The 115,343-nt window shown below is 67.9% G+C and carries 79 protein-coding genes and 4 tRNA genes (1 of these 83 running past the window's edge); 36 read left to right on the forward strand and 47 right to left on the reverse strand.

The features are described 5' to 3' along the window. From HHL15_RS02960 to HHL15_RS03035, 16 genes are all read right to left on the reverse strand, one after another. On the reverse strand, nt 1–16,331 hold a 16,331-nt coding region (locus HHL15_RS02960), incomplete at its 3' end, for a DUF4347 domain-containing protein (RefSeq protein WP_169144346.1). 30 nt (nt 16,332–16,361) lie between these two features. Further along, on the reverse strand, nt 16,362–17,171 hold the full coding sequence (locus HHL15_RS02965; protein WP_169144347.1) for an efflux RND transporter periplasmic adaptor subunit: 810 nt from the start codon (nt 17,169–17,171) through the stop codon (nt 16,362–16,364). A gap of 5 nt (nt 17,172–17,176) precedes the next feature. Then, nucleotides 17,177–18,727 (reverse strand): TolC family protein, encoded by a 1,551-nt coding sequence (locus HHL15_RS02970; protein WP_169144348.1) that lies wholly within the window; start codon nt 18,725–18,727, stop codon nt 17,177–17,179. A gap of 314 nt (nt 18,728–19,041) precedes the next feature. Beyond that, a complete protein-coding gene (locus HHL15_RS02975) occupies nt 19,042–19,425 on the reverse strand; it encodes a DUF6491 family protein (RefSeq protein WP_169144349.1) in 384 nt (127 codons plus the stop codon). Between the two features lie 9 nt (nt 19,426–19,434). Next, entirely contained in the window at nt 19,435–21,684 is a 2,250-nt protein-coding gene (locus HHL15_RS02980) for a xanthine dehydrogenase family protein molybdopterin-binding subunit (RefSeq protein ID WP_169144350.1), read from the reverse strand. Further along, complete coding sequence (locus tag HHL15_RS02985) at nt 21,681–22,163, reverse strand: (2Fe-2S)-binding protein (protein ID WP_169144351.1); 483 nt, start codon at nt 22,161–22,163, stop codon at nt 21,681–21,683. Before HHL15_RS02985 ends, HHL15_RS02980 begins: the two co-directional genes overlap by 4 nt. Nucleotides 22,164–22,196: 33 nt before the next feature. Then, entirely contained in the window at nt 22,197–22,826 is a 630-nt protein-coding gene (locus tag HHL15_RS02990) for a c-type cytochrome (protein ID WP_206198565.1), read from the reverse strand. A gap of 3 nt (nt 22,827–22,829) precedes the next feature. Next, nucleotides 22,830–23,237 (reverse strand): hypothetical protein, encoded by a 408-nt coding sequence (locus HHL15_RS02995; RefSeq protein ID WP_169144352.1) that lies wholly within the window; start codon nt 23,235–23,237, stop codon nt 22,830–22,832. Next, nucleotides 23,237–23,815 (reverse strand): peroxiredoxin, encoded by a 579-nt coding sequence (locus HHL15_RS03000; protein ID WP_169144353.1) that lies wholly within the window; start codon nt 23,813–23,815, stop codon nt 23,237–23,239. Before HHL15_RS03000 ends, HHL15_RS02995 begins: the two co-directional genes overlap by 1 nt. Before the next feature lie 4 nt (nt 23,816–23,819). Continuing rightward, nucleotides 23,820–24,203, reverse strand: coding sequence for a hypothetical protein (locus HHL15_RS03005; RefSeq protein WP_169144354.1), 384 nt, complete (start codon nt 24,201–24,203; stop codon nt 23,820–23,822). 66 nt (nt 24,204–24,269) lie between these two features. After that, the gene (locus tag HHL15_RS03010; RefSeq protein ID WP_206198566.1) at nt 24,270–25,715 is read right to left on the reverse strand and encodes a DUF1501 domain-containing protein; all 1,446 of its coding nucleotides are present in this window, start codon (nt 25,713–25,715) and stop codon (nt 24,270–24,272) included. 32 nt (nt 25,716–25,747) lie between these two features. Beyond that, nucleotides 25,748–28,216, reverse strand: a complete 2,469-nt coding sequence (locus HHL15_RS03015; protein ID WP_206198567.1) for a DUF1549 and DUF1553 domain-containing protein — start codon at nt 28,214–28,216, stop codon at nt 25,748–25,750. A gap of 330 nt (nt 28,217–28,546) precedes the next feature. Further along, nucleotides 28,547–29,281 (reverse strand): c-type cytochrome, encoded by a 735-nt coding sequence (locus HHL15_RS03020; protein ID WP_206198568.1) that lies wholly within the window; start codon nt 29,279–29,281, stop codon nt 28,547–28,549. Between the two features lie 13 nt (nt 29,282–29,294). Beyond that, nucleotides 29,295–29,879, reverse strand: coding sequence for a peroxiredoxin (locus HHL15_RS03025; RefSeq protein WP_169144355.1), 585 nt, complete (start codon nt 29,877–29,879; stop codon nt 29,295–29,297). Between the two features lie 115 nt (nt 29,880–29,994). Then, nucleotides 29,995–31,446: a DUF1501 domain-containing protein gene (locus tag HHL15_RS03030; RefSeq protein ID WP_206198569.1), complete on the reverse strand. Its 1,452-nt coding sequence runs from the start codon at nt 31,444–31,446 to the stop codon at nt 29,995–29,997. Nucleotides 31,447–31,481: 35 nt separating this feature from the next. After that, nucleotides 31,482–33,812, reverse strand: coding sequence for a DUF1549 and DUF1553 domain-containing protein (locus HHL15_RS03035; protein WP_206198570.1), 2,331 nt, complete (start codon nt 33,810–33,812; stop codon nt 31,482–31,484). A 645-nt stretch (nt 33,813–34,457) separates the two neighbouring features. On the opposite strand from HHL15_RS03035, the gene HHL15_RS03040 reads away from it, so the two are divergent. From HHL15_RS03040 to HHL15_RS03080, 9 genes are all read left to right on the forward strand, one after another. Further along, entirely contained in the window at nt 34,458–37,301 is a 2,844-nt protein-coding gene (locus HHL15_RS03040) for a TonB-dependent receptor (protein WP_169144356.1), read from the forward strand. A 306-nt stretch (nt 37,302–37,607) separates the two neighbouring features. Then, entirely contained in the window at nt 37,608–40,421 is a 2,814-nt protein-coding gene (locus HHL15_RS03045) for a TonB-dependent receptor (protein ID WP_169144357.1), read from the forward strand. Nucleotides 40,422–40,614: 193 nt separating this feature from the next. Beyond that, nucleotides 40,615–41,307 carry a lectin gene (locus tag HHL15_RS03050; protein ID WP_169144358.1) on the forward strand — a complete coding sequence of 231 codons (693 nt, stop codon included), beginning with the start codon at nt 40,615–40,617 and terminating at the stop codon, nt 41,305–41,307. 51 nt (nt 41,308–41,358) lie between these two features. Then, nucleotides 41,359–43,572, forward strand: coding sequence for a protein-disulfide reductase DsbD family protein (locus HHL15_RS03055; protein ID WP_169144359.1), 2,214 nt, complete (start codon nt 41,359–41,361; stop codon nt 43,570–43,572). A 6-nt stretch (nt 43,573–43,578) separates the two neighbouring features. Continuing rightward, the gene (locus HHL15_RS03060) at nt 43,579–44,217 is read left to right on the forward strand and encodes a redoxin domain-containing protein (protein WP_169144360.1); all 639 of its coding nucleotides are present in this window, start codon (nt 43,579–43,581) and stop codon (nt 44,215–44,217) included. Between the two features lie 362 nt (nt 44,218–44,579). Then, a complete protein-coding gene (locus HHL15_RS03065; RefSeq protein WP_169144361.1) occupies nt 44,580–44,987 on the forward strand; it encodes a thioredoxin family protein in 408 nt (135 codons plus the stop codon). Nucleotides 44,988–45,012: 25 nt separating this feature from the next. Further along, entirely contained in the window at nt 45,013–45,423 is a 411-nt protein-coding gene (locus tag HHL15_RS03070; RefSeq protein ID WP_169144362.1) for an HIT family protein, read from the forward strand. Nucleotides 45,424–45,534: 111 nt separating this feature from the next. Further along, nucleotides 45,535–47,055, forward strand: coding sequence for a mechanosensitive ion channel family protein (locus tag HHL15_RS03075; protein WP_169144363.1), 1,521 nt, complete (start codon nt 45,535–45,537; stop codon nt 47,053–47,055). Nucleotides 47,056–47,112: 57 nt separating this feature from the next. Then, a complete protein-coding gene (locus HHL15_RS03080; protein WP_235943207.1) occupies nt 47,113–48,147 on the forward strand; it encodes a class I SAM-dependent rRNA methyltransferase in 1,035 nt (344 codons plus the stop codon). 43 nt (nt 48,148–48,190) lie between these two features. Here the strand turns inward: HHL15_RS03080 and ylqF are convergent, their stop codons facing one another. Then, entirely contained in the window at nt 48,191–49,126 is a 936-nt protein-coding gene (gene ylqF / locus HHL15_RS03085) for a ribosome biogenesis GTPase YlqF (protein WP_169144364.1), read from the reverse strand. 84 nt (nt 49,127–49,210) lie between these two features. Here ylqF and HHL15_RS03090 point away from each other — a divergent pair, with 84 nt between their 5' ends. The 3 genes from HHL15_RS03090 to HHL15_RS03100 are packed head-to-tail and all read left to right on the forward strand — an operon-like array spanning nt 49,211 to nt 51,271. Further along, nucleotides 49,211–49,786: a DUF1415 domain-containing protein gene (locus HHL15_RS03090; protein WP_169144365.1), complete on the forward strand. Its 576-nt coding sequence runs from the start codon at nt 49,211–49,213 to the stop codon at nt 49,784–49,786. Beyond that, nucleotides 49,773–50,627 (forward strand): class I SAM-dependent methyltransferase, encoded by an 855-nt coding sequence (locus HHL15_RS03095; protein ID WP_169144366.1) that lies wholly within the window; start codon nt 49,773–49,775, stop codon nt 50,625–50,627. Before HHL15_RS03090 ends, HHL15_RS03095 begins: the two co-directional genes overlap by 14 nt. Continuing rightward, nucleotides 50,621–51,271 (forward strand): hypothetical protein, encoded by a 651-nt coding sequence (locus HHL15_RS03100; RefSeq protein ID WP_169144367.1) that lies wholly within the window; start codon nt 50,621–50,623, stop codon nt 51,269–51,271. The genes HHL15_RS03095 and HHL15_RS03100 overlap by 7 nt, the downstream gene beginning before the upstream one ends. On the opposite strand, the gene HHL15_RS03105 is transcribed toward HHL15_RS03100, so the two are convergent. From HHL15_RS03105 to HHL15_RS03125, 5 genes are all read right to left on the reverse strand, one after another. Beyond that, complete coding sequence (locus HHL15_RS03105) at nt 51,256–51,762, reverse strand: DUF4124 domain-containing protein (protein WP_169144368.1); 507 nt, start codon at nt 51,760–51,762, stop codon at nt 51,256–51,258. The genes HHL15_RS03100 and HHL15_RS03105 overlap by 16 nt on opposite strands. A gap of 198 nt (nt 51,763–51,960) precedes the next feature. Next, a complete protein-coding gene (locus tag HHL15_RS03110; RefSeq protein ID WP_169144369.1) occupies nt 51,961–52,884 on the reverse strand; it encodes a hypothetical protein in 924 nt (307 codons plus the stop codon). A 103-nt stretch (nt 52,885–52,987) separates the two neighbouring features. Then, nucleotides 52,988–53,063 (reverse strand) — tRNA-His (locus HHL15_RS03115). A 59-nt stretch (nt 53,064–53,122) separates the two neighbouring features. Continuing rightward, a tRNA-Arg gene (locus HHL15_RS03120) sits at nt 53,123–53,196 on the reverse strand. 27 nt (nt 53,197–53,223) lie between these two features. Next, nucleotides 53,224–53,300: transfer RNA gene (locus HHL15_RS03125), tRNA-Pro, on the reverse strand. A 276-nt stretch (nt 53,301–53,576) separates the two neighbouring features. Here HHL15_RS03125 and HHL15_RS03130 point away from each other — a divergent pair. Together HHL15_RS03130 and HHL15_RS03135 are read left to right on the forward strand one after the other, a co-directional pair. Then, nucleotides 53,577–56,351, forward strand: a complete 2,775-nt coding sequence (locus HHL15_RS03130; protein ID WP_169144370.1) for a PAS domain-containing sensor histidine kinase — start codon at nt 53,577–53,579, stop codon at nt 56,349–56,351. Between the two features lie 216 nt (nt 56,352–56,567). Continuing rightward, on the forward strand, nt 56,568–59,255 hold the full coding sequence (locus HHL15_RS03135) for a bifunctional acetate--CoA ligase family protein/GNAT family N-acetyltransferase (protein ID WP_169144371.1): 2,688 nt from the start codon (nt 56,568–56,570) through the stop codon (nt 59,253–59,255). A gap of 72 nt (nt 59,256–59,327) precedes the next feature. On the opposite strand, the gene HHL15_RS03140 is transcribed toward HHL15_RS03135, so the two are convergent. The 4 genes from HHL15_RS03140 to HHL15_RS03155 are packed head-to-tail and all read right to left on the reverse strand — an operon-like array spanning nt 59,328 to nt 63,887. Further along, nucleotides 59,328–60,176: a 3-hydroxybutyryl-CoA dehydrogenase gene (locus HHL15_RS03140; RefSeq protein ID WP_169144372.1), complete on the reverse strand. Its 849-nt coding sequence runs from the start codon at nt 60,174–60,176 to the stop codon at nt 59,328–59,330. A 58-nt stretch (nt 60,177–60,234) separates the two neighbouring features. Beyond that, the gene (locus tag HHL15_RS03145; RefSeq protein WP_169144373.1) at nt 60,235–60,777 is read right to left on the reverse strand and encodes an isochorismatase family protein; all 543 of its coding nucleotides are present in this window, start codon (nt 60,775–60,777) and stop codon (nt 60,235–60,237) included. A gap of 21 nt (nt 60,778–60,798) precedes the next feature. Then, nucleotides 60,799–62,211 carry a malonyl-CoA decarboxylase domain-containing protein gene (locus tag HHL15_RS03150; RefSeq protein ID WP_169144374.1) on the reverse strand — a complete coding sequence of 471 codons (1,413 nt, stop codon included), beginning with the start codon at nt 62,209–62,211 and terminating at the stop codon, nt 60,799–60,801. Nucleotides 62,212–62,219: 8 nt separating this feature from the next. Next, nucleotides 62,220–63,887 (reverse strand): AMP-binding protein, encoded by a 1,668-nt coding sequence (locus tag HHL15_RS03155; protein ID WP_169144375.1) that lies wholly within the window; start codon nt 63,885–63,887, stop codon nt 62,220–62,222. Nucleotides 63,888–64,067: 180 nt separating this feature from the next. Here HHL15_RS03155 and HHL15_RS03160 point away from each other — a divergent pair, with 180 nt between their 5' ends. Genes HHL15_RS03160 through HHL15_RS03170 form a run of 3 tightly spaced genes read left to right on the forward strand, consistent with a single transcriptional unit; the run spans nt 64,068 to nt 66,683 of the window. After that, nucleotides 64,068–65,108, forward strand: a complete 1,041-nt coding sequence (locus HHL15_RS03160) for an AraC family transcriptional regulator (protein ID WP_206198572.1) — start codon at nt 64,068–64,070, stop codon at nt 65,106–65,108. 42 nt (nt 65,109–65,150) lie between these two features. After that, on the forward strand, nt 65,151–65,819 hold the full coding sequence (locus HHL15_RS03165) for a DNA-3-methyladenine glycosylase I (protein ID WP_169144376.1): 669 nt from the start codon (nt 65,151–65,153) through the stop codon (nt 65,817–65,819). A gap of 15 nt (nt 65,820–65,834) precedes the next feature. Then, nucleotides 65,835–66,683: a D-hexose-6-phosphate mutarotase gene (locus tag HHL15_RS03170; protein ID WP_169144377.1), complete on the forward strand. Its 849-nt coding sequence runs from the start codon at nt 65,835–65,837 to the stop codon at nt 66,681–66,683. Between the two features lie 60 nt (nt 66,684–66,743). Here the strand turns inward: HHL15_RS03170 and HHL15_RS03175 are convergent, their stop codons facing one another. Then, on the reverse strand, nt 66,744–67,967 hold the full coding sequence (locus HHL15_RS03175; RefSeq protein ID WP_169144378.1) for a hypothetical protein: 1,224 nt from the start codon (nt 67,965–67,967) through the stop codon (nt 66,744–66,746). Nucleotides 67,968–68,149: 182 nt separating this feature from the next. Here HHL15_RS03175 and HHL15_RS03180 point away from each other — a divergent pair, with 182 nt between their 5' ends. The 8 genes from HHL15_RS03180 (at nt 68,150) to HHL15_RS03215 (ending at nt 76,080) form a co-directional block, all read left to right on the forward strand. After that, nucleotides 68,150–70,480 carry a Tex family protein gene (locus HHL15_RS03180; RefSeq protein ID WP_169144379.1) on the forward strand — a complete coding sequence of 777 codons (2,331 nt, stop codon included), beginning with the start codon at nt 68,150–68,152 and terminating at the stop codon, nt 70,478–70,480. Between the two features lie 105 nt (nt 70,481–70,585). After that, entirely contained in the window at nt 70,586–70,951 is a 366-nt protein-coding gene (locus HHL15_RS03185; protein WP_169144380.1) for an ArsC family reductase, read from the forward strand. Continuing rightward, the gene (gene hslO / locus HHL15_RS03190) at nt 70,948–71,817 is read left to right on the forward strand and encodes an Hsp33 family molecular chaperone HslO (RefSeq protein ID WP_169144381.1); all 870 of its coding nucleotides are present in this window, start codon (nt 70,948–70,950) and stop codon (nt 71,815–71,817) included. Before HHL15_RS03185 ends, hslO begins: the two co-directional genes overlap by 4 nt. 89 nt (nt 71,818–71,906) lie before the next feature. Next, nucleotides 71,907–72,722 (forward strand): septum site-determining protein MinC, encoded by an 816-nt coding sequence (gene minC / locus HHL15_RS03195; RefSeq protein WP_169144382.1) that lies wholly within the window; start codon nt 71,907–71,909, stop codon nt 72,720–72,722. Between the two features lie 27 nt (nt 72,723–72,749). Next, complete coding sequence (minD, locus tag HHL15_RS03200; protein WP_169144383.1) at nt 72,750–73,565, forward strand: septum site-determining protein MinD; 816 nt, start codon at nt 72,750–72,752, stop codon at nt 73,563–73,565. A gap of 1 nt (nt 73,566) precedes the next feature. After that, nucleotides 73,567–73,827 carry a cell division topological specificity factor MinE gene (minE, locus tag HHL15_RS03205; RefSeq protein WP_169144384.1) on the forward strand — a complete coding sequence of 87 codons (261 nt, stop codon included), beginning with the start codon at nt 73,567–73,569 and terminating at the stop codon, nt 73,825–73,827. A gap of 11 nt (nt 73,828–73,838) precedes the next feature. After that, nucleotides 73,839–73,923 (forward strand) — tRNA-Leu (locus HHL15_RS03210). 135 nt (nt 73,924–74,058) lie between these two features. After that, nucleotides 74,059–76,080 (forward strand): serine/threonine protein kinase, encoded by a 2,022-nt coding sequence (locus tag HHL15_RS03215; RefSeq protein ID WP_169144385.1) that lies wholly within the window; start codon nt 74,059–74,061, stop codon nt 76,078–76,080. A gap of 143 nt (nt 76,081–76,223) precedes the next feature. On the opposite strand, the gene HHL15_RS03220 is transcribed toward HHL15_RS03215, so the two are convergent. After that, the gene (locus HHL15_RS03220) at nt 76,224–76,877 is read right to left on the reverse strand and encodes a glycine zipper domain-containing protein (protein ID WP_169144386.1); all 654 of its coding nucleotides are present in this window, start codon (nt 76,875–76,877) and stop codon (nt 76,224–76,226) included. Between the two features lie 244 nt (nt 76,878–77,121). On the opposite strand from HHL15_RS03220, the gene HHL15_RS03225 reads away from it, so the two are divergent. The 11 genes from HHL15_RS03225 (at nt 77,122) to tagF (ending at nt 94,299) form a co-directional block, all read left to right on the forward strand. Then, a complete protein-coding gene (locus tag HHL15_RS03225) occupies nt 77,122–78,831 on the forward strand; it encodes a serine/threonine protein kinase (RefSeq protein ID WP_206198573.1) in 1,710 nt (569 codons plus the stop codon). A 142-nt stretch (nt 78,832–78,973) separates the two neighbouring features. Next, nucleotides 78,974–81,208 carry a hypothetical protein gene (locus HHL15_RS03230; protein ID WP_169144388.1) on the forward strand — a complete coding sequence of 745 codons (2,235 nt, stop codon included), beginning with the start codon at nt 78,974–78,976 and terminating at the stop codon, nt 81,206–81,208. A gap of 51 nt (nt 81,209–81,259) precedes the next feature. Continuing rightward, nucleotides 81,260–82,564: an OmpA family protein gene (locus tag HHL15_RS03235; RefSeq protein ID WP_169144389.1), complete on the forward strand. Its 1,305-nt coding sequence runs from the start codon at nt 81,260–81,262 to the stop codon at nt 82,562–82,564. Nucleotides 82,565–82,641: 77 nt separating this feature from the next. Further along, on the forward strand, nt 82,642–85,185 hold the full coding sequence (locus HHL15_RS26870) for a choice-of-anchor D domain-containing protein (RefSeq protein ID WP_169144390.1): 2,544 nt from the start codon (nt 82,642–82,644) through the stop codon (nt 85,183–85,185). After that, complete coding sequence (gene mrtJ, locus HHL15_RS03245; RefSeq protein ID WP_169144391.1) at nt 85,182–85,604, forward strand: JDVT-CTERM system glutamic-type intramembrane protease MrtJ; 423 nt, start codon at nt 85,182–85,184, stop codon at nt 85,602–85,604. The genes HHL15_RS26870 and mrtJ overlap by 4 nt, the downstream gene beginning before the upstream one ends. An 81-nt stretch (nt 85,605–85,685) precedes the next feature. Beyond that, a complete protein-coding gene (locus HHL15_RS03250) occupies nt 85,686–86,696 on the forward strand; it encodes a porin (RefSeq protein WP_169144392.1) in 1,011 nt (336 codons plus the stop codon). A gap of 78 nt (nt 86,697–86,774) precedes the next feature. Further along, nucleotides 86,775–87,260 carry a type VI secretion system lipoprotein TssJ gene (gene tssJ / locus HHL15_RS03255; RefSeq protein WP_169144393.1) on the forward strand — a complete coding sequence of 162 codons (486 nt, stop codon included), beginning with the start codon at nt 86,775–86,777 and terminating at the stop codon, nt 87,258–87,260. Between the two features lie 27 nt (nt 87,261–87,287). Then, nucleotides 87,288–88,628, forward strand: coding sequence for a type VI secretion system baseplate subunit TssK (gene tssK, locus HHL15_RS03260; RefSeq protein WP_169144394.1), 1,341 nt, complete (start codon nt 87,288–87,290; stop codon nt 88,626–88,628). A gap of 63 nt (nt 88,629–88,691) precedes the next feature. After that, nucleotides 88,692–90,005, forward strand: coding sequence for a type IVB secretion system protein IcmH/DotU (icmH, locus tag HHL15_RS03265; protein WP_169144395.1), 1,314 nt, complete (start codon nt 88,692–88,694; stop codon nt 90,003–90,005). A gap of 16 nt (nt 90,006–90,021) precedes the next feature. Then, nucleotides 90,022–93,579, forward strand: coding sequence for a type VI secretion system membrane subunit TssM (gene tssM / locus HHL15_RS03270; protein WP_169144396.1), 3,558 nt, complete (start codon nt 90,022–90,024; stop codon nt 93,577–93,579). A 45-nt stretch (nt 93,580–93,624) separates the two neighbouring features. Then, nucleotides 93,625–94,299, forward strand: a complete 675-nt coding sequence (tagF, locus tag HHL15_RS03275; protein WP_169144397.1) for a type VI secretion system-associated protein TagF — start codon at nt 93,625–93,627, stop codon at nt 94,297–94,299. Between the two features lie 6 nt (nt 94,300–94,305). Here the strand turns inward: tagF and HHL15_RS03280 are convergent, their stop codons facing one another. From HHL15_RS03280 to tssC, 19 genes are all read right to left on the reverse strand, one after another. After that, on the reverse strand, nt 94,306–95,094 hold the full coding sequence (locus HHL15_RS03280; RefSeq protein WP_169144398.1) for a PP2C family protein-serine/threonine phosphatase: 789 nt from the start codon (nt 95,092–95,094) through the stop codon (nt 94,306–94,308). 2 nt (nt 95,095–95,096) lie between these two features. After that, entirely contained in the window at nt 95,097–96,911 is a 1,815-nt protein-coding gene (gene tagH, locus HHL15_RS03285; RefSeq protein ID WP_169144399.1) for a type VI secretion system-associated FHA domain protein TagH, read from the reverse strand. Between the two features lie 36 nt (nt 96,912–96,947). Beyond that, the gene (locus tag HHL15_RS03290) at nt 96,948–98,162 is read right to left on the reverse strand and encodes a hypothetical protein (protein ID WP_169144400.1); all 1,215 of its coding nucleotides are present in this window, start codon (nt 98,160–98,162) and stop codon (nt 96,948–96,950) included. Between the two features lie 3 nt (nt 98,163–98,165). Then, nucleotides 98,166–98,594, reverse strand: a complete 429-nt coding sequence (locus HHL15_RS03295; protein WP_169144401.1) for a hypothetical protein — start codon at nt 98,592–98,594, stop codon at nt 98,166–98,168. A gap of 52 nt (nt 98,595–98,646) precedes the next feature. Next, a complete protein-coding gene (locus HHL15_RS03300; RefSeq protein WP_169144402.1) occupies nt 98,647–99,222 on the reverse strand; it encodes an imm11 family protein in 576 nt (191 codons plus the stop codon). A gap of 22 nt (nt 99,223–99,244) precedes the next feature. Further along, on the reverse strand, nt 99,245–100,147 hold the full coding sequence (locus HHL15_RS03305; RefSeq protein ID WP_169144403.1) for an AHH domain-containing protein: 903 nt from the start codon (nt 100,145–100,147) through the stop codon (nt 99,245–99,247). A gap of 4 nt (nt 100,148–100,151) precedes the next feature. Then, nucleotides 100,152–100,532, reverse strand: coding sequence for a DUF4150 domain-containing protein (locus tag HHL15_RS03310; protein ID WP_169144404.1), 381 nt, complete (start codon nt 100,530–100,532; stop codon nt 100,152–100,154). 10 nt (nt 100,533–100,542) lie between these two features. After that, the gene (locus HHL15_RS03315; protein WP_169144405.1) at nt 100,543–101,598 is read right to left on the reverse strand and encodes a hypothetical protein; all 1,056 of its coding nucleotides are present in this window, start codon (nt 101,596–101,598) and stop codon (nt 100,543–100,545) included. Next, entirely contained in the window at nt 101,595–102,614 is a 1,020-nt protein-coding gene (locus tag HHL15_RS03320; protein WP_169144406.1) for a DUF2169 family type VI secretion system accessory protein, read from the reverse strand. Before HHL15_RS03320 ends, HHL15_RS03315 begins: the two co-directional genes overlap by 4 nt. A 5-nt stretch (nt 102,615–102,619) precedes the next feature. Then, nucleotides 102,620–104,683 carry a type VI secretion system Vgr family protein gene (locus tag HHL15_RS03325; RefSeq protein ID WP_169144407.1) on the reverse strand — a complete coding sequence of 688 codons (2,064 nt, stop codon included), beginning with the start codon at nt 104,681–104,683 and terminating at the stop codon, nt 102,620–102,622. 10 nt (nt 104,684–104,693) lie between these two features. Beyond that, nucleotides 104,694–106,034 carry a tetratricopeptide repeat protein gene (locus tag HHL15_RS03330; protein ID WP_169144408.1) on the reverse strand — a complete coding sequence of 447 codons (1,341 nt, stop codon included), beginning with the start codon at nt 106,032–106,034 and terminating at the stop codon, nt 104,694–104,696. A 39-nt stretch (nt 106,035–106,073) separates the two neighbouring features. After that, the gene (tssH, locus tag HHL15_RS03335; protein ID WP_169144409.1) at nt 106,074–108,800 is read right to left on the reverse strand and encodes a type VI secretion system ATPase TssH; all 2,727 of its coding nucleotides are present in this window, start codon (nt 108,798–108,800) and stop codon (nt 106,074–106,076) included. 13 nt (nt 108,801–108,813) lie between these two features. Next, nucleotides 108,814–109,902 (reverse strand): type VI secretion system baseplate subunit TssG, encoded by a 1,089-nt coding sequence (gene tssG / locus HHL15_RS03340; RefSeq protein WP_169144410.1) that lies wholly within the window; start codon nt 109,900–109,902, stop codon nt 108,814–108,816. Beyond that, on the reverse strand, nt 109,878–111,752 hold the full coding sequence (tssF, locus tag HHL15_RS03345; RefSeq protein ID WP_169144411.1) for a type VI secretion system baseplate subunit TssF: 1,875 nt from the start codon (nt 111,750–111,752) through the stop codon (nt 109,878–109,880). Before tssF ends, tssG begins: the two co-directional genes overlap by 25 nt. A 7-nt stretch (nt 111,753–111,759) precedes the next feature. Next, the gene (gene tssE, locus HHL15_RS03350; RefSeq protein ID WP_169144412.1) at nt 111,760–112,269 is read right to left on the reverse strand and encodes a type VI secretion system baseplate subunit TssE; all 510 of its coding nucleotides are present in this window, start codon (nt 112,267–112,269) and stop codon (nt 111,760–111,762) included. Next, nucleotides 112,262–113,095, reverse strand: a complete 834-nt coding sequence (locus HHL15_RS03355; RefSeq protein ID WP_169144413.1) for a type VI secretion system accessory protein TagJ — start codon at nt 113,093–113,095, stop codon at nt 112,262–112,264. The genes tssE and HHL15_RS03355 overlap by 8 nt, the downstream gene beginning before the upstream one ends. Nucleotides 113,096–113,153: 58 nt before the next feature. Further along, nucleotides 113,154–113,648: an Hcp family type VI secretion system effector gene (locus tag HHL15_RS03360; protein ID WP_169144414.1), complete on the reverse strand. Its 495-nt coding sequence runs from the start codon at nt 113,646–113,648 to the stop codon at nt 113,154–113,156. A gap of 94 nt (nt 113,649–113,742) precedes the next feature. Continuing rightward, a complete protein-coding gene (locus tag HHL15_RS03365; RefSeq protein ID WP_169144415.1) occupies nt 113,743–114,228 on the reverse strand; it encodes an Hcp family type VI secretion system effector in 486 nt (161 codons plus the stop codon). A 135-nt stretch (nt 114,229–114,363) separates the two neighbouring features. Next, on the reverse strand, nt 114,364–115,343 hold the 3' portion of the coding sequence (gene tssC, locus HHL15_RS03370; RefSeq protein WP_169144416.1) for a type VI secretion system contractile sheath large subunit. It continues 514 nt past the right edge of the window; only the last 980 of its 1,494 coding nucleotides appear in the window; the start codon falls outside the window, past its right edge — the gene reads right to left on this strand; it ends in the stop codon at nt 114,364–114,366.

Raw genomic sequence — 115,343 nt, forward strand, 5'->3', positions numbered from 1 at the left:
ACGGAGGCCGTGGCGCTGCCGTCGCTCACCTGCACGCTGAAGCTGTCCGTCACGCTGGCCCCGGCCGCCAGGGCCTGGGTGTCGCTGTCGGCGTCGTCCAGGGCGTAAGCGACTTGCCCGCTCGCCACTGTGAAGGTGGCCGTGCCGTAGGTGCCGGCCTTGGTGTAGGTGAGGCCGGCGTCCGCCGTGCTCCAGCCGTTGGCCAGCAGCCAGGCGCTGTCCCACTCGGCCGTGCCATCCAGGTCGCCCTTGCTCAGGCTGATCGTGCTCGATGCGGTGCCCGCCGTGCCGTTGGCCACGCCGCCGGCTTCCACCAGGGTGGCGGTCGGCGTGCCGGCCGTCACCGTCGGGGTGTCGTTGCTGCCGCTGATCTGGAACACCGCTGCCACGGAGGCCGTGGCGCTGCCGTCGCTCACCTGCACGCTGAAGCTGTCCGTCACGCTGGCCCCGGCCGCCAGGGCCTGGGTGTCGCTGTCGGCGTCGTCCAGGGCGTAAGCGACTTGCCCGCTCGCCACTGTGAAGGTGGCCGTACCGTAGGTGCCGGCCTTGGTGTAGGTGAGGCCGGCGTCCGCCGTGCTCCAGCCGTTGGCCAGCAGCCACACGCTGTCCCACTCGGCCGTGCCATCCAGGTCGCCCTTGCTCAGGCTGATCGTGCTCGATGCGGTGCCCGCCGTGCCGTTGGACACGCCGCCGGCTTCCACCAGGGTGGCAGTCGGCGTGCCGGCCGTCACCGTCGGGGTGTCGTTGCTGCCGCTGATCTGGAACACCGCCGCTACGGAGGCCGTGGCGCTGCCGTCGCTCACCTGCACGCTGAAGCTGTCCGTCACGCTGGCCCCGGCCGCCAGGGCCTGGGTGTCGCTGTCGGCGTCGTCCAGGGCGTAAGCGACTTGCCCGCTCGCCACTGTGAAGGTGGCCGTGCCGTAGGTGCCGGCCTTGGTGTAGGTGAGGCCGGCGTCCGCCGTGCTCCAGCCGTTGGCCAGCAGCCAGGCGCTGTCCCACTCGGCCGTGCCATCCAGGTCGCCCTTGCTCAGGCTGATCGTGCTCGATGCGATGCCTGCCGTGCCGTTGGCCACGCCACCGGCTTCCACCAGGGTGGCGGTCGGCGTGCCGGCCGTCACCGTCGGGGTGTCGTTGCTGCCGGTAATCGTGAGGGTGGCGGTCTGGGCCACGCTGCCGCCATTGCCGTCGGCCACCTGGTAGCTCACCACGATGACCCGCGTCTCGCCAGCAGCCAGATCATCGAAGGCGGCATCATCAGGATCGACGCTCAGGGTTGCATCCGTGCGCGACAGGCCGCCCGGCAGGTCGGCGCCGGCGTTGCCGGTGGCCACACCATCCACGGTGTAGGTCACAGCGCTCACCGCCAGCACGTCGCCCGCGTCCGGATCACTCGCGCCATCGAGCAGGTCGATGTCGTAGGCGCTGTCCCCCTCGTCCGCGGCACTGGTGAGCGGCGCAGCGACGACCGGAGCCTGATTCTCCTCCTCGTCGAGGACCTGGATGCCGACGTCAACACTGGCCGAGGCGTTCCCGGCCTCGTCGGTCGCGACCACCCCCAGCGTGAAGCTGTTGGGGGTGGTCTCGTAGTCCGACGATGCCGCCCCTGCCGCGGCGCCGGCGGCGGTCAGGGTGATGACCCCGTCGGCATCGACGGCAAAATAGCCGTCGGCGTTGCCGCTGACAATGCTGTAGCCGGTAACCCGGTTGGCATCGCTGACCCGGACCTGGCCAATCACGAACCCTGTGCCCATGTTCTCGGGCAGGTCGAAGGACTGGCTGGCGCTGATCACCGGCAGGGTGTTGTCGATCAGGTAGGACTCACCGCTGCTGAAACCGCCACTGATGGCGTGGCTGGTGCCGTCGATGATGCCGGTGCCCGAGGCCTTCAGGTCGACGCTGAGGCGCCCGTCACCGGCGACGTTGGCCACGGTGACCGTGTAAGTGGTGCCGCTGCCGGAGACGGAGACATCACCGCTGGAGGCGGTGACGCCGTCTCCCTTGTCGATGATGAAGTCGGTGGCATCCACGCCACTGACCGCCTCGTTGAAGCTGACGGTGAAGGAGACGGAATCGGCCGCGGTGACTTCCTGGCTGTTGCGGGTGATGCTCAGCACTGCAGGCAGGCCGGCATCCAGGGTGTAGAGCTGGCCGGTCGCCCCGCCGGCGAGGGCGTTGCCCGCCCGGTCGGCGATGCCGGTGCCGCTCGACTTGAGGTTGAGGCCAAGGGTACCGCTGCCCGACAGGCCGCTGACCGCCACCGAATACACGCTGTCGGAGATGCGCGTCACCCCGGCGATGCTGGCGCCACCGGTGGCGCTGCCGACCAGTTCGAAATCAGCCGCATCCACGCCGCTCACCGCCTCGCCGAAGACCACCGTGAAGTTCACGCCGGAGGCCGAGGTGGGGCTGGCCGAGGCGCGCACGATGGTGGCGCCGGACGGTGCGGTGGTGTCGATGGTGAAGCTGTCGGTGGCCCCCAGGGGCAGGGCATTACCCGACGAGTCGGTGATCGGGGTGCTCGCCAGCGACGGATCGAGGGTCAACACATACTCGCCGTCGACGCCGGTGACGCTGCCCAGATCCAGGCTGTATTCATTGCCCGAACCGCTCAGCGTGAGGCCGCTGATATCCACCGGCACGCCGTCGCGGGTGAGGCGGAAGGCCGAGATGTCCACGTTCTGGACCGGCTCGCTGAAGCGGACGGTGACGCTGCCGGCATTGGGCTGGATCGGATCGCCCACCTCCACGATGGTGACGCTGGGCGCGGTGGTGTCGGTGGATCCGGTGGTGAAGTTGTAGCTGGTGTTGCCGGAGGTGCCGCCGAAGGGGTTGTCGGCGCCATCCTTGACCACCGCGGCCGGCACCTGCACGGCGTACTGGGTGGACTGGGCCAGGTCGCTGCCCGGATCGAGGCTCAGGGTGTCGCCACTGATGCTCAGGCTGCCGCCGGCGCTGCCGATGCCGGTGGCCACGTCGAAGGTCTCGACGACAGCCCCGGTGGTCACATTGACCAGGCTGACGGTGCCACTGCCCGCCACGATGGTTTCGCTGAACTTCAGCACCAGGCTGGCCGTCGGGGCAACGCCGGTGGCATTGTCCGCCGGAGCGGACTGGTTGCCGATGAAGGTGGGTGCCACATCGTCGGTGACGGTGATGGTCAGCACCTGCTCGGACCAGGCCGCGGCCGGCGTACCGGCATCGGTGACGCGCACACGTACCGAGTAGGAGCCGGCCTCGAGGGCGCTGCCACCAACCTTCAGGCTGCCGCCGTCGATGCTGAAGCGGGCGTTGTCGGTGCTGCCGGCCCCGCTGACCAGGGTGTAGGTGAGGCTTCCGGTCTCCGCGTCGGTGGCGGCCAGGGCACCTACCGTGGCGCCTGCGCTGGCGGTCGACTGGGCCAGGCTGTCGGAGGTGCTGCCGTCGAGGGTCGGCGTGGCCGGCGTATCGTTGGCGCCGCTGACCTCGACGGTGAGGGTGGCGCTACCGGTGGCCGGGCTCGCGTGGCCGTCGGTGGCGGTGACCGTGAAGGTCTCGGACGGCGTGGCGCCGCCAGCCACCGCGCTGATCGCCGCCGCATCCGGCACGAAGACGTAGGCGCCCGTGCTGCTGTTGACGTAGAGGCTGCCGTAGCTGCCGGCCTTGCTCACCTGGAAGCTGTCGCCGTCGACGGTGTAGCTGCCGGCGGTGCCGCCCTGGATGCCATAGCTCGCCACGCCATCCGCGTCGGTGGCGCTGAGGGTGCCGGTCTGGTTGCTGAAGCTGTCGGCCGCCGCGGTGTCGTTCAGGCTGATGGTGGTCGGAGTGGTGAGGACCGGCGCCGGGTTGTTGCCCGACACGGTCACGCCGCTGGTGCCATCGGTGATGGTCAGGGCGGCGTCGGCGCCACGTGCCCAGTCGTCGGCGGCCGCCAGGTTGTAGAGATTGCCCGCCGAGTACTCGGTGCCATTGACGTTGAGGATGGCGTTGAGGGCGGCCCGGTCGGCACTGCCGAGGGTGATGGTGAACTCGGTGTCGCTGCTGATCTCGACATCGCTGGTGTCGCCGGTCAGCGTGAAGGCGCTGGCCCCCCCGCCGGTCCCGATGAGGCTGAGCTTGGTGACGTCGATATCGTTGGCGGCGCCGGCCGCGCGGGTGAAGCCGCTGCCGGTCACCACCAGCACGCCGGTGCCGGCGTCGTAGGTGGCGCTGGTGATGGCCGGAAGGGGCACGCTGGCAACCGTGACGGCGTTGCCGGTGAGGTCTGCATTGCCGCTGCCATACCAGTCGGCCGCCGCGGCCAGGTTGTAGGTGGTGGCGTCCGTCGAGCTGCCGCCGGACTTGTTCAGGATCTGGCTGACCGCAGCCTTGTCCGCCGCGCTCAGGACAATGGTGAAGCTGGTCTCGCTGGTGGCAGTGATGCTGCCGCTCTCGGTCAGGGTGTAGGTCGCCCCGCCCTCGCCCTTGAGGGTCAGCCTGGTTTCGTCGATGGCGTTGCCGGCGGTGAGGCCGGTGGTGGTCACCGCCAGCGTGCCGGTGCTGGCGTCGTAGGTGGCGGAGGCGATAGACGGACCGCTGGGCCTGGACAGCACCATGATGTCATCCAGCAAGCCGCCGAATGCACCTCCCGAATACATGTTGCGGGTGTCTGCACCGGATTCGATGCGAACCTCATCCACGTTGTTGAAGCCCGTGGGGAGGATGACCGTGGTCTGCGGCCCGTACAGATTGATGCGCACCGTGGTCTGGGTGGTCTGGGCGCCATCCTTGAAGCCGGTGATGACCAGATCGCCCACGTCTCCCTGCACATCGATCGAGTCGGTGAAGCGGAAGCCCTGCAGATCGAACTCGGCACCATTCGCCGATTTGATGGTGACAAGGTTGGGGTTGGCGTTCCAGTCGGAGACGATGGTCAGAGAGGCGGTCCCGGCACTGTACTCGATGCCATAGGTCGGGGTCGGGCTGCCATCCAGCGGTGCAATCACCTGCAGGCTGCCCAGGTTGCTGTCGGCGATGTCCACCGTGCCAACCTTTCCGCCCGCCGTCGGATCGGTATCGAAGCCTACCGTGGTGACGCTGCTGCCCGCCTCGGCCACGGCAATATAGGCGCGGCCGGCCGGGGAGTTGCCCCAGCTCTGGTTCCCTTCGCCGTCCGTGACTCGGAACTGGAACTCCCGCTGACCAGCCGTGGCGGAGGCATTGAAGGTCACGGACCGGAGCACCGCCTGGTATTGGGCCGCCGTCGCGGTACCGGACAGGGTCAGTACGCCGGTGTCACTGTCGTAGCTCCCGGTGATCCCGGATGCTGCGGTGAAGGTGAGCGTGTCCGCAGCCTGCTTGCCGACGGTTACGGTCACGGTCGCGCCGTTCAGGGTGGACGAATCGATGTCGGTCACGGTCAGCGCCGGCGAAACCAGCGTCGAGGCGCCGGCCACGATGCCGACCAGATCGGCCGTGTTGGTGACCACCGGCGCGAGCTGGTGGTCGAACACCACCAGACCGGGGTCGAAGGTCTCCTTGATCCCGCCACCCGTATTGAGGGACGGGAAGCCGCCGACCTGCGAGACCGTTGTTCCGTCGTACCTGTAAAGGCCGCCGCCACCCTCGGGAACGGAGACAGTGAAGTAGATCATGGCGGCATAGGCCGTCACATCCGAAATGCTGTACGTACCGCTGGTAAAGCCGGTCAGGTTGGTTGCGCTGCCGGTTGCGTTGTACTTGTACAGGTTGGTGAAGGTATCGCCACCGAGTCTTGCGGCGAAATACAGCGAACCGTCGATGCTCCAGGTGCCGAACACCCAGCCGTCATTGCCGGTGGAAAACTCGGTGACGATGTTGCCCGAGCCATCCACGGAGATCAGGTTGTGATCGTTGACCGTGGCAAGGTTCTGCGGATCGGCCGAGTTGGTGCCGGCGAAGAACACCTTGTCGCCATGCACAACGAGGTGCTTGGGCATCTCGGTCGAGTAGATGTTGGTAGCGGCGTTCCGGTCGGTAAGCTGCGAGACATTGCCGGTTGCCGCGTCGTAGGCGTAGATCTCGGCGTTATAGACCGCGTTCGACGGACCCTCGCCAACGGGCTGCTGGGCGCCAAAATACAGCTTGGAGTCCATCACCACCATCACGTTGGTGAACGTCGCCGCGTTGGTCTTGGCCGCCCAGACAACCTGCACGGCGCTGCCATCCCAGCGGGCCACCTCGTAGTTCTGGGTGAAGAAGTAGAGATCGCCGGCATAGAACTGGATGCCCGCCTGGTTGTGCGTCCCGCCGACATGGGTCAGCGTGCTCGACGCCACGTCGAACTGGTAGACCTCAGGCCCCCCTCCCACGAGGTTGGCCACAAAGAAGATCTTGCCATCGGCGATGGTCACCGAGCCGAGGGCCTCGAAGGCCTCGTTGGCCAGATACACGACCTCGGTGCCGTCATAGCTCGCAAACCGGAAACCGCGCCCGGTCTCTGCCGGATTGCCGAACAGCCCGTAGAGCTTCCCTTGATAGGAGAAGATGGCATCCGTATCGCTGAACGTGGTCCCCAGACCGTCCAGCCCCCCCGGGACGGCATCGACCACCGAGGTGGCGCCGCTGTCCAGGGCGGCGTTGTAGCCCCCCAGCGTCCCCGAGTTGTTATAGACGTTATCCGTTCCCACCTTGATCAACAGGTTGGCGCTGGTCGACGCGGTGGTGGTGGCGTTGATGCTCAGTTGCACCGGCGCCGAGGTGTTGCCGTCGCCATCGCTGAGCGTCAGGGTCAGCGTGTGCGCGGTGCCGGATTCGGCGATGTCGTTGCGATAGGTGAGGTTCTGCAGCAGCGCGCTCACCGCGGCCGCCGAGGCGTTGGCGTTGAAGGTCACCGTGAGGGTGGACACCAGCCCGCCGCTGTAGGTGCCGATCACCGTACCCTCGTAGGTCACGTCGTTGCCGCTGACCCCGATCTGCCCGGCGCCCGTGCCCTGGTTGCGGATCTGGATCACGTCGCCGGTGCCCACGCCGGAGAGGGTCAGCACACCCGTGTCGAAATCGGCGCTGTCACCGTCGGTCACTGCGGCCGCCGTGCCCTGGTCGATGATCTGGGCCGCGCTGCCGATGGTGTAGTTGAGGGTGTCGGCAAGGTTGGCGATGGTCGGCACCGGGCTGCTGGCGGTGCTCACGTCCACCTTGACCGGGGAGGCCATGACGTTGGGCGTGCCGGAGTCATCCTCGCCCACCACGTACACGTCATAGTCCGTACCGGCGCTCAGCCCGCTGAGGCTGAAGCTGTGGCTGAAGGGGCTGGAGACGACCACCTGATTGCCCGAGCCCAGCGCGGCCCCGCCGCCGGAGGCCGTGCCGGCCTTCACCTCGGCGGCGGTCGGCGCGGTGGCGCCGTTGGCCACCACCACGTAATAGATCTTGCCCGCCTCGTCGAGGCTGGCCGACAGGTCGAAGCCGGTGGTGGCAATGTTGGAGGCCGCCGGCGCCACATCGAAGCTGGGCGGCGTGGTGTCAGACGCCGGCACGTGGATGTTGCGCAGGTCGATACTGTCCAGGTGCAGGACGAAGTTGCCGTCCTGGGTGGTGATGGTGAAGCTGGAGATGCCCTTGAAATCGGCGTTGCCGCTCAGGTCAACCACACCGCCGGTGCCGGCCGCGCGGTTGACCGTTACGGACTTGCCATCATTGGTGGTGATGACGAAAGTGTCGGGGTCGGCATTGACCTCTTGCAGGTACAGGGAATTCAGGTCGAAGACCTTGCCGGTGATGCTGGCGGTCACCGAATTAGTGAAGTCATCGTTCTGGGTGAATATGACTTTCCCTGCATAGCCATCGGCCGGAACTTCGGTCAACAGCGAGAACAGGTTGCTCAAGGTATCCACGTAGAACCCGGACGATCCTCCCGTCAGGCTCAGATTGAGGGTCTCACCGGCATTGGTGATGGTGATGTTCTTGCTGGGAGTCGCGGAAGCAACGCTCACATCCGGCGAGATCACATCGGCCCCGTCCGCATCGAAGATCACATCGGTTCCGGTTGCCGCGGCGCTGGTGGTGACCACCAGCTTGGTGGGCGTGGCCATCAGGTTGGGCGTGCCGGCATTGTCCTCGGCGACGACATACACGTCATAGCCCGTTCCAGCGCTGAGGCCGCTGACACTGACGCTGCCCGTGAAGGGGGTGGAACCCACCGTGGTGTCGCCCGACGCCAGGGCCGCCCCGCCGCCGGAGGCCGTGCCGGCCTTCACCTCGGCGGCGGTCGGCGCGGTGGCGCCACTGGCCACCACCACGTAGTAGATCTTGCCCGCCTCGTCGAGGCTGGCCGACAGATCGAAGCCGGTCGCTGCAATGTTGGAGGCCGCCGGCGCCACGTCGAAGCTGGGGGCCACATCCAGGACCTGGATATCGGTGATCTCGATGTCCTGGAACTCGGCGTAGGCCGACACCCACAGGGTCACCTGGGTGACATCGTTGACCGGGTGGGTGCTCGGTACCACCAGGGTGTAGCCAGCGCTGCCGTCGAGGGTCAGCGGATAGGTGTCTTCATAGGTCTGGCCGCCGGAGGTGAAGCGGACCTTGACGGAGGTGGAGCCCTGCCCGATGTCCGGGGCGATCTTGAAGCTGCCCAGGTCGAAGGTGTAGCCGCTCTCCGCGGTGATGACCAGTTCCTGCTCGCTGACCGTTCCGGAATAGGCGTAGATACCGCCGGGGAACCCGGCATTCTCGCCAGGCGCATAGATGTTCAGGAAACTCCCGGTCGAGAAGGTGATGTTGGCGGTCAGGCCTGCCGTCACGCTGCGGGTCAGCGACGTCCCCCCGGTGATGGAGGCATTGTCGGCGCTCGAGAAATTGACGTCATTGGCATCCGTGACGGTGATCGCAACGGTGCGGTCGGTGCTGCCGTTGTCGTCGGTGGCACGGATGGTCACGTTGTACACGTTGTCCGTGCCGGCGTCCTTGGGCTGCTCGTGGTCGGGGGCGCTCTTGAAGCTCAGCACGCCGGTGGAGGTGTTCAGGTCGAAGCGCCCGGCATCTGCGCCGCTGAGGGAGTAGGTGACGGTTCCGCTGGAACTGCTCAGTTCAGCGTCATAAACCGTACCGGAGGCGTTCTCGGCAAAATTCGCGGTCGTGCCCGAAGAGAATACCGGGGGAGCCGCGCTGGTCGTTACATCCAGCTTGGTCGGCGAGAGCATGACATTAGGCGTGCCGGCACTGTCTTCGGCCACCACGTACACGTCATAGGCCGTGCCCGCGCTCAGCCCGCTGAGACTGAAGGTGTGGCTGAAGGGGCTGGAGGCGACCGCCTGATTGCCCGAGCCCAGCGCGGCCCCGCCGCCGGAGGCCGTGCCGGCCTTCACCTCGGCGGCGGTCGGCGCGGTGGCGCCGTTGGCCACCACCACGTAATAGATCTTGCCCGCCTCGTCGAGGCTGGCCGACAGGTCGAAGCCGGTGGTCGCGATGCTGGAGGCCGCCGGCGCCACGTCGAAGGTGGGCGGCGTGGTGTCGGCAGTGCCGACGGTGACCACGTAGTACTGGTCACGGATGGCGAAGGTATCGATGCCCGAGCCCGAACCGGACAGGAAGATGATCTTCTGGCCATTGCTCAGGGCGGAGTAGCCGTCCAGGGCCTCGAGCAGGCTGGCGTTGTAGCCAATCCAACCCCCGTAGGTCTCATCGGCGTCGTCGTACAGCACGTCTGCCGCAGTGCCCTCCGGGAACAGCACGTAGAAGGCATCCGAGTTGGTGGGGGTGTAATGGGTGTTGGTATAGCTGGCGGTCAGCACGTTGGCACCGCCGTAAACCAGGGAATACTCGGTGCTGCTCGCCACCGAGAAGGCCGTGTAGGCGCCGCCGGTGATCGTGAAGGTCTCGTCGTAGGTGTTGGAGACTGAGTCCGTCGCCCGGATGGTGATCGATGCCGTCGCCCCGTTGGCGAGGGACTTGCCGGCGGAGAGCGACAGCACACCGCTCGAACTCACGGTGAACAGATCACTGCTGTCCGTCACCTCGGAGAAGGTGACGGTATCGGTGGCCAGGGTCTGGTCCGTGTCGGCAGCCCGGAGATTGGCGATGCGCACCCCTGCCACCCCTTGCGGCGCAAGGGTCGAGGAGATCTCGATGTCCGACGGCGCCGGGTTGGACGGCGTCATGATGAAGTCGTCGGCAAAGAAGGTCACCACCCCGGAGCTGGCCACACTGACCTCCAGTTTGGTCAGATTGCCCCAGTTGTTGGTACCGGACAGATCGATCAGGTAGGTCTGGCCGGACGTGGTGGCCACACTGGGGGTATAGGTCCGGGTCCCCCCTCCGACTTCCGTGCCTGTGATCGTGAAGGAACTGGCGACGCCCGAATTGGCCGAGTAGCCCACCTTGAAGCTGGACACGTCCGACGGCACGCTGAAGGTGAAACGCAGGGTCTTGCCTTGGTTGGTGGTGTCCGTCAGCTTGCCGCCGCTCACCGTCACATCGGTTGAGCTGGTGTTGCCGGAGGCGTTGAGGATGGTGGTGGTGAGCGTCACCCCATTGATCTTCTGGGTGACGACCGTTCCGCTGTCGGTCACCGTTCCGGAGGTGAAATCAAAGGTGATCGGGTCAATCAGGGTGCCGTTGAACGCAGACACCACAATGGACGGCGCATCGATGTTCCCCTGCGCGACTTCCAGCACCCAGTCTCCCCCCAGCCAGCTCGCACCGGTTAGGTCGTCCGAGGCGGCCACATCGGCCCCGATCGCCTGGGCCAGCTGGGCAACGAACTGGCTCCCCGCCACCCCCTTGCCCACGTCGCAGCCATACACAAGGAGGTCACCCGACCCAGATAGGGCGTTACCCCACGCAGCCAGGGTCGCCGTGTAGCCCGGGAGCGTGGCGGAGGAGAGATTTTCAGCCCCCAGGTGCACTTCACCGCTCGACCCATGCGACACCAGGTGCACGGCCGCCAGGCCGCTGTACCCGGAGAGGATGCTGCTGATCTGCGCCGTGGCGCTGCTGCCGGCATCCAGCAGCCACACGTCCACGCCCGCGCGGACCTGGCCGAGCTGCTCGGCCAGCCCGGGCACCCGGCTGTCGATGATGACGACCTCGGTCGCCGGGCCCGTCGCAGCCACGACCTTGACCATGCCGTCGCGGTTCACTCCGAGCAGCGCGTCGAGGGCGGCCTGGTCGAGCGCGCCTTCGTTGAGCAGCAATCCGCCGATGGTGTACTGCTGGCCGGTGGTGAAGCTGGCGCTGCCGACCTGCGCGAGCGCATCGCTGACGCTGCCGGTGAAGTCGAGGCCGAGGGTCTGGCCCACGCTGCCATTGACGCCGCCGACGGTGACCTGGAAGACCTTGCCGTCGGTGCTGCTGACGCTGCTGATTCCGGTATTGGCGGCGCTGCCGGTGACCGTGAAGTCGGCCGCGCTGAGGCCGCTCACGGCTTCGCTGAAGACCACGGTGAACACGGCGCTGGAAGGCGTGCCGGCGGCGATCTGGTTGACGCCGGCCCGGTTGATCGCCGTCACGTCGGGCAGGCTGTTGTCCACCCGGTAGGTCTCGGCGAGGGACGGCAGGGTGCCGGCAAAGGCGCGTCCTCCCTCGTCGGTGATGTTCTGGCTGCCGGCAAAGGCCAGCCCGAGGGAGCCCGAGCCGCTGACACCGGTGACGCTGACGGTGTAGCTGCCCGCCGACCCGCTGACGCTGGCGATGGTGCCGCTGGCGCTGCCGGTGGTGCTCAGCACGAAGTCGGCGGCATCCACACCATTGACGGGCTCATTGAAAACCACCTGGAAGCTCAGGGTGGTGGCGTTGGTCAGGGCGTCCCCCAGGCGGGTGATGCTCACCGCGGTGGGCGCATCCGCGTCCACCAGGTAGGTTTCGGAGACGCCGCTGTCCGGCGTGGCAACGCCCAGGGCGTTGCCCGCCAGGTCGTCGACGCTGTAGCCACCGGCGAGGCTCAGGCCAAGGCTGCCGGCGCCACCCAGATTGTTTACCGTGACGACGATCGCCGCCGTACCGCTGCCCGACACGGCGGCGATCTGGCCGCTCACCGTGCCGCCCGCCACCAGGCTGAAGTCGGCCGCGCTGACGTTCTTCACGGCCTCGCTGAAGATCACCAGGAACTGGGCCGTGCTGCCCGATACGCTGGTGTCGTTGCCGATGCGGTTGATGGAAATGACGCTCGGCAGGTCGCGGTCCACGTTGAACACCTGGTCGGACGCCGGATCGCCGTTGGCCAGCGCGTTGCCGCCGATGTCGGTGATGTTCTGCGCACCAGCCAGGTCGATGCCGAGGGTTCCGGTGCCGGTCACGCCGGTGACGGTGAGCGTCAGGGTGTCGCTGCCGTTGCCGGTGACCTGGGAGAGGGTGCCGCCGGCCGTGCCGGACGCAGACAGCTGGAAGTCCGCCGTGTCGGCACCGGTGACCGCCTCATTGAACTTGAGGGTGAAAGTCAGGGTACCGCTGTTGGTGGTCTCGCCCACCGGCGTGCCGCGCTGGATGGACTGCAGCACCGGCGCCGCGCTGTCGGTGACGCCGGTAGAGAAATCAAGGGTGGTGTCGTCGCCGATGCCGGCGAAAGGATTGCCCGCGCTGTCCTCGATGGCCGAGGTGGAGATGCGGATGGCGTAATGGGTGGCCTCAGCCAGGCTGGCCGTGGGGTTGAGGGTGAGCGTCATGCCGCTCACCGACACCTGGCCGTTGCCCGCGCCCACGTGGGCGGGGTTGGAGAGATCCCAGGTCTGCACCACGGTGTTGGTGGTGAGGTCGCGCAGCTCGATGGTGCCGCTGGCCCCGAGGGCGATGGCTTCGTTGAAGCTGAGCTGCAGGTTGGCGCTGGGGGCCACTCCGGCGGCGCCGTCGGCGGGGACGGAACCGGCTGCATCGAAGGTCGGGCCTACATCATCGGACACGGTGATGGTCACGGCCTTCTCGTAAGCAAGGCTCCCTGTTCCGCTGTCGGTAACCCGCAGCCGCAGGTTGTAGCTGCCCGGGGTCAGCGCCGTATTGCCGACCTTGAGCACGCCGCCATCAACGACAAACAGATTGTTGTTTGTGTCTCCGGTGCCACTGACCAGCGCGTAGCCATGCGTGTCGCCCACATCCAGGTCAAGCACGCCCAGCGTTGCCACGGAGGCACCCACGCCAGCTGCTGACTGGTTGATCGTGCTGGTGCTGACGGTGATGTCGGTGGGTGCGTCATTGACGCCGGTGATCGCGATCGTCGAGGTGATCGACAGCGCCGCGGTATCGGCACCACCGTTGGCAGTACCGCCGACGTCACGAACGCTGGTCAGGGTCACCACGCGATCCGTGGTGGCCGGCGATTCGCTGGTGTTGCGATAGGCCAGTCCGGACACCACGCCTTGCAGCGTGCTGGCGGGGACACCCCCGCTCTTGCCGATGGTCACCGTGGCCAGCCCCCCGCTCAGGGAGACGCCAACCGTCAGGCCATTGCTTGCGGTCGTCACGCTGTTGCCGTTGGTGAGCGCGACATTGCTGCCATCGACGCTCAGGATCTCGCTGCTGCCGTTGGCAACATTACTCACGGTCAGCACCAGTTGATCGAGCTTCTCGCCCGCTTCGATCGCCGACACGCTGACCCCGCTGAACAGGGACACGGCAGCGCCGTTCTCGGTGAAGCCCGGAGAGCTTCCTGTGGCGCTCAGGGTGGGTGCGTCATTGCTTCCGCTGAGATTGACGGTCAGCACTGCACTGCCCGTGGCCGGGCTGCCATTGGCATCGGTCGCCGTCACCGTGAATGTGTCGGTGGGCGCGGCCCCCGCCGCCAGGTTGTCGATCGCAGCAGCATCCGGCACATAGACGTACTTGCCCATGTCCGGCCCGCTGCTCACCAGGTAGAGGGTGCCGTAAGTACCGGCCTTGGAAATGTCGTAAGTGAGCCCGCCATCCACGAAGCCCGCGGAGGTACTGGTGGGAGACTGGATGCCGTAGCTGGCGATGCCGTCAGCATCCGTCGCGCTCAAGGTCCCTGACTGGTTGCTGAAGGTATCCGCAGCCGCAGTGTCCGTGAGATTGATGGCCGAGGGGGTGGTCAGCACCGGCGCAGGATTGAATGAGGCTTCAAAGCTGCCGATATTGGCGCTGGCCGCCACATAGTTGCCAGCCGTGTCACGCACCTGGCTGGCGGCAAGGGCGATCGTGTAGGTGCCAGCGTCGGCCCCATCCCAGGTGCCGCCCGGCGGCGTGATACGGTAGGTCACCGTGTTGCCGGAACGTGAGACGTAGGCAGCGGTTGACGAATAGCTGTTGGGGCCTGTGACGGTGATGTCGTTGCTGTCGAAGCTGGCGGCATCCAGGCCGCTGCCCGAGTCGGCATAGGTCACCGTGAAGTCGTAGGTGGAGCCGCCCGCGCTGTTCACATTGCCGGCCGACACGCTGCCGATGGTCGGGGCAGTATTGTCAATCGTGACCGTGCCGGAGGACGCCGCGCTGACGTTGCCGCCCGCATCCACCGAGTACACCTTGTAGGTGCCGTCGGCCAGGCCCGTGGTGGCCAGCGTGGTGTTGGAATTGGCCGTGCTGACCGTCGCTGACTTTGCCGAACCCGCGGTGACGAGCGCATCCAGGGACGCCAGGTCGGTGACGGTGGCGCCGGAACTCACCAGGTAGGCCTTGCCGGTCTCCGAGCTCTGGGCGGCGGTGACGCTGGTGCCGGGCTTCACCGCCACCGAGGTGACGGACGCCGTCGGCGCCGACGTATCGATCGTCACCGACAGGGACGCCGAGGCCGCAGACTCCGTTCCGCTTACCGTCTGCTTAGCCGTGATGCTGTGAGTTCCGGCCCCAAGGGTGGAGCTGGTGATCGTCCAGTTGCCACTCCCGTCAGCCGTCGTGGTACCGAGCAGGGTCGAGCTCTCGTAAAGCTTGATGGTCGCCCCTGCGCTGGCCCCCGAACCGGTGAATGTCGGGGTCGTGTCCCCGGTGATGTTGTCGGTGCTGCTGATACCGGTGTCCGAGGCGGTGGTCAGGTCGGGCGCACCGGGTGCGGCCGGCCCGGCGACGGGGAAGATGAAGTTCGCAAGGGTGAAAGTGTTTTCATCGACCCCCGGGAAGAAAGCATTGAGGGTGGGATTGCCGCCATCGTCATTGAACTCCAGCCAGGCGCCGGTCGTTCCACCCTTCCAGTTGCTGACAGTCGATCCGTCGTACTGGGCCGAGGTAAAGTTGATGTCATATGACGACCACGTCGAAAAGTCGGTTCCATACGCGACCTTGATCGCGTAGTTCGGGACGTTCGACGGATCAATGACGGCCCCCAAGGCAGACATGTCGATCTTGTCCTGGGAAACATCGAAATTGCTGATCACGATGATGTTGTTCAGCAGATGCCACTGGCCGTTATTGTTGTAGAGGCCACCCCACGCGGTGTACAAGACCGTCCCGTTGGCGGCCTCGGCCGGCAGGACAAAGATGTCTGCTTCTCCGTTGGTCCCCGAATACGCATCTACCGGCCCCGTCATATTGATGGTGCCCAGGATTCCGGCGTAGTCGCGGGACAGATCGATGGACGGGGCCTCCACGCTCCCCGTCGCATACTCGAGCTGCCAGTCTCCACCCAGGGGGGCCGCCCCCGTCATGTCGGTGGAGGCCGCAACATCGGCGCCCGTCACCTCGGCAAGCCGCCCGAGCAGGTCTACGCCAGGCTGCCCTGCCGCCACCTTGCAGCCGTACACAAGAATGTCGCCGTTCCCGGTCAGGGCGGCGCCGATGGTCGCCAGCTGATTCTGGTAGGCATCCAGATTGGCATTCGACAGGCTCACCGAACCGAGCGTCACCGAACCGCTCGTACCGTGGCTGAAGAGATGAATGGCGTCATAGCCGCTGTGGGTCTCGGCCCACCGGGCGATCTGCGCCACCCCGTCCTGCGCGCCGTCGATCAACCGGACCTCGATCCCCTGCCCGATTCCGCCCAGCAGGCTCTGGTAGTCCGCCACATGCGTGTCGATGAACACCACTTCACGTCTGCCATGGTTCAACTCCGGGACCGCCTCCCGCAGCAACACCGGCTCCGTCACAAAACCGGCTGCCCGGCCCGCATCCTGCCCGGGGGCGCTCTGCTCGGCGTGGGCGGCGAAGGCCTCGGCGATCGCGGCAGCGTCGCGCAAAGGCACATCATTGACATGTGCATCCACCGTCGCCACGGCGGCCCCATCGAACATGAAACGCTGCTCGAGCGCCAGCGGGCGCAGCACGCTGCGCAACCGTGAAGCCGGCGGTGCTTGCGCCGGATGCCCGCCCCTCCCCAGTAGATCCCCCGCGTCGAGTGTTGCCAGACTGGCATCCAGCCCCTGACTGCGCGAGGCAGACTTGCCCCGGGAGCGCACGATTTCGGCAGTGGCGACAAAAGTGCGGCTGACCTCGTTCCAGATCGAGCGGTAGATGCGGTTCATATCAATCTCGCAACAAACGGGGGGGGTTGCTTACTGGACAGCCGGCGGCGTCATCACGACCTTGCCGCTCATGCCTGCGATGAGTTCGGGAAATCTGCCGTCGATGACGGCGTTGAGCTTGACCGACTGGCTGACCGGGTCGACCCGGGCGCCGATGCGCTGAACCTTGGCGGGGTAGCTCCTGCCGGTCTCGTCGATGCGGACCTGGAAGGTCGAACCGGACTTCACCCAGGCCAGCCACTTGCTGGGCACGATGAACTCGAGCTCAAGCTGGGAGTCATCGATGATCTCGAGCATCGCCTGGCCGGGCTGCACGTATTGCTGCTCGCGCACCTTCTGCTCTGCTACCCGCCCATTGAAGGGGGCCGACGCAGAACACTTGGCGATCACCGCCGCATTGGCGGCAACTTCGGCCCGAGCCTTGTCCACCTCGGCGGCGGACAGCTCCAGCTCAACCTTGCCCACCGAGTTGAGCTCAGCCAGGCGCTTGTTGGCGCTCCAGGTCTTGTCGGCGGCGCCGAGGGCAGCCTTGGCCTTGTTCAGCTGGGCCTGCTGCAGGCTGCAATCGAAACCCACCAGCGCCTGCCCGGCCTTGAAGGTTCCCCCCTCCGGCACCGGGAGGCGATTGATCTTGGCCCCGATCTCGGCCGCCAGCGTGGTGTAACGGCGCGGCATGAGCTGGGCGCGGATCTCCCGCGCCTCAAGGGCGCTGGGCCCGGCTGGCGCGGCAGGACGCACCGGCTCGGGAGCCGCCAGCGCGACGCTGCTGCCCAGGCACGCGGCCAGCAGCAGACCCGCCGGGCCACGGACGGCCCAGGACTGTCTGTCAGGAAGACGCATCGGACTCAGTCCCGGGGAGCGGCGGCCTGGGGTGCCGGCGGCAGCTTGCCGGCCTCCCAGCTCTGCAGCGAACGGGATACGGCGGCAGTCAGGTCGGCCAGCGGCATGGTGTCGCTCCCCTCCACCGACAACTCCATGCCCAGGGTGGCCTGCAGGCGCGAAGCAGCCGCCTGCACGTTGGACATGGCCTGGTAACGACGCAGCGACGAGAGGATGCTGGCGGTCTGTTGAGATACCCGCTCCAGCTTGGTCTGCTTCTGTGCCAGCTCCTGGTTGCTGACGTGGGCGACGATACGACCGTCCACACCTGCGATGGAGTCGGCACGCGCAAACTGGCGGGTTGCGTTGGCGTACTGCAAACGGGCGATATGGAGCTGGGTCAGCACCACCATCTGGGTCGCCACCCGCTTCTGGTCCGCCAGGGCCACCCCGGCTTCGGCCAGACGCATCTGCGCCGGCAGGCCGAGCAGGCCGAGCAGATTGTAGGAGAGCTGCACCCCCGCCTCGTTCCAGGACTGATTCACCAGGTAGGCATCATCGCTGCGCTTGATACCGTAGTTGAAGGACAGGCCGGGGAAGAACTTGAGCATGGCCCGGCGGGTCTCCTCCTGGGCGATGCGCGCGTTGTACATGCTCTCCCGGAGATCCGGGTTGAAGGCCAGCGCCTGAGTCTCCATCGCATCAACCGGCGCATCCAGCCAGGCGGTCTGGATCTCGCCCGCGGGCTCGACCACCGAAATCGGCTGGGTGTGCGGCAGACCGACCAGGGCGGCCAGCTCGATGCGGGCTGAGGACAACTCCTGCTCCACCGCCTCCAGCAGGCGGAGGTTCTCCAGCAGCTGACGCTGGAAGCGCAGCGGCTCGAGGGGCGAACGCAGCATCTCGCCCTCGGCCTTGCGGGCGTCCTGCAGGGCACTTTCAGCCTCCTGGATGGTTGCGCGCACGGAGACATTCAGCTTGTCGGCCGCGGCCACACGCCAGTAGGCGGTCCGCACGTCCTGCACCAGGGTGTGGATCGCCTTGCGGCGGCGCTCGGCGGCGATCAATGCGCGGTCGCCGTTCTGCTTGGCTGCGTAGTAGCTCTGCCCGAAATCGAGCAGGCTCCAGGACAAACCGAGGTCGGTGGTGACGGCCTCGGCACTGCTGGAGATGGTGCGCGCACCGATCAGCGCCCCCGTCTCGAGGTCGCGGCTCGAGGTCAGCAGATCCTTGTCGCGGTACCGATAGCCCGCCGATGCAACCAGCTTCGGCAGCATGTCGAACTTGCCAGCCTCGAAGGTGCCAGCCGCGACGGCCTCCTCCATGGCCTTCAGGCGGCGCTCGGCGTTGTATTTGATGGCGCGGGCCACAGCCTCCTCAAGGCTCAGGGGGCCACTCAGGGGCACCACGTCTTTAGCCTGGGCCACCTTGTCCGCCTGGGCGGTACCCAGCACCTCGGAGGGCTGCAATGCCTGGGGCGTAAACGAGGCGCAGCCGGTGAGACCGGCTGCGAGTATCAGGGCGAGAAGCGTTCTGGACGAAACGGCGGTCGGATTCGTGCTGAAGTTCTTGTTCATGTTCTCGAAGCGATTGGGTTCGAAGAGTTCAGAGCCAGTCGGGGCCCCGGCGCGCAGCGATCCGATTATTGCTGATATTTGAAATATTTTGTAAGGCGAAAACTCTCAAACAACATGGGGCAATAAAGAAATAGGCTCGGCCTGTTGACTTGCATCAAACTCCGCAATAGCAGATACGAAATCGCGAGAACGCCTTATTTACGGTGCGAGACCGGAAAAATTAAGCGAAAAAGTAATCGTGAAAATATGCACACAAACAATGTGCACAAGCACCCATGGAAATAAGAACCGTATGGCCTGCCGGACAAGGGCCGTCAGCGCCGCTGGCGCTTCGGCCCCTCGCTGGCGGTGACCGAGGCGATCGGATACTTGTGGCCGCGCACGGCCAGCGCGCCGGTGTTGTCGAGGGTGCCCGAGGGCCCGGTGACGAAGCCGATGCCCTCGGCGTGGAGCAGGTGCCGTGTCGGCGCCACCAGGCGCAGCTTGTACCACTTGCGGAAGTTGTCCTGAACCAGCAGGGTCGAGTCGTCCACCGCCACCCAGTCGCGGATGCCGCCCCGGTTGGCGAAGGGAATCGACAGCTCCGGCGCATCGGCCGGCTCGACGCGGCGGGCGTCGTCCTCCGCGGCGGCCAGGCCGAGCCAGCCGATGGCCGTTCCGACCACCACCAGCCAGACGATCAGGATCAGGTAGCGCATCCGCTCACCTCAGCTCCAGCGCAGATCCGTACGCGACAGGGGCAGCTGCCGCACGCGCTTGCCGATGGCCGCGAAGATGGCGTTGCAGACTGCCGGGGCCAGCGGCGGGAAGGCCGGCTCGCCAAGGCCGGTGACCGGGTAATCGGTCTTCACGAAATGCACCTCGACCCGGGTCGGCGCGTCGGGGATGCGGATCAGCGGGTACTCGTTGAAGTTGCCCTGCACGATGCGCCCGCGCTCGATGTTCAGCTCGGGGAACATCAGGGTGCCGAGGCCATCGACGATGGAGCCTTCGACCTGGTTCTCGGCACCGGAGAGGTTGACGATCTGGGCGCCGATGTCCGTCGACACCACCACCCGGTCGAGCTTGAGGCTGCCGTCCCTGGCCACCGTCACCTCGGCGACTTCGGCGATGTAGCCGCGGTGGCTGAAGTGGAAGGCGATGCCCTGCCCCTGGCCCTTCGGGAACTTGCGCTTGCCCCAGCCCGACTTCTCGGCCACGTCCAGCAGGACGCGCCGCATGCGGCTCACATCGTAGGGCGTGCCGCGCTCGCCGGTGCCCGGCATGATGGCCTTGTCGCCGAGGATCTCCAGGCGGAATTCCAGCGGGTCGCGGCCGGCGGCGTGGGCCAGCTCATCGATGAAGCTGTGGAAGACCCAGGCGAACACGTTGCTGCCTGGCGCCCGCCAAGGCCCCATCGGCACGCCGCACTCGATGGCGCTCTGCTCCAGCAGGCAGTTGTCCACCCAGCGGCCCGGGAACTCGTCGCCCGACAGGCTGCCGCCGCTGCCGGGCTGCAGGGTGGTCTTGCCGTCCCGGGTGACCGGGTTGGCGAAGGTGACGAAGTGGTTGTGCCAGGCGATCAGGCGCCCTTTCGCATCGGTGCCGCCGCGCAGGAAGTGAAAGCCGGCGGCCCGGAAGTGGTCGTGGCGCAGGTCGTCCTCGCGGGTCCAGGTGAGCTTCACCGGCGCTGCCACCCGCTGGGCGATGGCCGCCGCTTCGACGATGTAGTCGGCCGACAGGCGCCGGCCGAAGCCGCCGCCGCTGCGGGTGATGTGCAGGAGGATCTTGTCCTTCGGAATCCCCAGGGTGGCGGTCACCAGTTCCTGGCCGGCGGCCGGGTTCTGGGTAGGGGCCCACAGCTCCAGGCTGCCGTCCTTGAACCAGGCAGTGCAGTTCTGCGGCTCGATGCTGGCGTGGGAGATGAAGGGATAGGTGTAGGCGGCCTCGACGGTCCGGGCGGCACCGGCCAGGGCGGCGTTCACATCGCCATCCTTGCGCAGGGTGGTGGCGCCGGGCTGCTTGCCCAGGCGCTGGGCTTCGGCCACGAAGCCGGCCCAGCTGTGGTCGGCGAAGCGGCCTTCGTCCCACTCCACCTGCAGCTGCTTGCGGGCGCTCCAGGCGGCCCAGGTGGACTCGGCGACGATGGCCACGCCGGGCAGCAGGCCGCGCAGGTCGGCCGTGCCGTCGATGACGAAGGCGTCCTTGACCCCCGGCAGGGCCTTGATGGCCTCCAGGTTGGCGCGCCGGACCTTGCCGCCGAACACGGGCGACTTCTCATACACGGCGTAGAGCATGCCGGGCAGGCGGGTATCCACGCCGAACAGGGGCTGGCCGGTGACCACCGCGTGGTTGTCCACGCCGCCGATGCGCTTGCCGAGCAGCTTGAAGTCCTTCGGGTCCTTGACCTGCACGCTTTTCGCGTCGGGCACCGGCAGCGCCGCAGCGGCCTCGACCAGCTGGCCGTAGCCCAGGCGGCGCTTGCTCGGGCGGTGATGCACGGCGGAGTCGGCGGCATGGCATTCGCCGGGCGGCACCTTCCAGGCCCGCGCGGCCGCCTCCACCAGCATCGCCTTGGCGGTGGCGCCGAGGCGGCGGAAGTCTTCGTAGTTGGTGGGGGTGGAGGTGGAGCCGCCGGCGCTCTGGCGGCCATAGACCGGGTCCAGGTCGCCCTGCACGATGCGCACATCCTTCCAGCTCACCTCCAGCTCTTCGGCGATCACCGCCGGCAGGGAGGTCTTGATGCCCTGGCCGATCTCCGGCTGCTTGGAGACCAGGGTCACGATGCCGTCGCGGCCGATGCGGATGAAGGCGTTGGGCTTGAATTCGGCCCCCGGCGCGGCGGCCGGCTTGGCCACCTGCTCGGCGGCGTTGCCGGTGCCGTTCAGGTAGAAGCCCAGCACCAGCCCGCCGCCCGCCAGGGCGGAGCTGCGCAGGAAGTTGCGGCGGCCGGCGCTGGCCAGATCGGGGGCGTTCATTTGCGGCCTTTCTTGTCGGCAGCGGCAAGCTCGGCAGCCCGGTGGATGCCCTTGCGGATGCGCAGGTAGGTGCCGCAGCGGCACAGGTTGCCGGCCATGGCGCCGTCGATCTCCTCGTCGCTGGGGCGCGGGTTCTCCTTGAGCAGGGCGGCGGCGGTCATGATCTGGCCGGCCTGGCAGTAGCCGCACTGGGGCACGTCCAGTTCCTTCCAGGCCCGCTGCAGGGGGTGCTCGCCCTTGCTGTCGAGACCCTCGATGGTGGTGACCTGCTTACGCCCGACGGTGGACACGGGTGTCATGCAGGCACGGGTGGGCACACCGTTGAGATGCACGGTACAGGCGCCGCAGTGGCCCGCACCACAACCGAACTTGGTGCCTGCCAGCTCGAGGGTATCGCGCAGTACCCACAGCAGTGGCGTGTCCGGTGCCACATCGACACCACGGCTATGTCCGTTGATGGAAAGAGAGTATTTGCTCATGGCGTGGGCTATGTCCGGGGGGATGAAGAGGGCCTACAGGCCTGAAAGATAGTCGGCCAGGGCTTCGATGTCGGCATCGCCGAGCGTCCTGGCGACCTGGTTCATGACGCCGTCCGGGCTGTTGCGGCGGGTCTCGCTGCGCCAGTCCTGCAACTGGCCGCGCAGGTAGAAGCGGTGCTGCCCGCCGATCGCCGGGTAGGCCTGGCTGGCGGCCAGTGCCAGGCCCTTGCCGTCGGCGCCATGGCAGCCGGCGCAGGCCGGGATGCGGCGCTCCGGGTCGCCCTGCTCGAAGAGGCGCCGGCCCAGCGGGTTGGCCACTGGCGCGGCGCCCTTCATGGCCGGCTGCACCGAGAAATGGGCGGAGACGTCGGCCAGCTCCCGGTCGCCCAGGTCCTGGGTGAGGGCCTGCATGATCACGTTCTTGCGCCGCCCGTCGCGGAAGTCGCGCAGCTGCTTGTACAGGTAGGCGACCTGCTGGCCGCCCAGGCGCGGGTACTCGGCCACCGTGCTGTTGCCGTCCGGGTTGTGGCATTCCTTGCACACGTTGTCCTCGGACCAGGCCTTGCCGGCCAGCGGATCACCGACCCGCTCGGCCGCCGCGGCGCCGGCGCCGAAGACAATGGCCGTGACAGCCATGAACAGGCGGATCGAAAGACGGGGCATGGTTCAACCCTGGGGCTTGATCGGCTTGAAGCGGTCATGGCAGGCCCGGCAGTCGCGGGCGATGCCGACCGCCGACTCGAAGGCGCCGGCGAAATCCCCCTGCTGGGCCTGGACGGCGGCGCTGGCGGCGCGCTGGCGCCCGTCCCAGGACAGCAGCAGCGGATCGTCGTGCTCGCCGCGGGCCTCGTAGAAGCGTTCCATCTGGCCGTACAGGCGCTCCAGCTCGCGGGCGTCGGCCACCGCGGCACTCACATCCTGGCGCTTCAGGGCATGCAGGATGGTCTGGCTGTGGCGGTCGATCTTCTGCATCCAGATGTCGAACTCGAGGATGCTGTCGGCCCCGGCGCTGCCGGCGACCAGCACACCCGCCAGCGCAAGGATTGCCGACAGGCGTGCGCGGCCCCTGCGCATCAAGGCCGCTGACCTGCCAGCGTGCGCACTGCGTCGAGGGCCTTCTCGACATTGGCCACCGGCGCCAGGCCGCTGACCGTGGCGGCGATGCGGCCGTCGGGCCGGATCACGAAGGTGGTGCGTTCGGCAAAGCCATGGTCGATGGCCTGGCCGCGGGTGTCCTTGCTGCTGCCGCTGCCTTCCCGCACGGACAGGTCGTAGGCCCTGGCGATGCGGCCGTCGGCATCCGAGGCCACGGCGAGCTTGCCGGCGCAGAATTCCGGATCGGCGGAGAACTCGTTGAGGCGGCCGATGCTGTCGAGGGACACACCCACCACGCTGGCACCCGCCGCGGCAAACTTGCCGATGTTCTCGGAGAAGGTGTGGGCCTGCAGGTTGCAGCCGTTGGTGTAGGCCGAGGGATAGAAGTACACCACCACCGGCCCCTTCTTGAGGGCATCCTTCAGGGAATAGGCAAAGGCCTTGCCGGCCAGCGAGGCCTGGGCCTTGAAGTCGGGGGCGGCGTCCCCTTCCTTGAGGGCCGCCGCAGCCGGCAGCACCGTGGCGGCGATCAGCGCGCCGAGCAACAGTTTCTTCATGGCGTCAGTCCTGCTTGTAAACGTTGTGGCAGGTCTTGCAGGTACGGCCGAGCTCGGCCGAGGCAAGGGCGGCGCTGTCGAAATCCTTGGCAGCCACCGTAGTCACGATCTTAGTCGACAGGTCGACGCTCTTCTGCGACAGCTTGACCCCCTCGGCCGCGTCGCCCTTCTGCGCGTAGTGGTCGGTCACTTCCTTGAAGAGCTTCTCCAGCTCACGGGCATCGGAGGTGGCGGTCTTGGCATCCTTCAGGCCGATCGCCGAATCGGCGCTCTTGAAGGTGTCTTCCACGTTGCGCATGAAATCTTCATCCACCGCGCCGGAGGCGGTGAAGGCGGTCATGGCGAGCAAACTGGTCAGGGCAAGGTGAAGGAGTCTTTTCTTGTGCATGATTCTCTGCGGGTTACATGGGAGAGCAGTGCCGGGGCAGCGCCAGCCGCCCCGGCACCCTCCCGGTCAGGTGATGATTTCCTGGACCACGTCGCCGAAGACGGTGGTGGCCTTCTCCTGGCGGCCCTGGTACTGGAAGGTGAGCTTGCGGTGGTCCAGGCCCAGTTGATGCAGCAGGGTCGCCTGCAGGTCGTAGGTATCCACGATGCCGCTGGCGGCACGCAGGCCGATCTCGTCGGTGGCGCCGTGGGTGTAGCCGGCCTTGATGCCGCCGCCGGCCACCCAGGAGGTGAAGCCCCAGGGGTTGTGGTCACGCCCGTCGCCGGTCTGGCCGTAAGGCGTGCGGCCGAACTCGGAGGTCCACACCACCAGGGTGTCCTTGAGCAGGCCACGGGCTTCCAGGTCGGCGAGCAGGCCGGCGATCGGCTTGTCCACCAGCTTGGCCATGGTGCCGTGGTTCTTCTCGATATTGTTGTGGGCGTCCCAGTCCGGCAGGCTGTCGTCCGGGGAGCCGGAGATGACATGCACGAAGCGCACGCCCTTCTCGATCAGGCGGCGGGCGCGCAGCAGGTTGGTGCCGTATTCCACGGTGGACTTGTCGTCCAGGCCGTAGAGCTTCTTGGTGGCGTCGGTCTCCTTGGAGAGGTCCACCGCCTCGGGGGCGGACTTCTGCATGCGGTAGGCCAGGTCGTAGGAGCGCAGGCGGGCCTCCAGTTCGGTGTCCGCCGGGTAGCGCGCCGCGGTGCGCTGGTTGAGGTTCTTCAGCAGCTCCAGGGTGTTGCGCTGTTCCACGTCGGAGACGCCGGCCGGGCGATCCAGGTGCAGGATGGGGGAGTCGCCCTGACGGAAGGCCGTGCCCTGGTACACCGCGGGCAGGAAGCCGGAGCTCCAGATCACCTGACCGCGGCCGCCGCCGCCGGTGCTGCGGCCGTTGGCCAGCACCACGAAGGCCGGCAGGTCGGGGTTGTTGGTGCCCAGGCCGTACTGGATCCACGAACCCAGCGCCGGACGCCCCGGCACCAGGCCGCTGGTGTGCAGCTTGAGGGAGGCGATGACGTGGGTCGAACCTTCGGTCTTGCTGCCTTTCAGGAAGCAGATCTTGTCGGCGTGCTGGGCCAGGTTGGGCACCAGGTCGGAGAACCAGGCGCCGCTCTCACCGTATTGTTTCCAGGTGCGCTTGGTGGCGTAGAGGGCCCCGACGCCGCCGTCGGTGGCGGTCTTCAGGTTCTTCGAGAAGGAGTCCGGCAGGGGCTGGCCGTGCAGCTTGACCAGCTCGGGCTTGTAGTCGAACAGGTCGAGGGTGGACGGTGCGCCGGCCATGTGCAGCCAGATCACGGCCTTGGCCTTGGCGGCGTGGTGGGGCTGCTTGGGGGCCAGCGGGTCCAGGTATTCCGCGGCCTGCACGGAGGAGATGAAGCCGCCGCCGGGCAGCAGGCCGCTGAAGGCGTAGGCGCCGATGCCATAGCCGGCATTGACGAGGAAGCGGCGACGGGCGTTCTGATCGATAGTCATGATGTGTGTTCCAGCCTTGTTCTCGTTTGTTCTTACAGGCGATACAGGAATTCGTTGGAGTTCACCACCGCGTGGACCAGCTCCACGAAGGCAGCGCTGCGGGCGGGGTTGGCTTTGTCCTTGTGACCGGTGGCCTTGGCACCGCCGGCGCCTTCGCCGTCGTCATCCGTGGTCTTGGCGGCCTTGGCCTGCTGGGTGTCCAGGTAGGACAGCAGGGTGGCCCGCTCGAACTTGTCGGGGCTGCGGCCATACAGGGTCTTGAACAGGCCGTCGACCTTCTCCTTCACCGCGCCGGCATCCTTGGCCCCCACCGGAGCCACCACCTTCTTGCCGGTGGCGAGCTGGTTGGCGACGACCTTCTCCTGCTTGTCCAGGAAGGCCAGCAGGCTGTCCTTCTCGGTCTTGTCCGGCGTGCGGCCGAAGGCGATCTGGTACAGGCGGTCGAGGCGCGCGGCCTCGCTCTCGCCGGCTTCGCGGATGACCCGGCCGGCCAGGGCCTTGGACCATTCGAAGACCAGGTCGCTGTTGGCCAGGGCCAGGGCCTGGGGTGCCGTGGTGGTCACCTCGCGGCGGCCATGCACCAGCTGGGGGTTGGCCCAGTCAAAGGTGTCGAGCAGCGGATAGGGCGTGTTGCGGCGGATGAAGATGTAGGCGCTGCGGCGATGCTGCTCGGCCAGGCTGTCGGAGACCTTCCAGGCGTTGCGGTTGTCGAAGTTGGCCGGCACCGGCGGGTACACCGAGGGGCCGCCCACCTTCTCTTCCAGCAGGCCGGCGGCGTACAGCAGCGAGTCGCGGATCTGCTCGGCGTCGAGACGCTGACGCGGGAAGTAGGCCAGCAGCTTGTTCTCGGGGTCGACGCTGACCAGCTCCTCGCGGTGGTCGGAGGACTGGCGGTAGACGCTGGACAGCAGGATTTCCTTCTGCAGCTTCTTCACGCTCCAGCCGTTCTTGACGAAGCTGTCGGCCAGGTAGTCGAGCAGGGCCGGATTGACCGGCTTCTGGCCCATCTTGCCGAAGTCGTTGACCGTGTCCACCAGGCCGCGGCCGAAGTACTGGTTCCACACGCGGTTGGCAAAGACCCGGGCGGTCAGCGGGTTGGACGGGCTGGCGATCCAGTTGGCGATGGCGGTGCGGCGGCCGGACGAGGTGGCCGTGGCCACGATCTTCGGTGCCTCGCCGCCGGACAGGGCTGCCGGCAGGCCGGGCTGGACTTCATCCAGCTTGCGGTCGTAGATGCCCTTGAAGAGCACGTAGGTGGGCGGCGAGTCGTTGTGGCCCAGCTCGGTGGCGGTGGAGATGTTGCCCGGGTCCTTCGGCTTGAGCTCGTCGAACTTCTTCAGCTCGGCCACCACCTTCTCGTACTCCGCGTACTGGGTCTTGTCCTTCTCCTTCATCTGGTTGGCCGCGTTGCGGGTGCGGCCGGACATGGTCCACAGGTTGCGGTGGTAGATCCAGCGGTCGTAGGCGTTGCGTTCCTTCTCGGGCTTGTTGATGGACTCGCGGGTCTCCGGCACGAAGCCCAGCAGGCGGTCGGCCTCGGCCTTCTCGATATAGGGCTTGAGCAGGGCATCCTGCTTGGCGCGGATGTCCTTGGTCGCCTCTTCCCACTTGGCCAGCTTGCTCGAGAACTCGCTCAGTTCCTTGCCGGACAGCGGGGTCACGTCGTCCCGGAAGCTGGTGTTCACGAAGTAGGCCTGGAGCTGGTAGTACTCCTTCTGGGTGAACTTGTCGAACTTGTGGTTGTGGCACTGGGCGCAGTTGGCCGTGGTGGCCAGGAACACCGAGCTGACCGTGTCGGTCAGGTCGTTGGCGATCTCCTGCTTCTTCAGGTTCAGGTCGCGGGCGTTGATCTCGTCCGGGAAGTTGCGCAGGAAGCCGGTGGCCACCAGGGCGTCCTTGCGCTCCGGCCACAGCTCGTCGCCGGCCAGTTGTTCCTTGATGAAGACGTCGTAGGGCTTGTCGGCGTTGAAGGCGTTGATCACGTAGTCGCGATAACGCCACATGTTGGGCCGGGTGCCGTCGGTGTTGTAGCCGTCGCTGTCGGCGTGGCGGGTCAGGTCGAGCCAGCGGCGGCCCCAGCGCTCGCCGTAGCGGGGCGAGGCGAGCAGGCGGTCCACCAGCTTTTCGTAGGCCTGGGGAGACTTGTCATTGACGAAGGCCTTGACCTCTTCCGGGGTCGGGATGATGCCCCAGGTATCCAGGGTGACGCGGCGGATCAGGGTGGCGCGGTCGGCATCGGCGGAGGGCTTGATGCCCTTGGACTCCAGCTGGGCCAGGACCAGGGCGTCAATCGGCGAGCGCACCCACTTGGCGTCCTTGACGGCCGGGGTCGCCGGACGGGCCACCGGCTGATAGGCCCAGTGCTGCTGGCCCTGGGCGGCGCGGGCCGGCCTGGCCTCGCCGGCGTCGGAAGTTTCGGCGGCAACGACCGCCACGGACTCGAGGCCCATCACCCCGACAAGGCTCCAGACCACGGCCAGGTAGGCTGCTTTTCTCTTCATCGTTTCAACTCCTTCAACTGCGGCCGGAGCCTCAGGGCCACGGCGCATCGAATCTGCATGCGGGTCAGCCGGTGCGAAAGGCGACTCGGCTCGATGCTTACCACAGCAGAATCCATGCCGCCCACGGAAGAAGTCATAACAAGTGCATAACTTAAATCAGAAACAAATTTATTTATCAACCACTTAAAAATCACCGTCCATCAGGCACGGGGCACCCGCGGAGCCCCACCCGGGGGTGACCGGAGAGCAGCAGCTGTTGCCACGTCAGCACGCGCAGCAACGCCAATGCTGCACTGCCAACAGCGGGCCGACAGCACCGCACGGACGACCTCAGGGTTGTGCCGCGAGGTAATCCGTGAGGGCGCGGAGCTCCTCATCGCTCAGCCCACGGGTCACCCGGTTCATGACACCGTCCCGGCTGTTGCGGCGCTCGCCGCTGCGCCAGTCGAGAAGCTGCTTCTCCAGGTAACGCCATTCCTGCCCGCCGATCCGTGGCGCAGCGGCCCCCAGTCCGGCGATGCCCTGCCCCGCCGGACCGTGGCAGGCGATGCAGGCATCCACTCCCCGGGCCGCGTCGCCGCTCTCGTACAGACGGCGCCCCAGCGGATTGCCCGCCGCCCCCTCTCCCTTCATCGGTTTTTGGCTGGCGAAGTAGGCGGCGATATCCAGGATGTCGGCCGGCTCCACGGTGCGCGCCATCAGGGTCATCACGTCATGTTTGCGGGCCCCGCTGCGGAAGTCGGCGATCTGCTTGACGATGTACTCCGCCGGCTGGCCGGCCAGCTTGGGATGGCGCCCCTCGGAGCTGGCGCTCTGGCCGAAGCCATGGCCATCCGCGCCGTGGCACTCCTGGCAGCGCTCCTCGTCCGACTTGCGCGCGCCCGCCACCGGATCACCCTTGAGCGGAAGGGCTGCGACCGGGGCCGGCCCCCCGGTCGCCTGCACCTTGCCCTTGGCCTTGACGGCCTGCCCCAGCACCGGCCCGGACAGACAGGCCACCAGCAGCATCAGGATCACACCTCCCCTCCCCCGGGACAGCCCCGGGGTCTTGCGCGACCAGAACATCAGACGGCAAGCCTCAGCGTCGGGCGGACGCGAGACGCGTCACGGTTTCGAGGGCCTTCTCCACATTGGCAACCGGTGCCACACCGCCGATGGTGGCGGCGACCTTGCCGTCGGGCTTGATCACGAAGCTGACCCGGTCCACCCGGCCATGGTCGATCTCTTCGCCCCGGGTGTCCTTGCGCCCGGCGGGGATGTCGCTGACCGCCAGATCGAAGGCGCGGGCGATCCTTCCGTCCGGGTCGGAGGCCACCGCCAGCTTGCCGGCGCAGAACTCGGGGTCGGCCGAGAAGGCATTGAGGCGCTTGATGCTGTCCAGCGACACGCCGATCACGGTGGCGCCGGCCGCAGCAAACTTGTCGATGTTCTCGGCGAAGGTGTGGGCCTGCAGGTTGCAGCCGCCGGTGTAGGCGGACGGGTAGAAATACACCACCACCGGCCCCTTCTTCAGCGCCTCCCTGAAGGAATAGTTGAAGGCCTTGCCGGCCAGTGAGGCCTGGGCGGTGAACTCGGGCGCCTTGTCACCCTCGTTGAGGGCTGCATGGGCGGGGCTGGCCAGCACGGCCGACAGGAGCAGGCCGGGCAGGATGAGACGTTTCATTCGGGCGGTCCCTTTATCAGGATTTCTTGTGGGTCTGACAGCCGCGCGCGGCGCGGCTGCTCTCTGTGGGTCTGCAGGCTGCGCCCCCGGACGGGGAGCGCAGCCCACGCCCGGATCAGGCCAGCAGTTCCTTGACGACCTTGCCGTACACCACCGTCGGGCGCTCGGAGCGGCCGTTGTTGATGAAGGTGGTCTTGAGGTGGTCGAGGCCCAGCAGGTGCAGCACGGTGGCATGCAGGTCGTAGGTATCCACGGCCTTGTCCTTGTCGGCCACCTGCACGCCCAGCTCATCGGTCTCGCCGTAGGTGAAGCCGGCCTTGACGCCGCCGCCGGCGACCCACTGGGTGTAGCCCCACGGGTTGTGGTCGCGGCCGGTGCCGCTTTCGCCCCACGGCGTGCGGGAGAACTCGGAGGCCCACACCACCAGGGTCGAGTCGAGCAGACCCAGGGTCTTCAGGTCGGCCAGCAGGCCGGCGATGGGCTTGTCCACCATGCGCGCCTGGGTGGCGTGGTTGCCGTCGAGGTCGCTGTGGGCATCCCAGCTGCGGCGTTCCTGGTCAGACACGTTGCCGGGATAGCCGGACACCACCTGCACGAAGCGGACGCCCCGCTCCACCAGGCGACGGGCCCGCAGCAGCACCTTGCCGTAGCTCTCGCTGGTCGGATCATCGATGCCGTAGAGCTTGAGGGTGGCCTCGGACTCCTTGGACAGATCCACCGCCTCCGGCGCCGCCCGCTGCATGCGGTCGGCCAGCTCGTAGGACTCGAGGCGGGCGCGCAGCTCGGTGTCCGCCGGCCGGCGATCGCCGCCCAGCCGGTTGAGCTGCTTGAGCAGGTCCAGCGAGGCCCGCTGTTGGTCGGCCGAACGCAGCTCCGGGCGCTCCAGGTAGAGGATGGGCGAATCGCTGGGGCGGAAAGCGGTGCCCTGATACACCGCCGGCAGGAAGCCGGAGCTCCAGTTCACCGAGCCGGCGCTGGGCTCCTGCTCGCCGTTGTACAGCACCACATAGGACGGCAGATCCGGGTTCAACGAGCCGAGTGCGTAATTCACCCAGGCGCCCAGGGACGGACGGCCCGGATTCAGGTCGCCGGTGTTGAGCTTGAGGATCGAGATGTCGTGGGTCGCCCCCACCGTCACGCTGGACTTGATGAAGGCGATCTTGTCCGCCTGCTGGGCCAGGTTGGGCAGCAGGTTGGAGAACCACGCCCCACTCTCGCCGTATTGCTTGAAGGTCCGCTGGTTGGAATAGAACAGCTTGTTCACGCCGCCCTGGGTGGAGGTCTTGATGCCCTTCAGGAAGGACGCCGGCACCGGCTGGCCGGCCAGCTTGGCCAGCTCCGGCTTGTAGTCATACAGGTCGATGGTGGAAGGCGCGCCGTTCTGGTGGAGCCAGATCACGGATTTCACCTTGCCCGGGAAATGCGGCTGCTTGGGCGCCAGGGGGTCGAGCAAATCGGCGGCCGTGGCGGCATTGATATAGCCCAGCCCCGGGATGAAGCCGTTCGCGGCGACGGCCCCCACACCCAGCCCGGCTTTGAGAAGAAAGTCTCGACGATTGATACTCATGATGTTTTTTCCTTATTTCGAGTAATTGGGGTTGGTCAGAAGCGGTAAGCGAAATCGCTGGAATTGGCGACGGTGTGCACCAGATCCACGAAGGCCGCGCCGCGCACCGGATTGATGACGGACGGATCCTTCAGGCCGCTCGGCACGGCGGCCTCGAATTTGCCGGCGGCAACCTTCTTCTGGACCACGCCTTCTTCCTTCGCCAGGAAGGCCTTCAGCGCGGCCTTTTCGGTCTTGTTCGGCTCACGGGCAAAGAGGATCTGGTACAGGCGGCTCAATTGGGCGGACTCGTCCTTGCCGGCTTCGTTGATGATCCGGCCGGCCAGGGCCTGCGACCAATTCACCACGATGTCGCTGTTGAACAGGGTCAGGGCCTGCAGCGGCGTGGTGGTCACGTCACGCTTGTGATGCGCCTGGGAAGGATTGGCCGGGTCGAAGTTCTGCAGCAGCGGGTAAGGCAGGCTGCGACGGCTGAAGATGTAGATGCTGCGACGATTCCAGTCGGCCTTGTCCTTGGAGACGGTCCATTGACGGTTGCCGTCGAAGTCGGCCTGGCCGTTCTCCAGCACCTTGGCGATCGGCGGGAACACCGAGGGACCACCGACCACGTCGGTCAGCTGGCCTGACGCATACAGCAGCGCATCGCGGATCTCCTCGGCCTCGAGGCGTTTGCGCGGATAGACCGCCAGCAGCTCGTTCTTCGGATCCACCTTGACCACGTCCTGGCGCTCGTCGGAAGCCTGGCGATAGACGCTGGAGAGCAGGATCTCGCGCTGCAGTTTCTTCACGCTCCAGCCATTCTTGACGAAGTTGCCGGCCAGGTAGTCGAGCAGCTCGGGGTGGGTCGGCTTCTCGCCGGCACGGCCGAAGTCAGCCGGCGTACCGACGATGCCCTTGTCGAAGTACTGGCTCCACACCCGGTTCACATACACGCGCGCCGTCAGCGGATTGTTGGCGCTGGCCAGCCAGCCGGCCAGCGCCGAACGGCGGCCGGAGGAATTGGCGGTGGGCGTGATGCTGACCTTGTCACCTCCCCACAGGGCGGGAATCCCCGGCTGGACTTCCTCGGTGGGACGCTCGTGGATACCGCCGAAACGCACGAAGGTCGGCGGCGAATCCGTACCCAGTTCAACTGCAGTGGTGATATTGACCGAGCCGCTCAAGGGACGCAGGTTATCGAACTTGCGCAATTCGGCCTGCAGCTTCTGGTATTCCTTCCAGGCGGTGATGCGGTCGGGCGTATGGTCGGCGTGATCCTTGTTCTCGGCGGTCAGGCGCAGATAACCGGCGGTGTCGGTGTCCGGATTGAAGACGCTCTTGTGGCGGAAGTTCACCCAGCGATCGAGCGCATTCCATTCCTTCTCGGGCTTGAAGATCGACTCGCGGCTGTCGGTCAGGTAGCGCTCTTTCTGGTATTTGATGCCGGCTTCCTTATAGGGCGCCAGCACGGCCGCCTGCTTGTCGCGGATTTCCTTGGTCGCTTCGCGATACTTGGCCTGCTGCTCGGCGAATTTCTTGTCCCATGCCGTCTCGGTTCCCTTGTCCAGCGCACGGCGCTGGTCGAAGGCGGTATTGGCGAAGAAGGCCTGGAGCTGGAAGTATTCCTTCTGGCTCAGCTTGTCCGATTTATGGTTGTGGCAGCGGGCGCAACCGGTGGTGGACGCCAGGAAGGTCTCACCGATGGTGTCGGTGATGTCGGTGGTGATCTGGTATTTGCGCTGCACCAGGTCGCGGGAATTGGCGTTATCCGGATAGCCGCCCAGGAAGCCGGTGGCGATCCTGGCCTCCTGGCTTTCGGGCCACAGTTCATCGCCCGCCACCTGCTCCTTGATGAAGCGGTCAAAGGGCTTGTCTTCATTGAAGGCCTTGATCACGTAATCGCGATAGCGCCAGTTGTTCGGGCGGGTGGCATCGTTCTGGAAGCCGGAGCTGTCCGCATAACGGGCCAGGTCCAGCCAGCGGCGGGCCTGGCGCTCGCCGAAGTGATGGGAGGCCAGCAGGCGGTCCACCAGTTTCTCGTAGGCATTCGGGGACTTGTCATCGACGAAGGCCTTGACCTCCTCCGGCGTCGGCAGCAGGCCCCAGGCATCCAGGGTGGCGCGCCGGATGAAGGTGGAGCGGTCGGCTTCCGGCGACGGCTTGATGCCCTTCTCTTCCAGGCGGGCCAGCACGAAGGCGTCGATCGGGGTACGCACCCATTTACCCTGCTTCACGGCCGGCAATTCCGGCGCCTTCACCGGCTGATAGGCCCAGCCATTCGGCACCGCAGCTTTGGCCGCCGCGGGCTTGCTGTCCGTTTCCGCACCAATGACCGATGACGTCACCGCCAGCATCACCGCGATATACACACCTTTTCTGACAAGCATCAACTGACTCCCTGAAACACGATTGATCAGGCTTCCTTTCCGCCCCCCGACAAGGGCCGGCAAATTCCACCATTCCATGGCAAAACAAAAAGCAATCCGGGCAGCCCGCCCCTCCCGGAGACCAGGGAGCGGACAGGTACAGCGTCATACCTTTCGCAGCTATCGTGCCAGCCCCTCCAAAACCCAAAAAAACACAAACTAATCCAACGATTTCATCGACTTAACAATTATCACCGGCAACCTGGCGCCGCCAGCCCGATTGCACGCCAGCAAACACCATGCTGCACCGCGTGCAGGGCAGCGGACCATTCTGCTGATCAGCCCGCAAACCTGCTGTCCAGCCATCAAACCCGCCATTTCCTATTCACCCGCTCATTTCCTGGTCAATAGATTCGTCAACCCCGACGTCATGTTCAATTCTGTTCACAGCGCAATCAGGATTGAACGCAACCCACCACCCATCCGGAATCACATATGAATTTCCGAATTTGAATATATACCTTGATTGCAAAGTGGTTTCTCCGGAGACAGGCATCGCGGAATTCCGAATAGCGCCGAAAATCGCACACTCCGGATCCGGATAAGCCATGGCACGCCTGATGCTATTCAGGACAACACCCGTTTTGTTCCTCGACCAGAAAAGCCATGACCTCCATCCGAAAAGAAAACAAGCGTTCAGCCCGCCCCTTCCGCATTCGGCCCATTTCAATTCTCGTAGCCGGCCTTGCCCTCGGCGCGTCCGGCGCCATGCACGCGCAGGAATCCCGGTCGGCGGCCGAACTGCAGGCCGACCTGCAGAAGGCCAATGCAGAAATCCAGAACCTGAAACGTGAACTGGAACGGAGCCGCGGCAATACGCCTGCACCGACCGCCACCCAGGTGCCGGCCGCGGCCCGGGAAGAGATCGTGGAGACGGCCCCTGCCACCCAGACCCTCGACTCGGTGGTGGTGCGCAGCCGGCGCCAGCTCGAGAAGCTCCACGACGTGCCGGTGTCCATTTCGGTTGTCTCCGGCAGCGAACTGGCCCGGGAGCAGGCCTCCGACTTCGAGGCCATCACCAAGCGCCTCGGCAACATCACCTTCAACCAGAACAACACCCGCGGCTCGTCCCTGTCGGTCCGCGGGCTGGGCCGCCGCGGTTTCACCGAGACCCAGGATCCCAGCGTCGGCCTGATCGTCGACGGTGTCCCCTACGGGCTCGCCCAGCTCGGCAATTTCGACTTCTATGACGTGCAGTCGGTGGAAGTGGCCCGCGGCCCCCAGGGGACGCTGCAGGGCAAGGGCGCCAGTGCCGGTGCCATCACCATCAACAGCAAGGGGCCATCCTTCGCCCCCAGCGCCGACCTGGAGCTCACCTACGGCCAGCGCGAGACCGTACTGCTGAAGGGCGCCCTCGGCGGCCCGATCGTCGACGATCTGCTGGCATGGCGCGGTTCATTCGTGGTCAATAACCAGCGCGGTTACTACACGGTGGGCGACGATACCGGCAAGGAACTGGACACCATGTACAACCGCAACCGGGTCAGCGCCCGCACCCAGTTCCTGCTGACGCCCTCGGCGGACTTCAACGCCAAGCTGAGCCTGGACATCCAGCCCCGCGCCGCCCAACTGCAGAACGGCCTGACCAACTTCACCGAAGTCCCCCTGCGCTACGCCAATGGCAGCCTGGTGGACCCCAGCGGCACCGGCAGCCGCTCGCGCCTGAATCGCAGCTGGTTCGCCAACCGCAGCTTCAACTACAACACCTTCATCAACAGCGTGGTGCGTGACGGCCGGGTCTACCAGAACGAGACCCAGGGCCAGCTCGCTTCCAGCAACGGGGCGGTGGCGGAGCTCAACTACAACCTCAATGACACCCACACGCTGACCTCCATCACCGGCTTCCGCCAATACAGCTTCCAGGCCCGCAACGACGAAGGTACCCCTTTCGACATCAGCAAGCTGGGCGGCGGCAGCGTCTTCTACAACCAGACCACCCAGGAAGTCCGCCTCACCGGCAAGCCCAGCAAGCTCGTGGACTACCAGACCGGCCTGTTCCTGATGCGCACCGAGGACGAGATCGAGTCCCGCTCCAGCTACGGTGCCGATGCCGGAGCCTGGTTTGCCAACAACGCCCAGTACGCCACCCTGGTGGGCAGCGCCGGCACCAACGTCGGCGCCGGCCGCTCGCTGGCCACCGATGCCCTGAGCGGCCTCTACAAATGGGGCGAGCAGTACGTCAAGACCTTCAGCAAGGCGATCTACGGCCAGGCCAACCTCCACCTCACCGACAACCTGACCGTCACCGCCGGCCTGCGCATCGGCACCGAGGCCCGCTCCACCACCCAGCTCAACAGCCTGCGCAACCTGGGCTACGGCGCGGCGCTCAACCCGGTCTCGGTGCGGGTGGACGGCAGCGGCGGCAGCACCTCCCTGGGCGGCTTCAACTCGGTGGCCTACACCACGGCCAACGTGGCCAACGGTACCGCCGGCAACCTGGTCGGCAGCAACAGCGCCGCCCAGCTGGCCCAGGCCAACTCGATCGCACAGAAGTATTACGGTGTTGCCACCTATGCCGAGCTGAGCGCCGCCCAGAAGGCCCAGGTGGCCGCCGCCAAGGCCGTCCGCGCCTCGCAGATCGGCACCCTGGTCAACCAGGTGCGCAGCGACTACAAGGATCAGCTGCACTCCGCGGTACTGAGCCCGAAGTACAGGATCAACGACGACATCACCGCCTACGCCAGCTGGCAGTACGGCGAGAAGTCGGGCGCCGCCCTGGTGGTGAACGGCATCCCCACCACCGTCAAGCCGGAGCGCACCAACGCCTATGAACTGGGCGTCAAGACCTTCCTGCTCAACAAGACCCTGACCCTCAATGCCGATGTCTTCCTGATGGACATCAAGAACTACCAGCAGACGGTGGTCGCGGTGGATGACTTCGCCACCCAGGACAACATCCGGAACGGCATCGCCAACCCCACGGCCTACACCAGCATCCAGGGCAACGTGGCCAAGGTGCAGGTGTCCGGTGTCGAAGTGGACGCCGCCTACAACGGCATCCCCTTCACCAGCTTCCGGGTGGCGGCGTCCTACAACGACGCCCGCTACAAGGACTTCAAGAACGCCGGCAAGCCGTCGGAGCTGGCCTACCTGTCCAATCCCTTCATCGACCGCAGCGGCGACCGCTTGGGCGAGGCCCCCTTCTGGACGGCCAACCTCAGCGGCGAATACCGGAGGCCGGTGCTGGGTGACAAGGTCTTCCACGCCAGCTTCACCACCGCCTACATCGGCAAGACCAACACCGATGAACTGATCTCCAGCTACGCCTGGGTGCCGGACCACGCCACCACCGACCTGGCCATCGGGCTGGGCCATCACAAGGGCAGTTACGACGTGACCTTTGTCGCCAAGAACGCGTTCAACGACACCGCCCATGAGAAGGGCTGGGCCAGCTACACGCCCTACCCCTACCCCCGCTGGTACGGCATCGTCTTCAGCGGCCGGCTCTGAGCTTCACCTGCAGGCCGATCCGCCCCGCCCGGGGCGGATCGCTGCGGCGCATCAAACAGTCTGCCCCCGCAACTGCTGCGAGGGCAGCAGCCCGGCCCGCAGCGGATGTCCGGCGGCTCCGCCACGGCCGCATGCCATCCGCCTGAACAGGCGCCGGGGCTCACCGGAACCTTTTCCGAACATCCTGTTTTGGCAGGGAATAATTCCTCCGAATAAGAAATCCTGAAATCCGTATAAGCCTTTCCGGGGGCGTGGCATGGGGATTGCCCAAGGAAGTGACGGAATCTCAAACAGGAAAGTCTCGTCATGAGCCACAAAAATACCCATCGGGCGGTCCGCCAGACCCGCACCCATGAAGCCCGCCAGTTTCGTCTGAGCCCCTTCGCCGCCGCCGTGGCGACCGTCGCCCTCCTTGCTGCGGGTGGCGTCCAGGCCCAGGAAAAATCCGCCGCCGAACTGCAGGCCGAAGTGGCCCGCCTGAGACAGGCCCTCGACCAGGCCCAGCAGGACCTGGCCCGCAAGCAGGGCACCCCGGTGCCTGCCGCCACCCAGGCCGAACCCGCCACAGCCACCGCGGCAGCGCCGGAAGAGGCCGTGGCCCTCGACTCCGTGGTGATCCGCTCGCGCAACCGCATCGAGCGCCTGCAGGACGTCCCCCTGTCGGTCTCCGTGGTCACCGGCCGCGAGCTCGACCGCACCGGCGCCGATGACATCAAGTCGATCAGCCAGCGTCTCGGCAACATCTCCTGGAACCAGGGCAACCAGCGCACCTCCAGCCTGTCCATCCGCGGCATCGGCAAGCAGAGCCAGACCGAAGCCCAGGACCCCAGCGTCGGCGTGATCGTGGACGGCGTTAACTACGCCTACAACGCCCTCACCTCCAGCTTCAACTACCACGACATCGAGGCCGTCGAAGTCACCCGTGGCCCCCAGGGCACCCTGCTCGGCAAGAACACCAGCCTGGGCGTCATCAACATCACCACCCGCAAGCCCTCCTTCACCCCCAGCGCCGACTACTCGCTGACCCTCGGCCAGAACGACCGGGTGATCGGCAAGCTCGCCGCCGGCGGCCCGATCGTGGACGACCTGCTGGCCTGGCGCGGCGCCTTCGTGGTGGACCGCGGCGAGGGCGACATCCGCAACCTGGACAACCGGGACCAGAGCTACCAGAACATCGACCGCGTCTCCGGCCGCGTGCAGTTCCTGCTGACCCCCAGCGCCGACTTCAACGCCCGCCTGGCGCTCGAGCTGCAACCGCGTGCCGGCGAATACACCAACGGCCGCACCATCAACACCCCGACGCCGACCCGCTACTCCAACGGCTCCACCAACGCCCTCGGCACCGACGCCTCGACCCGCCTCGGCCGCTCCTGGTTCACCCAGCAGGGCAACTACAGCTACGCCCGCGACTACCTCTATGGCGGCGGCCGCAACTCGGTCAATGTGGACACCGCACGTCCCCTCGTCACCGGCAGCCGCGGCGCCTCGCTGGAGCTGAACTGGAACGTCGGCAACCACACCCTGACCTCCATCACCGCCTACAAGGACTATCACTTCAATGCGGTGAACGACGAAGGCACGCCCTTCGACATCCAGCGCAATTCGGGCGGCTTCTGGAACGACTACTCCCAGCGCAGCCAGGAACTGCGGCTCAGCTCCAAGACCGGCGGCTTCGTGGACTACCAGGCCGGTCTGTACGTCATCAACGTCAGCAACAGCTCCGAGTACCAGCGGGAATGGGGTAACGATGCCGGCGCCTGGTTCGCCAGCACCGCCCAGTACAACCGCCTCAACACCAGCTCCGCCGGCCAGCTGCTGATGCAGAACTCGCTGGACCGTCTGAGCATGGCCTACAACTCGCCGACCGGCCTGCAGAGCATCAAGAACAAGAGCTCCGCGCTCTTCGCCCAGGCCAACTGGCACCTCAGCGAGCCGCTGACCCTCACCACCGGCATCCGCCTGACCCGCGAGGACCGCAGCAACGTCGGCTCCAGCTTCGTCCGCGACTACGGCAACGGCACCGAACTCAACCCGGTCGCCGTCAATGGCGTGCAGCTGGGCGGCTTCGCCTCCAACAGCTCCGGCGTGCTGGGCGCCAGCAACTCCGCCGCCCAGCTGTCGGTGGCCGACAAGGTGGCCAACAAGTACTTCGGCGTGGCCATCAACCCGAACAACCCGGGTGCCGCCTACGCCAGCCTGACCGCCGACCAGAAGCGCCAGGTGGCCGACGCCAAGGCCATCCGCGCCTCGCAGATGGGCGTGCTGTTCAACCAGACCAAGGCCGAATCCTTCCGCGACACCCAGCCGGCCTTCGTGGTCAGCCCGTCCTACAAGTTCAACCCCAACCAGACCGGCTACATCTCCTGGCAGTACGGTGAGAAGGCCGGGATCTCCCAGCTCACCAACGGCTACTCCAACCTGGTCAAGGCCGAAAAGACCAACTCCTTCGAGGTGGGCCTGAAGTCCGCCCTGCTCGACAAGACCCTGATCCTCAACTCGGCCCTCTACCTGACCAAGATCCGCGACTACCAGCAGTCGGTGCGCGTACTCGACCAATACACCACCAACCTCAACGCCGACGGCACCAACTACTACACCGCGGCCACCGGCAACGTGCCCAAGGTGGAAGCCAAGGGCATCGAGGTGGATGGCGTGTATGCCGGCATCCGCAACATCACCGTCCGCTTCGCCGGCGCCTACAACGACGCCAAGTACAAGGACTTCCCCAACGCCGCCCTGCCCAACGAAGACAACTACAGCGGCGCCCCGGCCTACAAGGACCTGACCGGCAAGACCCTGCCCGGCGCCTCCAAGTGGACCTTCAACATCGGTGCCGACTATCGCAAGCCGGCCTTCGGCGACAAGGAGTTCCACGCCAGCTTCAACACCGCCTACTACAGCCGCTTCAACTCCGACAATTCGCTGTCCAGCTATGCCTGGATCCCGGACTACAGCACCACCGACCTGGCCATCGGCCTGGGCAAGCTGGACAAATCCTACGACGTGAGCCTGCTGGTCAAGAACGCCTTCGGCGACAGCACGCCCGTGTCCAAGAGCTGGAACAGCTACGGCCCCGCCGTGCCCCGCTGGGTCGGCGTGATGTTCACCGGGAAGCTCTGAGCCCCCCGGTGCCACACCCCACCTCCGGGCGCATGCACCGGCCCGGAGGCCAAGGTTCCACGTTCCGAGTCGCCAACACTCCTCGGCACCTTTCCCCGGGGGGCACCCCGGGGTTTTTTTTGCTGCGCTGCCCGGCAGCCGGCGGCCCTGCCCGCCTGAACCAATCCACCACAACACCAACCCAAGGAACACCATGATGACCCGTACGTTTCTTGCCGGCGTACTCCTGCTCGGCGCCACCGGCGCCTTCGCCCAGCAAGCCGCCGCGCCCGCCGCACCGCCCCCGCCGCTGGGCTTCTTCGTGACCAGCACCGGCGTCGGCAAGGGTGCCGACCTGGGCGGCCTGGCCGGTGCCGACGCCCACTGCCAGAAGCTGGCGGCCTCCGCCGGCGCCGGCAATCGCAGCTGGCGCGCCTACCTGAGCACCCAGGCCAGCGGCGGCCAGCCCGCCGTGAACGCCCGCGACCGCATCGGCAAGGGCCCGTGGGCCAACGCCAAGGGTGCCATCGTCGCCAACAGTGTGGCCCACCTGCACGGCGACACGGTCGAACTCGGCCAGCTTGGCAGCAACCTGCATCGCACCACCGCCCTGACCGAGAAGGGCAACCCGATCAAGGGCGTCGGCGAGACCCCCAACGAGCACGACGTGATCACCGGCTCCAGGCCCGACGGCACCGCCTACGCCGACGCCGCCGACCACACCTGCAGGAACTACACGAGCAGCGGCGAAGGCTCGGTGCGGGTCGGCCATTCGGACCGCACCAACCGCGGCGCCACCGGCGGCAACGTGTCGTGGAACTCCACCCACGACAGCCGTGGCTGCAGCCAGGAGAACCTGGTGAGCACCGGCGGCGCCGGCTACTTCTACTGCTTCGCCGCCGACTGACCCCGCCCCCACTCCGCCGGCTCCACGGAGCCGGCCACTGAGGAATCCCGCATGACCCAGCGCACCCGCCCCTTCGTTCTGACCGCCGGCCTGCTGCTCGCCAGCCTGACGCCCCTCGCGACGGCGGCCGGTGCCACGGCCGAGACACCCCACGTCAAGGCCGAACTGCTGGCGCCGGCCAGCGCCGTACAGCCCGGCGAAACGATCCGGCTGGGCCTGCGCCAGCGCATCGCTCCCCACTGGCACACCTACTGGCTCAACCCGGGTGACTCCGGCCTGCCGACCCGGATCGCCTGGACCTTGCCCGACGGAGCCCGCGCCGACGCCATCGAATGGCCGGCCCCCAGCCGCTTCACCATCGGCCCGGTCAGCAACTATGGCTACGCTGGCGAAGTCACCCTGATCAGCACCCTCCATGTTCCAGCCGATCTCAAGCCGGGCGCCCGCTTCCCGGTCAAGGCCACCGTCGACTGGCTGGTGTGCAACGAGGTGTGTATTCCCGAACAGGTCGAGCTCAGCCTCGAGCTGCCCGTCATCGCCGCCGGCACGCCGCGCCAGACAGGCAACCCGCTGATCGACAAGGCCGTTGCCGCCCTGCCCGCCGCCAGCCCCTGGCCCGTGCAGCTGGAGAAAGGCCCCGGCGGCCTGCGCCTCGCCGCCGACAGCCCCGCGCTGGCCGCCCTGCAGCCGGTGGAGGCCTGGTTCTATGCCGCCGAGTGGGGCAAGACCCAGCACGCCACGCCCCAGCCCATGAGCCTGGAGGGCGACCGGTTCAGCCTGCGCTTCGCCCCCGGTGAAGCCCCACCCGCAGTCGGCGAAACCGTGGCCGGCATCCTCAGCCTGCACGACGCCGCCGGCCGGCGGCATGACTTCCAGATCACCGCGGAAGTCGCCGCCGCCCCGCCCGGCAGCCTCGACACGGCGCTCCCCGCCCCCGCTGCGGCGCCGGGTGCCACCGCCACCGCCCCCGGCGCGGACGACAGCCTGCAACTGGGCGCCGCCCTGCTCTTCGCCCTGCTCGGCGGCCTCATCCTCAACCTGATGCCCTGCGTCTTCCCGGTGCTGTCCATCAAGGCCTTGTCGCTGCTCCGCCACGCCCACCAGGCCCCGCGGGAAACCCGGCTGCAGGGCCTCGCCTACACCGCCGGCGTGCTCGCCAGCTTCAGCCTGCTGGCCGGCGTGCTGCTGGCCCTCAAGGCCGGTGGCAGCGAGGTGGGCTGGGGCTTCCAGTTCCAGTCGCCGGTCTTCGTGCTCGGCGTGGCCTACCTGATGTTCGCCGTCGGGCTCAGCCTGTCGGGCCTGATCAGTTTCGGCGCGGCCGCCGCCGGCGTGGGCGCCGGCCTTGCCGGCAAGCCCGGCTACGCCGGCAGCTTCTTCACCGGCGTGCTGGCCAGCGTGGTCGCCACCCCGTGCACCGCCCCCTTCATGGGCGCCGCCCTCGGCTTTGCCCTGGCCCAGCCCGCGCCGGTGCTGCTGGCCGTGTTCCTGAGCCTCGGCCTGGGCCTCGCCCTGCCCTACCTGCTGCTGTCCTTCTGGCCCGCCCTGCAGCGCCTGCTGCCGCGCCCCGGCGCCTGGATGGAGCGCCTCAAGGAGGGTCTCGCCTTCCCCATGTATGGCGCCGCCGTCTGGCTGGTATGGGTGCTGGCCCAGCAGGCCGGCCCCAACGCCATCGCCATCGCCCTCGGCGGCATGCTGGCGATCGCCTTTGCGGCCTGGCTGACCCATCACAGCCATGGCGCCCGCCCCCTGGCCCGGCATGGCGGCCGCGGCCTGGCCATGCTCGCCCTGACGGCGGCCCTCGGCGGCGGCTACCTGGGCGTGAGTGGCGACAACGCCCGCGCCGCCAGCGCCGCGCCCCTCGCCGGCCAGGTCTGGGAGCCCTATAGCAAGGCCCGCTTCGACGCCCTGCGGGCCGAGGGCAAACCGGTCTTCGTGAACTTCACCGCCGCCTGGTGCATCACCTGCCTGGCCAACGAGAAGCTCGCCCTCTCCAGCCCGGACGTCGAGGCCGCCTTCCACAAGGCCGGCATCACCTACCTGAAGGGCGACTGGACCAACAAGGACCCGCAGATCTCGGCGCACTTGGCCGACTTCGGCCGCAGCGGCGTGCCCCTCTACCTGCTCTACCCGGCCGGCTCGAGTGACAAGGCCGCCGTGCAGGTGCTGCCCCAGCTGCTCACCCCCGCCAGCGTGCTGGCCGCCATCGATCACGCTGCCGTGCAGTCCCTCTCTTCGCCCCCCTCTTCATCCCTTGCCAAGGAGTAACACCCGATGTCCTTCGCCCCCGTCCTCCGCCGCCGCCTGATCGCCACCAGCCTGGCCCTGACCGCCGGCTCCGCCCTGGCCGCCAGTCCCGCCTTCGCCGCGGCCGAAATCGGCCAGCCCGCCCCCGCCTTCAGCGCCCCCGGGGCCGACGGCAAGACCGTCAGCCTGGCCGCCTACAAGGGCAAGACCGTGGTGCTGGAATGGACCAACCACGAATGCCCCTTTGTCGTGAAGCACTACGAGAGCGGCAACATCCCGCAGTTGCAGAAGGAATTCACCGGCAAGGGCGTGGTGTGGCTGCAGGTCATCTCCTCGGCGCCCGGCAAGCAGGGCCACGTGGAAGGCCCGGCCGCCCTCAAGATCAACAGCTTCCGCGAGGCCGCCCCCACCGCCGTGGTGCTCGACCCCGACGGCCGCATCGGCAAGGCCTACGGCGCCCAGACCACGCCTCACATCTTCATCGTCGACCCGGCCGGCCAGCTGGTCTACAAGGGCGGCATCGACAGCATTGCGTCGGCCAGCAAGGCCGACATCGCCAAGGCCGACAACTACGTGAAGCTCGCCTTCAACGACCTCGGCGCCGGCCGCAAGCTGGCCCACGCCAGCACCAAGCCCTACGGCTGCTCGATCAAGTACGCCGACTAGCGCTCATGCAGGGGGGAACCCCTTACAATCCCGGGAGTCCGTATTACCTTCAGCGCTCCCGGAAAGGGCCTTGCATTGATGGCCAGCCAGTCCATCGACCGTCGCCGCTGCCTCAGCTGCAATCGCTGGGGCGGCTTGCGCACGCCTGGCGTGGAGCCGGGGACGGTGGATTACGACGAGGACAATGACCGCGGCCCGTGCCAGGAGGGTCCGTGGCATGGCAGCAGCCGGCGGGGGCCGCGCAATGCGTGCGGACAGTGGTTGATGTGGGTGGCCTTGAGCGCCCCGCCCGCCGAGGCCCCTGGCGCTGCGGCGCCTGGCACCGTATCCTCCGGGCCCGCCCCGTCCGAATCGTCGAGTCCATGAGCCTGCCGTCCATAAGCCTGCAGCCCGAGCCGCCCGAATTTCTTGTTGCCTGCCTGTGCGCCGCCTGGTGCGGCACCTGCCGCGACTACCAGGCAGGCTTCGAGGCCATGGCGGCACGTTTCCCGGGGGCCCGCTTCATGTGGGTGGATGTGGAGGACGACGCGGAGCTGGTGGATGACTACGATGTGGAGAACTTTCCGACCGTGCTGATCCAGCGCCATGACAGCGTGCTGTTCTTCGGGGCCATGTTGCCGCACCATGAGCTGCTGCAGCGGACCCTTGAGAGCTTCCAGGCCCAGTCGCCGGACGAGAGCCGGCGCTACGCGCTGTCGGACCCTGAGCGCCGCCGCTGGCAGGATGATTACAACCTGGCGCGCGCCCTGGCGGGCCGCCAGCAAGAATAACGACCCACCACAATCGGAGACACCCATGGATGACTGCGTTTTCTGCCGCATCGTGCGCGGCGAGCTGCCTGCCTCGAAGGTTTATGAGGATGAGCACACGCTGGCCTTTCTGAACATCGTGGCGGCCCACCCTGGCCATGTACTGGTGATCGCCAAGCCCCACGTGGAGAACCTCTACGGCCTGGACGACACCCTGGCGGCGGCGGTGTTCCAGGCCACCACGCGGGTGGCCCGGGCGGTGAAGGAGGTCACCGGCTGCGATGGCACCACCATCTTCCAGGCCAACGAGGTGGCCGGCGGGCAGACGGTCTTCCACTTCCACCTGCATGTGCTGCCGCGCTTCACCGACGACAAGCTGCTGCCGTTCTGGCAGGCCAGCGCCCCACCCCGCGAAGCCCTCGACGAGATGGCCGCCCGTCTGCGCGCGGCGCTCTGACCCACCTGCTCTTGCGTAATACGGTAAGCAGCGCCCGCCCCTTCATTCGGGCGGGCGCGATCCGTTAAGCCTTTCCTGACGACGCTTTCGGGGCCGCTCCGGCCCGCTGCCATGCAGATTCCCTACCTGAGTCCAGAAGCCCCCTTTGCCATCCTGCTGATGCTGGCGGGCGCGGCGCTGATCTTCGGCCCGCTGCGCGCCTGGCGCCGCTCGCTGGTGAATACCGGGGTGTTCTTCATCGTGTGCCTCGCCGGCGACCTGCTGGCCGGCCTGTTGCATGGCCAGCTGCAGCCTGGCGTTTTGCGCTGGCTGCGCGAGCTGGCGGTGTTTGGCGAGGGGCTGGCGGTGATCCGCTACCTGGGCCTGGCGCTCTTCAATGTGGTGACGCCACGGATGCGGGTGCATATCTCGGGCATCCTGGCCGACATCCTGGTGATTGTCGGCTATGTGGCCTGGGGCTTCCTGCGCCTCAACCTGGCGGGGATGGAGTTTTCGCACCTGTTTGCCACGTCGGCAGTGCTGACCGCGGTTGTGGCAATCTCGATGCAGGACACGCTGGGTAATCTGCTCGGAGGCCTGGCGCTGCAGATGGACAACTCGCTGGAGATCGGCGACTGGATCCAGATGGGCGATGTGGCGGGCCGGGTGAGCGATATCCAGTGGCGCTACACCGCCATCGTGACCCGCAATGGCGAACGGGTGGTGATTCCCAACAGCCACCTGATGAAGAACCGTTATTCGGTGATCTGCAACAAGCGCCAGTCGGTGCCGCTGCAGCGCCGCTCGATCAGCTTCAATGTGGATCTGTCGGTGCCTCCGTCACGGGTCACCACCGCGGTGCTGCAGGACGTGCAGACGGCGCGCATCCCCAACCTGAGCCTTGTGCCTCCTCCCCAGTGCCTGCTGATGGACTTCGGGCAGGGATTTGCGCGTTACCAGTTGCGTTACTGGCTGATGGACCCGGGCCCGGACGAGCTGACCGACTCGGATGTGCGCCACCACCTGCTGGCCGCGCTGCAACGGGAGGGGATCCGCCTGGCGGTGAGCGATCAGACCATCCACCTGGTGCAGGAGGGCGAGGCCCACCGGGAAGAGGTGCGGGCCCGCGAGCTGAACCGCCGCCTGCAGGCAATCTCGCGCATCGACCTGTTCTCCCGCCTGTCCGAGGCCGAGCAGCTGGAGCTGGCCGGCCGGCTGGTGAACGCGCCCTTTGCCGAAGGCGACATCGTGACCCGCCAGGGCGCCATCGCCCACTGGCTGTACATCATCGTGAGCGGCGAGGCGGAGGCCTGGTGGCAACCGCCCGACGGCAGCCCGCAGCGCCTGCTGGAGCGGCGTGGCCCGGGCAGCGTGTTCGGCGAGCTGGGCCTGATGACCGGCGCGCCCCGCCGCGCCACGGTGATCGCCGTGTCCGACGTGGAGGCCTACCGCCTCGACAAGGCGGGTTTCGAGCACATCATCCGCGCCCGGCCCGAGATCGCCGAAGGCGTTACCGGTATCCTGCAGCAGCGCATGGCCCACTTCCAGGCGCTGGAGCAGGGCCATGCCAATGGACAGCCCGCGGGCAACAGCAGCCCGCCCTCCGACGTCGCCGCGCTCGGGCGCAAGATCCGCGAGTTTTTCGGGCTCTAGGCCCGAACCCGCAAGCCGCATTTCATCCCGTACTTCAATTCAGAAAGCCGAGTTTCCATGGCCACACCGAGCCCCCTGACCACCTCTCTGGTCACATCACTGAACGCCGCCTTCCAGGCCCGCGAGGCCCTGATGGCGCGCCTTCTTGCCGAGGGCACCGATGCGTACCGGCTGTTTCACGGAACCGTCGAAGGCCGGCCGGGCCTGACCGTGGACCGCTACGGCAGCCTGGTGCTGGTGCAGAGCTTCCACTCGCCCCTGAGCGACGACGAGGAGAGCGAGGTCGAAGCCTTCTACACCAGCGTGCTGCCCGGCGTGGACGTGGTCTACAACAACCGCAGCCACGCCAATTCGCGCATTGCCAACCCGCTGCCGCCCGAGCGCCTGGCCAAAGCCGAAGCCCTGCGGGAGTTTTCTGAGCTGGGTGTGAAGTACACCGTGCAGGCGCGCCACCAGGGGCAGGACCCGTGGCTGTTCCTGGACCTGCGGGCAGCCCGCCGGCGGGTGATGGCGGAAGCGCCGGGCAAGTCGCTGCTGAACGTGTTTGCCTACACCTGCGGCGTCGGCGTGGCGGCGGCCAAGGCCGGCGCGGCGCACGTGGTGAATGTGGATTTTGCGGAGTCCAGCCTGTCGGTGGGCAAGGCCAACGCCCGCCTCAACGAGCTGCCCATCCGCTTGCGCTTCGTGAAGAGCGATGCCTTTGCCGCCCTTCGCCAGTATTCCGGCATCGGCCAGCCCAAGCTGGTGCGCGGCAAGCGCATGCCCCCCTTCCCGCAGCTGGAGAAGCACGCCTTCGATCTGGTCTTCCTGGACCCGCCGCGCTATGCCAAGAGTGCCTTCGGCGTGGTGGACCTGATCAACGACTACCCGGCCCTGTTCAAGCCGGCGCTGCTGTGCGCCGCCCCCGGCGGCACCCTGGTGTGCTGCAACAACGTGGCTCAGGTGGACCGTGACGCGTGGGTGGACCAGCTGGTGCGCAGCGCCCGCAAGATCGGGCGCGAGGTGCGGGACGTGGAGTGGATCACCCCGGAAGAGGATTTCCCCAGCAGCGATGGCAACCCGCCGCTGAAGACGGTGTTGCTGCGGGTGTAGTGAACGGCACGGCACGGGCGGCGGAAAGCCGCCCCGGCGGCCCTTACAGCTCGGCTTCGTCGTCGGACCTGCCGGCTTCCTTATCGGCGGCTTCGGCTGCTTTGGCTGCCTTGGCGGCGGCGTGGGCTTCGACCATGGCGGCACGGCTGGCGGGGGATTCGAGGCTGACCCGGCCGAGGGCGCCGTCGCGGTAGTCCTGCAGCAGGATCAGCGAGGCTTTTTCCAGGTCGAGGGCGCCGCCCTTGAGACGGCAGCCGCGACGCTGGGCGATGGCTTCCACCAGGGCCGGACCGTCGAGCCCGTCCACCGGAATGCCGTAGCGCTTGGCCACCAGCGCCGGGTAGCGGGCCAGCAGCACGTCGCCGAGGAAGTTGGCCACGGCTTCGTCGATCACCGCATTGCGGCCGATGGCGTGGCTGGCGGCCAGCATGTAGCCGTCGGAGTCGTGCTCGATCTTCGGCCACATCATGCCCGGGGTGTCGGTGAGGGTCATGGTGGGCGACAGGTCGAGGATCTGCTGGCTCTTGGTGACCGCCGGCTCGTCGCCGACCTTGCACACGCGCTTTTTGAGCAGGGCGTTCATCAGCGTGGATTTGCCGACGTTGGGGATGCCCATGATCATCATGCGCAAAGGCTTGAGGCGGTCGTTGCGGTGGGGCGCCAGGGGCTTGCAGAAGCCGGTGATCTTGGCCACGTCGGAGGGCTTCTTGCAGGACAGGGCCACCGCCTTGACACCCTTCTGGGCGTTGAAATACGCCAGCCACTGGGCGGTGACGTCGGGGTCGGCGAGATCGGCCTTGTTGAGCACCTTGAGGCAGGGACGCTGCCGGTGCTGGCGGATCTCGCGGATCATGGGGTTGCTGCTCGCTTCCGGCAGGCGGGCGTCGAGCACTTCGATGACCACGTCGATGCGCTCCATGCTTTCCGACGCCTTCTTGCGGGCGGAAGTCATGTGACCGGGGAACCACTGGATTGACATGGCGTGCGTTGAATCAATGAAAGCCTGCCATTATCAGGGCAAAATGTCGGCCCTCGAAGGAAACTCTGCCGGATACTCCGCCCCATGAACCACGAAGAAGTCATCGCCGCCACCCGTGAGTGGCTCGAAAAGGCCGTCATCGGCCTCAACCTGTGCCCTTTTGCGAAGGCGGTGTATGTGAAGGACCAGGTCCGGATCGTCGTCAGCGACGCCCGCCACCTGGATGGTTTCCTGGAAGACCTGGACCGGGAGCTGGACCATCTGGCCGAGGTGGATCCGGAAGTGACCGACACCACCCTTCTGGTACATCCGAGCCTGTTCCCCGACTTCCTGCTGTTCAACGATGTGCTGGAGATTGCCGACGAGGCGATCACCGAGCATGAGCTGGACGGGGTGATCCAGATCGCCAGCTTCCACCCGGACTTCCAGTTCGAGGGCACCGAGCCGGACGACATCACCAATTTCACCAACCGCTCGCCCTTCCCCACCCTGCACCTGATCCGCGAGGCCAGCATCGACAAGGCGGTGGAGGCCTTCCCCGAGGCCGAGACGATCTACGAGCGGAACATGGAGACCCTGCGCAAGCTGGGCATCGCCGGCTGGAAGGCCCTGGGCCTGTCGGTTTCCGCGAACAATGGCCCGGAACATGGCGAAAAATAAGCCCGCTGGCGAGGCCAGGCCGGTGGCCCATCCGGAGATCCGCCCCGGGCAGTCCGTCGAGCTGCTCAAGGAACTGCACATCCTGACCCGCGACGGCCAGCTCAACCAGGACAGCCGGCGCAAGCTGAAGCAGGTCTATCACCTGTACCAGTTCATCGAGCCGCTGCTCGCCGAGGTGCTGGCCGAGACCGGCGACCTGAGCCTGGCCGACCACGGAGCAGGCAAGTCCTACCTGGGCTTCATCCTTTACGACCTGTTCCTGAAGGACAAGCCGGCCGGCACCATCTACGGCATCGAGACCCGCGCCGAGCTGGTGCAGCGCTCACGCGAGCTGGCGGAGCGCCTGGCCTTTCCGCGGATGCGCTTCCTGGACCTGAGCGTGGAGGCATCGACCCGCTCCGAGGCCCTGCCCGAGCGCATCGACGTGGTGACGGCACTGCACGCCTGCAACACCGCCACCGACGACGCGATCCAGTTTGCCTTCGCCAAGCAGGCCCGCTTCGTGGTGCTGGTGCCGTGCTGCCAGGCGGAGGTGGCTTCGGTCATGCGCCACAACAAGAACGCGAGCTTCGGCATGACGCCCCTGTCGGAGATCTGGCGCCATCCGATCCACACCCGCGAGTTCGGCAGCCAGCTCACCAACGCCCTGCGCTGCCTGCAGCTGGAAGCCCACGGCTACCAGGTGACGGTGACCGAGCTGGTGGGCTGGGAGCACTCCATGAAGAACGAGCTGATCGTGGCCCGCTACACCGGCCAGCCGCGCAAGAACGCCATGGAGCGCATCGAGGCGATCCTGGCCGAGCTCAATCTGACCGAACTGCGAGGCCGCTTCGCATGCTGAGCGAGGCCGGGGTGGCCCTGGCGCTGCTGGCCGGCATCGCCCTGGCACCTCGCCTGCCGCACCTGCGCAGACGCTATGACACGGCCGCCCTGCAGGCGCTGACACGCCGCCCGGATGCCAATCCGGGGGATGAACGCCTCAAGCTGGAGCTGGCGGCCTGGGCTCGCACGGGAGCGGGAAACGGTGCCACCCTGCTGCCCTGGCAGCGCCCGCGGGTTCCGTTGCCACTGGCCATCCGCAGCGTGGAGGGCAGACATGAGAACACCCTGGTGCACTTTGCCTATCGGCTGGCGGGTTACCACCAGCTGGATGAACGCAGCCGCCTGGGCGGGCTGATCTACCGCATCGGCGTGCAGCTGCGCCCGCTGCTGTGGTTTGCCCCGCGCCGGCCGGGGACGCCCTGGGACGACTGCTGGCTGACTGCGGTGGACGCACCGCGGCTGCTTGCGCTGGCCCGCTGGCGGCCCCGCCGCCCCACCCTGATCGTGCTGGACCGGCTGCAGCCCGCTGAAGTCTCACGCGTGATGGAAGCCCTGACCCACGCCGCCAGCCTGGCCGATCAACCCATCCGGGTGGTGGTGCTCAGCCGGGACAACCAGGCCGGCAAGACGCCGTCCCAGCGGAAGGCTCAGCGGAAGGGATAGCCGCGCATCTGCACCTGCCGCTCCGGCACCTCCGGACGCGGCGGCCTGGGCTGCACCGCCACAGGCGGCCGCCGCGGCACGATGGGCACCGGCCGCACAATAACAAGCCGGTCCCGCTCCAGCTCCAGCTCGGCCTGCCGCTGGGCATTCAGTTCAGCCTGGCGTTCGGCCTGGCGCTCCGCCTCGTAGCGGCGCTGCCGGTCGGCGGCCTCGAGGGTCTGACGATATTCCAGCACACGGGCCTGATGGATCAGCCGTTCCGACCGGTCTTCCGCCGCAGCCTGCTCCCGCGGGGTCAGGGGCGGCGGCGTCTCGACCCGGCTGACCTGGCTCGCCCCGACGCAGGGCGTGTCCGTGTAGGTCACCTTGCCGTCCGCCCCCACACATTTGTAGACCGCCAGCGCCGGGCCGCTGAAGCCCAGCCCGGCTCCCGTCACAAGCAGGGCGGCCAGCAGGGCGCGTAGGGGCCCCCGAGTTTGTGTCTGTTCCATGGCCTCGACCATCCTTCCTGATCCCACCCGCGGTGGGACTGCCTTGCCTCTGAAGATTAGGTCCGCGACGGATTTCACGCCAGCCCGCCGTCAAACCACAGCCTACCGCTCAAGCAACTCACACACTTCACCTGACTTACAGGGTCGGGGATGAAATGCGCAGCCATTGACAACACCTCACCTGGCCGTGCCACACGCTCAGGCGGGATCCGGCACGACCTCGCGCGCCCCGCCTTCCTGCGGAAAGGCCAGCAGCATGGGTTCGAACCGGGCCTTGCGTTTCCAGAAGAGCAGACCTTCGCCACCCTGCTCCAGACAACCATAGGTGATGTACTGGATCCCCTGGCTCTCGGGCGCATCGGCGCGCAACAGCCACCGGATGATGTCCATATGCAGGAGCATCATCACACCTCCGTGCAGGTGATCACCATGCCCCATGAATTCCGCATAGCGCACGGTATTGCCAACACGGTGCAGGCGCACGTAGGCCACCAGCTTCCGGTCGACCACCACCTCCCCCTGCCGATGCCCCGGTGCATCGACAAAGACCCCCAGGAAGGCCTCCCAGTGGGATGGGCACGCAAGGGGCGACACGGACTGCAATGCAGCGGGCGGGCCGCCGATGCTGTCCTCGGTCAGGAATACCGCGTCAAGGACCGGGCCGAATGCCCTGAACACCTTGGATTTCCGGATCTCGCAGATATCGGGTACATGGTTTGAGAAGGCGAACCGGGCAGTGGTGTAGCCCGTCTCACGGGCCTTCTTCGCACTTCGAACGAAGTTTCCGGACTTCTTGCGCATGACTTTCTCGTAGGCGCCGAAATCCGCAAAGCGGTGAAGCGGCAGAACGGACGGCACACCTCCCGCCGATATCTGCGCGCCATCCGCCTCCCGTCGGGCATAGCGGGCGTAGTAACGCCGGTAGCGCTTCACCAGGCGGGCGCAGGCCGGATCCACCTCGCACCCGGCTTCGTGCATGAGCACCCCGGTATCCAGATCATCCACTCCCCGAATATCAAAGACAGCCAACCTTTTCGCCAACCTGAACGAGAAGACCAGCGGCTCGATGCGCTCGGCATAGACCTTGGAAAAAGAACTTGCCAGCCTGGATACGATTGCCATGATCGGGGAGGTCCTGGAGAGCCGCCAACATGCAAAAAGCCCACCTTACTGATTGTAAGATGGGCTTTTTCCTGCTGTGTGCTGCTACACAGCCTTGAATTACTGGGGCGACATACCGGGTTCGAACCGGTGACCACTGGAATCACAATCCAGTGCTCTACCAACTGAGCTAATGCCGCCACTGAAGGTCATCGACTTGCGTCGCCAACCCATAAAACTAATTATACCAAATTTTGAGCCTGCCCGACAGGAATCGAACCTGTAACCCCCGGCTTAGAAGGCCGGTGCTCTATCCAGTTGAGCTACGGGCAGATTGCCGCGGGCATCGGGGTAAAGCCTTGGTCGGGGTGGAGGGATTCGAACCCCCGACATCTTGCTCCCAAAGCAAGCGCGCTACCGGACTGCGCTACACCCCGAGAGGCGCGAATAATACCTATCCAACCGGGCCTCGTCAAACCTCTTTGATAAATTTTTTCTTGGGTAGGCCGTTGATCCGGGCGGAACACTTTTTTGCACGGTTCGTGGCAAGCCGCATGATTTCCCACCTATGGCAGCACACCAAGGCTGAACTCTCCAAGGATAATGAGGGCTCGATGCCTGTTCGACTCCTTCTCTCCCGGGCTGCAAGGCCTGCCTCCTCGTACCTGTTCCTGGCGGGCAGCGCGCTTGCGTCTGCCTCACATGCAGCAGAGGTGGGTTGGGCGCCACTGGAGCAACTGCCCTACCTGGCCTGGGGCCTCGGTGGCCTCGCCGCAGGCGCCGTGCTGCAGCACCTGCTGCTCCGCCGGCGGCCCCGGACAGTCTCCCCGCCCGCCCCGACGGAGCTCCCGGCCGAAACTACCGTGGCCTGGCGGGAGTTTGCCGAGCTGTCGGGCGACTGGTGGTGGGAAACCGATGCCGACCTGCTTTTTGTAGACACGCCCCGCCCGCCGCCCGCCGTACTCGGGCTGGACAACCGCAGCGGCCAGAGCTGGCACGCGACGGTGATGCCGGACGTACAGGAAGACTTTGCCCCCACCGTCCTCGACACCCTGGCCCGCCGGGCGCCCCTCAGCCTCAGCCTGGCCCGCCGCGGCCCGGACGGCGAGCTGCGCCACCTGGAATTGCACGGCGCACCGCGCTTCGACGCCTCGGGCAGCTTCCTGGGTTACCGGGGCGTCGGCCGGGACGTCACCGAGAGAGCCCACCTGGCCGCCGAACTGCTGCATAACGAAGAGCACATCCATGCCCTGCTCGCCTGCAGCGAGGACGGCTACTGGGAGCAGGACGCCGACCTCTGCTACACCACCCTCACCGCCCGCTCCGGGCTGGTCGGCGATCTGGCCGCCGAAGACACGCTTGGCCGGCACCGCTGGGACCTGCCCGGCGTGGTGCCAACCGCCGAACCCTGGGCCTCGCACATTGCGCGCCTCCAGCAGGCCGAGCCCTTCTCGGACTTTCAGTTCTGCCGCCGCGATGCCCACGGACGGCTGGTCTGGCTGCGCGAGTCCGGGATTCCCGTCTTCGACCGCCGCGGCGTGTTTGCCGGCTATTGCGGCACCACCCGCAACATGACCACCGACGTGCTGATGCGCCGCCGCCTGATGCGCGAGGCGGCGCTGTTCCGCCGGCTTTTCGAGCAGGCCCCGGCGGCCATCGTGCTGGTCAATGCCGACGGCCAGATCCAGCAGTTCAACCAGACCGCGGCGGATCTGCTGGGGCGCCCACCCAGCACCCTACACGACAAGCCCCTCGAAGCCTTGATGGACGCGGCGCAGGCCGGCGCCTGGCATGCACTGCGCGAACGCTGCCTGCAGGGAGACACGAGTGAGCTGCAGCGGGACGCGGTATACCTTTCAGGAGATGGGCAGCCCCTGCAGATCCATGAGAGCCTGCGCCGGATCACCATCCAGGACGATCAGCCGGCCAGCCTGCTGCTGGTCCTGGAGGACCGCTCGGCCCTGCAGGACGCGTTGCGCCGCCAGGAGAGCGGCCTCAGTGGCCTCAGCGGCTACCAGGGGCTGTTCGAGAATGCACCGGAAGCCACCCTGGTATGCGTGGCCGACCAGGTACGCCTGGCCAATGCCGCGGCACGCCGGCTGTTCGCGGCAAACAGCGCCAATGGCCTGGGCGGGCGCGGGCTGCTCGACCTGCTGGACCCGGACGACCGCGCCCTCGAACAGGCCCGCCTGGCCGGCTTCATCGCAGACGACGCGCAGACGATCCTGCCGCCCCTGCCCCTGCGCTTCCGGGACGCCGACGGCAAGCCGCTCCAGGCCGAGGCCACCGCCGTCAAGACCACGCTGGACGGCGGGCCGGCACTCATCTACATGCTGCGCGATGTGGCCCGCTGGCTGCACGCCGAGCAGGTCCTGCGGGAAAGCCAGGCGATGTACCGGGACGTGGTGGAATCGGTGAAGGAGATCCTCTTCCAGACCGACGCCGAGGGCCGGATCACCTTCCTCAACCGGGCCTGGCACCAGACCACCGGTTTTGATGGCCGCCTGAGCATCGGACACAACCTCCTCGATTTCGTCGAGGAAGAAGACCGTGGGCGGGTGGCCCCCCATCTGCGCGCGGTTCGCGAAGGCTACGAGGAGATCGCCGAGATCGAGTTCCGCCTGCGCACCCAGACCGGCGGGCCACGCTGGGCGGAGGCGACCCTGCGCCCGCTGCGCGACACCTACGACCGGGCAGTGGGCTGCTCGGGCACCCTGACCGACATCACCGCCCGCAAGGAGGCCGAGCAGACCCAGCGCAACCTCAACCAGGAGCTGGAAGCCCGGGTGCGAGTGCGCACCGCCGAGCTGGAGGCATCAAACCGGGAGCTGGAAGCCTTCTCCTACTCCGTCTCCCACGACCTGCGCGCGCCCCTGCGGGCGATCGACGGTTTTGCCCAGATCGTCGCCGAGGACTACGCACCCCGCCTGGACGAGATCGGCAGGGAGTACCTGCAGCGCATCCGGGTGGCCACCCAGCGCATGGCGCGCCTGATCGACGACCTGATCGACCTGGCCCGGCTGACCCGCCAGACCATGAAGCGGGAACAGGTCAACCTCAGCCTGCTGGTGGAGCAGATCCTGGGCGAGCTTCAGCTCGAGAACCCCGAGCGCAGGGTGGACATCCATATAGAACCCGGCCTGATCGCCGCCGCCGACCGAGCGCTGATGCGGGTGGCGCTGGACAACCTGCTGCGCAACGCCTGGAAGTTCACCAGCCGCCGGGAGGTGGCCTCGATCCGCTTCCACGCCGAGCTGCGTGACCGCCAAGTGGTGTACTGCGTGTCGGACAACGGTGCCGGCTTCGACATGAACTTCGCCACCAAGCTCTTCCTGCCCTTCCACCGCCTGCACGGCATCAGCGAGTTCGCCGGCACCGGCATCGGCCTGGCCACCGTGCTGCGGGTCATCCAGCGCCACGAAGGGCGCGTCTGGGCCGAGTCGTCTCCCGACGAGGGCGCCCGCTTCTATTTCACCCTCAGCCACTGAGCCGTCCTACCCCGCTTCGTTGCTGCCGCGCAACACCTTGAATCAGAAGCCTTGATATAAGTCACACGGCGCATTGTGCGACGCAACAACAAGCAGCTTTCCCTAATACAGGGAAGCGTGTCGCGGAGTAGAATCCGGGCGACCCCACAAGGAAACCCGACCCTGTGACAACGGCAGCACAATAGCCGCACACCAGCGCGACCACGAGCCACCATCATGAACGAACAGCATTACCTCACCCCCCTCTTCGAGCCCCGCTCGGTTGCCATCGTCGGCGCCAGCGAACGGGAGTTGGCCCTCGGCAACATCCTGGTCCGCAACATGCTGGAGGCCGGGTTCAAGGGCAAGCTGTTCGCCGTCAATCCAAAGTACGAAAGCGTGCTCGGGGTGCCCTGTTACAAGAGCGTCGAGGACATTCCCCAGCGCCTCGACCTGGCCGTGATCACCACCAAGGCCGACCGGGTCCCGGCGATTGTCGACGCCTGTGGCCGGGCCGGCACCAAGTCGGTCATCGTGCTGCCCTCGGGCTTCTCGGATTCGGGCCCGCGCGGCCGCATGCTCGAGAAGAACACCTATGAAAACGCCCGCCGCCACCGCATCCGCCTGCTCGGCCCCAACTGTCTGGGCGTGCTGCGCCCGGAGCTGGGCCTCAACGCCAGCTTCGCCGACGGCGGTGCGATCAAGGGCTCCATCGGCCTGATCTCCCAGTCCGGCGCCCTCTGTTCTGCCATCCTCGACTGGGCCCGCCCCAACAACGTGGGCTTCTCGTCGGTGGTGTCTTTGGGCACCTCGGTGGACATCGACTTCGGCGAGGTCCTCGAATACATGGTGTCGGACTCCCGCACCGAGAGCATCTTCCTGTACGTGGAGGGCATCAAGGACGCCCGCCGCTTCGTCAGCGCGCTGCGCGCCGCGGCCCGGGTCAAGCCGGTGCTGCTGATCAAGGTGGGCCGCCACCCGGCCGGCTCCCAGGCTGCCCTGCTGCACTCGGGCGCGATGGTCGGCGAAGATGCCGTATTCGACGCCGCCCTGCGCCGCGCCGGGGTGATCCGCCTGTACAACATGGGCCAGCTGTTCGCCGCGGCCAACGCCCTGTTCTCGCACTTCCGCCCCCGCGGCAACCGCCTGGCCGTCATCACCAACGGCGGCGGGCCGGGCGTGATGGCTGCCGACCGGGCCGCCGACCTGCGCATCCCGATGGCCCAGCTGACCGACGCCACCGTGGCCAAGCTCAACGAAGTGCTGCCGGCCAACTGGTCCCACTGCAATCCGATCGACATCATCGGCGACGCCGACCCCGACCGTTACGCCAAGACCCTCGACATCGTGCTCTCCGACGAGAACGTGGAAGGCGTGCTGACCATCCTCACGCCCCAGGCCATGGCCCGCCCCACCGAGGTGGCCGAGCGCATCGTCGAGATCGAGCGCTCCGCCGACAAGCCGGTGTTCACCTGCTGGATGGGCGAGCAACAGGTGCGCGAGGGCCGCAAGCGCTTCGAGGCCGCCGGCATCCCCACCTTCCGCACGCCGGAGCCGGCAGTGGAGCTGTTCGGCCACATCTCGGCCTATTACCGCAACCAGAAGCTGCTGGTGCAGACGCCCAGCTCCCTCTCCTCCGACCTCAACCCGCCGTCCGTCGAAAGCGCCCGGCTGGTCATCGAGACGGCCCTCTCCGAGCGTCGCAAGAATCTCAACGAAATGGAGTCCAAGGCCCTGCTGGCGGCCTTCCGCATTCCCATCGCACAGACCGTGGTGGCCCGCTCCGCCACCGAAGCCATGGTGCTGGCCGAAGAGCTCGGCCTGCCGGTGGCCATGAAGATCGATTCACCGTCCATCACCCACAAGGCCGAACTGGGCGGCGTCCGCCTCAACCTGCGCGGCCTGGCCGCGGTGCGCTCGGCCTACCAGGAGATCCTGGAAGAGGTGAAGAAGAAGCGCCCGGACGCCATCATCAACGGCGTGGCCATCGAACCGATGGTGATCAAGCCCTACGGCCGCGAACTGATGGTCGGCGCCTTCCGCGACCCGGTCTTCGGCCCGGTGATCACCTTCGGTGAAGGCGGCGCCCACGTGGAGATCCAGAAGGACCGGGCGGTAGCCCTGCCCCCGCTCAACAACTACCTGGTCAAGGACCTGATCAAATCCACCCGCATCTCCACCCTGCTCGGCGAATACCGCAACATGCCGCCGATCAACATGGAATCGCTGGAGTTCGTGCTGCTGCGCATCTCCGAGATGGTCTGCGAGCTGCCGTGGATCCGGGAGATGGACATCAACCCCCTGATCGTCGACGAACACGGCGCGGTGGCCGTGGATGCGCGCATCGTGGTGGACAACATCGCCCCCACGGCGGACCGCTACGACCACATGGCGATCCACCCCTACCCATCCCATCTCATCACCCGGATCTCCATGCCGGAAGGCGAGATCACGGTGCGGCCGATCAAGCCCGAGGATGCGGAGCTGGAGGTCGAGTTCGTGCGCAAGCTGTCGCCCGAGACCAAGTACCTGCGCTTCATGAACACCATGCGCGAGCTGCCGCCGGCGATGGTCGCCCGCCTCACCCAGATCGACTACGACCGGGAAATGGCCTTCGTCGCGACCATCGAGGAGGAAGGCGTCGAGGTGGAGATCGGGGTCGCCCGCTACGCGGTGAACCCGGACGGCGAGACCTGTGAGTTCGCCATCGTGGTGGCCGAAGACTGGCAGCACCGCGGCCTGGCCCGCCGCCTGATGGGCGTGCTCATCGAAACCGCCCGCAACCGTGGCCTGCACGCCATGACCGGCATCTTCCTGTCCAACAACGACCGCATGCTCAAGTTCGTGCAGAGCCTCGGCTTCGTGCTCACCAACGACCCGGAAGACAACACCATCAAGCACGGCGCGCTGATGCTGCAGGGCTGAGTCCAGCCGAGCTGCGTTGCATCCGGGCCCCGCGAGGGCCCCGGCGCGTTTCAGGGCGCGTGATCCGTGGCCTCAGTACTGGAAGAAGCCCCGGCCGGTCTTGCGGCCCAGGTAGCCGGCTTCCACCATTTCCACCAGCAGGGGCGCCGGCCGGTACTTGGAATCCTTGAAGGACTCGAACAGGACCTGCATCACCGCCAGCTCCACGTCCAGGCCGATCATGTCGCACAGGGCCAGCGGACCAATGGGGTGGTTGGCACCCAGCTTCATCGCCTCGTCGATCTCCTGAGCAGAGGCCAGCCCCTCGCCGAGGGCAAAGATGGCCTCGTTCATCATCGGGCACAGCATGCGATTGACCACGAAGCCCGGGCTGTTGCGCACCTGGACGGGCGTCTTGCCGATGGCCCTGGCGAGGGACTCCATGGCGACATAGGTCTCATCGCTGGTCTGCAGGCCCCGGATGATCTCGACCAGGGCCATCAGCGGCACGGGATTGAAGAAGTGCAGGCCCACCACCCGCTCCGCGCGACGGGTCGCGGCAGCGAGGCGGGTGATGGAGATGGACGAAGTATTGGTGGCGAGGATGGTCTCCGGCCGGGCCAGGGCATCCAGCCTGGCGAAGAGATCCAGCTTCAAGGCCAGGGACTCGGTGGCGGCTTCGATGATCAGATCGCAATCGGCCAGGTCCTGCAGGTCGCAGCTGGTGCGGATGCGGGCCAGGGCGGCGGCCTTGTCCGCCCCGGTGATCTTCTCCTTCTTGAGCAGACGGTCGAGGCTGGCGCCGATGGTCTGCAACCCGCGCTCGAGAATGGCCGGGCTCAGGTCCACCATCACCACGTCATGTCCGCACAGCGAAAAGGTCTGGCTGATGCCATTGCCCATGGCTCCGGCGCCCAACACGCCGATACGTTGGTAGTTCATAGGGGATGCTCCTTGGGTTGAACGCATGCGACCTTCGCGCACATGCGGGAAAGGGAAATCACTGCAGGTATTTGCGGCTGCAGGCCTTGAAGTCGGGGGTACCGGCACGGCGCAGCAACTCGAAAAACACCATCTCGCGGCTCACTGGCACCACGCCGGCCGCACGCATCCGCTCCAGGGCCAGGGCCTTGTCGGCCTCACCACGGGCGGCAATGGCGTCTGCCACCACGAAGACCTGCTTGCCGGCTGCCACGCCGTCGAGAGCCGTGAGCATCACGCAGGCATGGGCCTCGATGCCGCACACGATCCACTGCTCCCGGGCCATGCCCGGGCGGCCCTCCAGGACGCCCTCCTCCACGCAGGAGAAGCAGGACTTCTCCACCACGTCCGGTGCTGCTACCGCCTCCAGCAGCACCGGGCTGACCGGGCCGATGCCCTTTGGATAATGGGAGGTGAACTGCACCGGCACTTCCAGGTCCCGGCACATGCCGATCAGGCGCAGGCATTGCTCGAGCGTCTCCTGATGCCCGGGGATGAGCTCCAGCACTCTGGGTTGCATGTCCACCACCAGCAGGGCGGCCTTGTCCTTGTCGATTTTCACTGTGTCTCCTTTATGGGTGATTCATGCCGGACGGGCAGGCCGTGCCACCCCGTCGATGAGCTTGCTGATCTCGGGGGCCGCCGCCAGGCGCCCTGTCTCGGCGAAGGCCCGGTGATTGGCGTCTATCTCGCGCAGGGTGTAGAGATAATTCACCATCAGCCCGAAGGACTGCTGCACGCCGTGCCGGGATGGATCCGCCAGCCAGTTGATACGCCCCAGGCTGGCTCCATTGGAGAAGTGGAAGCGGGCGACCGGGTCCAGGGGCTCTGCACGCTTCTTCTCGCGGAGCAGGTAGGCCGCACACTCCCGGGTCAGCCAGGCCTTCAGGGCCGGGTCCTCCGGGCGATCACCATCGATGATCTGGCGCATGAGATGGCGCAGGGCTTCCGCCGGGGATCGCATCGCCCCCCCGGCCAGTTGTGCGGCCAGGGCGGCGGGCCACTTTTGCGACTCCGCGCCATCGGCCAGCCGGGCGTCAAGCCAGGCACCGAAGCCCGGCAGCGGCGACAAGGTCGCAAACTGGCGCAGGCGCGGAAACTCCTGCATCAGCAACTGCACCACCCGCTTGATCAGGCATTCGCCCATGCTCACTCCACGCAAGCCCGCCTGGGCATTGGAGATGGAGTAGAAGATGGCGGTGGTCGCCGTGGCCGGGTCAAGGGTGGGGGCCTGCTCGTCCAGCAGGGCCTGGACGTTGTCCGCCAGGCTCCGTACCAGGGCCACCTCCACGAAGATGAGGGGCTCGTCGGGCATGCGAGGGTGGAAGAAGGCGTAGCAGCGCCGGTCCGAATCCAGGCGGTTGCGCAGATCGCTCCAGGACTTGATCTCATGCACGGCCTCGTAGCGGATCAACTTTTCCAGCAGGGCTGCGGGGGAGCTCCAGCCGATCCGCTTGAGCTCCAGGAAGCCAATATCGAACCAGGCGGAGAAAACCCGCAGAAAGTCCTGATCGAGCCCGGCAAAGGCGCCCTCGGGCGCCAGCTTCAGCAGATCGGCACGCATGCTCACCAGGGCATGGACACCCTCGGGCACCAGCTTGAACTGGCTCAGGATCCGCAGGCGGGGACTCTCCAGGCTCTGCAGGAGCGAGGCCCGGCTGCGCACCCTGGCCGGGCCGTCAGCGCCCCGGTAGGCCTCGATGGAGGCCATGACCCGCGCCTCCTCCACCTCGAAATCCGCCTCCAGCAAAGTGAAGAAGCGCCGCCGCTCCGGCGTGTCCAGCGCCGTGTAGTGGCCGATCAGGCGGGCGACCCGCTCCCGCGCCAGGGATTCGCCACCCTTGCCCTCCGCCAGCTCCGCCAGCAGGGTCCGCAGCCCGCTCCAGGCCCGCCGGCCCACAGCCCGCCGGGGGCCGGCGTGCGGAGCGGCCAGGCCCACCAACCTGCGCCAGAAGCCGATCCTGGCGGGGGCCTTGCCCGATTGGGGGCTGGTCATCCCCGGCATCATGTCCGGGCTCCGGCTTGCAGCACGGTCTGGGCCTGCTGGCGCAGCAGGTATTTCTGCACCTTGCCGGTAGCGGTCTTGCTGAGGGGGCCGAAGATCACGTGGCGGGGCGCCTTGAAATGGGCCATGCGGGCCCGGCAGAAAGCCACGACATCGTCGGCCGCCAGCCTGCCGGCCCCCTCCTTGAGGCTGATGAAGGCGCAGGGCACTTCTCCCCAGCGCACATCCGCCACGGCCACCACCGCGGCCTCGAGGATGTCAGGGTGGCGGCACAGCACCTCCTCGACCTCCAGGGACGAAATATTCTCTCCACCAGAGATGATGATGTCCCTGGCCCGATCGCGGATCTCGATGTAGCCGTCGGGATGCCAGACCGCCAGATCCCCGGTATGGTAGAAGCCCCCCGCCAGAGCCCTGGCGCTGGCCCCCGGGTTGTCGAGATAGCCTTTCATGATGGCGTGGCCCCGGAGCATGACCTCCCCCATGGTCTCGCCGTCCTGCGGCACCGGCTCCAGGGTGGCCGGGTCCGCCACCATCAGGGCCCCCTGGGCCAGCATGGGCACGCCCTGGCGGGCCATCATGCGGGCCCGCTCCTCGCTGGACAGACGCGACCAGGCCGGCTGCCAGGCACAGACCGTGGCCGGCCCGTAGGACTCGGTAGTGCCGTACAGATGCACCACCCGAAAGCCCATCGCCGCCATGCCCGCAATGACAGTGGACGGAGGCGCGGCGCCGCCGACCCCGATCTGCACGCTGTGCTGAAAGCGCCGCTTGTGGTGCTCCGGAGCGTGGATCAGCATGTTCAGGACGACTGGCGCGCCATGCATGTGGGTGACCTTCTCCTCGGCGATCAGGCGGAAGACCGCCGCCGTATCCAGCTGGCGCAGGCAGACATGCGTGCCGCAGGCCGCCGTCACCGCCCAGGGGTAGGTCCAGCCATTGCAGTGGAACATCGGCAGGGTCCACAGGTAGACGCTGTCCGCATCCAGCCGGGAGGCGATGAGGTTCGACAGGGCGTTGAGGTAGGCACCCCGGGCGTGGTAGACCACCCCCTTGGGGTCCCCCGTCGTGCCGGACGTGTATTGCAGGCTGACAGCCTGCCACTCATCCCGCTGCGGGGGCACAAATTGCGCCACATCGGCGGCGGCCAGCATGGCCTCGTACTCCCACTCCCCCACCCGCGGACAGGTGGGCAGATCGGCAATATCCACCACCGGCAGGACCCGCCCCAGGCGCGCCCGCGCAGTGGCGACCACCTCACCGTACTCCGTATCCGCCAGAAGCAGGCGGGCCCCGCCATGCTGCAGGTGAAAGGCGATGGTCTCCGCATCGAGCCGCGTGTTGATGGGGTTGAGGATGGCGCCAAGCATCGGAACGGCAAAGTGCGCCTCGAGCATGGCGGGCACATTCGGTGCCAGGATGGCCACCGTTTCGCCGGGGCAGATACCCTGCTGCTGCAAGGCCGCGGCAAGGCGGCAGACGCGCTCGTGGAACTGTCGGTAGCTCAGCCTCCGGTAGCCGTGGATGACCGCCGTCTTGTCCGGATGGCAACGCACCGCGTGCTCGAGGAAATGCACCGGATCCAGGGGCATCCAGTTGGCCGAAGTCCTGGTGAGACCGTCGACGCCGACCGCTTCGTATTCCCTGGGTGGAAAGGGTGCTGTCATGATGAGGGGTCTCCAGTGAAGCCGCCGGGCTGGCTCGGAACGGTGGCGGCAGACGGCGCCCACTGTAGCGGAGCCCCCACGGAGCACTTTGCCGGCACGGCCACCAGATATGCTCAACACGCCACAACACAGCCGGGGATGTGAAAGAATCAGCGGATCCAGCCAGGTACCACCATCGCCATGCCCCCTTCCTCGCGCCCACCCTCGCCGCCACCGCTGGCCCTCACCATCTCGGGGCACTTCGTGACGGGCATGCTGGGTCCGGTGATGCGCCAGGGCGGCGCAGCCGCCGCCAGGCAAGTACTGCAGCAGGCCGGGATACCCGGCGCCTTTCTTCAGGAACCGGACTCACGGATCACCCGCCGCCAGTTCGTGGGCGCCTACAAGTCGGTGGCCGCGTACCTGGACGACGAGATGCACGGGCTGTGGTCCCGGCCGATCCGGGGTGGCACCCTCAAGTTCATGATGCTGAGCCTGCTGGACGCGGCCAACCTGGCCATCGCCCTCAACCGCTTCGTTCAGTTCTGGAACCTGCTGCTGGATGATTACCGGCTGGTCCTCACCCGCGAGCCGACGCGCATCGGTATCGTGCTGACGCCCCACCAGCCCGGGCTGGAGATCCGGATCCTCGGCCACGAACTGATGCTCAAGCTGGTGCATGGCATCGTCAGCTGGCTGCTGGACAGCGAGGTCGACCTGCTGGGCGTCGAGTTCGCCTTTGCCCGGCCCGCCCACTGGGCCGACTATGCCTTCCTCTACCCGGGGACGGTGAGTTTCGACGCGCCCCACAGCGCCATCTGGCTGGATGCGTCCCTCGGCGGCGCCGGCTTCCGCAGGACCCGGGTGGAGCTGTGGCCCTTCCTGCGCAGGGCCCCCGAGGATTGGGCCTTCACCACCGTCCACGCGGGCCTGCTGAGCACCCGGGTTCGCCAGGCGCTGGCGGCAGACGGCATCCCGTCGGCCGATGCGGATGCCATTGCAGCCAGGCTGGGACTCGCCAAGCGCACCCTCACCCGCCGCCTGGAGCATGAAGGGCGCAGCTTCCGCGGCATCCGGGACGACCTCCGGCGGGACATGGCCGTCCAGCTGCTGACCCAGTCCCGGGCCTCGGTGGACAGCATCGCCACCCTTGTCGGCTTCGACAATACAGCGGCATTCTGCCGGGCCTTCAAGCTGTGGATGCAGCAGAGCCCCGGCGCCTACCGGAACCGCAGCAGCTGAAAACAGGTCATTCCCTTCCCGCCCCCACGAGAACCAACCGACATGGACATCACGAGCAAGAGCACCCCGCACTGGGGCCACCTGTGCACCACCCCGGCCCACCGCCTCCAGTTCCGCGAGGCCTACACAGACAAGGGCAGCAGCACCAACCCCCTGTACGACCTCTACCTGCATTACCACGACACCGAATGGGGCGTCCCCGAGCACGACGACCGCGCCCTCTTCGAGCTCCTGACCCTCGAAGGGGCTCAGGCCGGCCTGTCGTGGATCACCGTGCTGCGCAAGCGCGAGACCTACCGCGAGGCCTTCGCCGGCTTCGACCCCGAGAAGGTGGCGCGCTTCACCGAGGCCGACCAGGTGGCCCTGATGCTCAACCCGGGGATCGTCCGCAACCGCCTCAAGATCGCCTCGACCATCGACAACGCCCGCGCCTTCCTGGCCATCCAGGCGGAGTTCGGCAGCTTCGACGCCTGGCTGTGGCGCTTCGTGGAGGGTCAGCCGATCCAGAATCAGCTCCGTAGCCTGGCCGACGCGCAGGCCAGCACCCCCCTTTCGGACCAGCTCTCGAAAGAACTCAAGAGACGCGGCTTCCGCTTTGTCGGCACCACCATCTGCTACGCCTTCATGCAGGCAGCAGGGCTGGTGAACGACCACCTGACCGACTGTTTCCGCCACCAGGAGGTGGCCGCGCTATCATCGCGCCCTCTGTGACACCCGCCCCGAATCATGATCGACCAGATTGAAACCGCCGAGCTGCACGGCCAGCCCGTGCTCAAGCTGCAAACCCCGGATGGCGCCGTGGCGCTGATCAGCCTGTTTGGCGCCCAGGTGCTGTCGTGGACGCCCGCCGGAGGCGAAGAGCGCCTCTACCTGAGCCCACAGGCCATCTTCGACGGCAGCACTCCCATCCGTGGCGGCACGCCAGTGTGCTTTCCCCAGTTCGCCGGTGAAGGCCCGCTGCCCAAGCACGGCTTCGCCCGCAACCGCGCCTGGCGCGTCGTCAGCTCCCGCGCCGGCAAGGACTATGCCGTCGCAACCCTGCGCCTCGAGGACGACGCGGCAACCCGCGCCCTGTGGCCGCATGCCTTCGCCGCCGAGATGAGCGTCTCCATCGGTGGCGACCGGCTGGACATGGAGCTGGCGGTGGAGAACACCGGCGACACGGCCTTCAGCTTCACCGCGGCCCTGCACACCTACCTCAAGGTCCGCGAGGTCGAATCCCTGCGCATCGAAGGCCTGCGCGGCCTCGAATACCGGGATTCAGCAGACGGCGACACGTTCAAGAAGGAAACCGGCGTCGGGGTGATGATCGACGACGAAGTGGACCGCATCTACCACGGCGCGCCGCAGACCATCCTGGTCCGCGAGGATCACCGGGCCCTGGGCATCCACAACGAGAACTTCCCGGACGTGGTGGTCTGGAACCCCTGGGAGCACAAGTGCGCCCAGCTTGCCGACATGCCCGCCGACGGCTTCCGGCGCATGCTCTGCGTGGAGGCCGCAGCGGTGAAGACGCCCATCGAGCTCGCCCCCGGCGCAGACTGGTGGGGCCGCCAGACACTGGTGGCGATGTAAGCGACCAAGCAATGAAAAGGGGCGGCCTCAGCCGCCCCGACATCTGCTCGCGCTGATGACTCAGTTAGCGACAGCCCGCACCGTTTCGGCCACGTTGCGGCCGTTCACGCGCACCACGGCAAGGGTGTGACCCGAGCCATCCACCTCGACCGGCTCGACCGACACGCTGCCGGAATCCAGCGCCCGCTGCAGGCGCTGGGTGGCGTGTTCGGAGGTCATGCCGGGCTCACGGATGTCGAGCCCCTGGACGCGGATCTTGCGCCCGCCCTGGTAGAAGGTGGCGCCATCCATCGCGTAGGCGCGGGGCGTGCCCTTGGGGGTACGGCCGCCGGGCTGGGACTGGACCACCGCAGGCGCCGCCACTGCGGCAGCCGGTGCAGCGATGGCCGGCACGGCCGCAGGCGGAGCGCTATGGGCGGGTGCTGCAGGCAGCGGCGCCGGGACGGCACGCACCGGCACCGGATCGGGGGCCTGCGCGGCATTCAGGGAGGCCGCAGCGGCTGCGGCGGCCTCAGGGCCGGACAATTCTGCCGAGCCTGCCGCATAGCGCTGCGCCACGCGGGGCGCCTCGACCGGTGTCTGGGCAAGCGGCACAGCCGCTTCCGGGATCGGCCCTCGAGCCTGGGCCCGAGCCACCTCAGCAGCGGGCGGCGGTAGTGTCACGCTGGGCCGCGGCGCGCTCAGGCTGCTCGAGCGCGGCGGCGGGATCGGTACGTTGGGGGCCGGGATCGGCGGCAACGCGTTACGGCTCTGGATCTGGCGCACCGCCTCGGCGCGGGGGATCGGCGGCGAACTGGGCACAAAGGCTTCCCGGCCGATGCCGCCACTACGCGGCGTCACGGCCTCACTGCTCTCGGCGCGACGCGCCCGGCCTTCATCGCGGGTCACGGGCACGCTGCGCTCGACCACGACCTTGCGGCCCTTGACGATCCGGACCTCCTTGACCGTCTTGCGCGCGGGCTTGCTCTCCCTGGGCTCGCGGACGCTGGCAAGCGGCTGGGATGGTTTGCCCTTGCGGGCCTCGGGCGTGCGGGAGGAAGCCTTGGCGGCCTTCAAGGACGGCGCCTTGACCGCCTTGGCCGCCTTTACTGCCTTGGCGGGCGTGGCGGGTTTGCCGGCCGAAGCCTTGGGCGCCTTCTCTGCAGACGATTTGGCGGGCTTGGCCGCCTGGCCTGCCTTGTGGGCGGGGGGGGCATGCGACGGCGCAGGCGCAGCCGAGGCGTCCGCCCCGATCAACGTCAAGCCGAATGCCACCGCTGCCAAGGCAGCGAAAACGGGATTCATGTGGTGTTATCTCCTGCTGCGTCGGATCGGCCGGAAAGCGGCGCTCCGACTGGATGTGCGCGAAATGTTCATGATTCGCGGCACGGACAATTAACTGATTTTACCGGAAACCGGGGCTCCGACGGACTTGCGGGCAGGGCCGGCTTTCTGCACCATGCGCCCTTTTTTGCGTCAAGCCGTCCATGCTTCTGCCGATCGAACAACGTATCGCCTCCGAATTGGGTGTACAGCCGCGTCAGGTTTCTGCAGCGGTGCAGCTTCTCGACGAAGGCGCCACCGTGCCCTTTGTTGCCCGTTACCGCAAGGAGGTGACCGGCGGACTGGACGACACCCAGCTGCGCACCCTGGAAGAGCGCCTGGGCTACCTGCGCGAGCTGGAAGACCGCCGCGCCGCCGTGATCCAGAGCATCAACGAGCAGGGCAAGCTCGACCCCGCCCTGCGTGACGCCATCGAAAACGCCGAAACCAAGCAGCGCCTCGAAGACCTCTACCTGCCGTTCAAGCAGAAGCGCCGGACCAAGGCCCAGATCGCCCGGGAAGCCGGCATCGCGCCGCTGGCCGATGCCTTGCTGGCCGACCCGACCCTGGTGCCGGAGAACGAGGCCGCAGCCTACCTCAATGCAGAAGCCGGCTTCGCCGACACCCGCTCGGTGCTCGACGGCGCCCGCCAGATCCTGATGGAGCGCTTCGCCGAAGATGCCGAGCTGATCGGCAAACTGCGCGAATACCTCCACGACCATGGCGTCGTCGCCTCCACCGTGATCGCCGAGAAAGAGACCGACCCCGCCGCCGCCAAGTTCCGCGACTGGTTCGATTTCCGCGAATCCATCCAGACCGTGCCCTCCCACCGCGCCCTGGCCCTGTTCCGCGGCCGCAACGAGGGCTTCCTGCGCCTGCAGCTGGGCCTCGACTCCGACCCGACCGATGGCAGCCCGGCCGGCCCCAACCCCTGCGAAGGCCGCATCGCCGGCCATTTCGGCATCCGCGACCAGGGCCGCGCCGCCGACGCCTGGCTGCGCGAAACCGTACGCTGGGCCTGGAGCGTGAAGATCTCCCTGCACCTCGAGCTCGAGCTGCTCGGACAGCTACGCGAGCAGGCCGAGGAAGAGGCCATCCGCGTCTTCGGCCGCAACCTCAAGGACCTGCTGCTCGCCGCCCCCGCCGGCCCGCGCGCCACCCTGGGCCTCGACCCGGGCCTGCGCACCGGCGTCAAGGTGGCCATCGTGGACCAGACCGGCAAGCTCCTCGACACCGCCACCATCTACCCCCACGAGCCGCGCCGCGACTGGGACGGCAGCCTGCACCAGCTGTCGAAGCTGTGCGAGAAGCACGCCGTCTCCCTGATCGCCATCGGCAACGGCACCGCCAGCCGCGAGACCGACAAGCTGGCTGCCGACCTGATCAAGCTGCGCCCCGAGCTGGGGATGACCAAGATCGTGGTGTCCGAAGCCGGTGCCTCGGTGTATTCCGCCTCGGAACTGGCCGCCAAGGAGTTCCCGAACCTGGACGTGAGCCTGCGCGGCGCCGTCTCCATCGCCCGCCGCCTGCAGGACCCCCTGGCCGAGCTGGTGAAGATCGACCCGAAGTCCATCGGCGTCGGCCAGTACCAGCACGACGTCAACCAGACCCGTCTGGCGCGGGCCCTGGATTCGGTGGTGGAAGACTGCGTGAACGCGGTGGGTGTGGACGTGAACATGGCGTCGGTGGCCCTGCTGACCCGCATCTCCGGCCTCAACGCCACCCTGGCAGCCAACATCGTGTCCCACCGGGACGCCAACGGCCCCTTCCCGAGCCGCGAGGCCCTGCTGGAAGTCCCCCGCCTCGGCCCCAAGACCTTCGAGCAGGCGGCCGGCTTCCTGCGCGTCACCAACGGCGCCAACCCGCTGGACGCCTCGGCGGTGCACCCGGAAGCCTACCCGGTGGTCGAACGCATCCTCGCCGACATCCAGAAGGGAGCACGCGACCTGATGGGCGACTCCCGCGCGATCTCGCAGATCAAGGCGGAGCGCTACACCGACGAGCGCTTCGGCCTGCCCACCGTGCAGGACATCCTGAAAGAGCTCGACAAGCCCGGCCGCGACCCGCGCCCGGAGTTCAAGACCGCCAGCTTCCGGGACGGCGTCGAGAACCTGAAGGACCTCACCGTGGGGATGATGCTGGAAGGCGTGGTGACCAACGTCACCAACTTCGGCGCCTTCGTGGACATCGGGGTGCACCAGGACGGCCTGGTGCACGTCTCGGCCCTGTCCGACCGCTTCGTCAAGGACCCCCACTCCGTCGTCAAGGCCGGCCAGGTGGTCAAGGTGAAGGTGATCGAGGTGGACATCCCGCGCAAGCGCATCGCCCTCACCATGCGCATGGGCGACCAGCCCCAGGACGCCGCCCGACCCGCCGGGGGTGATCGCCGCGATGCACCGCGAGGCAACGCCCGGCCGGCGGCCGGCAAGCCGAACCGGGAACCGGCGATGGCCGGCTCGCTGGCCTCGGCCTTCGCCAAGGCCCTGAAAAAGTAGGACGCCCCCGGGAATTCCCCGCCCGCCCCCCGGGCCGGATAGAATCCGCCCACCCCATCGATCTGCCAGCGACGCCTTCCGGGGCGTCGCGCCGCTTTCAGCACCATGACCACGATCTACGGCATCAAGAACTGCGACACCATGAAGAAGGCCTTCGCCTGGCTCGACGAGCACGGCCTGAGCTACACCTTCCACGACTACAAGAAATCCGGCATCGACTCGGCCCGCCTGCATGCCTGGAGCAAGGCCATCGGCTGGAAGAGCCTGGTGAACACCCGTGGCACCACCTGGCGCAAGCTGCCTGCCGAGCGCCAGGCCATCGACACCCAGAGCGCCGCGGTGCAGCTGATGCAGGAATTCCCCAGCCTGATCCGCCGCCCGGTGATCGAAACCGATGGCGGCCAGCTGCTGGTCGGTCTCGACCTCGCCCTCTACACCAGCTTCCTCGCCCCCGAAGGGAAAGCCGAATGAGCCAGTCCTACATCCGCCGCTTCCTGCTGGAAGACCTCGACATCCGCGGCGCCCTCGTCAAGCTCGACGACGTCTGGCAAGCCCTGCTGGAGAAGCGCGACTACCCCGCCAACGTGCGCGACCTGCTCGGCGCCATGGCCGCGGTGGGCGGCGTGATCGGCGGCAACCTCAAGCAGGCCGGCCGGCTGACCATCCAGCTGCAGGGGCACGGCCCGGTTGCCCTGCTGGTGGTGGACATCACCGAAGCCCTCAACCTGCGCGGCTACGCCAAAGCCAGCGAGGACGCCGCCGGACTCAGCGGCGTCGCCGACCTGATCGGCGACGGCCAGCTCCTGCTGACCCTCGACATGCCCGGCCTGCGCCACCCCTACCAGAGCTATGTGCCGATCGAGGGCGACAGCGTCGCCGAAGTCTTCGAGCACTACCTGACCCAGTCCGAACAGCAACCCGCTGCCCTGCACACCGCCTGCTCGGCCGCCGCCGCCGCCTGCCTGTTCCTGCAGAAGCTCCCGGATGCCGACAAGAAGGACCCGGACGGCTGGGACCGGGTCACCCGCCTGGCCGCCACCATCCGCCCGGACGAACTCCTCGGCCTGGAACCGGAGGCCATCCTGACCCGCCTCTTCCACCAGGAGACGGTGCGCCTGCTGGATGCCCGCGAAGTCACCCACGACTGGCCGCAGGACTGGGACAAGGTCCGCGACATGCTGCGCTCCCTCGGCCGCGACGAACTGGATGCCATGCTGGCCGAACACGGCGAGATCCTGATCCACGACGACCTGTCGAACCACGAATACCGCTTCGACGCCGACGACGTGGCCGCCCTGTTCGCCGAGCCCCCGCCCGAACCCCGCACCCTGCACTGATCTTCGTTGATTTGGCCGGCAGGCTTGCCCGAAACCCCGCTGAAAAGTAGACTTCAGCGGTTTTAGTCCGCTCACCCGCACACCACTCCATGGCCGAAGCTTCCCTGCAGGGCAAACTGATCGAGTTCAAAGGTGCCAGCCTTGCTGTCATGACCGCCCACCTGCGGGAGACCGAGGCCACGCGCCTCGCCGACGCAATGCACATGATGCTCGGCGGCATGCCCGATTTTTTCGCGGGCGAACCCGCCATCCTGGACTTCGCCCAGCTCACCAGCACCCCCGACCGGGTGGACTGGACCGCCATCATCAGCCTGCTGCGCCGCTACCAGGTGCAGCCCATCGGCGTGCGCAACCTGCCGGACTACCTGCATGACGGCGCCCGCCGGGCCAATCTGGCGATCCTCGGCGCCGAGAGCCTCTCCGCCGAGCGCCCGGTGGCCCCGCCGCCCGCCGCCGCTCCGGCCCCCGCACCTGCGCCGGCACCGGCCCCGGCCCCCGCGACGGTGGCCAGCCCCGCGGTGGCGGCCAACGACAGCGCCGCGCCGCAGCCCGGCCCCCAGACCCTGGTCGTCGAGCGCCCGCTGCGCTCCGGCCAGCAGGTCTATGCCAAGGGTGGCGACCTGGTCCTGCTCGGTGGCATGAGCCCCGGCTCGGAGGTCATCGCCGACGGCTGCATCCACTGCTACGGCCCCCTGCGCGGCCGGGCCCTGGCCGGCGCCCGCGGCGACACCTCGGCACGCATTTTCAGCACCCATTTCGGACCCGAGCTGGTCTCCATCGCGGGGGTGTATCGCACCTTCGAACGGGGCATCCCGCAATCCGTCGCCGGGCGTCATGCCCAGGTCCGGCTGAGCGGCTCGGACACCCAACTTACTCTCGAAATCCTGCCGCTCCAGGGCGACTGAGCGGACTCCATACTTGAAGGGAACATCGTGGCACGCGTCATCGTAGTAACGTCCGGCAAGGGCGGCGTCGGCAAGACCACCACCAGCGCGAGCATCTCCAGCGGCCTGGCCCTGCGCGGCTTCAAGACGGCCGTCATCGACTTCGACGTGGGCCTGCGCAACCTGGACCTCATCATGGGCTGCGAGCGGCGCGTGGTGTACGACCTGATCAACGTGGTCAACGGCGAGGCCAACCTCAACCAGGCCCTGATCAAGGACAAGCACTGCGAGAACCTGTTCATCCTGCCGGCCTCCCAGACCCGCGACAAGGACGCGCTCAGCGAGGAAGGCGTCGAGAAGGTCCTCAAGGAGCTCGAGCACATGGGCTTCGACTACGTCATCTGCGACTCCCCCGCCGGTATCGAGAAGGGTGCCGTGATGGCCCTCACCTTCGCCGACGAGGCCATCGTGGTCACCAACCCGGAAGTCTCCTCGGTGCGCGACTCCGACCGCATCCTGGGCATCCTGCAGAGCAAGAGCCGCCGTGCCATCGAAGGCCGCGAGCCGGTCAAGGAGCACCTGATGGTGACCCGCTACTCGCCGAAGCGTGTCGAAGAAGGCGAGATGCTCTCCTACAAGGACGTGCAGGAGCTGCTGCGGGTCCCGCTGATCGGCGTGATCCCCGAATCCGACGACGTGCTGCAGGCCTCCAACCAGGGCACCCCGGCCATCCACCTCAAGGACAGCGACGTGGCCACGGCCTACCAGGACGTGGTGGCCCGCTTCCTCGATGAAGACCGTCCGCTGCGCTTTGTCGCCTACGAAAAGCCCGGCATCCTGAAGCGTCTGTTTGGAGGCAAGTGAGATGTCCCTCCTCTCCTACTTTTTCGGCTCCAAGCCGAAGACGGCCTCCGTCGCCAAGGAGCGCCTGTCCCTCATCATCGCCCACGAGCGCACCACCAACCGGGCCCCGGACTTCCTGCCGGCCCTGCAGCGGGAACTCATCGAGGTGATCTCCAAGTACGTGAACGTGGGCGTGGACGACATCAAGGTCCAGCTCGAGAAGCAGGACAACTGCGAGATCCTCGAGGTCAACATCACCCTGCCGGAGCAGCCCACCCGCTGAGCCCCGGCCAGGCCCGGATGGTGAAATCGGTAACCACAGCGGACTTAAAATCCGCCGGCGCAAGCCTTACGGGTTCGAGTCCCGTTCCGGGCACCAATCGGCAATAAGACAACGCCCTGCATGCAGCCCATGCAGGGCGTTTGTACATCTGTCCCGGCCCTGGCCCCGATTCATGCCTGGCAGGGCATCAACAAGACCTGAGCGGCCTGTTTGGCTAGAATCTGCACAATCATGAGCGACAACACCGACGACCGGACCGTAGTGCTGAGCGCCACGCCCGCCGCTGCAAAGCCGGCAGGCCAGAGCCACAACGCCCTTCCGCCGGGCACCCGCTTCTTCGACTTCGAGATCGTCGGGCTGATCGGCGAGGGCGGCTTCGGCATCGTTTACCTGGCCAAGGATCTCTCCCTGCAGCGCGAGGTAGCCATCAAGGAGTACATGCCCTCCTCGCTGGCGGTGCGGGAGAATGACACCACCACCGTGGTGGTGCGCTCCGACCGGCACTCCGAGACCTTCGAGATCGGCCGCAACAGCTTCGTGAACGAAGCCCGCCTGCTGGCCCAGTTCGACCACCCGGCGCTGGTCAAGGTGTTCCAGTTCTGGGAGGCCAACGGCACCGCCTACATGGCCATGCCCTACTTCCAGGGGCAGACCCTCAGGGACGTCCTCAAGACCTTCAAGACAGCGCCCGACGAAGCCTGGATCCGCCAGGTCCTGTCGCCGGTGATGGACGCGCTGGCCCTGATCCACCAGGGCAACTGCTTCCACCGCGACATCGCCCCCGACAACATCATGCTGCTGGCCGACGGCAGGCCGGTCCTGCTCGACTTCGGCGCCGCCCGCCGGGTCATCGGCGACATGACCCAGGCCCTCACCGTGATCCTCAAGCCCGGCTATGCGCCGGTCGAGCAGTACGCCGAGATCCCCGGCGTCAAGCAGGGTGCGTGGACGGACATCTACGCGCTGGGCGCCGTGGTCTATTTCATCATCACCGGCCGCACCCCGCCGCCCTCCGTCGGGCGGATGATGCAGGACAACTACGAACCCCTGGAGAAGCTGGCGGCCGGCCGCTATTCAGACACCTTCCTGCGCGGCATCGACCGCTGCCTGGCGGTGAAATGCGAAGACCGCCCGCAGAGCATCGCCGCCATGCGCGAAGCCATCGGCCTCACCGGCCCGGGCAGCGCCACGCCGCCCGCCGGCACCGCGCCGGCCAGCCCCCCTGCCACGGCCACCGCCACGCCCGCTGCCCGCCCCACGGCGGCGGAGACAGCGGCCCGGCCCGCAACGGCCTCGCCGGCGCCTGCCGGGGCCGGCACGGCCAGGAAATCCGGCAAGACGCCGCTGATCATCGCGGCCGCCGTCACCGCCACCCTCGCCGCCGGCCTGGCCTGGCGCCTGAGCAGCTCGCCGGAGACTCCCCCCTCCGCCACGCCGGCCCCGGCGACAACGCCAGCCACGCCGAGCACTCCAAGCACGCCAGCCACTCCCGCCGCCCCGGCCGAGCCCGTGGCACCGACCGCTGCCGCAACGGCCCCCACGCCCGCCCCTGCGGCCACGCCCGCCGCGCCGGCCCCTGCGGCGGCGCCCGCTCCCGTCTCCCTCGACGACGCCATCGCGGCCCTGGCCAGCCGCTCCGACGCCTCCTTCGGCCTGGCGCTCGAGGGGCTCACCAGCCCGGCGGTGCTGGGCAAGGATGTCCTGTCCTTCACCCTGCGCAGCCAGCGTGAAGGCTTTGTGTATGTATTGCTGTGGGACACGGCCACCGGCCTGCTCCAGCAGGTCTTCCCGGGCGGCGCGAACAGTGCCAACCGCATCACGCCCGACAAGCCCTTCCGCCTGACCCGCCAGCTCGCCGCCTACCGGGCCGAGCTGCCGCAGGGCAGCTGGAAGGTGCTGGCCATCCAGTCGGCGGTGCCGCGGGACATGAGCGTCCTCGGCCTCAACGCCGGGGGCAGGTCCGCCCCGGCCACGCGGGCCGTGGTCGAGGCCAGGCTGGCGGCAGCGGGCGTCAGCCTGGCCGGCGCGCCACGCTGCACCGACCCGGCCGGCTGCCCCGACACCTATGCAGCCCTGAGCTTCGAAGTGACCGAGACCGAAGCCCCGGCCAAGGCCGCCGCCAAGGCCCCGCGGGCCGAAGCGCGCGACACGGCCGGCACCGATGGCACCGCCACGGACGCACTCAGGGAGAGCGAGCGCAAGTACATGCGCGACCTCAACAAGGGCCTGGACAAGCTCCTCGAGGGGCGCTGAAGCGGGCGCTCACCCCCCGTAGGGGCGGCTTCCGCCGCCCTCAGCAGCCCTCCGTGGCCCTCCGCTGCCGGATCAAAATCCGCAGGCGTCTGAAGCCGCCCCTCCATGCGCTGCATGAGCATGAAGGAGGATCAGCAGGGCGCTTACACCGAGACCTTGGTCGGGTTCTTGACCTCGATATTGACGCGCTGCACGTTCGCCGGCACGCGGGCATCGGTGAGCTGCTTACGCACCACCGTGCCGCCGCCCGCCTTCTCGGAGGTCTGGATGGTCTTGGCCGCCACCGCCTTGGCGCCCTTCGCCGGCGCGGTGGCGATGCTCATCTCCACCGTCTCCTCGCGCTGGCTGGCCACCTTGCGGGCATAGTCGTTGAGCTTGCGCATCGCCTCACGGCCTTCCGGCGTCTCCAGCTGGCTCACCGGAATATCCACCGACACCGACTTGAAGGCCGACACCGACTCGGTCTTGCCGGTCTGCTTGTCGGTTGCGCTCACCGCCTCGGTCTGCACCGTGGACACCTTGGCGCCCTCCACCTTGCGCGCCGCCTCGGCGGCCTCCCGGGCCTCGTCGATCTCCGCGCTGCGGGCCCGCTGGTAGCCGATCAGGCCGCCCACCACGGCGCCGGCCACGCAGGCGGTGGCCGCATCGTTGCGGGTCAGCTTGGCCAGCGCCACGCCGGCCACGCAGCCCACCGCGGCGCCCACCCCGACATTCTGGGTCTTCTGGTCTATGTCAAGATTTGCGCAGGCATTGAGCACCATCGACGCAGCGATGGGCAGAACAAGTCCTTGGCGCATCGAGTACAAGCGCATCGCATACAACATTTCGAACCTCACGAAATTCGTCCAGCTTTCATCGGGCTGTGGCGCTTCAATCATAGCAGGGGGCAAGGCCCGGGCCCGCTCCGGCATCGCTGCGGCACCACCCCGCCATGCTACGATTATTTTCAGCTGGCCCCTACCCTGAGCGGCCCACCCCATGCCCCCGCCCGACGGCCCCGACACACCCGCACGGACGCCTCTTCCAGACACTCCATCGGCCATGAGCAACGCACCAGAAGAAGACGACCGCACCATTCTGTCCCCCGCCGGTGACGGCCCGACGACGAGCGCCGGGCAGGCCCCGGCCGACGACGACGAGGACGGCCACGCCCTCCCCGCCGGCACCCTGATCGGCGAGTTCGAGCTGCGGGCCAAGATCGGCGAGGGCGGCTTCAGCATCGTGTACCTGGCCTGGGACCACTCCCTCGAGCGCAAGGTGGCCCTCAAGGAATACATGCCGGGCTCGATCGCCTCGCGCCGCGGGCCGACCACCGTGGCGCCCCGCTCCGAGCGCCATCGCAGCACCTACGAGGCCGGCCTCAAGAGCTTCGTGAATGAAGCCAAGCTGCTCGCCCAGTTCGACCACCCCTCGCTGGTCAAGGTGTACCGCTTCTGGGAGGCCAATGGCACCGCCTACATGGTCATGCCGCTCTACGAAGGCGAAACCCTCAAGGACCGCATCCAGGCCGACCGCAGCCAGGTCAGCGAGGCCTGGCTGCGCGGGATCCTCACCCCCCTGTGCGACGCCCTGCGGCTGATCCACGGCGAGCAGTGCTACCACCGCGACATCGCCCCCGACAACATCATCCTGCTGGAGGGCAGCGGCCGCCCGCTGCTGCTCGACTTCGGCGCCGCGCGCCGGGTCATCGGCGACATGACCCAGGCCCTCACGGTCATCCTCAAGCCCGGCTACGCGCCGGTCGAGCAATACGCCGAGCTGCCCGACATGAAGCAGGGCCCGTGGACCGACGTCTACGCCCTGGCTGCCACCGTGCATTGGGTGATCACCGGCAGCACCCCGCCGCCCTCGGTGGGCCGCCTGCTCAACGACCAGTACCAGCCGCTCGCCGGGCGCGCCCCGGCGGGCTTCAGCCCGGCCTTCCTGGGCGCCCTCGACCGGGCCCTGGCGGCCCGGCCCGAGCTGCGCACCCAGACCATCAGCGACTTCGGCCAGGACCTCGGCCTGCTGCAGCCCGCCCCCTCCAACGCCACCCGGCTGGCCGACAGCCCTGGCGTGACCCGGGCAGCCGCGCCAGCCAGCGCCGCCCCCCCGCGGCCCACCCCGCCCGCGGCCGCGCCAGCCCCGCCCCCCACCCGCCGCCTGCCCACCCTGGCCCTGGCGGGCGGCGCCGCCCTCGCCGTGGCCGCCGCCGCGGCCTGGTGGCTGGGCAGCCGCCCCCCCGCCCCCGCCAGCCCTGCCGTGCCGGCGCCCTCCCCTGCAACACAATCGTCCACACCTGGAGCACAACCGTCCACGTCTGGACAAACGGCGTCCACACCTGCACCACAACCGTCCGCGCCTGGACAAGCGGCGTCCACCGCTGGACAAAATCCACCCAGGCCTGAACAAGATTCGTCCACCGCTGGACAAAATTCATCCAGCCCTGGACAAAAATCACCCAGCCCTGCAGCAGCGCCGTCCACACCTGGACCCGAATCACCCACACCTGGACCCGCCGCGTCCAGCGCTGCAGCCAAACCGTCCACCGCTGCACCTCCGGCACCAAAGCCCAGGCCAGAGAGCTCCGGCCGCGACAAGGCCGCCGCCCCCACGCCACCCCGCAAGCCGGAAAAAGCAGAAAAAACCGACAAGGCCGAAAAGGCATCCGCCCCCCGTTCGGCCGAGTGCGCCAGCATCCTGCAACGCATCTCCCTCGGTGAGAACTCGCCGGAACTCATGGCCAGGCTTGAAAAAGCGCGTTGCCGTTAATCCGCCGGGATGCTAAAAATACACTCACGAGCCAGGGATTCCGAACTGCCAGAGTCACGATAAAGCAGCATGGCCGCCTCACCCGCCACGCGGTGAAGCCTGCAGCACCAAAACGCTCAAGCCCCGGGGAGGGATGCCAGTCATGCGAGTCTTGCCAGCCAAGCAGCGCGCCCTTGCGTGCGTACTATGCGCAGCCACCCTGATCATCTCCGGCTGTGGCGGGGGCGGCAGTTCGGACGGGGTCAAGAAGAGCACCGGCGCCACCCGGACCACCCTGCAGGTCGAAGGCCGTGACGGCGACGGCGACAGCCTGAACTACCAGTGGCGCGTCACCGCCGGCAGCATCGACAACCGCAACGCCAGCGACACCACCTGGACCCTGCCCGACGGCCCCGGCCTGCACTTTGCCTACGTCCTCATCGGCGACGGCCGCGGCGGCTACGTCGAACAGCAATACGCCGTCGGCAGCGACGCCTTCAAGATCCCCGCGCCCACCACCTCCCCCGTCAGCTACACCCCACCCGCCGTTGCCAGCGCCGACGAATTCGACGGCAGCCCGGTGCGCCTGCGCCTGCGCAGCGGCCTGGCCACAAACTTTGCCGGCGCAGGCGGCGCCCAGGCCCGCTTCGTCTATCTGCCCGACATCCGGGTCCGCGTGCTCAAGTCCGGCACGGGCGAACAGGTCTTCGCCGGGGCCACCGACCTGGGCGGCGAGCTCACCATCCCGGCCCTGCCCAGCGGCCAGTCCTACGATGTGCAGTGCAGCTCGCCGCAGGGCATCCCCCTCGGCGGCTGCGGCGCGATCACCGGCAGCAGCACCGCCCAGGGCCTCACCCTGGCGGCCAGCCCCCCCACGCCGGCGCGCAACCTGCTCCTGTTCGGCCACATCGGCCTGGCCGACGGCGGCGTGTGCGGCGTCGAGAACCGCTTCTTCGGCGTCGAATCCAGCGCCACCGTGCAGATCCTGCAGGCCGACGGCAGCAGCCTGACCCCGCCCCTGCGGGTCAACCGCTTCGGCGACTACGCCGTGGACGCCGCCGTCGTCGTCAATGCAAAACTCAAGGCCCGCGTCACCTGCGAGTCCTACACCACCGTCATCGACCTGCCCACCCCGGCAAACGGCTACCTGGGCGCCCCGGTCGAGTTCTCCCACGTCATCCCCAACAACCGGCCCGGCCTGGTCAAGATGGTCGCCAACGGCCCCGATGGCAACGTACGCGGCCAGATGGTGGTGCCGGTGGGCGGGTCCTTCTCCATCGCCCTGCCGCGCGCCGACCAGTTCCTCACCTACAAGGGCGCCGACACGCGGCTCGGCGCCTGCAACTACTACCGCTCCTTCGGCGCGGTGAAGGACTGCGACGCCCAGGGCAACATGAGCGGCGCGATCACCCTCGAGGACTGGAAGCGCGAGCACAAGTTCGGCAGCTACAAGGCCGGCAACGAGGAAGTCAGCGCCACCTACGTCAACCAGCGCGACCTCAACCTGGTGCGCCGCATGGTGGCCACCCAGACCGCGCCGGACAAGATCGCCTTCTACGTGTGCAACCACCCCGGCCCCGACGGCGACACCCAGCGCGAGACCAACGACGTCATCGACACCGCCCTGGCCGACGAGAAGCAGGTGGCCTGCGTGGCCATGGAGTACTCGCCGGTCGCCGGCCGCAGCGGCAACCAGCCCTTCACCAAGTTCCTCACCTTCGGCCCGGACGGCAAGCTGATCCTGTCGGTCAACCTCGACGGCCGCGGCGAAAAATACATGCCCGGCGCCTGTGTGGCCTGCCACGGCGGCACCTCCTACCTCGGCCGCTTCGCCGAAGCCGGCCACCCCAGCCCCGACCTCAAGTCCAGCTTCCTGCCCTTCGACACCGGCAACTACCTCTTCTCCAACCGCCGCGGCTACTCCGAGGCCGAACAGTCCGCCGCCCTGCGCAAGCTCAACGACCTCGTGGTGGCCACCAAGCCCACCACCGCCACCAAGGCCCTCATCCAGGGCTGGTACGCCGGCTCGCCCCAGGTGCTCGACAAGGCCTACGTGCCCCCCGCCTGGCTCGACTACGACACCGTCAAGTCCGGCGCAGCACGCTTCTACCGCGAGGTGGTCGGCACCTCCTGCCGCACCTGCCACGCCGCCATGCAGGACAGCTTCGACTGGGACAGCGCCAGCGGCGGCCAGCCGCGCCTGATCGCCCGCCAAGGCTTCCCGCACATGTGCGGCGGCAACGCCGACCTGCATCTCAACGGCTCCATGCCGAACGCCCTGATGTCCCTCGACCGGCTGCACACACAGATGCGCACCGACGCCTCGCTCAGCGCCCTGGTGCAGCAGTTCCTCGGCTGCACCGAGCCCGCCCCCGACCCGGTCTACCCCCGCCGTTGAGCCCGTCTCCGGCCCCCGCCCATCCGCCAGGAAGCCCCGATGAAAACCCCGATGAAAACCCGCCTCCCCCTCAACACCCTGCTCGGCACCGCGCTGCTGAGCCTGGGCCTGGGCGCCTGCAGCAACCTCACCCCGCCCGTCGCCAGCAGCGCCCCTCCGGCAACCGCCAAGACGGCCGCCAGCCCGGCGGCCACCACCGACCCGGACTACGAAGCCCCCGCGGTGGCCCGCCCCGTGCGCAAACCCCTGGTGGCCCCCGCGCCGATCAAGTTCGAGGACGCCATCACCCGGGCCGGCGACCAGCTCTTCGAAGACACCCTGGCCGAGCTGGGCAAGGGCAAGCGGGCGGTGGTGATCGACCCGCTGATCGACGCCAACACCGGCGCCCAGACGGTCAGCACGGTCAAGATGGGGCAGCAGCTCGAGGCCCTCCTCAAGAAGCGCCATACCAACCTCAGCATCAAGCCGCTGACCCGCCAGACCCTGGCCGAGCAACCCCTGCTGCTGATCGGCACCCTCACCCCGGTCAATGTGGAACGGGCCATCGACACCCCGCCGGACGCCTTCCGGGTCTGGCTCACCGTCATCGACCTGCGCACCAAGCGCGTGGTGGCCAAGCAGATCGACCGGGCCACCGTCGCCTCGGTCAACCCGGAGCCCCTCCCCTACTTCCGCGACAGCCCCAGCTGGCACAAGGACAAGACGGTGATGGGCTACATCAACTCCTGCCAGGTCAATACCCAGATCGGCGACCCGGCCGACCCGGACTACCTGTCCCGCCTGCCCGCCGCTGCCGTGCTCAACGAAGCCCTGATCGCCTACAACGACGGCAAGGTGCTGGACGCCAACCGCCTCTACAAAGAGGCCGCCGGCCTGGCCGACAGCGGCGACCTGCGGGTCCTCAACGGCCTCTACCTGACCAACTGGCAGCTCGGCCGGCGCGACGCCGCCCAGGACGCCTTCGGCAAACTCGTCGCCTCCGGCCTCGAAGCCAAGCGCCTGCCCATGAAGCTGCTGTTCAAGCCCGGCACGGTCAATTTCAACGACGTGGGCGACCTGCCCACCCAGTACCAGCTGTGGCTGGCCACCATGGCCCGCGAAGCCGGCAAGACCCCCGCCTGCATGAAGGTCGTCGGCCACACCAGCCGCACCGGCAGCGCCAGCACCAACGAGCGCCTGTCCCTGCGCCGCGCCGAGGCGGTGGTCAAGCTCCTCGAGAACCGCGACGCCAAGCTGCGCGCCCGCCTGTCGGTGGGCGGCGCCGGCTCCCGCGAAGCCCTGATCGGGCTGGGTACCGACGACCAGCGCGACGCCCTCGACCGCAGGGTGGAGTTCCGCGTGGTGGATTGCATCTGAGCACAGAGCAAGACCGTCCTGCGGCCTGAGGCCGGACCGGACTGCCGAACAATCGACACATTCAGGAGAGCCCCATCGTGCCTGCCGGATCTGCTGGTCTGAAGTCGCTTCGCCGCATCGCCGCAGGGTTGGCGCTGGGCATCCTGGCAGGCTCCGTTGCGGACGCCGCGCCGCTCGACCCGCCCGACGCCTGGGACGTCACCCCTTGGGGCGGCTCCACCTGCTCTTCCTGCCACCTCAGCCCGCCCGGCAGCGCGACGTTCGGCGTCCGTGGATTCACCTTCCTGCCCACCCTGCTCGCAGCAGATCCGTCCAAGCTGACCGACGCGATCGCCGGCCGGGTGACAGGCCCCACCCCGGCGATCACCGCGCCTCACCCCATGGTGACCTTCTACAACGGCGGCGCCCCCAACCCCGCCGCCCTCAGCGCCATCAACACCTATCTCGTCGGCATCCGGGACGGCGATGTCCGCGCCGCAACGCCCCTGGCAACGCTGAGCGCCCTGGTCGGCCAGGAGAGCGGCAGCACCCAGGCCTTCGTCATCACCAACTACCGCGCCACCGAAGAGGACTTCACGGTCAGCCCGGCCCTGCCCGCCGCCGCGGGGGGCGGCATCGTCTTCTGGTACTCCGTGCAGGCCGGCGGCAACTGCACCAGCGGCAAGGTTGCGGCCAACGGCGGCAGCTGCACGATGGAGGTGCATTTCAAGCCCAATGCCGCCGGCGACACATCCCGCGCCTTCACCGTGGCCGTCGGCAGCGGCACCCCCTTCAACCTGAGCGTGACGGGCACCGGGATTCTTCCCGTCATCAGCCTGACGCCCGCATCGGTGGGCACCATCACCGCGTCCACCTCGGCCCCCACCGACACGGCGCTGGTCCTGCAGAACACCGGCACCATTCCCGTCAAGCTGAACGCCCTGGACTTCGACAGCCCGGCCGGGCCGCTGTCCACCCTCCCCGGCGGGAGCCGCTGCAGCGTGGGCCTCGACCTCGCCGTCGGCGCCACCTGCGACCTGATCATCCGCTACGCCCCATCGGTCACCAACGGGGCGGGCACGGCGCGCAGCCTGCTGATCCGCTTCACCGACGCGAGCGGCGCCGTCTTCGGCACCGACAAGACCCTCAACTTCACCACCATCGCCACCTCCAACCCCATTCCGACCCTGGTGGCCAGCCTCTTCCCGGCCACCATGGACCGGCCGGTGGGCAGCCAGGCCAGCCACAGCCTGATCGTGCAGAACATCGGCAGCGCCGCCATCGCCTCCCTGAGCGTCACCAAGACCGGCAGCGCGGCGGCCGACTACAGCTTCACCGAGAACTGCTCCACCAGCATTCCGCAGCCCTCGGGCGCCAGCACCTGCACCATCGAGCTGAGCTTCAAGCCCAGCGCCCTGGGGGTCCGCCCGGGTAGCCTGCAGATCGACTACGTGTCGGCCGCGGCGCTCGCCCAGCAGCTGCTGATCACCATGAACTTCCAGGGGGTGCCCCCCTCCACCGCCAAGGCCAGCCTGCCGGCGAGCCTGGACTTCGGCAACCAGAGCATCAACAGCCTCTACCCGCCGCGGACCCTCACCCTGACCAACACCGCCGCCGGCCCGCTGAACATCAACGCGGTCGCCATCAGTGGCGCCGGCTTCTCGCTGGTGGACAGCCCGGCCTGCCCCTCCAGCATCGCCGGTGGCGGCAAGTGCGAGATCCGGGTGGCCTTCCAGCCCGTCGCTGCCGGCACGGACTACAGCGCCACCCTGCAGGTCACCACCAACGCCGAAGGCTCGCCGCACACCGCCACCCTGAAGGGGCGCGGCACCAATGAGGCGGCGCCGGTCCTGGCGTGGTCGGTCGCCAGCCTGGACTTCGGCAGCGTGGCCGCCGGCAGTGCCGTCGAGCTCGACGCAAGCCTCACCAACCCCGGCCCCGGCGCGGTGGTCTTCCAGTTCGCCAACACGGTCGGCGCCCATGCATCGGCCTTCAGGATCACCTCCCAGTCGTGCAACAGCGGCGACTTCATCCCCCCGGCGGGCACCTGCCAGTTCAGGCTCAGCTTCAGCCCCGCCTCGGGCGGCGAGAAGCTGGCCTCCCTGCAGGCCGCCTCGACCGGCAGCGCCCCCGGCCTGCTGAGCCTGCGCGGGGTCGGTCTGAGCGGCGCGGCGCCCGGCGCCAGCCTGTCGGTGAGCAGCCTGAACTTCGGGCACGTGAAGTCCGGCTCCAGCTCCGACCCGCTGCTGGTCACGCTGCGCAGCAACGGCTCCACCACCCTTCGCGTGCAGTCCCTGGCGGTCAGCGGCGCCTTCGTCGTGCAGGGCAGGACCTGCCCGGCCGCGCCTTTCGAACTCGTGCCGGGCTTCGACTGCAGCCTCTCCGTCACCTTCTCGCCCCGCGCGGAAGGCGCGGCCAGCGGGATGCTGACGATCAGCTCGGATGCCGCCGACACGCCGGCCCTGGAGGTGGCCCTCAGCGGCCAGGGTGACCCGGCGCCGAAGACTTCGGGTGGCGGTGGCTGCACCCTGGTGCGCGGCGACACGCCGGCAGACCCGACCCTGTGGGCCCTCGCCCTGGCCGCCCTGGCCGTGCTCGGCTGGCGCCGCCGCACTGCGGCGGCGCGGAGAGATCCGGCATGAACACGCCCTGGCCGACAGCCGCTCCGCTTCCACCGGCGCGTCGCCCGTCGGGCGTGGCCACGGGGCTGGCGCTGCTGGCGGCGGCCCTGCTGGCGGCGGCTCTGGCCGGTGGGGCGACAGGCCGGGTGTGGGCCCTGCTGGTCTTCGCCCCGCTGGCCGAGGAGATCGTGTTCCGCCTCGGCCTGCACGAAGCCCTGTTGCGACGCGGCTGGGCCGGCTGGCCGGCCGGGCTGCTCGTGGCGCTGGCCTTCGGGCTGGCCCACCTGGCCTTGCGCGGCGAGCTGCAGGCCGTGGCCGTGGCCCTGCCGGCGCTGGCCATCGGCGTGGTCTACCAGCGCTGGCGCAAGCTGGCCCCCTGCGTGCTGCTGCACGCCCTGATGAACGGAGTCTGGCTCGTGGCCACCCACCCCACCTGGTGAGGCCGCGCTCCAGGCCCGGGCCGGGCCCGCTTGAAAACCGGCCCCCGGTGGCATCCAACCCGAAGACAGTGACGACACATCATGAAAAAAATGTCCGGATTCCTGCACGCCTGGCTGCTCTGCGCCCTGCTCCTCCTGTCGGGGAGCGCCCGCGCGCAGTTCGATTACGACCTCCATGGCGTGCTCGACCTGTCCTACGGCGCCTTCGGCCAGAGCGGGCTGGCCCGGGACGTGCGTTTCAACAGCAACTCCCTGTCACCCAGCTTCGTCGGTGTCACCGGCAGCTACGGCTTCGACGGCGGCTGGACCGTGCTGGCCGTGGCGGAGACCTTCCTCCGCTTCCAGGACTTCAAGACCGGACGCCGGGACGACGACCCCATCCTGTCCCGCAATGCCTTCGTGGCGGTGCGCAACAACGACTACGGCACCCTGCGCTTCGGCCGCCTGCAGACCCTGCTGTTCGACACCACCAACCGCTTCAATGCCCTGGGCAACTCCGGCCTCTCGCCGGCCATCCGGCATCTCTTCCTGAACGGCAACCTGCAGGGGGTGGAGGGCGACTTCTACTGGGACAACGCCCTGGGCTACACCTCGCCCAACCTGGAGGGCGTCACCTTCAGCCTGATGCAGGCGGCGCAGAAGAAGGATGAGCGCGGCAGCCATCAGGGGGCCAGCGTGGTGTGGTCGATCGGGCTGCTGGCGGTCGAGTTCGCAGCCCAGAACGTGCACATCAACGACGGCATCAAGGACCCGACCAAGGAAAGCACCTGGCAGCTGGGCAGCAGCTACAACTTCGGCTTCGCCAAGGTCTTTGCCCTCTACTCGCAGATCCAGGACCGCGGGCTGGACGTGGACGGCAAGCTCACCTCGGCCGGCGTGACCCTGCCGCTGGGCCCCGGATCGGTGCTGTTCCAGGTCGGCTCGAGCACCGCCCAGGGGCCCGCGGTGGACCGCAAGCAGACCACCATCAGCTCGGCCTACGTGTACGCCTATGACAGCGACACCGACCTCTACGTGATCGGCATGGACGACCGGATCCGCGGCCAGGGCAGCGGCCAGTCGGTGGCCGTGGGCGTCAAGCTGAAGTTCTGAAGCATCGCGCGGCGGCGCGCTCCAGCACCGTGCTAACAGGATAAACTGCGGCGGTCGTCGACTTGCGGACCCTGATTCATGTGGAAGCCATTCAAGACCGGTTGCCAGCTAGGCCTGTGCATTGCGCTGAGTGCCTGTGGCGGCAGCAAGCCGCAGATCCAGATTCCTGAACTCCCCCCCACCGTGGTCCAGCTGACGCTCCAGGCCGACGCCGCAGTCAACCAGGACAGCCGCGGCCGCCCCACCCCGGTGGTGGTGCGCTACTACCTGCTGTCCCATCCGGCCTCCTTCGAGGCGGCCGACTTCTTCTCCCTCTTCGATGCCGACGAGAAGACCCTCGGCGCCACCAGCGTACAGCGCGAGGAGATCACCCTGCGGCCGGGCGAGAGCGTCAAGACCATCCTGCGGCCGGGTGCCGAGGTCAAGTCGATCGGCGTCTTCGTGGCCTACCGCGACCCCAACCGGAGTGTCTGGCGGGCCGTGGCCCCCATCCAGCGCAACATGCTCAATACCCTGCAGGCGAAAGTCGGGCGGGACTCGGTCAGCATCGGCCCCCAACGCTGACCGGCGCCGGCCCAGGAGATCATCACAATGTCTTGGTTCAGTCGGGTTGTCTGGTCGGAAGGCCTCTTTCTGCAGCCCCAGCATTTTCAACAGCAGGACCGCCACGCCGCCTGGTGGGTGGAGTCCCGCGTGGCGCCCCTGGTCGGCAACCACTGGGGCTTCTCCCACCTGGTGATCGACGAGGCGGCCCTGGTGGCCGGCAAGTTCGCCATCCTCGAAGCGCGCGGCATCCTGCCCGATGGCACGCCCTTCGACATCCCCAACGTGGACCTGCCCCCGCCGGCGCTGGACTTCCCCAGGGACGCCAAGGACCAGATCGTCTGCCTGGCGCTGCCCCTGCGGCGTGCCCAGGGCCTCGAGGTCAGCCTCGACTCCGCCGATGCCACCGCCCGCCTGGCCCGCTACGAGCCGGTGGATTTCGAAGTCAGCGACGCCCACACCGAGAAGGGCGGCGCCTTCTCCATCCAGGTCGGGCAACCCAAGCTGCGCCTTGCCCTGAGCGACCCGCTCACTGATGCCTACGCCCGGGTCGGTGTGGCCCGCGTCACCGAGAGACGCGCCGACAACAGCCTGCTCCTCGACCGCGGCTACATTCCCCCCGTGCTGGACAGCGCCGTCTCCCCCGTGCTCGACGGCTACATCAAGGAGGTCAGCGCCCTGCTCCACCAGCGCGGCGACGCCCTCGCCTCGCGGCTGGCCCATCCGGGTGCCGGTGGCGTGGCCGAGGTGGCGGACTTCCTGTTCCTGATGACCGTCAACCGCTACCAGCCGGTGTTCGACCAGTTCCGCTCCGATCATCCGCTGCACCCGCGGCATCTGTTCGAGCGCCTGCTCGAGGTGGCTGGTGAGCTGTCCACCCTCGCCACCAGCGGGCGGCGCCCCGGGGACTTCCCGGTGTATTGCCACGACGAGCTCGACCTGTGCTTCCTGCCCCTGATCCGCGCCATCCGCCTGGGGCTCACCACCCTGCTCGACCAGAACGCCATCGCCATCGACCTGCAGGACCACAAGCAGGGGCGCTACGTGGGCCACATCATCGATCGCAGCCTGCTGCGCAATGCCGGCTTCATCCTGGCCGTGAACGCCCAGCTGCCCGGCGAGATGCTGCGCACCCGCTTCCCGGCCCAGGCCAAGCTGGGCCCGCTGGAACGCATGCGCGACCTGGTCAACCTGCAGCTGCCCGGCATCGCCCTGCGGCCGCTACCGGTGGCCCCGCGCCAGATCCCCTACCACGCGGGCTTCTCGTACTTCGAACTCGACAACACCGGCGACCTCTGGCAACAGTTGGACGCCTCCGGCGCCCTCGGCATCTATGTGACCGGGGACTTCCCCGGCCTTGATCTTTCCCTGTGGGCCATCCGCGCCTAGGCGCGGGCCCCGGCGCAATCGTTCCCCCCGCCGGCGCGGGGGTGTCATTGAGAGGTTTGCCCCATGGCGCACGATGATCCGTTCGGGCAGATGCCCGCCGATCGCACCCTGATCATTCCGTCTCCGGGTGCCCGACCGGCCCCCCAGGCCGGTTCGCCGCCTCCGCCCCCCGGCGGAGGGCGCTACGAGCGGACCGACATGAGCGCCCTCGACTGGGAAACCGGGCTCAACCCCCTCGTCGCAGCCGCCAGCCCCCTGCTCAACCTGGCCCCGCAGCTGCGCCAGGTGGCGCCGCCCGACCCGACCGGCCTGCGCACCACCCTGGCCCAGGCACTGCAGGAGTTCGAACGGCGCGCCCGCGCCTCCGGCAGCCCCAACGAGCACGTGGTGGCTGCCCGCTACGCCCTGTGTACCTTTCTCGACGAAGCCGCCGCCAACACCCCCTGGGGCGAGCGGATCTGGGCCCAGAACAGCCTGCTGATCCAGTTCCACAACGAAGCCTGGGGCGGTGAGAAGTTCTTCCAGCTGATGGGCAAGGTGGCCGAACAGCCGGACACCCACCGTCATCTGCTGGAGTTGTTCTACCTCATCATCAGCCTCGGCTTCGAGGGCCGCTACCGGGTCCTGCAGAATGGCGCGGCCCAGCTCGAACAGGTGCGCGAGCGCCTCTACGGCATGCTCAGCCGGGTGCGCAGCGAACCCGACCGGGAGCTCTCTCCCGACTGGCGCACCGCCGCCAGCCAGCGCAAGCCCCTGCGCGACAGCCTGCCCGTGTGGGCCGTGGTGGCCGTGGCTGCGGCCCTGACGGGCCTGATCTACGTCGGCGCCTCCTTCGCCCTCAACCGCAAGTCCGACCCGACCTTCTCCGACATCCTCGCCCTCACGGTGGCGCCCCGCAGCGCCGTGGCCAAGCCGGCGCCCCCGGCAGCGCCGGCCCCCGACCGCCTGGCCGGCCAGCTGGCCGCGGACGTGCGTTCAGGCCGCCTGGTGGTGCAGGACCTGGCCGACCGCAGCATCGTACTGGCCCAGGGCGACGGGCTCTTCGGTGCCGGCAGCGCCACCCCGTCGGCCACCTTCGTCGAGTTGCTCGACCACATCGGCACAGCCGTCGCCAAGCTGGGCGGCACCGTGGTGGTCCGCGGCCATACCGACAACCAGCCGATCCGCTCGGCACGCTTCCCGTCCAACTGGCACCTCTCCAAGGCCCGTGCCGACGCGGTGGCGGGCCTGCTGGCGGCGCGCCTGCCGGGCAACAGCACCATCAAGGCGGAAGGCATGGCCGAAAGCGTGCCCGTCGCGCCCAACGACTCGCCCGAGGGACGCGCCCGCAACCGGCGCGTCGAGATCGTCGTGTTCCCCCCGGCTCCGGGCAACTGACCCGCTGGACACCTCCATGAAAAGCTTCTTCAAGGCCCTCCTCCACCCCGTCGCGATCACCCTCATCGGCCTCATCGCCCTGAGCCTGGTGATCTGGTACGTGGGGCCCCTCGTCGCCATCGCCGGTCACGCCCCCCTCGAATCGGAAACAGCCCGGCTGGTGCTCATCGTGCTCTGCCTGCTGGCCATCGTCGGCCACCTGGCCTACCGCAGCTGGAAGGCCCGCCGGAAGAACGCCGAACTGATCGACGGCATCGCCGGCAAGCCTGCCCAGAAGGAAGAGTCGCCGGAGCTGCAGATCCTGCGCCAGCGCTTTGCCGAAGGCACCTCCGTGCTCAAGCAGCGCCGGCTCGGCGGCGAGGCCAAGGGCGGAGCCCTGGACAAGCTGGCCGCCATGGGCTCGAGCCGCTATCTCTACGAGCTGCCCTGGTACGTCTTCATCGGCGCCCCCGGCTCCGGCAAGACCACCGCACTGATCAACTCCGGCCTGCGCTTCCCGCTGGCCGAGGGCACGGGGGGCCATCAGGTCAAGGGCGTGGGCGGCACCCGCAACTGCGACTGGTGGTTCTCCGACGAAGCGGTGCTGCTGGATACCGCCGGCCGCTACACCACCCAGGACTCCGACCGGGAGACCGACAAGGGCGCCTGGCATGAATTCCTGGCCCTGCTCAAGAAGTCCCGCCCCCGCCAGCCCCTCAACGGCGTGCTGCTGACCATCTCCCTGAGCGACCTGCTGACCCAGAACGAGGCCGCCGCCAGCGCCCACGCCGCCGCCCTGCGCGAGCGCATCCACGAGCTGTACACCGAACTCGGCGTACGCCTGCCGATCTACGTGCTGGTCACCAAGTCCGACCTGATCGCCGGCTTCCAGGAGTTCTTCGGCAACCTGGGCAAGGACGCCCGCGACCAGGTGTGGGGCACCACCCTGCCCCTGGACGACGATGCCAAGCCCCTGGCCGGCCTGGGCGCCCGCTTCGCCGGCCTCCAGGCGCGCATCGACGGCCAGCTCCTGGAGCGCCTGCAGACCGAGAGGGACCTGTCCCGGCGCGAGGCCATCGCCGCCTTCCCCCAGCAGTTCGCCGGCGCCACACGCCTGCTGGGCAGCTTCATCGAGCGGATCTTCGCGTCCTCGGGCTTCAAGCACGACGCCCTCGTACGTGGTGTGTACTTCACCAGCGGCACCCAGGAAGGCAGCCCCATCGACCGCGTGCTGGCCACCCTGGGTGGGGCGTTCAGCCTGGAGCGGCGCGTGCTTCCGCCGCAGGTCGGTTCGGGCAAGAGCTTCTTCATGACCCGCCTGCTGCGCGAAGTGATCTTCGCCGAGCAAGGCATCGGCAAGGCCAACCTCGCCTGGGAGCGCCGCCGCGGGCTGATCCGCCTGGCCGCCTTTGCGGCGGTCGGCATCGTCTCGGTGGGCCTGCTGATCGCCTGGACCCTCTCCTACATCGGCAACCGGGGCTATATCGACGAGGTGGATGCCCGCGTGGCCGAGTTGAAGCCGGTCACGGTGAAAGCCTCCGACCTGCCGCTGGATGACCTGCTCAACCTCCTGCCGGTGATCGATGCGGTCCAGGGCGTCTCCATCACCGCCGCCCGCCCCAACGGCAACACGCCCATGTCCCTGGGCTTTGGCCTCGCCCAGGACGAAAAGCTCGACGCGGCAGCCGAACAGGCCTACCGCAACCTGCTGCGGGACGCGCTGATGCCGCGCATCGCCCAGCGCATCGACACCCAGCTGCGCGACAGCTTGTCGCGCGGCAACCTGGAATTCACCTACGAGGCCCTCAAGGCCTACCTGATGCTCCAGGACCCGGCCCGCTTCAATGCCGAGGCGCTGAAGGCCTGGATCACCAGCGACTGGGAGCGGACCCTCCCCGCCGGCACCACCACCGACCAGCGCAGCGCCCTCAATCAGCACCTGGACATGCTGTTTGCCGCGGGTGCCGTCAATTCGCCGGTGGCGACCGACAGCGCCCTCGTCGCCCAGGCCCGCAACCAGCTCCTGCGCTTCTCGCTGCCGGCCCGGGTGTATAGCCGCCTCAAGCGCCAGGGCGTCGGCCAGGACATTCCCGACTTCGCCCTCGACCGGGCCGCCGGCCCCTCTGCCGCGCTGGTCTTCGTGCGCAAGAGCGGCCAGCCCCTGACCAAGGGCATCGCCGGCCTGTACACCCACGACGGCTACTACAAGGGCTTCGACCGGGAAGTCGGGCGCGTCACCAAGCAGCTCGCCGGCGAGGAGACCTGGGTGCTGGGCAGCGCCGCCGGCACCCCGCCCGACGCCGCCCGCCTCATCGAAGATGTGCGCCGGCTCTACCTGGCGGACTACATCGCGGTGTGGGACGACTACCTGCGCGACGTGACCCTGATCCGCTCCACCAGCCTGCAGCAGAGCATCCAGCAGGCACGCACCCTGTCGGCCCCGGATTCGCCCCTGCCGCGTTTCCTGAAGGCCGTGGCCAGGGAGACCTCGCTGAGCCGCAAGCCCGAGGACAAGACCGTGGTGGATGCTGCCAAGGAGAAGATCTCCGGCGCCCGCCAGGAGCTGGGCAAGATCCTCGGCTTCGACCCGGTGGCCAGCGCGCGCGGGCCCCAGGGCCCCTCCCCGGAGAGCATGGTGGACGAGCACTTCGCGCCGATCCGCAACCTGGTCGACAGCGGCGACGGCAAGACCGCCCCGATCGACGGCGTGATGTCCCTGCTCAACGAGGTCTACGTCAACCTCACCGCCACCGAGACCGCCCTGCGCGACAAGGTGGCGCCGCCGCCGGGGGGCACCGCCGCCAAGGTGAAGGCCGAAGGCGCGCGCATGCCCGAACCCCTGCGCTCGATGCTGCAGCAGATCTCCACCGCCGGTGTCAGCCAGGCCCTCAGCGCCACCCGCGAGAACTTGTCGGCCAACGTCGGTGGCCAGGTCGGCCAGTTCTGCCAGCGCGCCATCGAGGGCCGCTACCCCTTCACCAAGGGCAGCACCCGGGACGTGACCCGCGAGGACTTCGCCCGGCTGTTCGCCCCGGGCGGCATCATCGACGACTTCTTCCAGAAGAACCTGGCCCAGTACGTGGACACCTCGACCCGCCAGTGGAGCTTCAAGAAGGTCCAGGAGCAGTCCCTCGGCGATCCGGGCAGCCTGGTGCAGTTCCAGCGGGCGGCGGTCATCCGTGACGTGTTCTTCCGCAGCGGCGGCTCGCTGCGCCTCGACTTCAAGCCGCTCGAGATGGACCCCGCGCTGACCCAGATCAGCATCGACGTGGATGGCCAGCTGATCCGCTACGCCCACGGTCCACAGGTGCTCCAGTCGGTGCAGTGGCCGGGCGCCAAGGGCGGCCTCAGCGCCCGGGTGCAGGTCAATCCGCCCTCCGCCGGCGGCAACTCCGGCTTCTCCACCGAAGGCCCGTGGGCGCTGTTCCGGCTCTTCGACAAGGCCCGCATCGAAAGCCTGGGAGCGCCGGAGAAATTCCGCGTGAGCTTCGACGTGGATGGCCGCAGCGCCAGCTTCGAAGTCACCGCGGGGAGTGTCCAGAACCCCTTCCGGCTGCGCGAGCTCGCCGAGTTCCGCTGCCCGGGAGGCCTCTAGCCGCCGCGGCCGCGCTGCGCGGAACAGTCACAAAGGAGCCCGGCGATGACCGCAGGCTGGTACGGCAAGCTTCCCGCCCTGGGCGATTTCGCCCAGCGGCGGCTGGAACAGGACTTCATCACCGGCTGGGACGCCTGGCTGCAGGGGGTGATCGTCGAAAGCCAGCGCGTCCTGGGCGGCGACTGGCTGGCCACCTACCTGCGGGCGCCGGTCTGGCGCTTCGTGCTGGCGCCCGGGGTGATGGGGGCACGCAGTTGGAGCGGCATCCTGCTCCCCTCGGTGGACCGGGTCGGCCGCTACTTTCCGCTGACCGTCTGCGCACCGCTGCCGACCTTCAACTGGTCGGCACAGGAAGCCGCTGCGCTGGATGCCTGGATGAACCGCCTCGAGGACGCGGCCCGTGCCTGCCTGACCCATGACGCCACGGTGGCCGGTTTCGAAACCGCCCTGACCGCCGCCGGCAGCTTCGATCTGGAACCGCCCTCCCTGCCAGGGGCCACCATGCTGGCGTCCCTGAAGGCCCGCAGCCGGGCCTGCACGCTTCCCCGCAGCCCGGGCCAGGCCCCGGCCTTCGAGTTGCTGGCCGGCGCAGCGCTGAATGAACTCCTGGGGGGTTACAGCCTGTGGTGGGACAGCGACGGGCAGCAGGCCCGGGCTTTTGCCCATCTGCCCCCCGGCCCTGCCTTCGTGGACATGCTCCGGGCCGGGCCGGCAGCCTGACCCCGCTCAGACCACCGGATAGGGCCGGATCACCGTGGTAGTTTGGCGATCACCATAGAACACGCCCACCGCGCTGAAATTGTCGTTCTCGGCCTTGGCCACCCGTTCCACCTGGCGCGCCATGCCCACCAGCCAGTCTTCGGCCTCCACCGCCGCGTCGAGCTGGGACAGCATATAGGCCTCGTCCACGTACTCCCACCAGCCGTCGGTGCAGATCAGGAAGGCATCGCCCGGCTTCAGGCCCACCAGCGAGCTGGCCACCGACAGCTCAACGGTCTCGGCGGAGCCGATGGCCGAGGTCAGCAGGCTGCGCTGCGGATGGGTGCGGATATCCCCCACATTGCCATAGCCGGCATCGATGAAGCTCTGGACCAGGCTGTGGTCCCGGGTGCGGTAGGCGATGTCGCCATCGCGGAACAGGTAGATGCGGGTGTCCCCCGCATGCCCCCAGATCGCCGAATCGCTTGCCCGATCGACCATCAGCAGCGCCACCGTGGCATGCATGTCATCCTTGGTCACACCACTCTGCTTGGCATGGATCACCGCATCATTGGCATGGCGCAGCAGCTCGATGGCCCGGTCGGAGCTGACCGAGGGATTGGCCGCAAAGGCCTCGAGGATGCTGCTGACCACCAGCCGCGACGCGATGTCGCCGCTGCCATGCCCGCCCGCCCCGTCCGAGACGACCCAGCAGGCCGCGCTGTCATTGCTCCAGAAGCCGCAGGCATCCTCGTTGTAGCCCCTGCCACCGGGCTTCGAGAGATAGGCCGTTTCCAGCGCGATAGGCTGATCCATGCTCACTTGCCCTCGGCCTCGTCCCTGAGGCGTTCGATCTGTGCTTCATAGGCCTTCAGGAATTCCCGTCCGAAGAGGGCATCGAAATCGTCCTCGGCCTCGCGGGAGATGGCGGCATAGTGCTGCTCGTAGAGATCCCACAGGCGGGCCTTGCGGGCGCCGGGCAGCACGCTGGAGAGGAAGCCGCCACGGCTGATGCGCTGCTCCAGCACCTCGGGCTTGAAGCGCTGGATCAGGCCGCCGATGGCCGCCCGCATGCCGGCCAGGAAGCCGAACTGATGGGAGCGCAGGTCCAGGTAGGCGTCCCGCATGGCAGGCTCGGCCTTCATGAAGCCGCCGCCCTTGGGCTCGAGCATCTGGAACAGCGCGAACTCCAGGTCCGGTGCGAACTTGAGGGGGTTGTTCTCCTTGCTCACGATCATCGTCATGTCGGCACGGAACTCCCGCTTGGTCAGGGCCCGCGCCTTGAGCAGGCCCATGGTGCCGGAGACGGACTCGCGCACGACCATGCCCAGCTGCTCCATGCGCTCGGGGGTCAGGCCACCGTGCGCATAGATCGGCATGCCCAGGCCACGCTGGAAGGCCGCCAGCAGTGCCGCGGTGTTGTCCGCGGAGGCCGCAGGCGCAGGCGCGGCGGGCGCCACCGGCTCCGGCTGCGGTGCGGGGGCAGGTGCGGCCGGCGACAGGGACGGCGTAGGAGTGAGGACCACGTCGAAGGCAGGAACCCCGGCCGGCCGGGTCGGCCGGGCGCTGACGGACTGCACATCCTTGCGGCCCTCGTAGATCTCGGTCGGCGGGAACGCCGCCGGATCCCGGGCCGGCGGCGGCGCTTCTGCGGGGCCGGCGCTGTCGGACCAGGACAGGACGATGCCCGCCCCGGCCGGTGCCTGCACCGGCTGCTCGGGCGCCGGCATGGCCGGAGCGGGAGCGGCAGCAATGACAGGCGCCGGGACCACGGCCGGTTCCGGCACCGCCACCCGTTCGACCGCCGGCGGCACGGCTTGCGGCGCGACGGGTTGTGGCAGCCCGAAGTTCTCCGCCAGCAGCGGCGCATCGTCACGCACAGGATCCGGCGTCGCGGCGCGGGCGGCGCCACCAAACAGGGCCAGCGGATCATCGACGACCGGCGCCTCGCCCAGGGACGGGGCGGCATGCCCCGACAGGGAGGTACCGGCAAAGGGGTCCTTGCCACCCTCTCCGGCGCGGATGCCGAACAGCGCATCGATATCGGCCTCCGGCGGCACCGCCCCCATCACGGGAGGGCGTTGGGGTGCAACGGGCCGGGGGGCCGGCGCGAAGGGATCCGGCATGGATGCAGCCGGCACGGCCGGTGCCGGCGGCGCGGCAGCCGCCCGGAAGAACACCCCGAAGGGGTCCTCCTCGGGGGTGTTCAGGACCGGGCTCGGCGCCTGGGGTGCGAAAGGGTCAACCCCGCCGGGCGACACGCCGCCGAACAGGCCCAGCGGATCGCTCCCCACAGGTGCGGCACGCTGCGGCGCGGCTGCCGCGGCGCTGCCATCGATCTGCATCTCGTACTGGCCGACGCAGAGCCGGTCGCCTCCCGCCAGTTGCACCCGGGCGCCGCGGCCGACGGGACGGCCATTGATCAGGGTGGGATTGCTGCCCAGGTCCTCGAGCAGGAAATTGCCGCCCTCGGCCAGCACCCGGGCCTGGACCCGGGAGATATGGCGTTCGGGGTCCGGCAGCATCAGGCGGTTGCCCGCCTCGCGCCCGATGGTCCCGCCGGCAGCACCGAATTCGGCCTGGATCGGCTCCGCCAGCGGAGCCCCCTTGAAAGTGGTCACGACGATGCGCATGAGAAATGCTCGTTCAATTCAGTTGTTCAGATTGTGTCAGACCGGAGGCGGTGGCGGAATGATCCTTTGCCCCGCCAGGGCCGCCCGGGCACCAAAATCCCAGCGGGCCTGCAGGTCGATCCAGCGCTGGGCCTCGCTGCTCAGGCTGCCCTGGATGTCATGGCCCCGGCTCCAGCGCAGACCGGCCTGCCAGCGCGCACGCTGCGCGTCCCACTGTTGGCGGGCCTTGGGGAGATCCGGCAGAACGAGTTCTTCCGGGAAATCCAGCAGCAGCGGGTCGGCCTCGTCGCCGGCCGGTGAAACACCGCGGATGCCATCTGCATTCAGTCCGGTCATGCGGTTCCAGCCAAGGGTCGCCGAGGCCGCCAGCCGCGGATCGTCCGAGGCCATCCAGGCGAGCACGCTCTCGAGTGCCTGGAAAGAGCCCAGGCGTGCCGCCAGGGGGCCCCGCTCCGCGGCCGGCCGCTCAGCGATCTGCGCCAGGACGGCGTCCTGCCCGGCGGGCTGGGCCAAGGCGGCGAGCCAACCCAGCGCCCGCCCGTCCGGCGCCGCGGCGAGGTGCCGGAGCGTGTCCGGCAGCCAGGGCTGGCCCGTCCACACGGCCGCCTGCAGCACGGCATCGACGACCCGCGGATCAGGGTGGCGCAGCGCTTCGGCGTAGGGTCGCGCTTGCGGCGCCTGGCGTGTATCCAGGCACAGGGCCGCGCGCCAGGCGAGCTCGGCGACATCCGCCTGCTCGTGCAGCAGCACGCCGGCCAGCTCCGGCGCCGCGGGGTCGAGGCGGCCGTGATGGGCCAGGGCGAGAGCCGCCCAGGCCGCATGCTGTGGGCTGCCATGGGCCAGGGCTGCGCGCAGCGTGGCCTCGGTCGCCGCCAGGGGCACCAGGGTCAGCGCCTCACCGAATCCGGCCAGGGCCGGCCCCCGGGCCTTCGCAAAGGCTTCGAGCACACTCCGGACCTGCCCGCCGCCGCCACTGCGGAGCAGCGCCCAGGCGGCGGCGAACACTTCGTCCCGGTCAGTCGACGCCAGCAGCTCGGCGACCATCCCGTCCAGGGCCTCGCCGGCCACCAGGGCGCCCTGGAGATGGGCTTCCAGCCTTTCGCTGAGGTAGGCGAAGTCGCGCAGGGTCAGTGAATCCGAATACACCGACGCACGGCGGCGCTGCCACAGGTAGGCCAGCTCCTCCAGGTGGCTGAGGACCCGGGCCGGGATGAAGCGCCAGGCGCGTGCGAGGGGAGCGACCGTCGGCATCGGCTAGTTGATGGAAACACTGCCGGCCTTGATGCGCTGCAGGCCGCGGGCGCGGATCAGCACATCCTCGCCACGCAGCACGGCCTTGCCATCGGCCCGCAGATCGAGGGTGGCGTCACCGCACTTGAGGGTCAGCACCTCGGTCGCCTCGATGCACAGGCGCGCCGGCGGGGCGGGCGGGCTGTAGGGGCCGATGCGCCCCATCACCACGGCCGGATGCCCGCCGGCGGGCGGCAGCACGATGACCCAGTCGTGGGCCGCCAGCTCGATCGAGGTGCTGCCGCCCGCCTGTAGCCAGGCTGCATCCCACTCCCGGCCGTCCTGCAGGCGCACCCGGATCAGGCCGCCCTCCAGCAGGGCGGTCACTTCGGCCCGCAGGGGATGCGGGGCCACTTCATGGGGCAGGGGCAGGACACGGGCGACTTCAGGCATGGCTTACTCCAGCAGCAGGGACGGACGGCGGGCGGTGGGCGGTAGATGGGATTCAGCCGACCCAGTCCTCCGGCAGGATGAATTCAAGGGTGGTGATGCCGGCGTCGAGGATGGCCTGGCGGACCCGCCGGCTCACCACGATGCCGTTCACCGACTCGGCGAGCCGGAACATGTCGGCTGCGCCCACCTTGCGGGGATCGATGGCCAGCCCGTCGAAATCCACCGACAGCAGCGGACCGTCCGGCGCCGAATACGTTGAGCGGGACAGGTCCGCCGCGGCCACCAGGCCGATCAGGTTGAAGGCCAGCAGCTCGTCATGGCTGCGCCCGCGGGCCTGCTCGGTGACCCGGGCGGGATAGAAGTCGATGTTGGAGACACCCGCGGCACTCAGGCAGGCGGCCAGGCGGCGCGACATGAGCGGCAGGGGCACGTCGGTCAGCTCCGGCACCAGCCCCTCCTCGCCCGGCTCGACGCTCACCGGCACCGGCACGGGAGGCGGCGCCTCGAAGGGCTGGCCGATGATCCAGCTGCGCTCCTCGTCATCGGGCTCGTAGCTGTACTGGGCGTGGTCGCCCTCCTCCGGGCTGTAGCAGGCCAGCAGGTAATACGCAGCGGATGAATCGGCCATCTGGCCCTCCCCGGCTCGAGCCTCAGAGCTTGCCAATCAGTTTTCCCCAGCGGGATGTGAACACCACCGCATGCCCGCGCCGGCCCTTGAGGTAGCCGCGCATGCGCGCCGACACCCCGTTGAGGCGCTTGATCAGGCTGAAGGGCGGCGGAATGCCGTATTCGGCGATCTTCTCCTCGCGCTTGGCGCATTGGCGGCAGGCGAGTTCGTCGAGGTTCTTCTTTTTCTTGTCCTTCAGGGATGCCGCGATCTTGTTGAGCACCCCCAGCACGAACTTGTTGTAATCGACGTGGGCATCGTGGAACTGGGCGTTCACCAGGCGCGTGGCCTTGTCCACGTAGAGCCACTTGCGGTTTGCCGGATCGACCTCGTGGCGGAGGCCGTCGAGCTTGGTGCTGGAGGCGCTGCGACGGGCCGCCCGGCGGCGCACGCTGCCCTCTTCGGCATCGCCGTCCATGGCGCTCGGCGCCCCCACCCAGTCGCCTGTGCCGTTGCCCCCCACCGCGTAATTGCCCGGCAGCCAGACGCCGTTCTCGAGCCCGTTCACGTCGTAGCCGATGTCGCTCCACAGCTTGTTCGCGCCGCTGCCCTTCTGCATGAAGCGCTTGAGCTGGGTGGCCTTCTTGAGGGAGGCCTGGGCCGGGATCAGGTGATGGGCGGCGCACCACACCGGGTAGCTGTGCTCGCCGACCTTGACCTCCTTGTCGGCCTGCTCGGGATAGGGCACCGGCCTGAGCTTGCGTTTCATCGGGGCATACAGGGCGGTGCCCGTGCCGGCCTCCATGCAGTCGCCCAAGGTGCCGCCGTTGCCGACCAGCTGGTTGTTGACCTTCTCGGGGGCGGGCGCATCGTGATCGAAGGGGCAAGGCACGTCGCCGCCATCGGCGATCAGGCCGATCATCACGGATTCTGCGAGTTCCGTCATGGCCTCACCCGAGGATGTTCTTCTTGTTGTGCCAGAGGGGGTCGCCGAGGCGGCAGACATTCTTCCCGTCGAGCATCACGTTGAAGGAGTACATCAGGAACTCGCACTCCTGCTTGAAGGTGCTGCTGATCACGCCGCCCAGCGTGCCCGCCTCGTCCCCCGAACTCATCATGTACTTGGCGCCCTTCACCATCACCATCGAACCGTCTGCCTTGACGGTGGTGGTGCCGGAAATCGTGTCGGACGACTTGCCGATGTTCGGATAGGGAATGGGCACCGGCGGCGCCGACGGCACCGGCGTCTTGCACACATCGGGAAAGACCATGCTCATGCCGCCGCTGGTCTTGTGGGCAAAGCCGGCAATATTATGAACACTGCATGGCATGGATTCGACCTCAGGTGCTGCGTTCGAGGATGACCGCGGCCCGGTCTCCCCTGTCGGAAGAAGCATAGACCAAAGCCGGACCGGGTCGATAGCCCCCGGCCAGGCCGTGGCAGGCCAGCGCCGCCAGGGCCGTGCCGTGGGCCGCCCCCAGGTCGCCGAAGCACTCGGCCGGGTGCTCCATGCGGGCCTCGTCGGCAAACGCCGCCGCATTGCGGATGCGCGTCACGCCGAACTCCCGGGCCCAGTAACGCTCCCCGTTGAAGCTGCAATAGACGGTCTGCAGCGGTGCCGACAGCCCCGCCGCATCCAGGCAGGTCGACACGGTGGCCGCCAGCCCATCCCCCAGGTAGGGCTCATCGGCGTACAGATGCCCGGGCTCGAAGCCGCTGCCGGCCGCGGCGATCCGGGCGAGGATGGGCAGGCCATGGCTGCGCGCCACGGACGCCTCTGCCACCAGCAGGAAGGCCGCCCCCTCCGCGGGGCTGAAGCCATCGCTGACGGTCTCGCCACGAATGCGCCCGGCGCGGTCCAGCGCGCCCAGCACGTACAGGTCCACCAGGGAATCCAGCCCGCCCACCAGGATCATGCCGGCCTGCCCGGCCTCGATGCGCGCCACGGCCTGGGACAAGGCCATCAGGCCGCCGGCCCGCCCGCGCGGCGCGGCGATGCTGAGCGCCGGATCGAAGCAGGCGCCGGCCTGGCTGGCCAGGAGCTTGAGGAAGCGTTCGGTGTCGATCGGCTGCGTCGTGTGGTGCTCCGGCAGGCCGAGGAACAGGGGCGGCGCGGGCAGATCGGCGGGCAGGCCGGCATGCAGGTCGGCCAGGGCAACATGGGCCAGGCGCAGCATGCGGGCCTCGCGGGCCTGCAGGGGCGCCGCCGCCAGGCCTGGGGCGAGCGCCGGCAGGCCTTCGTCGGGCACCACGCCGGCGATGAAGCGCTCGAAGCGCCGGTCGCACCAGTCGATCTCCCGCAGCACCGCCAGGCGCGCCCGGGCACCGGCGGCGCTCTCCGCCAGCCCGAGGCCCGCCGGACACACCAGTCCGGCCGCGGCGATGACTGCCGTCATGATGGAATGACCTCCGCCCGCCCGGACACGTGCAGGGCACGCAGCTTGAGGAGGTGCTTGTCCACCGCCAGCTCGGCCCGCCAGACCATCTGCAGGCGGGCCATGTCCGGCTCGATGAGGACGGTGTCGAGCAGCGGCTCGGCCGCGATATGGCGCCCGGCGAAGTCGAAGGCCAGGTGCAGGTCGGGGCGCGGCAGGGTGAAGCCGACCCGCCCTCCTCCCGTCATGCCGTCCAACTCGACGCTTTCCCCGCCGACCAGGCGCTGCGGCGCGATCAGCGCGGGCGGAGCCACGTGGAAGAAGCGGGGATCGAAGTCGAGGGGCAGGTAGGGCGCGCGCGACTTCTGCCAGGCGGCGTCATAAGTGCCGGCATGCCGGGCACGCCCCAGCCAGGCCGCTGCGACGGGCGCCATGCCGGCCGGCTCGGGCCGCTCATGGGGGTGGCGCAGCAGGGCCTCGGGGTCCTCGATGCAGGGCAGCGGCAGGCCGGCCGGATCCGTGTCCCAGCTGGCGACAAAGCCGCGCCCCACCGGGTTGCGCAGCTCGGCTTCGGGCGGATGATCGGGATGGGCCCGGGACTGCCCGCCAAAGGCCAGCTCCCAGCGCAGCGGCAGGCGCTCGAAGGGCTTGGGGGCGCTCGGCCGCCAGCCTTCGCCTTCGCGCTGCCAGACGCGCTCGCCAAAGACGCGCAGGCGCCGGCTGAGCGTGCCGACGCGCAGGGCCACCTCCATGGACTGCACCGGCCCGGCGGGCGCCACCGCGCGGCCGAGCAGCAGCACGTCGGTAGACGGCTTGAGCAGGGTCAGGTCGGCCGCCGCGCGCAGGGAGCTGCTGGCCGGATCGCCCCAATACACATCGCTGGCGAGGAACATGGCCTGGCTGGCTGCGACCTGCGGCACGCCGGTGGACAGGTCGTAGCTGACCTTCACCGCGGCATAGGCGCACTCGACCCCGCCCGGCGAGGGGAACACCGCCAGCGTGGCAGGATAGGGCGTGGTGTTGAGGACCTGGAGCATGGGACTCAGTTGCCGGCGATCTTGGAGCCCTTGATGACCACATCGCCCGACGCCTTGACGCTCACCTTGCCACTGCCCTTGATGGAGATATCCCGCCCCTGGATGGTGATGGTGCCGTCCTTCTTGAGGGTGAGCGAGGCATCGCCGGTCTTGAAGGTGATGGAGTCGGCAGCTTCCAGGTAGTAGTTCTTGCCCACCTGGACCCGTCCGTCCTTGCCCACCGTGACGGACTGGTTCTCGCCGATGCTGAGGGTGACGTTCTTGCCGACCGTCTCGGACAGGTTGGCACCGATATCCACGTGCTCGTCCGCCCCCACGCTGCGGTTGCGGCGCCCGCCCACATCGTGGCTTTCGTTGGCGCCGACCGTGATGCTGCGGTTGGAGCCCACCGCGGTGCTGGCATCCGCGCCCACCGTCAGGTCACGATTGACGCCGATGGTGATGGACTCATTGTTCTGCACCGACTCCGTGCGATCGTGGCCTACCGACACCGTCTCGTCATGGCCGACGGTCTTGGACCGGTCGGCGCCGATGGAGCGGGTCTCGCAGTTCTCGATGACACCATCGAAATTGCGTTCGGCGTGGACATAGACCTGCTCCTCGCCCTTCTTGTCCTCGAAGCGGAGCTCGTTGAAGTTGTCGGGGGATCCGCCCTTCGTGGAGCGGGTCTTGATGCCGGTCTGGGTCATGTTGGCCGGCAGGGCATAGGGCGGCATCTGCTCCGCGTTATAGACCCGGCCGGTGATGATGGGCCGGTCCGGGTTGCCCTCGAGGAAGTCCACGATGACCTCCTGGCCGATCCGCGGCAGAGCGACCATGCCCCAGTTCTTACCGGCCCAGGGGTGGGACACGCGCACCCAGCAGGAGGCGTTTTCGTCCTTGCGGCCGAGGCGGTCCCAGTGGAACTGGACCTTCACCCGCCCGTACTTGTCGGTGTAGATCTCCTCGCCGGCCGGCCCCACCACCACGGCGGTCTGCGGCCCGCGCACGGTCGCCCGGGGCGTCCGGCGCTCCGGCCGGAAGACCTCGCTGGTCGGCATCACGGTGAAGCGGCAGCTGTGGCTGGAGCCCTGCCCGGTGCCGGTCTCATGGCCGCCATGGAGCAGCTCGTACTCGGCCGACATGATCAGGTATTCCCGGTTCTGGTCGTCGCGGGGATGCTCCTTGAGCGTGAAGGTGGCGCCGCTGGCGATCTCCACCACACCGCTGCGCCCCTCCATCACCTCGTAGGGGACGCGCAGGGCCTCCAGGCGGGTCTTGACGTAGCGTTCGCCATCCGCCGTGCGGAGATAATCGCCCGGGTAGTCGTAGACCTCGAACTTCGCCCCTCCGTCGCTGGAGGACACCTTGCTGGACTTCTTGAGGTCCAGCGAAGGCCTCTCGAAGTCGTAGTCATCTAGCTCTGTCATGCCGGTGCGGATCTCGCGGGCGCTCATCCACTCGCCAATGGTCTTGTTCTCGGCGCGGCCCCGCCCGCCCTCGGGCAGGAAGCGGATGGAGGCGTGCCCGGGAACCGGCTTGTGGGCGCTGATGGAGTCGCACAGCACCACCGTATGCTTGCCCGGCGCGTGCTTGAGGAAATGGTAGATGCCCTCGGTTTCCAGCAACCGGCTGACGAAATCGAAATCGCTTTCCCGGTACTGGACGCAGTATTCGAGGGGCGGATAGCTGCCGGTCAGGCGGAAGTCGAAGCTGGCATCGGGATACTTGCCGAAGATCTCGCGGACGATGTCGGGCACCGACTTGTTCTGGAAGATCCGGCAGTCCGCGCTGCGCGTCAACAGCCACAGCCAGGCATGGGCCACGATGCGATAGCGGAAATAGCGCCCTTCCACGCCCACCAGGCCGAAGCGCGTCACGCAGGCATTGAAATGCCGCGGCCCGGCCTCCAGGCCGTTGTGGATCACCGTCACGCCCTGCCCGAGGATGTCCTTGGGCAGCAGGGTCTCCTTGGCGGACAGCACGGTGATGTCGTATTCCGCCAGGCGCCCCAGCTCTTCGCGGGCACGCATGGTCTCGAAGCGCACGGCATCCCCGAACGGGGATGTGATCTCCATCAGTTGTTCCATGACATGTCCCTCACGGCTTGCGTGCCACCACGACCAGCCCATTCACGGACTTGCCGCCCTCGGTGCGCAGGCTGTCCCCGCCTGCCTCCAGCACGGCAAGCCCGGCCGCCCGGATCACCTCCTCGACATGCCCGCGGGTGTGGCTGTAGCGGCCATGGGGATTGATGCGGAAGCCGTCGGGCGCGTCGCCCTCCTCCGCCCGCTCGACGGTGAACACCAGCAGCCCGTCCGCCTTCAGCGCCCCCGCGGCGGCGGCCACGACCCGCCGCAGGTCGCCGAAATAGCACAGGGTATCGGCGGACATGATCACGTCCCACACTGCACCCTGGCCAAGCAGGAATCCGGTGAGCTCGGCCTTGGCAAGCTCGGTGTAAACGCCCTTGCTGGCAGCCAGCTCGAGCATGCCGCCGGAAAGATCGACCCCCGCCAGGCGGGCGCACCAGGGGGCGACCAGGGGGCCGCACAGGCCGGTGCCGCAGCCGGCATCGAGCAGGTCCAGGCCACGCCGCGTACCCGCCTGGCGGGCCAACGCCGCCGCGCAGAGCTGGGGTGCCTGGTAAGACAGCTTGTGGTTCAGCTGTTCCTCGAAACTCGAGGCGAAGCGGTCGAAGGTGTACTCCACGTAGTCGTCGGCCGCCCGCTCCGGCACGCCCTGACCCGAGCAGGCGGCGTACATGTGGCGCGCCACCGGATGGTCAGGTGCCAATTCGACCCATTGGCGGAACACCTCGGCCGCTTCCTCGTGACGGCCAAGGGAGTAGTAGGTCAGGCCGAGCAGCTTGTGCGCCTCCGGATTGCCTGGAATCCGGCTGATGGATTGACAGAAGTAATGGATGGCTTCCGCCGTCTGCCCCAGGGCTTCATGCAGCAGGCCCATGTTGTTGTAGGCCCGGACATTGTCCGGATCGAGCTGCATGGCGCGCTGGAAGCTGGCCGCGGCCTCTTCGAAGCGCTTCTCGGCCTTGAGCAAGGCGCCGTGGTTGTTGTGCAGGTTGGCGTCGTCCGGGGCGAGCTGGATGGCACGCCCGTAGCAGGCGGTGGCCTCCGCCAGTTGCCCGCTCTGCATGTGGATATTGCCGAGATTGTTGTGGAAGCCCGGAAAATCCGGCACCAGCTCGATCGCCCGCCGGATCGAGGCGATGCCCTCGGCGCTGCGGCCGCGCTCATGACACAGCACACCGAGGAAATGATGGGCGTCCGCCAGTTCGGGGGCGGCTTCGATGATGCGCCGGTACAAGGCCTCGGCCCCCTCGTAGGCCTTCTCGCGGTGCAGCTTGAGGGCCAGACCCAGGGCCTCCCCCAGGCTCAGCTCGGTGGGGGTGTCCCGCTCGTTCTGGATGTCGTCGCTCATGGCTTTAGCCGCTCGGGCACAAGGAGGCGCGTGACGCGCTCATTCAAAGGCATAGCTGAAGCCACCGTCCGCCACCCCGATCCGGACGGCTGCCACCGGGTGGCCTTCCATGCTGCGGGTCAGGAACTCGCGGCTCAGGTCGGGCAACAGGGTGTTGGTGAGGATGGCGTCGATCATGCGGCCACCGGACTCGCTCTCGGTGCAGCGCGACACCACCAGCCGGCGCACCTCGTCGGTGTAGTCGAAGGGGATCTTGTAGCGCGCCTCGACCCGGGCCTTGATGCGATTGAGCTGCAAGCTGACGATGCGCCCGAGCATCTCGTCCGACAGGGGGTAATACGGAATCACCACCAGACGGCCGAGCAGGGCCGGCGGGAAGATCTTGAGCAGCGGCTCGCGCAGGCTCTTGGCCAGGCCATCGGGTTCGGGCATCAGTTCCGGATCACGGCACATGGACGAGATCAGCTCGGTGCCGGCGTTGGTGGTGAGCAGGATCAGGGTGTTCTTGAAGTCGATGAAGCGCCCTTCCCCGTCTTCCATGAAGCCCTTGTCGAAGACCTGGAAGAAGATCTCATGCACGTCCGGGTGGGCCTTTTCAACCTCGTCCAGCAGCACCACCGAATAGGGCTTGCGGCGTACCGCCTCGGTGAGGACACCGCCCTCGCCGTAGCCCACGTAGCCCGGCGGCGCGCCCTTGAGGGTGGAGACGGTGTGGGCCTCCTGGTACTCGCTCATGTTGATGGTGATCAGGTTCTGTTCGCCACCGTACAAGGCCTCGGCCAGGGTCAGCGCGGTCTCGGTCTTGCCGACCCCTGAGGTGCCGGCCAGCATGAAGACGCCGATCGGCTTGCTCGGGTTGTCGAGCCCGGCGCGGGAGGTCTGGATGCGCTTGGCGATCATCTCCATGGCGTGATCCTGGCCGACCACCCGTTCGCCCAGCGCAGAGGCCAGCTTGAGGATGGTCTCGACTTCGTTGCGGGCCATCCGCCCGACCGGGATCCCGGTCCAGTCGCCGACCACGCTGGCGGTGGCCTGGTAGTCGACGGTGGCAAGGATCAGCGGGCTCTCGCCCTGCACCTCGGCCAGGGCCGTCTGGACTTCGCCGAGCCGCGCCAGCAGGGTGGCGCGCTCCGCCTCGTCGGGCGCGCCGGCCTGGGCCGCCGGATCGCTGCCGGCGACTTCACCGGCCGCCGCCTCGAGGGCGCTGCCGGTGCCCTCGACCGGCTGGGCGCCCCCCCGCAGGCGGGCGCGCAGGGCCAGCAGCTCGTCCACCAGCGCCTTCTCGCGCTTCCAGCGCGCTTCAAGCTCTTCCAGGCGCGCCCGCTCGGCTTCGAGGGCGACATTCACCTCGGCCTCGCGCTGGGCCACTTCGATGCCCACCGCCTTCTCGCGGCCGATGATCTGCTCCTCGGTTTCGAGGGCCTCGATGCGCTTGCGGCAATCGTCCACCTCGGCCGGCGTGGCATGCAGGCTGACCGCCACCCGGGCACAGGCCGTGTCGAGCAGGCTGACCGACTTGTCGGGTAGCTGGCGGGCCGGGATGTAGCGATGGGACAGGCGCACCGCCGCCTCGAGGGCCTCGTCGAGGATCTGCACCTTGTGGTGCTTCTCCATGGTCGAGGCGACCCCGCGCATCATCAGGATGGCGCGGCGCTCGTCCGGCTCGTCCACCTGCACGGCCTGGAAGCGCCGGGTCAGGGCCGGGTCCTTCTCGATGTACTTCTTGTACTCCGCCCAGGTGGTGGCGCCGATGGTCCGCAGCTGGCCGCGGGCCAGGGCCGGCTTGAGCAGGTTGGCCGCATCGCCCGTCCCGGCGGCGCCCCCTGCACCCACCAGGGTATGGGTCTCGTCGATGAACAGGATGATGGCCTTGGGGCTGGCCTGGACCTCGTCGATCACCGCCCGCAGGCGCTGCTCGAACTCACCCTTCATGCTGGCGCCGGCCTGCAGCAGGCCGACGTCGAGGGCCCGCAGCTCCACATCCTTGAGGGACGGCGGCACATCGCCGCGCACGATGCGCTGGGCAAAGCCCTCCACCACGGCGGTCTTGCCCACGCCGGCCTCGCCGACCAGGATGGGGTTGTTCTGGCGGCGCCGCATCAGGATGTCGATGAGCTGGCGGATCTCCTCGTCGCGCCCGACGATGGGATCCATCCTGGCCTCCCGCGCCTGGGCGGTGAGGTCGGTGGTGAAGCGCTTGAGGGCCTCCTGCTTGCCCATCGAGGCCGGCGCCAGGGCATCGCTGGCCTCGCCGGGCTGGCCGGAACTGCCGGACACCGACAGGGCCTCTTCGGCGGACGAGGCCACGATGGCGGCGAACTCATCGGCCAGGGTGTCGGCCCGGATCCGCTCGAACTGCCGGGAAATGCCCAGCAGCACGTTGAACAGGCGGGGCGTCTTGAGCGCCCCGACGATCAGGTGGCCGGTGCGGATGGCACCTTCGCCGTACATCAGCGAACCGTAGACCCAGCCGCGTTCGGAGATGTCCATGACGTGTTCGGAGAGGTCCGAAATGGCGGTCGCGCCCCGCGGCAACCTGTCCAGCGCCGCAGTGATGTCGGCCGACAGGCGCGACGCATCGATCTCGAAATGGCGCACGATGCAGTGGATGTCGGTGTTGTCCGCCTGCACGATCTGGGCGATCCAGTGCGCCAGCTCCACGTAGGGATTGCCCCGCAGCTTGCAGAACACGGTGGCACCCTCGATGGCCTTGTAGGCCACGCTGTTGAGTTTGCCAAATAGCGCAACACGACTGATCTCGCTCATACCGACCTCTCAATTAGGCTGACTGGGCTGCAGGGAATCGATCGGCAACGGCACCCTGCGGGGTGCTGCCGCCGGAACGCGAGGCGGGGCGCCCGAGCACCCGCTCCACATCCAGCACGAGGTCATCGGCATGGCGGGACGAATCCCGTCCGCCCAGCCAGGCCGTGTAGCCCAGCCGCACCCGACCGTCGAGCCGCGCGAGGGGGACGTCGGCGGCCTTGAGCACCAGCCGGACATCCCAGAAATATTCCATGTTCACGTAGTTGTGCACGCAGGCGGCCAGTGCCCGGATGCCCGAACCGGCCGGCAGCAGGGCGTCGTACGATGCGCCGCCCAGCGGGCCGATGCGCAGGCGGAACTTGTGCTGCCTGTCCCACACCCGGGCGCCGACCACCGCCCCCTGGCCGAGGGCCTGGCGCCCGGTGCCGAGCATCAGGCGGTCGCCCTCTTCGAGCACGATCCAGTGACCGACAAACTGCTCGACCTGCACTTCGCAGCGGAAATAAGCCGCCACCAGTTTGGCCAGCCCTTCTCCGTTGCGGACCTGGCGGCTCAGGTGCCCGGTGTGGGCCAGCTTGGCGAAATCCGGCAGCGCATCGCGGTCGCGCTGTTCGGACAGGCCGATGCCGGCCAGGGCGCCGAGATAGCGCCCGAAGGGGTCGTCCTCCGGCCGGTCGAGGCTGACGGTGGGCTGGGCCTGCGCCCAGGCGCGGTAGAACAGGCTCAGGAAGCGGTGATGGAAGACATCCAGGAAGCGCGCGAAGCTCGCGTCACCGCCATGCAACAGGCGGTTGCGGGCATGCTCGGTGAGGTGGCGCGGCAGCGGCCCGTTGGGGCCGAGCATGCCGAAGAAGCGCACGTCCAGTCGATTCGGCCGCCGGCCCTTGGGCGGGGCCACCGCCGCCAGCGAAGCGGGCGCGAAACTGAGGTCCGGGTCCTGCCCCAGGCGCACCGGCTCCTCGGCGGGACTCCGCCCGAAGCCGATCCGCGGGGCGTCCGCATTGGCCGCATCAAGGCGGCGCAGGGCCTGGTAGAAATCCCACGCCCAGGGCTCCCGGGTCATGGACTCCAGCAGGCTCAGAAGATCGGGCGAAGCCCGCATCGGACCTCCCAGTTCATGATCTCGCCCCGGGTCAGGGAGCGCAGCCGGGTCCGCGTGAAACTGTTGATGGACACGTAGCGGGCGAAGAAATGCTCGAGCACCGAACCGAGCAGGAAGGCGCTGCCGCCCTCGAAGGCCAGCTCGTCCACCTCCACCCCGATGTCGATGCCGCGCCCGAAGCAGGGTGGCCCGGCCATCGGCAGGCGGGTGGAGAACGGGGCGGCCTGCACCGAGCGCAGCCCCTCGATCTGGCGGCGCACGCTCAGCTCGTTGCTGCCGCCATACAAGCCCAGCATCTCGCGCAGGGCCGCCGCGCCCTTGGCGCTGTCGCTGTCCAGCAGGGACAGGTAGTTGAGGGACAGCAGGCTGATGCACTTCCAGGAGCGGGCGCCATCGGCCACCGGCGAGGTGGGCAGGGAGGGGCCCCGCACGCAACGCACGCCCTCCACCGGTGCCGACACGTCGAGGGCGAAGTCGCTGCCCTGCCCGCTCAGGTTCAACAGGATGGGCAGATCCCGGTTGGTGCACAGGATGCTCGCCGCGAGCTGGCGCAGGTCAGGACTGTAGGGCGCCTCGGCGGTGTCGACGATGGACACGAAGGTCTCGCTGCCCGTGTAGCGGGTGCGGGTGCCGATGCGGCGCTGTCTCTCGGAGAGCAGGCGCGGCTCCCGCCGGAGCGTGAAATAGCCCTGGGTGCCGGCATCCCAGCCGTGATGGCTTTCGTAGAAGCTGACGAAGCTCTGCTCCCGCTCGGCACCGGAGCCGAAGCCGGTGAGGGACTGCACGTCGTAGACCTCGAAATCCATGGCCCGCGTGCGGTCGGGCACCACCTGGAACTCGTACTCGCCGGTGGTGATGTGGATGCGGTCGGCGCGGCGCTTGAAGAGGTTGATGACCGGCGTGGCATTGAGCAGGAAGTTGCCGGCAGTGACCTGGTTTTCGAGGGAGGCATCGCCCCGCGAAAAGAGCAGGTGCAGCTCCACCTCGTTGACCGGGAAGCGCGACAGGGCCGCGGCCAGGCCGGAGATGTCGAAAAACAGGAAGCGCTGCGGGAAGGCGAAATATTCGTGGATCAGGCGATGACCGCTGAAGCCCCGGGGCGTGGGTGGCAGCAGGGCTTCATCGTCGCCATAGCCGGCCAGCGTCAGGCAGCGGCCGGCCAGGAACTGGCGGCTGCGGATCGGCCGATCGACGCCGGTGACCAGCACCCCCAGGGGGTTGCCGCCGATGCATTCGAGGAGCCGGTAGGCCGTTTCGTCCGCACCGCCCAGGCAGAAGCGCAGGCTGTCCAGGCTCAGCTGATCGAAGCGCACGCCGGCGGTGGTGCGCAGGCGCAGGCGCACACCGCCGCGGAACTTGCGGGCCATGTCCGGCGAGGCCAGGGGCAGGTCGGTGGCCGCGCTGAAGTAGCGGGCGTCCACCACTTCGAGCGGCCACAGGCTGACGTCCTGGGCGGTGGTGAAGGTACAGGCCGTGCCATCCCGCGTCGCCGGGGGTGTCTGCAGCGCACTGCCCCGCTTGATGACGAAGCCCTCGGCCAGGTTCGCATCGGACAGGATCGGCTGGAACTGGGCGATCGCCATGGCCGGCGTCGGCGACAGGAAATGGGGATGCACCATCTCCAGCAGGTGATGGGTGAAGCGCGGAAACTCGGCCTCGAGCTTGAGCTGCACCCGCGCCGCCAGGAAGGCCGCGCCCTCGAGCAGGCGCTCGACGTAGGGGTCCGCCACCTCGATGCCGTCCATCGACAGGCGGCTGGCGATCTTCGGGAATTCTTCGGCGAACTCCCGCCCCATCTCCCGCAGATGCCGGAGTTCCTGGTTGTAGAGATGCAGCAGCCTGGGATTCATGCGGGCGTCAGTTGCGCAGCTCGGACAGTTCGACCTGGCCTGTTTCCAGATCCATGGTCGTCCTGATGAGCAGTTCGAGGGGGACCGGCTGGGCCCACATCAGGCCCGATATCCTGAGGCTGACGAGGTTGTGCCAGTCGAGCATGCTGTCATCGTGAATCGCGGTCACGACGAGCGAGTCGGGCAGGATGCGTGGTTCGAAGCGCACGATGGCGTCCCTGACCGCCCGCTCGATGTCGCTGATCTCGATCGAGGCGGCCGTCTCTCCGGAAAATGAAGGCACGCCGTAGTTCAGCACGGAGTTTCCCGCATGGGTCTCGGCGGCCAGGAGGTCTTCCTTGTCGGTCAGGCGGGTGCAGTTGAGCAGCGAAGTAAGATCGCGCAGCACTGCCGCACGCATCTGGGTCCTGCTCAGCACCCGACGCTCGACCGGCTCCTGCACGCTGCCCGGATCATCGTCGGTCAGTCGATCCAGCAAGGACGGCTGGAGCCGCTCCCGCGGGACCGTTTCAGTCATCCGCAGGCTCCACGCCCTCTGCCGGCACGGCGTCGAATTCGATCAGGCGCACATCCATCAGGGCCTTGTCGCCGCCATCGGTGCTCAGGATGCGCTGGCCACTGCCATGGAACACGCCCGGCCGGGCCTCGAGCCATTCAGTGCGGCGCGCCAGCTGGACCAGGGGTTCGGCAGAGGCTTCGCTGCCCGGGTAGCGGGTCGGAATCAGCCCGACGCTTTCGCCGCCATTGGTGAATTCGAAATGGACCGGCGTCCACACCACGTCGCGCAGGTCGGCAGGTTCCTCGAACTGGATGCGGCGCAGATTGGCAAAGGGCAGCCAGTAGTAGCGGCCGTTGATGACCGCCTCGCACACCGGCCCCAGGCGCATGTCGGCATCGGCCAGCCAGGCAAACGCTTCGCCGTCGATGCTGCCGCTGCTCGCCGGGGCTGCGTCGAAGGCCTGCAGGCGCAAGCGCTCGGCGCCTTCGTGGTCGCCCTTGCCCGCGGTGAGCAGGGACTCGATCAGCAAGGCCAGCCAGGCGTCGGGCTGGCCGAAGATCATCGGCACCTTGCGTCCGGCAAACACTTCGTTGCGCAGGGACTCGCAGTGGATGGCCTCCCGGTAGGTCTGGGCCATGGGCAGCGCCGCGGCATCCAGCTCGGCCGCCACGCTCAGCTGGTTGAGGGCCCGGCTCCACTGCCCCAGGACGGACAGCAGCTGGAACAGGAAGACCCGCAGGCGCGCGTCCGACGGGTTGGCCCGGACCCCGTCCTGCAACAGCTTCAGCGCCTGTGCCAGCTCGCCCCGGTGAAGAGCACTCTCCGCATTCTTGACTGCATTCATTGAGGCGCTCCTGAAATGTGAACGATGACGTCGGCAGACCGCAGTACTCCCTGCGGGCTCAGGCCTGGTCGATCTCGGTTTCGAAGGTGCAGGTTCCCTTGCCGGAACCGCCGCGATCCTGCTGCCGGTATTCCACGTTGACCTTCTGGAAGGCGAAGCGGACCTCCTCGGTCAGCTCCGGCGAGCCGGATCCGACGATGCGGTGCGAGGTGACGCGCCCGCGCTCGATGGTGACGGTGAGGTAGTCCAGGCCGGTTTCACCGGAGGCCTTGCGGATACTCAGCACGGCCTTCTTGATCGGGTCGTTCTTGCGCAATGCCGCCATCAGGCCGGTGGAGGCGGTATCCACACGCTTGGTGATCTGCAGTTCGTGGATGGTGGTGCGGCCCCCTTCGCGGGACGCCTTGTTCTGGTACCAGTCACCCTCGCACTCCATACCCCAGGACCAGGCGATCACCTCGATCTCTCCGGCATGCCTGGAGTCGCCGCTTTCACCCTTGATCGGCCCCTGGCGTGCGGACTCGACCTTCAAGAACATGTCGCAGATAGCCATGGCCGCTCCCCAACTCGTGTCTGGATCTCATGCATGGAGCGGCCGCAGCGGCCGCAAGACAGGCCCCGGACCAGATCCGTCCGGGGCTGCCCGATCAACCAACCGGCTTGTTGGCCGGAATATCCCAGGCTGCGGTCTTCGTGCCGCCACCTGCGCCCTTCTTGTCCTGAGGTGTGTATTCAACCTTGAACTGGCCGAAATTCAGGGTCACGTTCTCGGTCAGGCGATCCTCGCCGCCGCTGCCGCCGGTCGTCACCGCGGATACAAGCACATCCTTGAGGGTGATCTTGATGTACTCGAGGGGGGAATCACCCGCCTTGCGCACCGTCAGCTTGGCCTCATCGATGTGGGTGCCCTTGCAGCACGAGATGATGAGCGCGGTGGATGCCGAGTCTACCCATTTGGTGAAGCTCAGATCCTGCACATTCACCTTGCCGGAGCCACCGCCGGTGCTCACATGCGTGCTGCCGCTCTGGGACAAACCCCAGCTCCACGCCAGTACATCGATTTCCTTTTCGTGCTTCGAGTCCTTGGACTCGCCATCAATGCCGCTGAGCTTGAAAAACATGTCGACTGCCATAATCTGCCTCCGCACTCCATTAACTGTCGTCTAGAAAAAGCCGGATGCGAACCCACCGCGTGTGCGCTACATCCGGCATCCGCTCCGCCTTGCTTCACCCATTGCAGGGGGACGCCCCCCGCCTCTCGAGTACCCTTACGCCGCCTTTTGCGAAGGCAGCTTGGATACAAGCCTGAGGGACACGGTCAGGCCTTCCAGCTGGTAATGCGGCCGCAGGAAGAACTTCGAGGTGTAGTAACCCGGGTTGCCTTCCACCTCCTCCACCACGATCTCCGCCGCCGCCAGCGGGCGCCGGGCCTTGGTCTCTTCGGAGGAATGAGCCGGATCACCATCCACGTAGTTCATGATCCAGTCCTTCAGCCAGCGCTCCATGTCGTCCCGCTCCTTGAAGGAGCCGATCTTGTCGCGCACGATGCACTTCAGGTAGTGGGCGAAGCGGCAGCACGCAAAGAGGTAAGGCAGGCGCGCCGCCAGGTTGGCATTGGCCGTGGCATCGGGATCGTCGTATTCAGCCGGCTTGTGCAGGGACTGGGCGCCGATGAAGGCGGCGAAGTCGGAGTTCTTCTTGTGCACCAGCGGCATGAAGCCGTTCTTGGCCAGCTCCGCCTCGCGCCGGTCGCTGATGGCGATTTCGGTGGGGCACTTCATGTCCACCCCGCCATCATCGGTGGGGAAGGAATGCACCGGCAGGCCCTCGACCGCGCCCCCCGACTCGATGCCGCGAATCCGCGAACACCAGCCGTAATACTTGAACGAGCGGTTGATATTGACCGCCATCGCATAGGCCGAGTTGGCCCAGGTGTATTTGCTGTGGTCCGCCGCGCCAGTGTCTTCTTCGAAGGCAAATTCGTCCACCGGATTGGTCCGTGCGCCATACGGCACCCGCGCCAGGAAACGGGGTGCGGCGAGGCCGATGTAACGGGCATCGTCACTCTCCCGCAGGGAGCGCCAGGCCGCGTATTCCGGCGTACCGAAGATCTTGGTGAGATCGCGCGGATTGGCCAGCTCCTGCCAGGAATCCATCTGCATCAGCGCAGGGCTGGCCGCCGCAATGAAGGGCGCGTGGGCGGAGGCCGAGATCTTGGCCATTTCCCCCAGCAATTCCACATCGGGCG

The sequence above is a fragment of the Zoogloea dura genome, from assembly GCF_012927165.1.
GTDB lineage: Bacteria > Pseudomonadota > Gammaproteobacteria > Burkholderiales > Rhodocyclaceae > Zoogloea > Zoogloea dura.

Excerpts from the sequence above, each read along its gene's own strand:
- HHL15_RS02965 (WP_169144347.1), bottom strand. The coding sequence starts at position 17,171 with ATGCGTCTTCCTGACAGACAGTCCTGGGCCGTCCGTGGCCCGGCGGGT.
- HHL15_RS02970 (WP_169144348.1), bottom strand. The coding sequence starts at position 18,727 with ATGAACAAGAACTTCAGCACGAATCCGACCGCCGTTTCGTCCAGAACG.
- HHL15_RS02975 (WP_169144349.1), bottom strand. The coding sequence starts at position 19,425 with ATGCGCTACCTGATCCTGATCGTCTGGCTGGTGGTGGTCGGAACGGCC.
- HHL15_RS02980 (WP_169144350.1), bottom strand. The coding sequence starts at position 21,684 with ATGAACGCCCCCGATCTGGCCAGCGCCGGCCGCCGCAACTTCCTGCGC.
- HHL15_RS02985 (WP_169144351.1), bottom strand. The coding sequence starts at position 22,163 with ATGAGCAAATACTCTCTTTCCATCAACGGACATAGCCGTGGTGTCGAT.
- HHL15_RS02990 (WP_206198565.1), bottom strand. The coding sequence starts at position 22,826 with ATGCCCCGTCTTTCGATCCGCCTGTTCATGGCTGTCACGGCCATTGTC.
- HHL15_RS02995 (WP_169144352.1), bottom strand. The coding sequence starts at position 23,237 with ATGCGCAGGGGCCGCGCACGCCTGTCGGCAATCCTTGCGCTGGCGGGT.
- HHL15_RS03000 (WP_169144353.1), bottom strand. The coding sequence starts at position 23,815 with ATGAAGAAACTGTTGCTCGGCGCGCTGATCGCCGCCACGGTGCTGCCG.
- HHL15_RS03005 (WP_169144354.1), bottom strand. The coding sequence starts at position 24,203 with ATGCACAAGAAAAGACTCCTTCACCTTGCCCTGACCAGTTTGCTCGCC.
- HHL15_RS03010 (WP_206198566.1), bottom strand. The coding sequence starts at position 25,715 with ATGACTATCGATCAGAACGCCCGTCGCCGCTTCCTCGTCAATGCCGGC.
- HHL15_RS03015 (WP_206198567.1), bottom strand. The coding sequence starts at position 28,216 with ATGAAGAGAAAAGCAGCCTACCTGGCCGTGGTCTGGAGCCTTGTCGGG.
- HHL15_RS03020 (WP_206198568.1), bottom strand. The coding sequence starts at position 29,281 with ATGTTCTGGTCGCGCAAGACCCCGGGGCTGTCCCGGGGGAGGGGAGGT.
- HHL15_RS03025 (WP_169144355.1), bottom strand. The coding sequence starts at position 29,879 with ATGAAACGTCTCATCCTGCCCGGCCTGCTCCTGTCGGCCGTGCTGGCC.
- HHL15_RS03030 (WP_206198569.1), bottom strand. The coding sequence starts at position 31,446 with ATGAGTATCAATCGTCGAGACTTTCTTCTCAAAGCCGGGCTGGGTGTG.
- HHL15_RS03035 (WP_206198570.1), bottom strand. The coding sequence starts at position 33,812 with ATGCTTGTCAGAAAAGGTGTGTATATCGCGGTGATGCTGGCGGTGACG.
- HHL15_RS03040 (WP_169144356.1), top strand. The coding sequence starts at position 34,458 with ATGACCTCCATCCGAAAAGAAAACAAGCGTTCAGCCCGCCCCTTCCGC.
- HHL15_RS03045 (WP_169144357.1), top strand. The coding sequence starts at position 37,608 with ATGAGCCACAAAAATACCCATCGGGCGGTCCGCCAGACCCGCACCCAT.
- HHL15_RS03050 (WP_169144358.1), top strand. The coding sequence starts at position 40,615 with ATGATGACCCGTACGTTTCTTGCCGGCGTACTCCTGCTCGGCGCCACC.
- HHL15_RS03055 (WP_169144359.1), top strand. The coding sequence starts at position 41,359 with ATGACCCAGCGCACCCGCCCCTTCGTTCTGACCGCCGGCCTGCTGCTC.
- HHL15_RS03060 (WP_169144360.1), top strand. The coding sequence starts at position 43,579 with ATGTCCTTCGCCCCCGTCCTCCGCCGCCGCCTGATCGCCACCAGCCTG.
- HHL15_RS03065 (WP_169144361.1), top strand. The coding sequence starts at position 44,580 with ATGAGCCTGCCGTCCATAAGCCTGCAGCCCGAGCCGCCCGAATTTCTT.
- HHL15_RS03070 (WP_169144362.1), top strand. The coding sequence starts at position 45,013 with ATGGATGACTGCGTTTTCTGCCGCATCGTGCGCGGCGAGCTGCCTGCC.
- HHL15_RS03075 (WP_169144363.1), top strand. The coding sequence starts at position 45,535 with ATGCAGATTCCCTACCTGAGTCCAGAAGCCCCCTTTGCCATCCTGCTG.
- HHL15_RS03080 (WP_235943207.1), top strand. The coding sequence starts at position 47,113 with ATGGCCACACCGAGCCCCCTGACCACCTCTCTGGTCACATCACTGAAC.
- ylqF (WP_169144364.1), bottom strand. The coding sequence starts at position 49,126 with ATGTCAATCCAGTGGTTCCCCGGTCACATGACTTCCGCCCGCAAGAAG.
- HHL15_RS03090 (WP_169144365.1), top strand. The coding sequence starts at position 49,211 with ATGAACCACGAAGAAGTCATCGCCGCCACCCGTGAGTGGCTCGAAAAG.
- HHL15_RS03095 (WP_169144366.1), top strand. The coding sequence starts at position 49,773 with ATGGCGAAAAATAAGCCCGCTGGCGAGGCCAGGCCGGTGGCCCATCCG.
- HHL15_RS03100 (WP_169144367.1), top strand. The coding sequence starts at position 50,621 with ATGCTGAGCGAGGCCGGGGTGGCCCTGGCGCTGCTGGCCGGCATCGCC.
- HHL15_RS03105 (WP_169144368.1), bottom strand. The coding sequence starts at position 51,762 with ATGGAACAGACACAAACTCGGGGGCCCCTACGCGCCCTGCTGGCCGCC.
- HHL15_RS03110 (WP_169144369.1), bottom strand. The coding sequence starts at position 52,884 with ATGGCAATCGTATCCAGGCTGGCAAGTTCTTTTTCCAAGGTCTATGCC.
- HHL15_RS03135 (WP_169144371.1), top strand. The coding sequence starts at position 56,568 with ATGAACGAACAGCATTACCTCACCCCCCTCTTCGAGCCCCGCTCGGTT.
- HHL15_RS03140 (WP_169144372.1), bottom strand. The coding sequence starts at position 60,176 with ATGAACTACCAACGTATCGGCGTGTTGGGCGCCGGAGCCATGGGCAAT.
- HHL15_RS03150 (WP_169144374.1), bottom strand. The coding sequence starts at position 62,211 with ATGACCAGCCCCCAATCGGGCAAGGCCCCCGCCAGGATCGGCTTCTGG.
- HHL15_RS03155 (WP_169144375.1), bottom strand. The coding sequence starts at position 63,887 with ATGACAGCACCCTTTCCACCCAGGGAATACGAAGCGGTCGGCGTCGAC.
- HHL15_RS03160 (WP_206198572.1), top strand. The coding sequence starts at position 64,068 with ATGCCCCCTTCCTCGCGCCCACCCTCGCCGCCACCGCTGGCCCTCACC.
- HHL15_RS03165 (WP_169144376.1), top strand. The coding sequence starts at position 65,151 with ATGGACATCACGAGCAAGAGCACCCCGCACTGGGGCCACCTGTGCACC.
- HHL15_RS03170 (WP_169144377.1), top strand. The coding sequence starts at position 65,835 with ATGATCGACCAGATTGAAACCGCCGAGCTGCACGGCCAGCCCGTGCTC.
- HHL15_RS03175 (WP_169144378.1), bottom strand. The coding sequence starts at position 67,967 with ATGAATCCCGTTTTCGCTGCCTTGGCAGCGGTGGCATTCGGCTTGACG.
- HHL15_RS03180 (WP_169144379.1), top strand. The coding sequence starts at position 68,150 with ATGCTTCTGCCGATCGAACAACGTATCGCCTCCGAATTGGGTGTACAG.
- HHL15_RS03185 (WP_169144380.1), top strand. The coding sequence starts at position 70,586 with ATGACCACGATCTACGGCATCAAGAACTGCGACACCATGAAGAAGGCC.
- hslO (WP_169144381.1), top strand. The coding sequence starts at position 70,948 with ATGAGCCAGTCCTACATCCGCCGCTTCCTGCTGGAAGACCTCGACATC.
- minC (WP_169144382.1), top strand. The coding sequence starts at position 71,907 with ATGGCCGAAGCTTCCCTGCAGGGCAAACTGATCGAGTTCAAAGGTGCC.
- minE (WP_169144384.1), top strand. The coding sequence starts at position 73,567 with ATGTCCCTCCTCTCCTACTTTTTCGGCTCCAAGCCGAAGACGGCCTCC.
- HHL15_RS03215 (WP_169144385.1), top strand. The coding sequence starts at position 74,059 with ATGAGCGACAACACCGACGACCGGACCGTAGTGCTGAGCGCCACGCCC.
- HHL15_RS03220 (WP_169144386.1), bottom strand. The coding sequence starts at position 76,877 with ATGCGCCAAGGACTTGTTCTGCCCATCGCTGCGTCGATGGTGCTCAAT.
- HHL15_RS03225 (WP_206198573.1), top strand. The coding sequence starts at position 77,122 with ATGAGCAACGCACCAGAAGAAGACGACCGCACCATTCTGTCCCCCGCC.
- HHL15_RS03230 (WP_169144388.1), top strand. The coding sequence starts at position 78,974 with ATGCGAGTCTTGCCAGCCAAGCAGCGCGCCCTTGCGTGCGTACTATGC.
- HHL15_RS03235 (WP_169144389.1), top strand. The coding sequence starts at position 81,260 with ATGAAAACCCGCCTCCCCCTCAACACCCTGCTCGGCACCGCGCTGCTG.
- mrtJ (WP_169144391.1), top strand. The coding sequence starts at position 85,182 with ATGAACACGCCCTGGCCGACAGCCGCTCCGCTTCCACCGGCGCGTCGC.
- HHL15_RS03250 (WP_169144392.1), top strand. The coding sequence starts at position 85,686 with ATGAAAAAAATGTCCGGATTCCTGCACGCCTGGCTGCTCTGCGCCCTG.
- tssJ (WP_169144393.1), top strand. The coding sequence starts at position 86,775 with ATGTGGAAGCCATTCAAGACCGGTTGCCAGCTAGGCCTGTGCATTGCG.
- tssK (WP_169144394.1), top strand. The coding sequence starts at position 87,288 with ATGTCTTGGTTCAGTCGGGTTGTCTGGTCGGAAGGCCTCTTTCTGCAG.
- icmH (WP_169144395.1), top strand. The coding sequence starts at position 88,692 with ATGGCGCACGATGATCCGTTCGGGCAGATGCCCGCCGATCGCACCCTG.
- tssM (WP_169144396.1), top strand. The coding sequence starts at position 90,022 with ATGAAAAGCTTCTTCAAGGCCCTCCTCCACCCCGTCGCGATCACCCTC.
- tagF (WP_169144397.1), top strand. The coding sequence starts at position 93,625 with ATGACCGCAGGCTGGTACGGCAAGCTTCCCGCCCTGGGCGATTTCGCC.
- HHL15_RS03280 (WP_169144398.1), bottom strand. The coding sequence starts at position 95,094 with ATGGATCAGCCTATCGCGCTGGAAACGGCCTATCTCTCGAAGCCCGGT.
- tagH (WP_169144399.1), bottom strand. The coding sequence starts at position 96,911 with ATGCGCATCGTCGTGACCACTTTCAAGGGGGCTCCGCTGGCGGAGCCG.
- HHL15_RS03290 (WP_169144400.1), bottom strand. The coding sequence starts at position 98,162 with ATGCCGACGGTCGCTCCCCTCGCACGCGCCTGGCGCTTCATCCCGGCC.
- HHL15_RS03295 (WP_169144401.1), bottom strand. The coding sequence starts at position 98,594 with ATGCCTGAAGTCGCCCGTGTCCTGCCCCTGCCCCATGAAGTGGCCCCG.
- HHL15_RS03300 (WP_169144402.1), bottom strand. The coding sequence starts at position 99,222 with ATGGCCGATTCATCCGCTGCGTATTACCTGCTGGCCTGCTACAGCCCG.
- HHL15_RS03305 (WP_169144403.1), bottom strand. The coding sequence starts at position 100,147 with ATGACGGAACTCGCAGAATCCGTGATGATCGGCCTGATCGCCGATGGC.
- HHL15_RS03310 (WP_169144404.1), bottom strand. The coding sequence starts at position 100,532 with ATGCCATGCAGTGTTCATAATATTGCCGGCTTTGCCCACAAGACCAGC.
- HHL15_RS03315 (WP_169144405.1), bottom strand. The coding sequence starts at position 101,598 with ATGACGGCAGTCATCGCCGCGGCCGGACTGGTGTGTCCGGCGGGCCTC.
- HHL15_RS03320 (WP_169144406.1), bottom strand. The coding sequence starts at position 102,614 with ATGCTCCAGGTCCTCAACACCACGCCCTATCCTGCCACGCTGGCGGTG.
- HHL15_RS03325 (WP_169144407.1), bottom strand. The coding sequence starts at position 104,683 with ATGGAACAACTGATGGAGATCACATCCCCGTTCGGGGATGCCGTGCGC.
- HHL15_RS03330 (WP_169144408.1), bottom strand. The coding sequence starts at position 106,034 with ATGAGCGACGACATCCAGAACGAGCGGGACACCCCCACCGAGCTGAGC.
- tssH (WP_169144409.1), bottom strand. The coding sequence starts at position 108,800 with ATGAGCGAGATCAGTCGTGTTGCGCTATTTGGCAAACTCAACAGCGTG.
- tssG (WP_169144410.1), bottom strand. The coding sequence starts at position 109,902 with ATGCGGGCTTCGCCCGATCTTCTGAGCCTGCTGGAGTCCATGACCCGG.
- tssF (WP_169144411.1), bottom strand. The coding sequence starts at position 111,752 with ATGAATCCCAGGCTGCTGCATCTCTACAACCAGGAACTCCGGCATCTG.
- tssE (WP_169144412.1), bottom strand. The coding sequence starts at position 112,269 with ATGACTGAAACGGTCCCGCGGGAGCGGCTCCAGCCGTCCTTGCTGGAT.
- HHL15_RS03355 (WP_169144413.1), bottom strand. The coding sequence starts at position 113,095 with ATGAATGCAGTCAAGAATGCGGAGAGTGCTCTTCACCGGGGCGAGCTG.
- HHL15_RS03360 (WP_169144414.1), bottom strand. The coding sequence starts at position 113,648 with ATGGCTATCTGCGACATGTTCTTGAAGGTCGAGTCCGCACGCCAGGGG.
- HHL15_RS03365 (WP_169144415.1), bottom strand. The coding sequence starts at position 114,228 with ATGGCAGTCGACATGTTTTTCAAGCTCAGCGGCATTGATGGCGAGTCC.